The sequence below is a fragment of the Bradyrhizobium erythrophlei genome, assembly GCF_900129505.1.
GTDB lineage: Bacteria > Pseudomonadota > Alphaproteobacteria > Rhizobiales > Xanthobacteraceae > Bradyrhizobium > Bradyrhizobium erythrophlei_D.
Genome location: NZ_LT670818.1, coordinates 6861638 through 6971528 on the forward strand (window position 1 = coordinate 6861638; position 109891 = coordinate 6971528).

Sequence of the window (109891 nt, forward strand, 5' to 3'; positions counted from 1 at the left end):
ATGCGCGGCGGAAAGGCGCGGAGGCGATTGATGGTTTGAAAAGCAAGTGTCATCGGACCGCCTCCAGCACATGGACCAGCGCAGCATTGTAGTTGCCAAGTTCGGCGCTGGTGACGGCGAGACGGGCATTGGCGACCTGGCGCTCACCGGCGCGGCCCGTGAGTTGCTCGTTGATCTCGAACAGGCTGTAGAAGGGCGTGACGTGGGCGGGATGGCCCCGCGACTGCAGGCCGCCCGACGTACAGACCGGAATCCTTCCGCCCAGCGACGTCACGCCTTCGGAACAAAGACGGGCACCCTGCCCGCGCGGCACCAGACCAAGCGCTTCGGCGGCCAGGATTTCGATGATGGTGCAGGGCGCATAGAGTTCCGCCAGATCGATATCGGAGGCTTTCACGCCGGCCTCTTGATACGCCGCCTGCCCTGCCCGCTGCGCCGAGACCAGGGCGATCATGTCGTTCGGCACTTCGTTGATCTGGTGGGCGCCCTCGTGAAAAAATCCCCTGCCGCGCACGCGGACGTAAGGCTTTCCGGACGCCTTTGCGATCTCCTCATCCACCAGCACGATGCAGGCGGCGCCATCGCCGCGCGGCGGCACCTCGTAGAGCCCGAGCGGTTCGACGATCGGCTTCTGCGCCAGCACCTCGTCGAGCGTGATGGGTTTACGAAGCTGCGCGATCGGATTGAGCGAGGCGTGCCGCCGGTTCTTGACCGAGACGCTCGCGAGTTCCGTACGCGACGATTTGAATTCGTGGATGTAGCGCGCGGCATCCATCGCGTACCAGGAAATCGGCGTGAATCCGAACGGCGCATGGAAATCGACGTCGCCGGTAGCGCGCATCGAGTTCATCATGTGCTCGACGGCGGGGATCGCCGATTCGAAGTTGATTCCCAGTGCCAGCGCGACGCGTGACTTGCCGAGCCGGATATCGTTAGCCGCGGCTTCGAATGCCAGCGCCGCAGTCATTCCGTTGCCGAGGACCTCCTGCACCGTACCCGTGCAGGGAAGCCGCAAATAATTCGCGATGAAAGTCGCAAAATACTTCTGCTGGGTGTAGGGACGCGGCTGCGCAAAGGCAAGCGACGAGATCTCGCTCCGCTCGACTCCCGCATCCGCTACCGCCGAGATCACGACTTTCGCGAGGATTTCGTGTTCGAGCACCTGCAGTTCGGCATCGCGCGGTGTCTGCCATTTGGCGACCGGCAACACCGCCGCACCGAGTATCGCGACGCTTCTCGTCATCTTGCTGCCCTCGCGCGTTGGAACACCATCATCGGCACACGATCAATGCATCGGCGGCCATCACGCCGCCGGGCCCCGCAATCACCGGATTGACGTCGATCTGGTCGATGACATCCTTCAGATCATGCGCTAGCTCAGAAAGCCGGCAGACGGTATCGACCAATCCGTCGACATCGACGCCGGGCTTGCCGCGAAACCCCGTCAGCAAGGCGTGGCTCTTGAGCGAGCCGAGCATCGCGCGGGCGGCCGCGTCATCGACCGGAGCCAGCCGCACGGCGGTATCGCCGATCAGCTCGACCATGATGCCGCCCAGGCCAGCCGCGACCAGTGGGCCGAACTGACGGTCGTTCTTGACGCCGAGCACGATCTCGACGCCCGCGGGCGCCATCTGCTGCACGCTGATGCCGTCGATCCTCGCCTGTGGCGCAAAGCGCGCTGCCGATTCCAGGATGTTCTTGGCCGCTTCGCGGACATTCTCCGGCGTCGACAGTCCGAGCCTGACGCCGCCGGCTTCGGTCTTGTGCTGGATGTCGGGCGACACGATCTTGATCGCCACCGGAGCGCCGATCTTGCTCGCTGCCGAGGCCGCCTGGTCGGGATCGCGGGCCACGATCTCCTGCGGAACAGGGATGCCGTAGCAGGCGAGGATGCGCTTGGAATCCGTCTCCGACAGCGCCGCGCCACGGCCCTTCACCTCGGACAGGATGGCGCGGGCGGCCTGCCCGGCCGACGCCGGTGACCGCCGCGCCGCCTGCGCTTGCCGCGTCCGGCGCTCATGCCAGTCGAACCACGCCCGCAACGTCGCAAAGCAGCGATCGGCTGAGCGAAACATGCAGACCCTGGGATCGGCATCGAGAAGTTCGCTGCCTGGTCCCTGGTACCATTCATTCATCCAGACCACCGCCAGCGGCCGCTCGGTGCGGGCCGCGGCCTCGACAATGGTCGGCGCCCGCGCCCCGCTCGAGGACGTGTGCGCGAAGATCATGGGCATCACCAGCGCGCTGAATCCGGCATCGTTCATGAAGGCATCGAGACAAAATCCGAAGGTCTCCGACGTCTTCAGCACTTCGGCGGTGAGATCGGACGGATTGGCGACCGAGCCGAAATCAGGCACCACCTCGTGCAGCGCAGTCGCAGTCTTTTCTTCCAGCGCCGGCAGCGCGACGCCATGGGCTTCGGCCTTGTCGGCGCAGATCACCGCGGCGCCGCCTGAGGTCGAGAGGATGCCGACGCCGCGCCCGCCGGTTGGCGCCCTGGTCTTGGCAAAGAACGACGCCGTCTCCAGCACCGCCTCGAGATTGTCGATCGCGATCGCGCCGGTCTCTTCGATCGCCGTCCGGTAGGCGGAGACGGAACCGACCATCGTGCCCGTGTGCGACATCGCCGCCTTGCTGCTGGTCTCGCTGTTGCCGGTCTTGTAGACGATCAGCGCCTTGCCGGCATTGCGCGCCTTTCGCGCCGCCGCCAGGAAACGGTCGCCATCCTTGACACCTTCCAGCAGGCAGATGATCGAGCGCGTATCGTCATCCTCGGCAAGATAGGAAATGAAATCGCAGACATCGACGTCGCAGGAATTTCCCGCCGCCAGATAATGCGAGAACCCGATGCCGCGCTCCATGCCCTGCACCACGGTATAGCCCAGTGCGCCGCTTTGCGAGACGATCCCGATCGGACCGCGGCGGTGACCCATCGCCGCGTAATCCGGCATGAAATTTAGTCCCGCGGAAGAGCTGGTATTCGCCAGCCCAACGCAATTCGGCCCGACCACGCGCACCCCGGTGCGCTGCGCAAGCTCGATCAGGCGCTGCTGCGCCTCGATGCGATCGGGCTTTGCGGTCTCCGCAAAGCCCGACGCGTAGACAATGACCCCGCCGGCCTTCACGGCCGCGGCGGCCTCGATCATCCCCTCGACCATCGGCCGGGCCACGCACAGCACCACGCAATCCGGGCTCTCCGGCAGGTCCGCCAGCGACGGCACGCACGGGCGGCCCAGCAGATTCGGGTACTTCGGATTGATCGCAAAAACCTTGCCGGTGAAACCGGCCATGTTGGACAGCGTACGCTCACCGAAGGAGCCGCGCGTCTCCGATGCGCCGACGATTGCGACCACTTTCGGATTGATCAGACGACGCAGGTCCTCATGGTGATATAGCGCGCGTGCAGTCGGGTGGGCCATGCTCAGTCCTTGTCCGCCTTAAAGCTCGTTTTCGAAGCTCGGCCGATCGGCCGAGCCAAGCATTTCGGTGTGTTTTCGAAGCTAGTGTGCGCGATAACGCACCGGCAGCCGCTTCACCCCGCCGAGGAAGGACGTTTCCGTCCAGGCCGGACTCCCGGCCAATTCGATCCGATCGATCCGTTTGAGCAGTTCGCGAAAGAACGCCACGATTTCGGCCTTGGCGAGGTGCCTGCCGATGCACGCGTGAATTCCGTAACCATAGCCGAGATGCCGGTTGGGCGAACGGTCGGGAATGAATTCGAACGGACGATCGAAGGCTTCTTCGTCGCGGTTGCCGGAGGGGTAGCTGATGAAAATGCTGTCCCCGGCCTTGATCGTCTTGCCGCGGATTTCGTAGTCCGCGACCGCCGTCCGGAAGAAATGCTTGACCGGCGACACCCAGCGCACCATTTCTTCGGCCGCATCAGGGATCAGATCAGGCTCCTTCTGCAGGCGAGCCATGGCGGCGGGATTCTCGATCAAGGCGAGCAGCCCGCCCGCGATGGTGGCGCTCGTGGTGTCGTGGCCGGCGCTCGCCAGCGCCACGTAGTAGGAATAGGCTTCGAAATCGCCGATCGGCTTGCCGTCGATCTCCGATGTCGCGATGACGGTCGCAACATCGTCCTTGGGATTCTGCCGCCGTTCCTTCGCGACGTCCTTGAAATAATCGATATAGGCCATGGTCGCGTCGATCAGGTCGTTGCCTTTCTGCATTTCCGGATCGCCGCCGCCAAAATAGGCCTGGGTGATCTTCAACAGGCGCGCCTCGTCTTCAGGCGAGAGTCCGAGGATCGTCATCACGACTCGCAGCGGGTAATAGATCGCTATGTCATTGTAGAAATCGCATTCGCCTCCGATCGCACAGAGGCGATCGACACTTTCCTTCGCCAGGGCCTCCATGCGCTCCGACAGCGTCCGGATGTGGCGCGGCTGGAACCATGCGTGGGTGAGCTTCTGGTACTTCGAATGATCCGGATTATCCATTTGCGGCAGGGTGCGAACCAGCATCGGCTTGCCGCTCATGGCCTCCTTGACTTTGCTCTCAAAGTCGATGCTCAGCAGTTTGGTCCGCGGTTGGTTGATGAAGCGATCGGCCTGGCGTTCGATCTCGACGATGTCGGCGTACTTCGAGATCGTCCAGAACGGGCGGTACCCGTCGGGTTGGGTCCAATGGACCGGATCGTCGCGCCTCAATCCGGCGAACAACCGGTGCTGCGCGTCGACGCTGCCGTATGTCTTGTGGTCGGCGATTGCATTGTCGAGGGGCCTGTCGAGCATCTGTTTTTCTCCCTGGTTGGTTTTCCGCGCCGTTCCGGTGTATTCTTCACCGCATGACCAGCACCGGCTTGACCACCCGGCTGCTCTCCAGGTCGCCAACAGCTTCATTTATTTTTTCGAGCGGATAGGTCTTCACGAATTTGTCGAGCGGCAGCCGGCCGTCACGAAAGAAGCCGATCATCCGCGGGATGAACAGCTGGGGATTGGCATCCCCTTCGACGACGCCGCGAACGGTGATCCCCCGACCGACCACCACGCTGGCCTCGGCCGCATACATGGTGCCGCGGGGGGGTGCTGCGACCTGGGCGTTGACGCCCCTCGCCCTCAGGCAATTGATCGAATTGGCAACGACTGCGGGAACACCGGTGGTGTCCAGCGAGAAATTTGCGCCGCCTTGCGTGAGTTCGACAATCTCCGCCATCGGGTTGTCCGAAAGGCCCGAAACGGCGTGGGTCGCCCCGAGCTCAAGGGCCATGCGAAGCCGCTCGGGGACGATGTCGACCGCGATGATCGTGGAGCAGCCGACAATCGCCGCGGCGATGATGGCCGAGAGGCCAACGGCTCCGGCCCCGAAGACCGCGATCGAGGTGCCGGCTGGTGGCCGCAGCACGTGCATCACCGTGCCCATGCCGGTCTGGATCCCGCATCCCAGTGGGGCTATGAGTTCCAGCGGCAGATCGCTGTCCACCTTCACGACATTGCGGGTCGTCGCAATGGCATGGGTCGCGAATGCGGACTGGGCAAAGAAATGTCCGCCGACTTCCTTGCCGTTCCGGGTCAGCGCCGAACCGCCGGCCCGCTTTCCGAACAGGTTGATGTCACGAAAATGGTCGCAATAGCCGAGCGCGCCATCACGGCAGTTCGAGCACTCGCCGCACGAGCCGAAGCTCATCAGGACGTGGTCGCCGGGCCGCAGCCGCGTTACTCCCGGACCGACCTTCTCGACGATTCCGGCGCCCTCATGTCCCAGCACCTTGGGCATCGGGATCGGGATATGCTGCAGCTTCACCGCCATGTCGGTGTGGCAAATGCCACACGCGTGCACCCGGACAAGAACCTCGCCGTGCTGGGGATCCCCGAGTTCGCAGGTCGCGATCTCGAACGGATCTTGAGGCGCATTGGCGATCGCCGCCGTAATGCTCAAGGCGTGTGTTCGTCCGGGCGACGTCATCGCGGCTGGTCCTTTTTGCTTGTCAGGGCGTGTTGAAGCCCTTGAGGACGGGTTTTGCCGTGGCCTTTTCCGGCGGCCATACCGTCACGAGCTTGTCACCCTGGAACTGCGTCACCGTGGTGTCGCGTCCCCTGTTGCGGCCGTTCTCATCGAATTCGAGATAGTCCGACGAGGTGATCATCTCGTCCTTGCCGACCTTCACCTTGCGAAGCGCGTCCGCGATGTCTTTCGGTTCAAAGCTCCTGGCCGCATCGAGCGCCCTGATCGCGACCATGGTGCCGAAATAGCCGAGCGCCGAGTTCAGCGTCAGCGGTTGCTGGAATTTCTTCTCGAAGGCCTCACCGACCTTCGCGGCCTCCGGCAGATCGGCCGAGAATGGCGTCACCGCGAACTGCCAGGCCACCAGATTGCCGATCTCCGGGCGCAGTTTCGGATCGCCCGACATGCCACCGGTGCCGATCACCACGGGATGGAAATCGAGCTGCTCGTAGGCCTTCGAGGCCAGCACCCCGGCCCGAAAATACCCGACCTGCACCACGATGTCGGGCTGCGACGCCTTCAACTTCAGCACCGGCTGCAACAGGTCCTGCGCGGCAGCGCCATATTCGATGAATGACGTCAGCGTCAGATCCTTGCGCTTGGCCAGCTCGGCCTTGAGCTGCTTGCCCATCTCGATTCCGTATTCATTGTCGGGGCAGAGCACGCCCACTTTGGTCTTTTTCGGGTCGATCCGGTGCACCATATCAAGCGAACGGAAAATGCCGGTCACGTAATCGCTGTCGATCAGCGTGGTCGACCAGGTCCATTTCAGGCTGCCGTTGGTCATGGATTCCTGCTGTGGAATCGTATTGATGTGCGGAACGCCGTATTTCTCCGCGACCTGCGACAACGGCACGGTTTCGTTGGACGTCGCGGCACCCATGACCAGCGTGACCTTGTCCTGGTTGACCAGCCGCTCGGTCTCGCCGACCGCATTGATCGGCTTGCTCTGCGAATCGCCCTTGACGAGTTCGATCAGGGCGCCGCCGTGATTTTTCAGCCCGCCGGCCGCGTTGACCTGCTCGATCGCGAGCTCCGTGCCACGCATGCCGTCGCCGCCACCCACCGCGCCGGGACCGGTCAGCGCATAGACCGCGCCCACCTTGACCGCGTCGGCGGCGGTCGCATTGAAAGCCGACAGCAGCACCGTCGTTGAAAGAAGAAAGCCAACCATGCGTTTCATCTGCGTCTCCTTTGCTTGTTTTATTGCTCTTCAGATTCCGAGATAGGCCTGCCTGACCCGTGGATCCGCCATCAGGCCGGGCGCAGGACCCTCAATCGCAAACCGCCCCTGCTCCAGCACATAGCCGTGGTCGGCCACTTCGAGCGCCAGCGCGGTGTTCTGTTCGACGACCAGAATGGTAAGTCCCTGCGCCGCCAGCCGGCGCACCGCGACGAAGATCTCGTCGACGACGATCGGCGCCAGGCCGAGGCTGGTTTCGTCGAGCAGCAACAGCCGCGGCGAGGCCATCAGCGCGCGCGCGATCGCGACCATCTGCTGCTCGCCGCCCGACAGCGTGCCGGCCCGCTGCGCCCTGCGCTCGCGCACTCGGGGAAACAGCTCGAGCACCATAGCGAGGTTCTCGTCACGCCTGGGACGCGCGACCGGCGACGACGAGCTGACCAGCAGATTCTCAAACACGGTCATATCGGAAAACAATCGCCGGCCTTCCGGCACCTGCACGAGCCCGGCCCGAACGATGTCCTGCGGCGGCATCCCGACGATGTCGCGCCCGTCGTAGCTGATCGTTCCTGCCTCGGCAGGAACGATCCCGGATATCGTGCGCAGAAGTGTCGTCTTGCCGGCGCCGTTGGCGCCGATCAGCGCGGTAATGCTGCCCGCCGCAATCGAGAGGTCGATTCCCCTCAGCACGGGCACATCGCCGTAACCGGCGCGGAGGCCTCTGACATCAAGCAGCGCCATGATGCCTCCTGCCGAGATAGGCCTCGATCACCGCCGGCTCGGCGGCAACCGCGGCCGGCAGCCCCTCCGCAATCTTGCGCCCGTTGGCCATCACGACCAGGCGATCCGACAACGACATGATCGCGCGCATGACGTGTTCGACGATGAGCAGCGCGATGCCACCGCTGCGGATATCGGCGAGGATCACCATAATCTCGTCGATCTCGGCCGGCGTCAGGCCGGCCATCACCTCGTCGAGCAGCAGCAGCCGTGGACGGGTGGCCAGCGCGCGCGCAATCTCCAGCCGTTTCTTTTCCGGAAGCGACAGGTTGCGCGCCAGTGCGACAGCCCGATGATCGAGCTTGACGCGGTTCAGGACCGCCATCGCCTCAGCGCGCGGGTCCGATGTCTCGCGGTTCGGACCGACCACCCCGGCGATGACATTTTCCAGCACGGAGACATCGCGAAACGGCTGGACGATCTGGAAGGTGCGGCCGATACCCAGCCGCGCCAGGCGATGCGGTGGCTGTCCGGTGATATCCCGGCCGTCGAACGTCACCGTTCCCTTGGTCGGGCGGATGAAGCCGGAGATGGTCTCGAACAGCGTGGTCTTGCCGGCGCCGTTCGGGCCGATCAGGCCGACGATCTCGTGGCCGGCAAGATCGAACGACACTTCGTCGACCGCCCGCAAGCCGCCGAACCAGCGCGAGACACCGCGGACCTGCAGCAGCGGCGGGTTCATTTCCGCCTCCGCGTCATTGAATCCGCAAACAAACCCCAGAGCCCTCGCGGCGCCAGCCGCATCGCCAGAATCAGGATGACGCCGTAGACGATGAGATGAATGCCGGCGAGCCTGCCCGCCAGCATGCCGCGCAAGAGCTCGGTCAGGGGTACCAGGACCACGGCGCCGAGCAGCGGACCGAACAGCGAGCCGAGGCCGCCGACAAAAGAGAACACCAGCGCATCGATCGAAAGCGGCACGCCGAGCACGGATTCAGGGTCGATGAACAGCACGTAATTGGCGTAGACCGGCCCGACCAAAGCCGCCAACGCCCCGCTGATCGCAGCGGCAATCACCTTTCCCTGCACCACGTCGATACCGAGCGCCGCCGCGGAGCGCTCATTCTCCCTGATCGCCAGAAAGACGTAGCCGAGACGCGAGCGATGGATGGCAAGGATGACGGCCGATACGATGGCGAGAATTGCGAGCGCCGCGTAACAGAAACCGAGCTTGGAGCCGAATTGCAAGTTCGCGAAATCGGGTTTCGACGGGATCGCCAATCCGTTGGCGCCGCCGAGCGCTGGGACGTTGCTGACGATATGCAGCGCCATTTCGGCCAGCGCGAGCGTGACCAGCGCGAAATAGACGCCCGACAATTTGCGGCGAAAAACCGTGTAGCCCATCAGTGCGCCGAGTGCGCCGCCGATGGCCGCGGCGGCGATCAGGCCGAGCCAGGGACTGACGCCGAAATTGAGATACAGCGCGGTCGAGACGTAGGCTCCGGCGCCGACGAACAACGCGTGCCCAAGCGACATCTGTCCGGCCATCCCGCCCAGGATATTCCAGGCCAGCGCAACCGAGCCGTAAAGTGCCACCAGCACGAAGATGTGCTGCCCATAGATGGACAACAAAGGTGCCACGCCGGCCAGCAGCGCGACCGCGAGGCCGAGGACAAGCATCGGTCTCATAGCCTGCGCCCTCCCAAAAGCCCCTCCGGCTTGAACAGCAGGAACAGGATGAAGATGGCGTAGGTGATGATGAAATTGATCGAGCCGCCCGTCACCAGACCGCCGACCGCTTCGACGAGGCCGATGATGAATCCGCCTATCAGCGCGCCGGCGAAATTGCCCATGCTGCCGAGCACCACGACGATGAACGCGGTCAGCGTGAAGTTAGAGCCGACCGAAGGACTGACATAATTGAACGGCGCGATCAGCGGCGCCACCAGGCCGAGCGAGCCGACGCCGATGCAGAATGCCAGCAGATACATCCGGTCGACGTTGACGCCGCTCATCAGCGCCGCATCGCGGTCCTGCGCCGCCGCACGGATCAGCCGGCCAAGTTCAGTCGAACGCAGAAACCAGTACAGCCCGAGGCAGAGCGCGATCGACACCGCACTGGCGATCAGGGCTGCAGCCTGGATGAACACATTGCCGACCCGCACGATATGCCCTGACAGCACGGACGGGATGGCGTGGAGGTCCGCCGTGAAAAGCGCCAGCATGGCGTTCTGCAGGATCAGCGACAATCCGAGCGTCACCACGATCTGGTTGTGCTCGGGTGCCGTGATGACCGGCGCGATCAGCAATTTGTAGGTAAAGGCGGCTGCCAGCGTGACCAGCGGCAGCACGAGAACGAGCGAAACATAGGGATCGAGCCCGAGCCAGGTCGCGCCGAGATAGGTCAGATACAGCCCGACCGCGAGAAAATCGCCATGTGCGAAATTGACGATCCGCAGCACGCCGAACGTCATGGTCAGCCCAACCGCGACGATGGCGTAGACGCCACCGAGCAGCAGCCCGTCCGCGAGCGCCTGGGGAAGAAGCGGCAACAAGTCCATCAGGGGGCCGTCCCGCCGGGCCTTTGCTGCAGCATCTCTCCGCCCACGACGCCTTCTCCCTGCCGTTTGCTTGCTTGTCGCGCCGATCTGGAGCCGGCGGTGCCCCGGGCGCAGTTTGCTGCCGTCCAGCCTGCGGCCTCCGGCATCATCGCCGAACCCCGCAGCCCGACAGGACTGGCCATTGGACAGACCATTGATGCATTTTGCCTCGAGGCCGTCAAGGACGTTCGGTTCCGCTGTCCATCGCGGCTGGGTTGGTATAAAGGATGAGTGCCCGCATCGGTGGCGGGTTCGAACGAGGTGGACAGAGCTTTGACCAGGAAGACGACGACCGTCGCAACCACGCCGGCCCGGGCCAGGAAGCCCTCGGCGCGGCGGCTTCCGGCCAAGACGGCCGAGCCTGTGGCGAAAGACCGGTCACAACCGCGGTTCGCGCCGATCCGCACCAAGCGAGTATTCGAGGAAATCTGCGAACAGGTCCGCCGCGAGATGGCCGCGGGCTCGCTTCGTCCCGGCGACAAGCTGCCGGCCGAACGGGAGCTTGCCGCAAAACTCGGCGTCAGCCGGGCGGCAGTCCGCGAAGCCTTGCGCAGCCTGGAGATCGCCGGAGTGGTCGGCCTGCACAAGGGCGCGCGCGGCGGCGCCTTCATCCTCAAGGGCGATCCCGATCTCGTCACCCGGTCGATCCGCGACATGTTCCATCTTGGCCGCATCTCGCTGGACAATCTGACGGAAGCCCGCACGCTGGTAATGCAGCTCGCCATGCAGCTTGCCTGCGAGCGGATCCGGCCGACCACGGTGGCCGCGCTCGAGAAAAACGTCGATCGGCTGACCACCCTTCCCGTATCCGGCAAGGCCTCGGAACGCGTTGCGATCAGCGCGGAATTCTATCGCCTGATCTCGCAGGCGACCGACAATACCGTGATGCAGGTGATCATCGAAGCCCTGACCGATATCGTGCTGCAGCAGGTCGAGGAATCCAACATCGAGTTCTTTCCAAACCTGATCGCACACCGGCGACGGCTGGTCGAATACATTGCGACCCGCCAGGTCGACGAGGCCAAGCGGGAAATGACCGAGCATCTCCAGCGCCTTCGCCGCCATCTGATGCGTGCCGAACGCACCGCCGCCGAGAACAAGACGGTGCGGGCGCTGGCCGAAGAAGCCTCGCAGTAAAATTCCCTTTAAGCACGCCCCGAAACCGGCGCGGCTCTTTAGCCTGCGCCGCGCAGGCATGCGCGCCGGCCGCGCGCGCCATGCCGATTCGGCCGTTTGACATTCGCGCCGACCTGCTCCTAGTATGGTCTGACCAATGAACCTTAAGCAAAGAAATTGAAAATGACCGACACCGGATGCTCGATGGCCGAACTGCAGGCAGTGCTGCTGGCGCGCGATCTGCGCGACGGCGAAAAAGCCATCGTCGGGACCAACAGCGACGTCCAGGTGGCGGCCTGCAATCTCGCCCGCAGCCTTCAGGCGCCGACGCTGTGGTGGGTGTCGGGCCCCGGCGGCATGGTCAATTGCAATGAGCCGGTGATCCGCTCGACCGCCCGCACCGAGAATATCGCCTGGAGCGAGGCGATGATGGACCTGCCGCAGATGGTCGACTTTATCGACTGGAAGATCCATTTCTTCGATTTCGCGATTCTCGGCGCCATCCAGGTCGACCGCTTCGGCAACATCAACACCGTCTGCGTCGGATCGCATGACAAGCCGCGGCTGCGCGGCCCCGGCACGGTCGGCATCAGCGCCCTCACCGCCTTGGCGCGGCGCTTCTATGTCGTGATGGCGCGCCACGACCGCGGCAGTTTTCCCGAACGCGTCGACTTCCTCAACGGCCCCGGTTTTCTCGACGGCGGCACGTCGCGCACCGATCGCGGCCTGCCCGAGGGCGGCCCCAAGCTTGTCTTGAGCCCGTTCGGGATATTCGATTTCGAACCGGTGTCGAAACAGATGCGCGTGATGTCGCTGCATCCGGGCGTGGCGATCGAGCAGGTCCAGAAGGCCACCGGTTTTGAGCTTGTCATTGAGAGAACGCCGCCGGTGACCGCGATGCCGACGGCTGAAGAGCTGCGCGTGCTGCGCGAAAACGTCGATCAGACCGGCGTGCTGCGCGAGCGGCGTCGGGCCTGATCCAAAAGCAAAACAACAATCCAGAGGAAACATCCATGTATCTGACCGAAGAGCAGACCGCGTTCGTCGACAGCATCAAGAAGATGGTCGAACGCCATGTCGTACCGATCGCCGCCGAGATCGACGCGACCGACCGCTTTCCCGAAGAGCTGGTGCCGATCTTCGGCGATATGGGCCTGCTGCAGCAATGGGTGCCCGAACAATATGGTGGACCCGGCGGCAACCTCACTTTGCTCTGCCTCGCCAAGCACGAGATCGCCAAGGTTTCGATGGCGTGCTCGATCCTGGCCGGCCAGAATTCCATCGGCATGATCCTGCCGCTCTTGCATTTCGGGACCGAGGCGCAGCGGCAGCGGTTTCTTCCCATGGTCGCCAAGGGGCGGACCCTGACTGCGGTCTGCATGTCCGAACCGCATTGCGGCTCTGACGTCGCCGCCATGAAGACCAAGGCGGTGCGCGACGGCGACTCCTACGTCATCAACGGCGAGAAATGCTTCATCACCTTCGGCAGCGTGGCGCACTGGGTGCTGCTGTTCGCGCGGACCTCCGAGGGACGCGGCGTCAACGGCATCAGCGCGTTCCTGGTCGACACCAAGACGCCGGGCTTCAAGGTCGGACGCAACGAGAAGAAGATGGGGCTCGGCGGCGTCCCCAATGTGCAGCTGTTCTTCGAGAACATGCGGGTGCCGGCCGAGAACCGGCTCGGCGAAGAGGGCCAGGGTTTTAAGGCCTGCATGCACATTCTCGACCTCAACCGCCCGACGGTCGCGGCCGCGTCGATCGGCATCGGCCAGGGCGCGCTCGACGCGGCGATCGCCTATGCCAAGGAGCGCAACGCGTTCGGCAAGCCGATCGCAAGTTTCCAGGGCCTGCAGTGGATGATCGCGGACATGGCTATGCAGCTGGAGGCCGCCCGCTGCCTGCTGTTCGAATGCACCCGGCAGGTGGACATGGGCGACTTCAGCCAGCTCTCGATGATGGCCTCGATGGCCAAGTGTTTCGGCAGCGACGTCGCGATGAAGGTGACGACCGATGCCGTGCAGATTTTCGGCGGCGTCGGCTATTTCAAGGACTATCCGGTCGAGCGCATGATGCGCGACGCCAAGATCAACCAGATCTGGGAAGGCACCAACCAGATCCAGCGCGTCGTGATCTCGCGCCATCTTTTGGGTAGGGACGCCTGATGTCCAAGCTCAAAACGCTTTCCGACGCCCTCGACGGCATCGAGGACGGCGCGACCGTCGGCATCGGCGGCTGGATTTTCAATTCGCAGCCGATGGCGCTGGTGCGCGAGCTGATCCGCCGCAACAAGCGTAATCTGAAGCTGGTGCCTGCCCCCGGCAGCATCGCGCCCGACATGCTGATCGGCGCCGGCTGCGTCGCCGAGACCGGATGCGTGTTCATCAGCTTCGAGCAGTTCGGGCTGGCGCCGCATTTCCGTCGCGCCGCCGAGTCCGGCACGGTAAAAATCCATGAGCTGGACGGTCCGGCGATCGCCGGCGGCCTGCGCGCCGCGGCGTGCGATCTGCCCTACGGCCTGATTCCGGACATGTGCACCGACCTTCCGCGCGTCAATCCACGGACCTACCAGCCCGTGCCACGCGCGCCGGGCGAGCGACCAATGTTGAGAGTGCCGGCGATCCATCTCGACGTGGTGCTGCTGCACGCCCAGCAAGCCGACATATCAGGCAATGTGCAATATTTCGGGCCGGTGTTCTTCGACGTGCTGATGGCGCAGGCGGCGAGAAAGGTCATCGTCTCGGTCGACCGCATCGTGCCCAGCGAGGTGATCCGGCGCGACAATCATCTGACAAAACTGCCGTCGGCCTTCGTGCATAGCGTGGTCGAGGCGCCATTCGGCGCCCATCCGACATCGAGCGGCGGGCTGTACGAAGCCGACGACGGGCATCTGGAAGAATACGTCCGGGCGAGCGGCGGCGCCACATCGTTCGAACAGTATCTCGACACGTATGTCAGGAGCGCGGCCTCGCCTCAGGCTTATCACAAGCGGATCGGCAGTCCGCATTTGCGCGAACCCGTGCCGTATGGGGTGCGGTGATGACCGGGCCCTCCTCCGCACCGAAACCGCGGCCGGGCCCGATGCAGGGCATCCGGGTGCTTGACTTCACCGCGATGCTGGCCGGCCCGCATTGCGCGCGCCTGATGGCTGACCTCGGCGCTGAGGTCATCAAGGTCGAGGGGCTCGAGGGCGACCTGATCCGTGCGCGGCCGCCGCTGCGTGAGGGCAACAGCAGCTATTTCGGTGCGCTCAATTGCGGCAAGAAGAGCCTGGCGATCGACCTGAAGAGCGATGCCGCCAAGCCGATTATTTATGACCTTGCCAAGTTGTGCGACGTCGTGGTCGAGAACTTTCGCCCCGGGGTGATGACACGACTGGGCTTCGACTATGCCTCGCTCAAGAAGCAAAATGCAAAACTGATCTACTGCTCGATCTCCGGCTATGGACAGTCGGGTCCCGGCGCCACCCGCGCCGCCTATGCGCCGATCGTCCACGCCGCCAGCGGCTACGATGCCGCCAATCTCAGCTACCAGACCGAGCAGGAGTACCCGGCGTCAACCGGCATCTTCATCGCCGACATTCTCTCCGGCGCTTACGCCTTTGGCGCCATCCAAGCCGCCCTCTTCCACCGCGAGCGAACCGGCGAAGGACAGGCCGTGGACGTCTCGCTGATGGACTCTATGCTGAACCTGATGGTTTTCGAATGCCAGGAGGCGCAGTTCCCGAGCCAGCAGAAGCGCCCCGTTTACGTGCCCATGAAATCCTCAGACGGCCATGTCATCATCGCCCCGATCAGCCAGAAGAATTTCGAGCAGATGGCCGACGCGATGCAGCAGCCCGAGCTCAAAACCGACGAGCGGTTTGCGACCAATGCCGGGCGCGTGCGGCACTGGACCGAATTGATGGCGATTATCGAACGATGGACCGAACAACGTGGCGGCATCGAAATCGAATCCATCATGGACGCCGGCAGCGTTCCCTGCTCGCGATTCCTGACAGCCGCGGAAGCGATGAAGGATCCGCAACTGGCCGAGCGAGGCAGCCTCTCGACGATCAAGGACGGCGCCGGAGAATTCCTGGTGCCCAACGCTCCGTTTCAATTCACAATGCCGACCGCAGCCGGCCCATCCGTGTCCGCGCTCGGGGCTGACAGCAGGGAATTACTATCGGATCTGCTCGGCCTGTCCGATCAAGAGATCGAGAGCTTACAAAAGCAGCGTGTTCTTTCGCTCGGGGAATAGTCGGAGAACTCCGATGCGATTCCATGCGCGCAGCCAGACGACCGCTTTGCGCCAGGACCGGCCGTTCACTGGACGCCGGTTTTTGAACCAACTCGGACATCGGCAACGATGTATGCCGACGTGCCCTCCGGTTTCAATGCGCGGGTTTCAACGGCCGCCAGACGCTAAGCAACGGTCGGAAGGAGGCGCTCCACTTCTTCCAGCAGCTCCGCGATCGCCTTGCGATCACCCGAGAGATGTCGCAGCAGGCATCGCTGGAACAGTCCATCAAACAGCGCATAGAGGGCGCCCCGGGAGACAACAGGCTGTCGACCACCAAGCGAGGCAAAGCGGGACGCGACGCGCCATACCATATCTTCCAGGCTCTTGTCGATCTCGGCGACGTCGTCGCGAAAGGCCTCTTCAAACAGGGACTGCGAGCGGAGGTCGTACCACAGGCGATGCATCCGAGCCTCGTCGCGAACCGTCTCACCGAGCTTTTCCAGAAAACCCTTCATCAGCTCGTCGCGCGTTCGCGCCGCCGACGTGATCTGGTCGTAGCGCGTAACGCACTTCGCCTTGTAGTGACGAACACAACAGCAGATCAGGTCCACCTTGTCGCTGAAGTAATAGTGCAGCACGCCGTGGGTAAACTCGGATTTCTGCGCGATCTCGCGCAGGCTGGTCCGCGCATAACCGAGCTCAGCCAGGGTTTCCAACGCGGCCTCGGCAAGTTCGCTTCGCCGCGCACTGAACTTGTCGACACGCGCACGCTCGATTCGATCCGAGGGCCTATTCGACCGCCTGGTCGTTTCAATTTTCCGCTGCGTCACTCCAGATTCCCTGCGCACACCTAAACTCCGAATCAGCGCATCGCCTCGCCAGCAATCATGCCCCGAAGCGCCCCGTGAAATCATCCTGCACCCTCGTGGTTCAAGGATTACTTGACAAGTGTATGGATTTTGGACAATCGTCAAGAAAATCTTGGACAAGTGTCAAGTTTCCAAGCATCGCAGCGCGAAGAGGCTGCGCACGGGGAGGAAGAGCAGGCAGCACATCCACGCTGCCCAACCGTTCATTCCGGTCAGCCGATCGTCTTTTCTGATGAGCAACAGGCTCGCCCACCGGGCGGCTGCCTCTCGCTCGGCAGACGACGGCGCGTCACAACAATGAAATCACAAAGGGAGGAGCATGGGATGAGTGAAAAACGTCTGGCAGGCCGCAAGGCTCTTGTCACTGGCGGCGCGCGAGGCATCGGCGCCGCGATCGCAGAAGCGCTTACGAATGCCGGCGCTTCCGTGATGATCGGCGACATTCTCGCCGATCTCGGCAAGGAAACCGCCGGCCGTCTTGCAAAAACAGACGCCAAGACTGGCTTTGTGGAACTGAACGTTACCGACGACGCGCAATGGGAGAAGGCTGTCGCAGCCACCATCGCCACGCTCGGTGGCTACGACATCTTGATCAACAATGCAGGCATCGAGATTACCTCGCTCGTCATCGATCTTAAGGCTGAGGATCTGCGCCGGATGTGCGATGTCAACATCGTCGGCACCGGTCTCGGCATGAAGCACGCGTTTCGCGCGATGCGACCTGGCGGAGGTGCAGGTGCCGGCGGCGCCATCGTCAATATCGCGTCGGTCGCGGCCACGATCGCGTTCCCGGCCATTGCTGGATACTCCGGCACCAAATCGGCCGTTGACCGCATGACGCGGGTCGCCGCGATGGAAGCGGGCAAGCTCGGTTACGGCGTGCGGGTCAACTGTCTCTATCCCGGGCTTGTCCCCACCGATATGGGCATGCAACTGGCGAACGACATAGTCGCCGCAGGACTCGCGCCGGACGCCGGCGCCGCCGTCGCCTCGGTCGTCGAGCAGACGCCGCTTGGCCGGTTGGGCGAGGTCGGCGACATGGCCGACGCTGCTGTTTTCCTTTGCTCCAACGAGGCGCGCTTCATCACTGGTGTCGGTCTGCCGGTCGACGGCGGCATGGGCATGTAAATCGCCAAAGCAACGAATAGAAATTCGGGAGCATATGCCATGAGCGAGAAAAAGCCTGTCATCGTCTATGGCGTCTCCGGTTATACGGGGCGCCTCGTTTGTGAATATCTGCGAGAATACAACGTTCCCTTTATTGCCGCCGGCCGCGACGCGGCCAAAGTAAAGGCCGTTGTCGAAAAAATTCCCGGCATCGAAACCGCGGACTACGAAGTTGCCGAGGTTGAGCACACAGTCGAAGCGCTGACCAAGCTGTTTAAGGGCGCGCAGGTCGTCAGCAATATGGTCGGCCCATTTATCAAGTACGGCCCGGAAGTTGTCGAAGCCTGTCTTGCTACCGGCTGCCATTATACTGATACGACAGGCGAACAGGACTGGGTGCTGCTGGCGCAGGAGCGGTGGGGGACAAAATTCGCGGCCAAAGGATTGCTGCTGGCGCCGAACGTCGCGCAGATGTACACGACGGGAGAAATCGCAGCGAACATATGCCTCGAAACGCCGGGCCTCGATACGCTCGACATCCTGGTGCTGTGGAAGGGGTTCCCGACCTATGCCTCGACGCAGACGATTTTCACTATCCTCAAGGCGAACTGGTACTATCTCGTCCAGAACAAATTTGTTGAATGGGATGTGACTGCCAATTTCGAGGTCAACGTTCCCGGTCAGCATGAGGGCGCCATCGCCGTGCCGTGGGGCGGCACCGCGCATCCGGTCTGGTTCAAGAACGATCCGCGCGTCTCCAATTGCAGGGTGCTCGGCGGCGTCATGCAGCGCGACGTCATGTTGGGTGTGGTTCAGACCCAGGAGATGGTGAAAGAGAAAATCAAGCCACTTCCGCCCGACCAGCAGGAGAAGGCACTGGCCGACATCGCGGCAACGCTGCAAGCAACCATGCCGCCGCGCGAAAATCCGCGCATCAATACTTCGATCGACTCCGTCTATGCATCGGGACCGCTCGGTCGCGCCCATTGCGTGATCCACGGGAATTGCAATTACAAGCAGACCGGAATGCTGCAGGCCTACGCCGCATTCGCGCTGCTGCAGACTGCTCCCAAGAAGGTTGGCTTTGCCTCCGCCTGTCAGGCGTTCGGGCATCGGGAACTGCTAGGCCAGTTGCGAAGCTTTGGACTGGTGATGAACCCAATTCTGACGGTTCACAATTGATGCAACCGGGTGGCGGGTACGACCGCGCCACCCGCTTTTTTCCGGGAGGTAGTCCGTGCGGCTTGTCGACTATCTGGATAAGGGCGCGTCTCTTGGTGCTGAAGCTCCATGCCTGACCATGGACGGAAAGGACCTGAGCTATGGTGACGTGCAGCGCCTCAGCTATCGGATAGCACACGGACTCGCCAATTCCGGCGTTACCCCCGGGGAGAAAGTCGCGATCTTGTCCGGCAACGATCCGATCGCCTTTGCCTGCGTATTCGGCATTTCGCGCGCCGGAGCCGTCTGGTGTCCGATCAATCCACGCAACGAGGCGGCGGAAAACCAGTTCATCCTCGATGCGTTCGATTGCAGCCTGTTGCTGTTTCACAGCGGCTTCGCGCCGATGGTCGACAAATTAAGGCCTCATCTGCCGAAGCTGCGCAAGCTCGTATGTCTCGACACCGATATGCCTTTCGCGCCGTCGTTCGAGCGTTGGCTTGCCAACATCGACGGCCAGCCCTTTCAGCGCGATCCCGTTGATGATCTTGCGCTCCTACCCGGCACCGGCGGAACGACCGGCAAACCCAAAGGCGTGATGCTCTCGGGACGCAACATCGAAACGATGACTGCGTTGACCCTGATGGGCTATCCGTTCAAGGGGCGCCCGACCTATCTTGCGCTCGCGCCGCTGACGCATGCTGCCGGTGTGCTGTGTTTTCCCATCATGGTACTGGGAGGCAGCGTGGTAATCATGCATCATCCAGACATCGGCGAATTCCTCGATCTGATCGCGCGCTACCGGGTCACGCACACATTCCTTCCGCCAACCGTCATCTACATGCTGCTGGATCATCCGAAGCTCGAAAGCGCTGATCTCAGCTCGCTGCAATGTTTCTGGTACGGCGCGGCCCCGATTTCGGTGGCGCGCCTGACCGAGGCGCTCGAAAAGATCGGCCCGATGGCGCAGCTCTTTGGGCAGACCGAAGCACCGATGATGATCTCGATGATGCCGCCTGAGGACCATTACAATCCCGACGGTTCGATCGCGACTGAACCTTTTGTCGTCGGCGGGCCGTGTCGGACCGCTGGTTCGGGTCGGCATCATGGATGGCGACGGCAATCTGATGCCGGCCGGAGAACGCGGCGAAATCGTCGTTCGTGGATCGCTGGTGATGGATGGGTACTACAAGAACGCCGAAGCAACGGCGGAGGCCTCCGTGCACGGCTGGCATCATACGGGTGATATCGGATACCTGAACGCGGACAATTTCCTTTACATCGTCGATCGCGCAAAAGACATGATCATTACGGGCGGTTTCAACGTCTATTCCGTCGAAGTTGAGAACGCCCTTCAGGCCCACGAAGCCATTCAGGATTGTGCCGTCATCGGCTTGCCCGACGAGAAGTGGGGCGAACGCGTTGTCGCTGTGGTGCAGCCGAGAGCAGGACGCACCGTCGATGTCGCCGCGGTATCGGCCTTCGTGAAGCACCGGGTCGGGAGCGTCAAAACGCCGAAGCAGATTGAAGTATGGGATGACCTTCCCCGCTCCAAAGTCGGCAAGGTGCTGAAATCAGAGATCCGTGCCAGGATGCTGGCCAACGACGGGAAGACCTGACGACGGCTCAGCAAGTACTGGTAGCTGAGGAAGGCATGATCCGCACCAGGACTCGTTGATCAGAGCCAGAAGATGACGATGGCGGCGATGCAGATCGCCGGTATGAAGTTCCGCGCGCAGCGATCGTCGGCTGAACGTCTCCTTTGCCAGAACCGGACCTTCCTCAAATGTTGCTTTTGACCCCATCTGAGACATCAGCCGCGCATTTGCCGTAGAGCAGCACCTCGTCCCCGCACACAATCCGCGGGCGGTGTTACTGCGTCAGAAATCTATATGCGACAATCAGAGCCACCACGCTCGCGAAAATCAGCAGTGCCGGGAGGGATTTTCGGATCATTGGCCTCGTCGAATGGCGCGCGGCCGATAGACTGGGCTGAGGTTTAGGCCGTCTCTGGAACCGCACGACTTTGCCCTCTGTCGTTGGTGTGCGAGCCTTTGGTTCCGGCGCCGCGCCCACGCCTCCCATCTCGCTGTAGTAAGCGCTATAGACCTCGCGAACGGCCAGGGCCGTGGACTCGGCCTCGCTCATTGTCTCGAGTCGGGTTCGATAGTTAGTCAGAAAGCCCTGTGCGTTTGACGGAAGGTCATCGAAACCACCGAGCTTGGCCATCATCAGCCAAGTGGCAAAATCCGCCTCGGCCTTGGTGCGAGCTTTCTTGGCGATACTGGTGTTGGAGCTAGAGGACATGGTGGTCCGATTGGTTCGCCCGCCCAAACTCGCCGGCGTTCATGGCGATCGTTGGACAGTTCGCTTGGGTATCTCGGTTGACGTCAGGTGTCCCGCTTGGCGCCTGGCTTAGCGCGCGAGGATTTGCCCCTGCCGCCAAAGCCGCCAGGCGGGCGCTGGACCAAATTTAAACGGCGCTTGCCGGCCGGCATCGTTGATCCGACCAATCTGCTCCCTTGCGGAAAGTCGTGTATCTTGAGCGAGCCAAGAAGCTCGCTCACAAAGCCATCATCGAAAGGTTCGTGGCCGTGGTCCGTAGCAAAAATGCCTCGCCAACTTGGAGCGACGTTAGGGCTGCGCTCCTAGACTTCGATCGCGCGGGCCTTCTGAGCCTAGCGCAAGACCTCTACAATGCAAGCAAAGACAACCAAGCATTCTTGCATGCCCGCTTGGGCTTGGGACACGATCAGCTCCAACCCTTCAAAGCAAGTATTTCTAATTGGATATGTCCGGACCTAATGAAAAACCAACCCATATCGGTTTCAAGAGCCAAGAAGGCGATTGCGGATTACAGGAAAGCGATTGGGCGCCCGGATGGGATGGCGGAGCTGTCGATATTTTATTACGAAGAGGCTTTGGGCTTCCTGGAATCCTGCAGCATGGAAGATGAAAGCTACTTTGTTGCTCTAATCCGCATGTATGAACAGTCCCTCGAATTCGTATTGAGCCTACCTCCCGCGGAGCGCGCCAACTACCTCGAGCGTCTCGACAAGCTTAGATCGCGCGGGAGGCACGTCGGCTGGGGGGTTCCGGACGAACTCAATCGCCTTTGGTATGCTGCCGCTCTGGACGAGTTCCAGTGAATGGCGGCTAGTTGCGCCAGTTCAGCAAATTGATGAAGGGACGAAGCTGAACCGGGATGTCCATTTTTCATGCCGCTATCGTGGGAAAATCAGACGTAGCGTGGACATAGCCAAGACGACGCAGATGACCCGCAAAGGACTTGACCCATACGGCCTCCATACCCTCGCAAAAAACCGCCTGCTTACATTTTCAATCCTACAAAAATCAATTACTTTGGGCGGAAAGCATTCTGAAAAACAACTTTGCTTAGGGGTTCTTGTCGAATTGATAGTCTCGATGACAGAACTCCTCGCTCTTCAGGACAGACCCGCGAGGATCTCGAACGAAGAGGCGCGAAAATGTGCCTGCTCGGCCTACGGACGGATGCGCTAAAAGTCGCCTATCCGATTCTGTGGCCCGCCTCAGACGAAGCGTCCCACGTAACCGGCTCGGTACTTATGGTAGGCGGCGGCCAGTTGGCGAAGTGAGACAATGGCCGTCATACCAAAGGTAGCGCTTGATTTCCTGCTGCGACCGGCGACAATGACGTCGCGCCGGCATTCCGGTACCATGCCTTCCATAAGACGGGGAAAACTCGCTCGGCGACGGCAACACCAGTGCTGCGCGGGAGGGTGCCGGTATGGCGGTATGGATCATGCCCCGGCTGCAGTGCCTGCTCTGCAAAGAATTCACCCTGTCTCGCGCCGAACTCGCCACTGACGCGGGAAGCGCGGCAACACCAGCAAATGATTGTCGAGACAACGTGTTGCGCACGCGAGAACGTGCGCATGCGTTGAACTACGGAGGCGCGATAGTCTGAAAGGCACTCCAAGCCGGCGTCAGACCGGCCGAGGGGCAGAGGGGCATCACCACCAGGGAGGAATGCATGACGACAGTAACCCGACGAAAGGTTCTCAAGAGCGGTACCGCGCTCGTAAGCGGCATGGCCGGCATCCTGGCCACTGGCCGCGCGCCCGCGTTTGCACAGGGCACGACGGTACACTGGTTGCGCTGGAACGACTTCGTGCCGGCTTCCGATCAACTGCTTCGCAAGGAGCTGCTGCCTGAAGCCGAGAAGGCGCTCGGGATCAAGATCAATCTCGAGACGGTGAACGGTAACGACCTGCAGCCGCGCGTGACCGCGTCCGTTCAATCGGGAAGTGGTCCCGATCTCATTATGATCTTTAACAACCAGTCAGCCCTCTACGCGGAGAGCGTGGTCGACCTCAGCGATCTCGCCGAGGAGGTCTCGAGCAAGGAAGGCGGGCTCTACAAATACTCGCGCGCCGTTACCAGCGACGGCAAGAAATTCAACTCGATGCCGTGGACTATCGTCGGTGCCATGAACGCGTACCGCAAGTCCTGGTTCGAAGAGATCGGGGTCACGAAATTTCCCGAGACGTGGGACGCCTACTACGACGCCGGCAAGAAGTTGAAGGCAAAGGGCCGTCCGCTTGGCCAGGCTGTCAGCCATTCGTTCGGCGATCCGCCGACGTTCGTCTATCCGCTGCTATGGTCGTTCGGCGGCAAGGAGGTGGAAGCCGACGAGAAGACGGTGGCGATCAACAGCAAGAACACGATCGACTCCGTCAAGTTCATGACGGCCTTCTACAAGGATACCTGCGACGAGGGCGGCCTGGCGTGGGACGACACCAGCAACAACCGCGCGTTCCTGTCGCAGACCATCTCGTCGACGCTCAATGGCGCGTCCATCTACATCGAGTCGCTGCGCAATCCGGACAAGTACATCACCGAGAAGGGTGTGCCGCTGAAGACCGATATCCTGCACGCGCCTCTGCCCAAAGGACCACAGGGGCAGTTCGGTCTGCATACGTTCTTCTCGCACATGCTGATGAGCTACTCGCCGAACCAGAAGGCGGCGAAGGACCTGCTGAGGTGGGCGCATACTCCCACAAACTACGAGAAGTGGTTCATCTCACAGAAGGGCTTTGCCACGCCGCCGACGGCGCAATGGGAAAGCCACGAGCTGTGGGGCGCGGATCCGGTGATGGACCCCTTCAAGGTCGCAGGCAGGCTCGGCCAAGCCCCCGGCTTCGCCGGCCCCGCAGGCAAGAAGGCGGCCGAGGCGCTGACCAAGTACATCATCGTCGATATGTACGCGAAGGCAATCCAGGGCGGGTCGGCGGAGGATGCCGTGAAGTGGGCGGAAAGCGAGCTCAAGAAGATCTACACTTGAACACACACGCACATCGGGTCCACGCGGCTGCAAATTGGTAGTCGTATGTGCCGCGCGCATCGAGGTGAGGCGAATGGCGATTGCAGAGACCCAGCTCTACATGCCACCGGCGCCGCGGCCCAGGCTCCGGCTGCTCGAGGACGAGCGTTGGCTCGCACTCGTGCTGCTGGTGCCGACCCTGGTGCTGCTCGGTATGTTCATCGCCTATCCGTTCGTGCGCGGCATCCTGCTGTCGGTGACCAATACGCGCGTGGGTGTGCCCGGCGACTTCGTCGGCCTCGCCAACTTCTACAAGATCTTCAATGACGGAATCTTCCGCACCTCCGTCTACAACACCTTCGTCTATACGGGCGTGACCACCGTCTTCAAACTGGCGCTCGGATTGTGGCTGGCCATGCTGCTCAACCGCAATTTCCGCGGCAAGGCTTTCACGCGTGCCTTCATCCTGCTGCCTTTCATCATCCCAACCGTGCTTTCGACTTTCGCCTGGAAGTGGATGTTCGATCCGACATTTAGCGTACTTAATTGGCTCCTCTACCATTTCGGCTTGATCACCGGTCGGATCAATTGGCTGGGCGATCCAGACCTCGCCATGATCTCGATCATCATCGTCAACATCTGGCGCGGGGTGCCGTTCTTCGCCATCAGCCTGCTCGCCGGCCTGCAGACCATCAGTCCCGAACTCAACGAGGCCGCCGCCATCGACGGCGCCAAGCCCTGGCAGCGGTTCTGGCACATCACCTGGCCGCTGCTGCTGCCCGTGACCATGGTCGTGATGCTGTTCTCTGTGATTCAGACATTCTCCGACTTCCAGATCGTCTATGTAATGACGGGCGGCGGACCAGCTAACGCGACGCACCTGTTCGCCACCTACGCCTATCAGATCGGCATCGGCACCGGCCTTTTGAGCGAAGGCGCGGCCATCTCGCTCGCCATGTTTCCGATCCTGTTTCTGGTCGTCATCATCCAACTTCTCTACATCCGCCGCGTAGAGGTCCGCTGAGCCATGATCGAAGGCGCAAGGTGGCGAAAGTGGGTGTTCTTCTACGTCCCGATGGCGCTGTTCCTGCTTTTCCTGCTGTTTCCGTTCTATTGGATGGTGATCACTTCGGTGCGGCCGGATGGCGAACTTTACCGACCCTGGAATTCGATCAACTACAATCCGTTCTGGACCTGGAAACCGACCTGGGATCACGTCAGGTACCTGTTCGACGAGACGCTGTTCGCAACGTGGCTGTGGAACACGACGTTCATCGCGCTGGCGTCAACCGCCATCTCGCTCGTGTGTGGCGTGTTCGCCGGCTATGCTCTGTCACGGCTGAACTTTCCATTTGCCGGCGGCCTGGGCACCGGCATCTTCATCACCTATCTGGTGCCCCAGACGCTGCTGTTCATTCCGCTGGCCGAGATCATCCGCAACTATCGGCTGGGTGACACGCCCTGGTCACTGATTCTGACCTACCCGACGTTTCTTATTCCGTTCTGCACCTGGCTCATGATGGGCTACTTCAAGGCAGTGCCCAAGGAGCTCGAGGAATGCGCGCGCATTGACGGCGCCTCGCGCTGGCAGGCCATGCTCTACATCGTGATCCCGGTGGCGATTCCGGGCATCCTTTCGGCCGGCATCTTCGCATTCACGCTGTCGTGGAACGAGTTCATCTATGCACTCGTCTTCCTGTCCTCGCCTGAGCAGAAGACGGTGCCGGTGGGCGTCACATCGGAGCTGATCCGCGGCGATGTATTCTTCTGGGGACCGCTGATGGCTGGCGCCCTGCTCGGATCGATCCCGGTTGCTATCGCCTATTCGTTTTTCGTTGAGCACTACGTCGCTGGATTGACCGGATCGGTGAAGGGCTGATAGCGCCCCGGATCGTGGGGATTGGAAAGCGCGCATACAGAATGCGCTTAGGCGGCTGGGAGGCAGGTGAGACCAATGGGACAGGTCGTCCTCAAGGGGATCAACAAGTTCTATGACAGCGTGCACGCTGTCAAAGATTTCAATCTGCAGATCCGCGACAAGGAGTTCGTGGTGTTCGTCGGACCCTCCGGCTGCGGCAAGACGACGACGCTCAGGATGATCGCCGGACTTGAGGCGATCAGCTCCGGCGATATCTCAATCGACGGCAACGTGGTCAATGAACTGGCGCCCATGGACCGAGACATCGCCATGGTGTTCCAGAACTATGCGCTCTACCCGCACATGAGCGTGTACGACAACATGGCGTTCGGCCTGAAGATGCGCAAATTCGAAAAGCCCGAGATTGACCAGCGTGTGCGGGATGCGGCCGACATCCTCGGCATCGGCGAATTGCTAAAGCGCAAGCCGCGCCAGCTTTCCGGCGGCCAGCGCCAGCGCGTGGCGCTAGGCCGTGCCATCGTGCGCCACCCCCGCGTGTTCCTGTTCGACGAGCCGCTGTCGAACCTCGATGCCAAGCTGCGGGTGCAGATGCGCGTTGAGCTCAAGAAGCTGCATCTGCGTCTCGGCACCACCGCGATTTACGTTACCCACGATCAGGTCGAGGCCATGACGCTAGGTGACCGGGTCGTTGTCATGAAGGACGGCGTGGTGCAGCAGGTAGGGGAGCCACTCGAGCTGTACAATCAGCCCACCAACAAGTTCGTCGCCGGTTTCATCGGCTCCCCAGCAATGAATTTCGCCACCGTTACCGTGACCGAGGCGAACGGATCGCTGATCGCCGAAAACGCCGGCTTGCGGATCAAGCTGCCCGACGAGACTGCGCAGCGCCTGCGCAGCCATATCGGCCACGAGGTCACGCTCGGCGTGCGCCCGGAGGACCTTACCGTGGCGGGCACAGCCGATCTCGACCACCTGTGCTTTGATGCTGTGATCGAGGTGGTCGAGCAGCTCGGCTCGGAAATCCTGCTCGATATGAAGGTCGGCGAGGGTGTCATGGTGGCGTGCGTCGAGCCGACCGTGCGGGTGAAGGTGCGCGACAAGCTGCGCGTCGCTATGCGCCCTTCCGGGCTCCACGTCTTCGACGCGAAGACCGAGGCGGCAATCTGACGCAAGCTTAGCCGACATCGGTGTCTTGGCGATCGGCCGCTTTGCGCCAGAAGCCGTCATTCCTGGGGTCCGTTTGTGACCCTGGATGTGTGAAAACTCCGAGGTCGAAACTTGCACGTAGAAATTTTGTCCCGATTACGTTGAATAGGAAAAGAAGAGCACTGACCCCAAGGATCAGCGCTAGGCCCCGGCTCGAGGCCTTGTCGAATGCCTTGTCGCCTAACGCGGTTCTAACATGCACCGATACGCTGCGGTCACAATTACCCATCGGCCTTGTTCAACTAATTCTTTGAGGTATCCCCTATCGGACCCTTCGCGCGAACGTCGAATGTGCGCGCTCCGAGCTCCGGAGGCATCGGCTCTAGCCATGGCGCAGCCATTATCGTTTCCTGCGCATCGGAGAGCCCCTGCGCCCATCGCGTTTCCATCGTCGGACGGTCGAATTCGTAGTCCTTTGATTGTCCCAGCGCGTGCTCCGGACGGTAAATCACTTGCACGATGTCCATGGTAGTCACGCAACGGAATTTGTCGAGCAAGGCGGCTTCCGGGCCGGTCCTCAGATCGTCGGGAAGTCTCTCCCAAAGCATGTTGATGCTGTGGCGCAGATCGTGCAACTGCCGCAATGTGTCCGTACCCGCCCGCGTTCGGCTGGAATAGCGGATGTCCTTGTCCCGCTCGGTAACCTCGTTCAAATTCCCGGGCAGGGTGCCGCGGGCCGGGAAAAGGTCCACCTGAAAGACGAGATGGCTACGGCGCGGGTAATACTCGATCACGTATTGCAGCGGCGTATTGGATACCAGGCCGCCGTCCCAATAGTGCTCTCCGTCTATTTCCACGGAGGGAAAGCCTGGAGGCAGAGCGCCGCTCGCGAGGACGTGCTCCGGCCTTATCTCGGTCTCCGCATTATCGAAGTACGCGAAATTGCCGGTCCTGACGTTTACGGCCCCGACGCTGAAGCGAATTTCCCTGGAATTAATGCGGTCGAAATCGACGAGCCGCTCCAATGTGGATTTCAGCGAGCTGGTGTCGTAGTAGCTGGTCGGCGTGTGGCCGAACCACCAGTCGGCAAGCTTTCGCGGTGCGAAGAAGTTAGACTGGCCGAACATCAGCGCGTGCATTGCGCTGATCTGCTTTCCAAGGTCGAAAGGCAAACCCGCGCCGTTGACGAGATCAGAAATTCGTACGGGCCATATCGCGGACGTTGTGATCGTGCGCCAGAATTCACGCAGTTTTTCAACCCGCATTTCCGGCGAATTGCCAGCGATCAGGGCGGCATTGATCGCGCCGATCGAGATGCCGGCCACCCAGTCAGGTTTGTAGTCCGACGAGGCGAGCGCCTCGTAAACGCCGGCTTGATAGCTTCCGAGGGCGCCGCCGCCTTGCAGGACGAGTGCAACCTTCTTCGTGTATGATTCCGGCCGCAAGGCAGCTTGCTTCATTGTCCGTCCTCTGTTTTTGATCGACAGAATTATATCCTGGGTGCGCGCCCAAGCGAACTCCCGGTCGAGATCCCCAACCAAGTTCGAACTAGTCATGAATCTCAAAGCCGCCAAGGCGCTCGGCCTCACGATACCGGAATCGTTCCTGCTAGAATCTAAAGGAGCCGGCCGCTGCGAGTAGCGAGGCCGTTGGAGTAGACCTTATTCCGTCCTGGAATAAGAACTTCAGCAGCTGCGGCAGATGATCAGCTTTCGATCGAGTTCGACATCGATATCCTGTTGTTGACGTTCCCAGGCCGACAGAACCTCGCTCTGGGGAACGTCCGCCCTTGTAGGTTGCCGATGACCGATCGGCGCGATCCAAGGTGAATGCGAGGTCAGAACGGCTGGGTTGTTTTGCTCGGACGCTACAGCAGGCGAAAGCAGGCCGAACAGTGCAACAACGGTAACGACTGCTGCGGCAACGCTCGTCAAACGATTCTTGGTTGAGCTGGGCATGGTGTCACATTCCTTCTCGCGGGCTCGGGGTGAGCAACACCGCTTCTGGCATCACCCTACTCAGCGCCCCAAGACGCTGAATGCCGGCTCGGATCGAATAGATGCTCGTTCGTCTCATCTGCGCCGGAAACGGCGCCGCCTCGATTAACTTCTGGTCGCGGTTCTAAGAAATCGACAAAAGCCCATGCTTTCGCGGTCGTTGCTCGCTCGGTCGGAAATACCGCCCATAGATCGAGAGGTGGCGTGCATGCAGCAAAAGTGAGCGAGCGGGTGTCCTGGTCCTGCTCTTTCGAAGATGCGATCCAGCTGCCCAGCGGCCGCCAGATCGTCACGCTCGAAGATGCCGGCAGTCGCTATCGGGGCAGCGCTGATGATCGTGCTTGTTTTTGCTCTGCTATCGGCTCTTCGATTTTGATGCTGGGTAACTTTGGCCGCGACCCTGCGCGATCCAGACGCCCCGACACATGGCTATATCGCTTCGAACCCAACTCACGTCACGTCACATTCGTCTATCGTAATCGTGGCAGCTATCCCGTTGACAAGTATGATTTCGCAATCGATGAATTCGAGGAACGCGTCGCCAGTCCCGGTATGGTGAAGGCAACAATCAATTTCAGAAAGCCCTCGGCGCCGACGAACGTGAGCTTACGGAATTCGCGAATTCCGCAGTTTCAACGCGGGACGAGGTCCCGCGCATCAGCCCGCCGAAAACCTATCCCGCCCCGATCCCGATACCGGCGCTGGGTTCAGCGGGGCGCCTCTAACCGAAACGGGTCCGACAGGTCCGACGCGTTCATTGGGCAGTCGAGATGTTGTTTTGCGCAACGTTCTGGCCAGCCGGCCGCGCGGAGCTGGCTGTGGGATAGAGGACGTCGTCAGCGGCGTCACGGCGTTTTGCAGGGAGTCCACGCGCGCAATGAGCGAGGAGAGTTGATTGGATATTGTTTTCAGATTCGTCTGTTGCGCCGTGAAGCCTTGCCTGAGGGACTCCAGAGTAGCTGCGCCTTGCTGTAAGACAGCTGTGTTTTGCCGCAGAACGTTTCCGTTTTCCTGAATCGTATCTGCATTCTTTTGTTGGGACGACTGAATATCCTTCAGCGCGACGGTGACGGGATCTGGCAATGGCGCTGGAGCCGCGGCCCGTGGAAACAGTTCAGCGAAGCTACTGAAATTCGGCAGAGCAATATTGAACTCGGGCAGCGTATATATGGCCACCGCACCACTGACGACCAAAGCCAATGAGCACACAACTATCGCCCGCATTCGGCTGGACCGCCTGCTCGGTACGACAGGCTGTTGGTCGAGTTGCGTCGCTTTATTCACTGCCTCGGCTTGAGGTTCTTTTTCCGGTGTCTCGTCCACCTGCGTTCGCCTCAGATAAATGAAACAAGGTCAGAGCCGTCGCCGGATCGTCGACGCGACGGCTCCTTTGCGTGATTGCCCACCTACATCCACTTAGAGCATGGGCCTACATGGTTAACACCCGGTTATCCCCTCAGCCTCCTGGCGGGTGCGGCCAGCCGCAGGCGGTTTTACGTCGACGCCACATCCAGCGTTGGCCATCCCGATCGACGACGCCGCGTTGTGTCACGGGCGGGCCACCGCTCAGGCCGCTCATTGGACGGCGGAGCAGACAGGCCGAACCTGGTTCGAGGAATTGCCCGCGCAGGGTTTGGATTTTCGATTCCGATGGATCATCGCTCACGGCGGCCGAGCGCGCCTTTCAATGGCTTCCGGCTGACGGCGCGGTAATCCACCTTCAGCCTTTCATCGACGTTGAGAAGCCGCTCCTCTCCCCCGAGCCTGTTCCGCTCACTGATAAGCCCGAGCATGACCACGCGCATGGCCATCAGCTGCATCGAAGCATCGGAGCAGTCCTCGTCCCGGTTGACCTGTTGGCGGATGGTCTCCTCAAAACGCAGCATCTCAGTGCGCAAGAAACTGATTTTCCTACGGATTTCGTTCAATCTGTTGTCCATGGGTCACCTCGCGGGGTTGATGTCCATAGAGAACAAAATAAGAACAAATATCAAGTTAAGAATGCGGGCAAGGCAAAGAATCTTTGGAGCTCCTAGGTCCCGCCTACCCGATCAGGTCGACGCCCCCGCTAACATCTCGCCAGTTAGCCGCCCCACGAACAAATGCGTCGGTGAATCATGGTCCCAGTTCCGATCGCGGAACAAAATTACCAGCTCCGAATTGGATAGGCGGTTCAATTTGCATGGAGCTCCAAGCGATGAGCGATCAAGAACTTGCCGTTCAAGCCATCAGTGAAGCCCAGCACATTCTTGAAGAATATCTCGAGCCAAGACATCACGACAGCGAAAGACTACTCGACAGGTTGGTGGAGGTGCTTGAACGGCCCTCGGTCCTGGTCGCCGTCGATCGTTTGCGCCGCGGCGTTGCGGACAATAGACCTCGCGAAGGTGTCGATCGGCGCCGAAGTACACCAGCACGAATCTAGGGATGTCGCCGGTACCGTATTCTGGAGGGCTGCCCAGGTTCCCTGGCCGATCGGCGCCTGCGCAGGTTCGCCCGCCGCACCGCCTCGCCCCTTTTTCGGGCGCCGCCCCATAAAAGCACAGCGCCACCAGGCGGAATATGTTCGCTGGCGGCGCTGCGTATCAAGACTGGGCCCTGAAATTCCCCAGCGGAGGTATGTCGGCCCGGACAGCGGAAAGGTTCAACAAAAATAGCCTTGGCGCGAAAAATAGCCTTGGCGCGGGGCTGGTGGCGCCGAGGTTATTTAGGACACCCAGTCCGAAAACCATCCCGCATTCCAGCTGAAGGTTAAAGACCTGCCGTTGGAAAAGGGTGTTCCATCACGAGAACACCGGTTCGAGATGGCGACAGAAAAAGCCCACTCGGCTGCTCTGATCCATGAATCGCCGCAACATTCATGAGCGCCGAACTATTGGCAGGCGGGGGCGATGAGAAGGTTCGGATCAGCTGGTCTGGTCGTCCAGTACCCCCGTTGATTGAACCCCAGACTGTTTGTTGAGGGAGCGCAGATGTAGCCCGTCTTGCCGATGCAAAGAGGCGAGCCAACGGAGTAGACGAGGCTCTCATAGATGCAGTAGTTGCCGATCCCGGACGCCAGATCAGTCGGCGGCGTTGCGGTGCCGCCCACGAAGGGCGGCGGGCCCAAGGGCGGCTGCGGTTGATCTTGCGCCCCCGCCTGCTGCGCGGATATCAAAAGCGTCAAACTTGTGATGAAGCGCAGCATTGATCCCTCCGCTCAGCGAATGTCGTGAGGTGGTTGCGTAGCGGCCCCCACGGGGGCCAAAGGTAACGTAGCCCGAACTGTAACCCGTAACCTCAACAGTTCGGCGACAGAGAATACCAAATCTCTCAAGCCCCGGTGCCGAAGAATAACGCCGGTCACAGATGCTTCTCAAAAAAATGGTCTGGATACGGGTCTTCGTTGAAACGGTCGATCTCGACCCAGCCTGACGTGCGGTAGAGTTTCAATGCCTCGGGCAACGCGCTGTTGGTGTCGAGGCGCAAGGTCTTCACCGATAGTGCGCGGGCCACGGACTCGACGGCGTGCATCAGGCGTTTGGCAATGCCGAAACCGCGCGCGGCCGGGCATATCCATAGCCGCTTGATTTCCGCCACTTCGCCGCCGCTTCCCTTGAGCCCCACGCAACCGATCGGCAGGCCGTCGGACATCGCGAGCAGAAACGCGCCTCGGGGGCGAACCAATTCCGCAGCGTCCGGATCGCGGGACCGCGAAACGTCAAACCCCTTTTCGAAGCGGCGACCGAGTTCGGAATAATATTCGCCGAGGCAATAGCGCGCGGCATCGTTCCTCGGGTCGGCTTCCTCGATCGCAATCCGGTCGCGGCCCAGCGCGGAGGCGACCATGTCCATGGCATCGAGGAGTTCATCCGAACGCGGGGAGCGGTCCAGCAACGCGGCCGCCCTTGCGTTGGAAAGCTCCTCGTAGGCCTGGAATTCACGCTGTCCCGCCTTGGTGAGGATGGCAACCCGGCGGCGGGCATCATCTGGATGCGACCTGGTTCTGACAAGGCCTTCCTCCTCCAGACTCCGGAGCATGCGGCTCATCAGGCCGGAATCGAGCCCGAGATAGTCGCGGATTTCGGCCACATCGGTGCGGCCCATGCCGATCGCGTTCAGCACGCGTGCGGCGCCGAGCGGCCGGCCACGTCCAAGGAAAGAGGTGTCCAGCGCACCGACTTCCATGGTGACGGCGCGGGCGAAACGACGAAAGCGGCTTACACCATCATACGGCATATTGTCTGACCTAAGTCAGATAATTGATCGAGTCAACCGCGCTCACGCGCCGTGAGCGCGATGGCTCCGCAAGCCGCGGGAATTCCGGCTCAAAAGATCAGGTGAGGAAGCGAGGGTCAGAAAAAGCCAACCACCCTGGCGTTCTTCGTCCGGATGCACCGAAGATACGGCGTGACCTCGCGCGCTTGAAGGAACTGCAGCTCAGGGCGCCCGTTGGCCAAGGGCCCGCGCAAGGAAAAGTTAACCATAATTGTGCACACTTTCGCTCGTCTATCCCTAGATGAACGAGCCTCCAACCATGAGCGGGCGATTGGCATTTGTGATCGCGGCGGGGTTGGCTCTCACTGGCTGCTGCATGAACGGAAACGGTTGCTATATTCCACCTCCCACCGGCATGCTGGCCAGCTGGGATGGACTCGGTCCCCTTCCCGAGCGTCACTACGCTAAGCCGGCAAAAGTTCGAAAGACAATCAGTACGGTGGCACCCGAAGTTGATTCTCCAAGTGAAGAAGATCTTGCAAAGCTAAGGCCCTACTCGAAGGAATGGGGGGCCGCCCTCGATGCCATGAACCGCGCCGCCGACGCCAAATTGAAAACGAAACTAATCATCTGCCGGGATTGCATGCCGCCGGAGTCAGACGATCGGACGGGTTCAATCGCAATCAAATAGCGTCCTTGCCGGCGCGCCATGCAGCTTACCACATCCCCATCATGAACAACGTCTGGTGCTTGAGAACGATAGGCGCGCAACCAGGCAAAGGTGTTACGCGGCCGAAGCAACAGGAGATGACGCAAATGCGCGTTACTCGCGCCTTGGCCCTTCGCCAACGGACGACGGCTGCACTTTCTTGAACGCCAGGCGATCAAACGCGGCGTTTTTTGTCACTGCACTTGCGGTAAGATCGATCCGGCCAAAACCCGGCAATTTGAGAGCCGGCTGGCGTAGATCGAGACCCGCGATCAGACTAAACAGATTGATCTCCAGGCCCTCGACCCAGCCGATTTTCACGCCAAGCATTCCCCAGAGGTCTGCTTCAACTCCTGTCCGGCTATCAGTACGTCCCAGGAAAATACCAGGCCTGAAATCCTTGCCAATCGCAGTCGGCGGCAAGGACGCTCCCAACTCGGGAGCCGCGCGAAGTACGACCTCCACAAAGGTATTGCTATTCGGCCCCGGCCAAGATCTGTAGTGGCCGGCCATCGCTTCATAATTCTCGATCACAGCCTCGATCCTGGGAATCATTGCTGCGGCTGCGGGTCCTTCAGCATCCGCAATAACGACAGGGCTTCTGCCGAACCAGCGGCCATCCGCTGCGTAGCGGTTGAGCGTTGGAGCGTTGTCGAGCCACCGCCCATTCAACGCGCCGTCAGCGTCCCGGCTGGCAAAGCCGAGCACCTCGTATCGGTTCCAGGAGGCAGCGTTCTCCCGCTTGAGCACAACCCAGTTATGCGTGAGAAATTTGCCCCTTTCTCCTGACAACGGGACTGACATTATCAGGACGCGCGCCGACGGATGACTTTCCGCCGCTGGCAAGAGGCCGGTTGTCGACATGTCGGCCGACCCGACGTCATACGAATTGGCTTTCGAGACCCGTTTCTCAAAGAAGAACCATGACGCCCGAAGGGATATCGGAAGAACAAAAAAAATCAGAACAAATAAACCTGCAATTCCAAGCGGTCTTCCAAACAGGATTCTCGTTGCTCTTTCATGGAATCTGAAACCTGGATGCATATTGAGGGTAAACCTGTCACTTGCTGAGCGATCAATCAAAAGTTGTCAGAGAAGGTGCGATACAGGAGAAGATGCAATACAGGAAATGCCAGGTCAACCCTCTCGAAGTCGGACTTCTGCTGGCGCCGAGTTAATTAGTGGGATCTGCGCATCGGAAGGACGAAAGCATTTTGGCTTACAAAAATATCCGGACACAGGTTGAGAGGGATTCCGCACAAATTCGTTTCGGGACGGTCGGTGAGACAAGTTTCGGGACGGTCGGCAAGGCAATACGCGGCGGCGTTGCGCGAAGAATAAACCAGGCGGCGACTGCACCACGCTCCGATCGAGTGGCACTCGGACGAATGAAGCGGCGGCGGCGGGGGTTTGCGGGCGTCTGATTCAATTGAGCGATCGCAATGTAGCCGTCCGACGCCAATCGGCGGCCAGCACTTCCTGCCGGCCGCTCGGACTCGATGCCTCACGGGAATGTCATCAGCGCTTCGCGCGGCCGACCGTCGAAGGCCCGGAGGCCGGCACCGTCTGCGGCACGACCAGGTGAGCCGGCGGCTCGGATGGCGTGAGGATCGCGCCGGCCCGAGACACAACCGCGGATGTGATCATGGGGTCGGCGCGACCTAGCGCATCGTTTCTGAGGTCAGACCACAGGCAAACCATCCCGATCGCCGCGACAATGGCGGCGATCGTCACCGGGACCAGCTCTCGACGCTCATCATTGGCAGGCATTCGTCTCGCTCTACAATCGAATCCAGGGGGCACGTCTTTGCCGGAATTGGTTTCGAAGCCATTAATGAACAAGCAGCCCCGCCGGCATGGCTGTGCTATCCTGCCCAGATGGGATCAGCGATCTGGATAGGGGTTTTTGTCGGCTCTACGATCGGCGGAATGATTCCGGAACTCTGGGGTGGCGACATGATCTCCTATTCGGGAGTGCTGCTCAGCGGTGTCGGCGCCTTCGTGGGATTGTGGCTCGGGTCGCGCGTGTCAAGATGACAAGCGGACCGAAGGCGACAGCGAAATGACCGATCGAGCCCGAGTGCCGAAGGCGCAAGATTATTCGGTGGTGCCGGGATCGCTGGGCCCTCGCCGCGATTTCCGCATCAGCGTCGGCTTGCGCGAGGGCTGGGATGCCGAAGGCCGCGTCTTCGACATTTCCGAAGCCGTCCGCACCGCGCGTGCCTGGATGAAGCGCCGCGTGGAAGCCGGCCAGCCGGCCCTCTCCGGCATGTTCACCCGCGCCGAAGTCACCTACGCATGGCCGCGCCCGGATGGCACGGTTGGCTCGGACCGCGAACCGGTGGCGCTGTTCACCGGCGAAGCGGTTCACGCCTATCTCGGCCATCTGTCCGACGAGGCGATCGTGGCGATGTTGAACGAGCTGTCGATCGAACTCGGCGCCGCGCTGGGGCAGGAGCGAATTTATGTCGCCTTCGCCGACCGGACCTGGATCCTGGATGCCGGCGAGCATTAGAAGCGGGCCGCTCAGGGCCGGTTCCCCGCGAAACAAATCCGCCTCGTCAAGAAGCCGTTTTCCTGGCTCCGCGAAGTGCTCCCGAAACGAACAGCGTTCAAGGTGAGCTAGCCAAACAACGGAGTGCGGCCATGTGGGAACTCATCAACGCCCTCTACCGGGAATATTGCCGGGCGCGTGTTTCCGAGATGCGGAAGTTTGGTCCGGTGCACTGAGCGTGCGGAGCTGGGCATCGCCGCTTGTCGAAGTAGCCGAGCGCTGGCGCCCTCTGGGGTAGGTGTAAAGGGGTGCGCCCGGCTACTGCCGCGCGGCGGTGCGGCACCATCATGAAATCACCGATACTTTAATTTTGCGCGAAATCCGGGCGTTAGCGGCAAATTTTGATGCGTTGGTTGCGCTGGGCGCACCGCGACGCCAGTGCTGCGTTGGGAATGGCGTCCGGTTTCGCCTTGATCTCTCTCATCATCGCTTGTGCCCTGGTTGTCACGATGACCCATTGGTTGCGCGATCCTGCGCCGCACGGTTAATGGCGTGCTAACGCCGACCCGCTGGATCACGGATCCCGCGACTGGCAGATGCAGGCATCACCGGCGATCCTACCAAGGCTCTCCGGTGTCGCAGAGATAGGTCCGCGGCAGCACGCGATAGGCCGTGTATCGATAATAGGGCCGGTAGGCATAGCCGAGATAAACCGCCGGCGGCTCTCCGGCATAATAGGCGCCGTGATAGAAATTATAGACCGGGCCGACGGCGCAGCGGTAGGGAGCCCAACCGACACCGCCGATCCGCGGCGCCACGCCGATCTCGGCAGGAATCACAGGCCACCGCTCATGCGCCTGCGCCGGTACGGCGACCGCCGCGACAGTTGCGTTCAAGGCGGCCGCGATCACCGAAGACAACGCGTTTCTCATTTGCACATCCTGCAAGCTGCACGAGAGAGATTGTCGGCCTCAATGGCGGTGCTGTCAAAAAAGCCCTAGCGTCAGTCCGGGGCCTTGCCGTTCCGAAAGCCTTCGCGGCGGCGCGGAGTCCATGAAATCAATAGGGCGCGACGACCGGACCGCCCTAGTTGAACTTCACGCTGATGCCGGCGCGGACCATGTCGTCGGTCAATTTGGTATCGCGGGTGACGACCGTGAGGGCCGCCAATCACGACCGGCGGACTGAGATACTTCATGGCGTCATCCCCAACCTCCACGAGAGGCTTCAATCTAGCAATGCCAGGTCGTGCTGACTGTGTCGGAGCAGCAACGGTTGCACGAAAACTCCCAGTGGCGACACCGCGCACCTCCCGGCCGCACCGGCGACTTCGCCCACATACGCCGCAGCGTAGGCCCTGTTCTTACCGGCTCTGTCTCAGCGTGATGCAAGCGTGTTGCATAAAATCATCATCAAGATTTCAAAATTCAATTTCTCCCGGAATTCTTTTGACTGTGTAGTGACCTCTGCCGTTAGGTCATTGGCGCTGGGCCTAAGGATCGTTGCCATGTTGGATACAGTTACTGCGCTCTTCGGCGTCATCAGTGTCGGAATCTTCGTGGCTCACGCCGTCGACGGCTACTGGTCGCGCTGACCGGCCGCCCGCCGAAGCCGCCCGCGCCACCGCCTCGATCGTCGGCCCGCACCGCAAGCTTTCGCCTCACCGTTTTCCCGTGGCTGGCTTGCCGTCCGTCTCTGACGACGGACTCCTCCCGACGATAGGCCCTGAACCAAACCAACCCGGCCGGTGGCATGGCCTTGCGCGGCCCCGGGAAGCCAGCTTGCCTCGGCGCGGAAGCCGGTGCCGGCCCCTGTTGATAACCCCCTGCCCGCGGTTTGCACGGCGTGACAGAAGTCGGCGGCGTGTTATCGACGGGCCAAGTACACTGCTCAGGACGGACGGAACCACCATGCGGATTACCCTCGTCGGCTCCCGCCATTTCGGCGTGGCCACCTTGAACATGCTGCGCCAGCATGGGGTCGACATCATCAGGGTCGTGGTGGCCGACGCCGAAGACCGCCTGGCCTCGACCGCCGAGGCGGCCGGGATCGAGGTGGTCGTGCAGTCCAATCCTAAGCTGGTGGTGGCGAGGGAAATCGCCGAAGGCAGCGACCTGATCGTGACGGCGCACAGCCACGCCCGCATCAGCAAGGAGGCGCTGGCCGTCGCAAAGCTCGGCGGCATCGGCTATCACCCCTCGTTGCTGCCGCGGCACCGCGGCCTTGCCGCGGTGGAATGGACCATCCGCGAACGCGATCCGATCGCCGGCGGCACGGTCTACCATCTTGCCGACCGCATGGACGCCGGTGCGATCGCCGCCCAGGAGTGGTGCTTCGTCAAGAAAGGCGAAACGGCGCGCGAGCTGTGGGAGCGCGTGCTCGCGCCGCTCGGCCAGAAGCTTCTTGGCGAAGTCATCGACTACGCCAGGGCCCATGACAGCCTGCCCGCGAAACCCCAGGACGAGCAGTTCGCGACCTTGGCACCGAGGCTCTCGGAATAAACCAAACCTTTCGAAGTAATTAGATACCGCAAAGCGGCGACTGTCATCTTGGGCCGGACATCGGCTCGAAGCCGGACATCGGCTCAAAAAGGGTAAATTATCGTTCCCGAGGCGGAACCATCCCTCGGATCAAATCTTTGATCTGATGGGAACTTTTATGGTTACTGCGGTGCAGCAAATTTTGGACACATTGTGCCCGGATAAGCCACGTCATCATACACATCGGGGATTTGATTCATGCGCTTCAATCGCATTGGTTTTGCAATTTTTGCTTCCGCCCTCTCCGCAGCCGCTGTCGCCGGCGCACCCGCTATGGCCCAGACGCCGTATGACGGACTTTGGAGTGTTACAGTTGTAACCAAAAGCGGCACCTGTGAACCACAGACGCGCTCGACGCTTACTATCACCGACGGTAAAGTTTCTGCGGCCGGCGCCGACGTGACCGGCAGCATCGGACGCGAAGGCGTCGTGAAGGTCTCAATCGGTGGTGCCTATGCAAATGGTCAGCTCAGCGGGAATTCCGGATCGGGAAAATGGAACGGGGCGTCCGCAGGCATCCCCTGCAGCGGCCGCTGGGAAGCTTCCCGCCAGTAACGCCAGCCGCCGACCGGCCGGCAGCCTCGCATTCGCCGGACGCCTGATCTTCGCCGTCGTCGCGCTATTCGTCGCGGCGGCGACGGCATCCCCAAGCCACGCACAATCGGGACCGTTTACCGGGATGGCCGGTGTCTGGTCCGGCGGGGGCACCGTCACCCTCGACGACGGCTCGACCGAGCGCATTCGTTGCCGCGAAACCGCGGCTGTCGGTGCCGGCGGCGCCGGCCTCAATCTGACCCTCGCCTGCGCCAGCGACAGCTACAAATTCGATCTCAGCGGCAACGTCGTCTCCGAGCGCGGCGCGCTTTCGGGCACGTGGAGCGAGGCCAGCCGCGGCGTCACGGGCTCCCTCGAAGGTCGGGGCGGAAACGGCAATTTCGAGGTGGTCGCGAACGCGGGCGGGTTCACCGCCCGCCTTTCAGTGGCGACCCGCGGCAGCCGGCAATCCGTTTCCATCAGGGCCGAGAGCGGCTTCCGCGGTGCCACGATCGCGCTGGCCCGCCGCTAACCCGCGCTGGCGGTGGCTTTAGCTGCGCTGCCCCGGCGCTGCCAGCTTCGCCGCAGTCTGCTTCATGGTTTTTGCAATCAGCAGCGCCTGTTCCCTGCTGAAGGCGAAATCCTGAACGCCTTTATGCGTGGTCAGCGAAAGCACCATGATATCGGGCTGGTTCTCGGGCCAGCCGGTGGCGAAGGCGGTCACGAATTCTGCCGAGGCGGATCGATTTGTCATCTGGACTTCCTTCACGAAGATTTTGTGACGTTGCGTTTCTTGCAGCCAATGATGGTTGCCGGCGGACGAACGCCGCGGTGCAGGGCGCCATCGATGGCGCGGTCAGCCCTTAAGCCCCCGGCACGAAGGCCGTGACTTCGATCTCGACCTTCGCCCGCTCATCGACGAGACCTGCGATGTAAAGCAGCGTCGACGGCGGAAAGTTCTTGCCCAGCGTCTCGCGCCAGGCAGCACCGATGCCGGCACCGGCGGCTTCGTACTCGCCGCGGCCGGTCAGATACCAGGTCAGCCGAACGATGTGCTGAGGTCCCGCACCGGCCTCGCCCAACAGCTTGATGATCTTCCGCAAGGCCGCGCCGACCTGCCCGGCCATGTCGGCGGGATAGTCGCCCTTCTCGTCGCCGGTCTGGCCGGCCAGCACAATCCACCGGCCCGGACCGTCGATCTCGAAGCCGTGCGAGAAGCCGCGCGGCTTCGGCCAGTCGGCAGGTTGCAGGGTACGCATGAGCAGGTTCTCCAGATTTTAGTTTTATACCAGCGTCATTCCGGGGCGCGTCGAAGACGCGAACCCGGAATCTCGAGATTCCGGATCTGCACTTAGCGCATCCCGGAATGACGGCAAGAATCCTTAGCACCCATTGCCCCGGCAGCGCATCACTGCATCAGCCCATTTGCGCGTTGCAAATTCGCACCAAGTCGCCGATACCGGCGGGCCCACCTCAACCTCCCCGCGACGAGCACCATGTCTGGCACTTCCGGCTGATGAACAAGACCCCGTCCGTACCGAGGGCCGCGCTGTGGATGGCGGGCTGGCTCGCCCTGATGCTGATCGTGACGGTCGCCGGCCGCGAAACCCTGCGCGAGCTGAACGTGTTTCAGGTCATGGAGGTGCGCTCGATCATCGGCCTGCTGATACTGGTCCCCATGATCCGCAGCCAGGGCGGTTTCGCGGCGATGCGAACGTCGCGTCCGCTGCAGCATATCGGGCGCAACCTCGCTCACTATGCCGCGCAGATTGGCTGGTTCTTCTCCCTGACGCTGATTCCGCTGGGCCAGGTGGTCTCGATCGAATTCACCATGCCGATCTGGACCGCGATCCTAGCGGCGGGTTTCCTCGGCGAGCGCATGACCTTCGGCAAGGTCGCGGCCATCGTGCTCGGCATCGTTGGCGTGATCGTCATCGTCCGCCCCGTCGCCGGCGAGATCAATCCGGGCCAGCTGATCGCGCTTGGCGCGGCCGTGGGGTTCGGCGTTTCCATCGCCATGATGAAGTCGCTGACCCGCACCGAAAAGACGCTGGCGATCATCTTCTGGATGCTGGTGATCCAGTCCGCGGCCGGATTCCTCCCCGCGCTCTATGTCTGGCAATGGCCGTCGGCTTACGCCTGGGGTTGGATGGTCGTGCTCGGATTCTGCGGCACCTTCACCCACTACTGCATGGCGCGCGCGATGCTGTATGCCGATGCCACCGTGGTGCTGCCGCTGGATTTCCTGCGGGTTCCGCTGACGGCAATCATGGGCTGGCTGATCTATTTCGAGCGGCTGGACATGTTCACGGTGCTCGGCGCCGCGCTGATCCTGACCGGCAATCTCCTGAACCTGAGATCCGCCCAGCCGGCTCCCGCGCGCGTTGGTACCTGAGCGCTCTGCTCGCCTGCCGTGATTTTTCGCATCCGCTTCCCAATTGTGATCTAAATCACGCAAGCGAGTGTGATGTTCCCGTAGCGTTTGCGAGCAGCGATGCGCGCTCGGCCAATTTGGGCAACGCCAAATTTTTTCCGGCGCGGAGTGTGGCGTTTTCGTGTAGCCTGCGGCCAAAGCTTTGTAGCCAAATTGTTTGATTCCATCAGGGGATTTCAGATGCGCTACCTCACCGTCATTTTTTCCCTGTTCTGCATGCTGTTTACGGTCAACGCCGCGAAGGCCGACAAGCGCGTCGCCTTCGTCGTCGGCAACGGCGCCTACAAGAACGTGGCACAGCTTCCCAACCCGCCGATCGACGCCAAGGCGATGGCGGCAGTGCTTCGCAATGTCGGCTTCGATGTCGTCGAAGGCACCAACCTGACCCGCGATACCATGACCGAGCGCTTGCTCGAATTCGGCAAGAAGGCGCAAGGCGCCGACGTCGCGGTGTTCTTCTATGCCGGCCACGGCATCGCCATCAGCGGCACCAATTATCTCTTGCCGATCGATGCCGACATCAAGTCGGAAATGGACGTCAAGCTGGGCGCGGCGATCAATATCGATCTCACGCTCGACCAGACGATGAGCGACGCCAAGGTCAAGCTGGTGTTCCTCGACGCCTGCCGCGACAATCCGTTCGCCGCCAAGATCAAATCGAATTCGGCGACCCGCAGCGTGTCGGTGCAGTCGGGTCTTGCGGAAATGAAGTCGGGCGAAGGCACGCTGATCGCATTCGCCACCGGCCCCGGGCAGACCGCACTCGACGGCCAGGAAGGCACCAATAGCCCGTTCACCCGCGCCCTGATCGCCCATATCACCACGCCGGGCGTGGAGATCCAGCAGGCGATGACCGAGGTCCGCGCCCAGGTCAATGAAGAGACCAACAAGGGCCAGTTGCCATGGGGACATACCAACCTGATCGGTTCGGTCTACCTGAACCCGGCTGCCGCCCCTGCTCCCGGCGCCGCCGGCGCCCCGGCCCCGGCCGCGGTTGCGTCGACCTCGGGCGGTTCGGACGTGGAGCTGGAGTTCTGGCGTTCGGTCAAGGAATCCAACAAGCCGGAAGAACTCAACGCCTATCTGACCAACTATCCCAACGGCCAGTTCAAGTCGCTGGCGCTGGCCCGCATCGCCTCGCTGGAGAACGGGCCGTCGACCACCACCCGCAACCTGACCACCGGCATCGATCCCGCGACCTTCACCCAGGAAGCGAACCAGACCACCGAAGACCAGATCGGCCTCGAGAAGGGCCAGCGCCGCGACGTGCAGCGCCGGCTGAATGGGCTTGGCTTCGACACCAAGGTGACCGGCAAGTTCGATGAGGCGACCCGCGCCGTCATCACGCGCTGGCAGGCCGCGCGCGGCTATCCCCAGTCCGGATTCCTCAACAAGCTGCAGCACAAGGCACTGTTGACCGAAATCGTCGCAACCACCCGGACGAGTTCCGACGATTCCGAAGATCGCCCTGCGCGCCGTGCCCGCCAAAGCGGTGGCGGTGGTGGTGGCGGCGGCCGCCGCGGTGGCGGGGATCCCGGTGCTGCCTTCATGGGTGGGGTGGTTGGCGGCATGATGGGCGGCATGTTCCGGCACTGATTGTCAGCCCCGGAATGGCGAATTGCTAACGAAAAAGCCCGGGCCATCCCGGGCTTTTTTGATTCCGGCCTCGGAGCCCGCAAGGCTCCAATTTCCTTTTTGACGCGCTTTCTTCACGCAAACCGGTCTCCACCCCGCACCAAGTGCGGGGCAGGCTGTCGCTCGAAAACGCTATTGCGCCGGCTTTATTTCCCCGCCGCCTTCCGCAGCGCGTCGTTGATACGATCCTGCCAGCCGGGTCCACCCTCCTGGAAGTGCTCGAGCACGTCCTGGTCGATCCGCAACGAGATCAGTTGCTTGACGCCGGGAAGTGCCGCCGGTTTCGTCGGCGCCTCCGGCACCTTTGTCGTGGTGCGTTTGAACGCCGCTTCGGCTTCGGTGCGCGCGTCGTTCAGGGTTCTCGGCCGCCTCGGCTGATCCGCCATGGTCAAATCCCCTCGAACAGCACGGTCGACAGATAACGTTCGGAGAATGACGGAACGATCGCAAGGATGGTCTTGCCGGCGGCTTCCGGCCGCTTGCCGATCTGGATCGCCGCGGCGATCGCAGCGCCCGAGGAAATGCCGCCGGGAATGCCCTCGTTGCGCGCCAGCGCGCGCGCGGTTTCGATCGCGGTGGCGCTGTTGACCTTGACGATCTCGTCGATCACGGAGCGATCGAGAATGTCGGGAATGAAGCCCGCGCCGATGCCCTGGATCTTGTGCGGCGAATGCTGGCCGCCCGACAGGACCGGGCTTTCCTCGGGCTCGACCGCGACCACCCGCAGCGACGGCTTGCGTGGCTTGAGCACCTGTCCGACGCCGGTGATGGTGCCGCCGGTGCCGACGCCGGCGACGAAGTAATCGATGTTGCCGCCGGTGTCGTTCCAGATTTCCTCCGCCGTGGTGCGACGGTGAACTTCCGGATTGGCGAGGTTCTTGAACTGCTGGGGCATGACGGCGTTGGGTGTCGTCCGCACCAGTTCCTCCGCCGTGGCGATCGAGCCCTTCATGCCTTGCGCGGCCGGCGTCAGCACGATCTCGGCGCCGAGGAACGCCAGCATCTTGCGCCGTTCGATCGACATCGACTCCGGCATCACCAGCTTCAGCCGGTAGCCGCGGGAAGCCGCGACGAACGCGAGCGCAATGCCGGTATTGCCCGAGGTCGGCTCGATCAGCACGGTGTCGGCGTTGATGTGGCCGGCCTTCTCCATCGCGATGATCATCGCAGCCCCGATGCGGTCCTTCACGCTGGCCGCGGGATTGAAATATTCCAGCTTGGCGAGAATGATCGCGTGCGCCCCCGCCGCCTGCGGCAATTTGCGCAACCGCACAATCGGCGTGTCGCCGATCGCATCGACGATGCTGTCGAAAACCCGGCCGCGGCCGGGACGTTGCACTGCACTCGCAGTGGACGATGCATCCATGACAAACTCCTGTGATCGCAATGTGCGTTTAAAACGGGCGCTTCTCTCATTAACGGCGGCGCGAGCCCGCCCGCAAGCCAGAATACGACGGAACCAATTCGCTGCGTTGCAAAATCTTTACATCGCCAAATCAAAATGTTTGGGCCGCCAAATAACGTAAAACCAACGCATTTGTGTTGCGACATCGTCAAATAAATCAGACTATGGTAGGGTGTGTTTCAAGGTCCAGATCGCAAGGAGGTCACGATGCCAGCAGTTGCTGAAGTCCTGCCGACCGTCGCGCCCAATCCCGATCCGCGCGGATGCGATCTGCCGACCTGCCCAGTCTGTGCCGATTCAATGGTCGCCGCCGAAGCATCCGCCTATGTGGCCGATAACGTCATCAGCTATCTCTGGACCTGCGACACCTGCGGTTACGGTTTCGTAACCAAGCACGCGCTCCGGCGATTTGCCTGCAACTGACACCGCCGACGAATTCCAAACCGACGAATTCCAAACCAAGCGTTGGCGCGTCTGGTTCCACCGGGCCCTGCCCTGGTCGTCGCCGTCGATCACTTGAACGGGAGCGCGGCGCGTCTCGCTATCAGGTGGCCGAAGGCGGATGTCACAACGTCGTGCTGAGAATTCAACTTGTGACCTGAACGATGGGCGGCCGCGTTCGCGCGGGTCTAAATCGCCTCTTCCGCCATCTTCAAAACGAAGATGTGGGCGGCGGTGAGGACAACCGAGAAGCCGGCGATGCCCAATTCGGCCTGGTGCAGGCTTTGCGGGGCGTAGGTCGAAGCCAGCTCGACGAGAAGCCGGATCGCGAGCATGAAGACTACCATTCCCCATAGCGCCACCCATTTGGGCGCGTACCAGGTCGGCCTGTCAGTTAGCCCCCATTGCATCGCCACGCGTTCGCCCTTGATGTGCGGGCCCAAATAGAGATTACTGCCGACAACGAGTCCAATGGCCGCGCCGAAAACATAGTCTGCAGGAAACACCTTCTGACCTTTCGTTCGACGCAAGAGCGCGCCTCGGGTGTCCGCGCTGCCAGCCTTTTCGATCAGCTCAGGCCACCGGCATCGATCGCTTTTTTGGCAAGCTCGACGGCTTTCTCGGCCGTAAGTGCATCGGCCGAGGTCGTGGCTTGGTCGAGCACCGAAGGCGGTACGGCGACGCGGATTTTCTTGCCATTCAATCTGCGGATGTTCGCGCGCCATCGATCCGTGTCGCGCTGGAACGCGTCGATCACATAGGCTTTGTAGGTAATGCCGCTCATCGGCGCCTGCTTCACCGGGCCAGCGTCCGGCGGAAGCAGTCCGTTCGCCGCATCCTGAACGATCTCGACAACCTCCCGGACAATATCGCCGCGCGCGCTGCCGGTCGCACCCTTGAGCAGATGCCTCACCGCCGCGGCAATCTCCGCCTTGGCGTCGTCGTCGGCCGCGAAATCCCAATCGATCTGAGCTGACATTAAGTTAGACGCCTCCGGGTACACGTTTGCAGAAGAGGGCAGATAAACCGGTTCTCGTTAAAGCCTCATTATTGGATAGCCCCGATTTTATGGGCTTCCAGGCCCGGATTTGATCGGCGATCAGCCTGTGACGATCTCAGGGCAGGAACTTCACACCGTATATGTTGCCGCGACGCCAAACGACTTCGCAGGGCTGCCGGTTCGGGCGATCCGCCACCAGCGCCAGTCCGAACGTGTCCCTGACATCGATCTCGGCGTCGGTCATGATTTTGGCGCCGCCCGGCGAGACGTCCAGCACGAAGCACTCGCTCTTCGTCGTTCCGTCCACCGAGATCCAGGTCGGCCGTCGGTTGAGCTGTCTGCGCGGTTCGCGCGCCACCTTCACCCTTGGCTTGTCGACAATCATGATGACCATCCATCGTCGGACTCAATCGCGATCGGCCGGGCGACCGTCAGAGCATTCCGTAGAATGACGGTGATTTCGTAACCTCCGCTTAGGAAATTGCCTCGAAGTTTAGCGGTTTTTCCCTGCCCGTCTGTCGGTCAGGTGCCAGACTCTAACGATCCCGTGATCCGGTTTCGCGGAGAGGACGCGACGAAACAATTCACCCAGGCGAAGAAACCATTTTCGCGCTTGCTCGAAGACGGCCTGAAACCGTGACTCGGCATTATTGCATGATTGGAATGCCAAGGAATGGACACTGCCATGCTGGCCGAAAAGTTTTTCTTGATGCTGGAATCGCTGATCAAGACCCAGGGCCAAACCCACTCGGACGGAAGCCCAAGGATCGTCAGCACCTCGCCGCACGTCCCGGTCCAACTGCCGACCCGGAGCGGGATGTAGACCTGCACGCGTTGGGCACGCCCGCGTCCGGTATTACGCGCCCGCCTTCTAGCGCGGCGGGATGTCCCCCATCGCCCAGCCGGCGCGTGTGCGTTCGCGGAAATCAGCGAAAGTCCCCTGCGAAATTGCGTCCCTGATATCCGCCATCAGGCGCTGGTAATAGGCGATGTTGATTTCCGACAGCAGCATCGCCCCGAGCGTCTCGCCCGATTTCACCAGGTGATGCAGATAGGCGCGGGAATAGTCGCGTGTCGACGGCCACAGGCTTTGCTCGTCGAGCGGGCGGGGATCGTCGGCGTGGCGGGCGTTGCGCAGATTGATCTGGCCGAAGCGGGTGAATGCCATGCCGTGGCGGCCGTTACGCGTCGGCATCACGCAGTCGAACATGTCGATGCCGCGCGCCACCGCCTCCAGAATATCGTCGGGCGTGCCGACACCCATCAGATAGCGCGGGCGGTCGTCGGGCAAATGCGCCGCGACCTCTTCGACCATGGCCAGCATCACGGCCTGGGGTTCGCCGACCGCCAAGCCACCGATCGCGTAACCGTGGAATCCGATCTCGACCAGGCCGCGCGCGCTGGCCTGACGCAGTTGCGATACGTCGCCGCCCTGCGCGATGCCGAACAGCATGTAGCCCGGCGGCGCCGTCTCGAAGGCACGCTTGCTGCGTTCCGCCCAGCGCAACGAAAGCAGCATCGCACGCTCGATATCGTCGGGATCCGCCGGCAGCCGGACGCATTCATCCATCTGCATCGCGATATCGGACCCGAGCAGCCGCTGCACCTCGATCGAACGCTCCGGCGACAGTTCGACCATGGCGCCGTCGATATGGGAGCGAAAGGTCACCGCCTTCTCCGCGACCTTGCGCAGCTCCGACATGGACATCACCTGGAAGCCGCCGGAGTCCGTCAGCATCGGCCCGTTCCAGCCGGTGAAGGTCTGCAGGCCCCCAAGTGCGGCGATGCGCTCGGCGCCGGGCCGCAACATCAGATGATAGGTGTTGCCGAGCACAATATCGGCGCCGGCATCCCGCACCTCGCGCCAATGCATGCCCTTCATCGCGCCGGCGGTCCCGACCGGCATGAAGGCCGGCGTGCGCACCACGCCGTGCGGCGTGGTCAGCCTGCCGGTGCGGGCCCGGCCGTCGGTCGCGACGAGATCGAAGTGATTGGGAAGGCTCATGCGCCAGCTTATCGCGTAACAACGGCGTCCGATTCAACCTCGTTGATGCCGATTTCCCTCGCAAAACCCGTTGACGCCCGTCGAAATCTCCCGCATAAGCCCGCGCTATGACGACGAGCACCAAACGCACCGCGAAAACCGGCAAGCCCTGCAGGGCCTCGGGAGGCGTGCGCGCGTAAGGTACGATCGCATCATCTGAACCCGAAGCCCCGCCTGAACAAGGTCCGGGGCTTTTTTATTGCCTGATGGAGACCGAAGTGAAGAACGATCCCGTTGTTGCGATTGCCGGCGTAACCGGCGCGGTCGGTGCCGAATTCATCGCCATCATGGAAAAGCGCGGCTTTCGCGTCGGCAAGCTGAAGGCGCTGGCGAGCGCCCGCTCGGCGGGCAAGACCATCGCCTTCCGCGGCGAGAGGATCGTCGTCGAGGACCTCTCCGAGCGCTCGTTCGACGGCGTCGATATCGCGCTGTTTTCGGCGGGCGGCGCCATTTCGAGGAAGTTCGCGCCGGTTGCCGTGAAGGCGGGCGCCGTCGTCATCGACAATTCATCCGCCTTCCGCATGGATCCGAACGTGCCGCTGGTGATCCCCGAAATCAACGCCGATCGCATTCGGCAGCACAATGGCATCATCGCCAACCCGAATTGCGCCGCCATCACCGCACTGGTGCCGCTGTGGCCGATCCACCGGCGCAACCGCATCAGGCGCGTGATCCTGTCGACCTATCAGGCGGCCAGCGGCGCCGGCGCCGCGGCGATGGAGGAACTGGTGGAATCGACCCGCGCCAACCTCGACGGGCAAGCCTATGCGCCCAAAGTGATGCCGCACCCCTACGCGTTCAACCTGTTCAATCACAACACGGCGATCGATCCGGAGACCGGCTACAACGACGAGGAGACCAAGGTCATCAAGGAGACGCGCAAGATCTTCGAGGACGAGCGGATTGCCGTCGGCGTGACCTGTGTGCGCGTCCCGGTGCTGCGCGCCCATTGCGAGGCGATCACCTTTGAATGCGAGAATCCCATTTCCGAGCACGAGGTGCGCGCGATCCTGTCGAATGCGCCGGGCGTGAGAATCGTCGATGATCGGGTGAAGAACCATTTCCCGATGCCGATCGATGCGTCCGGCCAGGACAACGTTCTGGTCGGACGCATCCGCAAGGATCTCAGCGATCCAAGCGGCCATTCGATCGCGATGTTCGTGGCAGCGGACCAACTCCTGAAGGGAGCCGCGCTCAACGCCATCCAGATCGCGGAATTGCTGCCGCAGCGCGCGATGGCCTGAGGTTGGAGAGATCGCAGGGCGGGTTTTGCTGCGCTCTACACCGCCCTGCGCGCTTAGTCCCGCCTCATGGTTTCGTGCTCGCCCCTTGGTTCCGTAACGCCGCCTCTCCGGCGGTCGACACCTCGACCCACTTCTGGTCGGGCGCGGCATCTGCGACGTAGCTATCGTGCCAGTTCCACCACTTGTAGGTCGGGGTCTGAGGATAGCCCTCGGGCGAGTCCTCCCAGACCTCCTGCCGGCCCAGCGGCGTGATGTCGAGGTAGTTCCAGGTGCCCCCCATCTGCTCGTCGCCGCGGCTGTTGATGAAGTAGGTGCGGAACACGCGGTCGCCGTCGCGGTAGAACACGTTGGTGCCGTGCCACTCGTTCACGCCGAAGTCGGCGTCGAAGCTGTCCGTGAGAGTGAACCACGGCATCTGCCAGCCCATCCGCGCCTTCAGCCGCGCGATGTCAGCCTGCGGCGCTCGCGAGACCAAAACGAGGGTGGTGTCCCGGGCGTTCAGGTGGGCGACGTGGGCGACCTGGTCTGCCACCATGGAGCAGCCCCGGCAGGCCTGCTGGGGCCAGCCGAACACGCCCGGCTCGAAGAAGGCGCGATAGACGATCAGCTGACGCCGGCAGTCGAACAGGTCGAGCAGGCTCGCCTTGCCCACAGGCCCCTCGAACGCGTACGCGCTCTCCACGGCCATCCACGGCATTCGCCGGCGCTCGGCGGCCAGGGCGTCACGGGCGCGGGTATGGGCCTTTTCCTTGGCGAGCAGCTGCTCGCGTGCCGCCTTCCACGCCTGCGGCGACACGACCGGTGGTGTGTGCATGGCGGGCTGTCTGCCGTTCCGTCCATTCTCGACTGATGAAGTCATGGCTTTTAAAACCTCCTGATTTTGCGCGAATTTGCGCGCCTCGTGGCTGAAGCGCGGTTCCATTCGCGGCTCATCGCTCGTTTGGTCCCGGGATAGTTTGGCACCGGAAAATCGAACGCTGGGAGTAACAAGTGTGGCGGGCATTCGGATGGCACCACTGATGAGCGCGCGGCGCGGGTGCTCGTGATCGCTTCGGCGCCCTGAACCGCGTGGCGGTGTCCACTCAACCGACCTGCTCCCTTTAGAGCGCGACCCCAGGGAAGGTGGCGCCCGTAGTTATTTAGGAATTCAGCCGGTCATATTGTCGCGTGGGCATTTGTCGCGTGGGCAATTGTCGCGTCGGCAAGTGGCGGCGCGTTGTTCAAAATACCAACAGATCACTTCGCCTTGGAAATTGGCGGCAATCGACCGTCAATGCCTTAAGGGCGAGCTGGAGCTACTTTGGTGTTACCGGAGCGCGTAGATCAAGGCGTTCGCATAAGCCATGACGTTAACGAATGCAGCCGCGCGCCCATTCGGGTTATGCACTATATGGGGACAAATTTCGGAATGACGGGGGTAGAGACCTTCATTCTGCAACTTTGTGCCGGACAAAAACGAGCTGGCCTGGTGCCGGCGATTGCAATCGACCTTCATAATCGCGAGGAGGTGCGAACCATAGCCACGGCACACGGGGTAGAGGTGTATGATCTATCCGCGCCGACGCCGATCGATGGCGAGGCAGGCGGAACACTTGCGAAGCTCTGGTCGCGTCTGCGGCGGACTCAATTTCTGTGGCAGCTTCTTCGACATTCGCATGTCATCCACATTCACGCGGTGGGCATCTCCTGTCTCGATGGCATTGTTGCCGGCGGGCTTTCGCGCAACAAGGCGCTAATCGTTACCCATCACGCAACACTTAGTTGGTTTGCGTCGCATCGCAATTGGATATCCGACGTGACCTTTTGGATAGAAAAGCATGTAGCCTCTCGAGTCGTCATGCCCTATGCGGCGGCGATCACAGAGCTGGTGGCCCACGGCATCCCTGCGGTCCGGACGCGAGTGATCCCGTTCTGCGTCGATGAAACCTTGTTCTCCGGGCTTGCCCGTAAGCCGGCGCCAGGAGAGCTGACACTGGTCATGTCGGCGCGAATGTTCCGCGGCAAAGGCCACATGGAATTATTGGCCGCGCTGGCAAGATTGTCTCCCCGATACCCCAAGCTTCGCGCCGTGTTCGTCGGTGATGGACCAACACGTCCGGACATCGAAGCGGAGATCGATCGCTTGGCCCTGCGTCACATTGTCGAATGCAAGGGCCGCGTGGATCACAGAAAGGTTCCCGCCATCATGCGGAGCGCGCACGCGGTGGTTCTGCCGAGTTACATGGAGGGCGAGATGTTCCCCCTTTGCCTCATGGAGGGGATGGCGCTTGGGTTGCCTGCAATTGGCACACGATTATCCGGAATTCCCGAAATTGTGGTGGACGGTGAAACGGGAATTCTGGTCGAACCTCGCGACGAAATCGGATTGGCGTCGGCCATTGAGCGTTTTCTCATCGATCCGGCGTTTTACACACACGCCAGAAAAAATGCCCTTGCTCGGGCTAAATCGCGCTATAGCTCTGCTGTAGTCGTCCGAGCTTACTCGGAGCAGTATGAGGCTGCCCTGCGCGAGTGACGCAGTCGTAATAGACGAATTGCAAAACGATCAAACGGCTTGCGTCAATCGCGTCGCGTCGGCCGGGCGCCGCTCACTTCCGATCCTGGCCGGTGAGCAAACCTTCTCGCGCTGCGCCGGCATGTCAATCCTGGTTCAGCTACGCTTCCAGGTCCGCGCGTTGGTTACGTGCGCGAAACAGCAGGCAGGCGTCGCCATAGGAATAGAAACGGTAGCCGGCTGTGACGGCGTGGGCATAGGCCCGCTTCATGGTGTCGAGCCCGCTGAAGGCCGAGACCAGCATGAACAGCGTCGAGCGCGGCAGGTGAAAATTGGTCAGGAGAATATCGACCGCGCGAAAGCGATAGCCGGGGGTGATGAAGATCGCGGTCTCGCCGCTGAACGGTTCGATCGTGCCGTCCGCCGCCGTGGCGCTTTCCAGAAGCCTCAGCGAGGTGGTGCCGACCGCGACGATACGGCCGCCCGCCGCGCGCGCCGCGTTCAGCGCGTGCGCCGTCCCGGCGGAAAGACAACCCCATTCGGAATGCATCCTGTGCCCCTCGGTGTCATCCACCTTGACCGGCAGGAAGGTCCCTGCCCCGACATGCAGGGTAAGCCGGTGGATCTCGATCCCCCGCGCGCGCAGGCGCTGCTCCAGCGCGGTGGTAAAATGCAGTCCGGCGGTGGGTGCCGCGACGGCGCCCTCGCTGGAGGCGAACATGGTCTGGTAATCGGCGGCGTCGCGCTCGTCGGCTGGGCGCTTCGAGGCGATGTAGGGCGGCAGCGGCGGGCTGCCGAGGTCGGCGACGGCCTGGTCCAGCGCCGGCCCGTGGAACGAAAACGACAGCGTGACCTCGCCCTCCTCGCCCTTGTGCTCGATCTGCGCGTCGAGATGGCCGAGCAGGCAGACCCTCCCCTCATTGCCGAAGCGGACCACATCGCCCGGCGCCAGTTTCTTCGCCGGCCTCACCAGCGCCTGCCAGCGCGAGCCGTCTAGACGTTTTATCAGTGTCGCCTCGATCTTCGGTTCGGTGGCGCGGCCGATGCGGCGGCCCTTGAGCTGGGCCGATATCACCTTGGTGTCGTTGACCACCAGCTGGTCGCCGGGCTCGAGCCAGTCTGCGAGATCGGAGACCAGGCGGTCGCGCAGCACGCCGTCGGGCTGCACGACCAGCATCGCTGCGGAATCCCGCGGGCTCGCCGGGCGCAGCGCGATGCTGGCGGCGGGAAGATCGAAGTCGAAGAGGTCGGTGCGCATGCTTGTCCGAGGTTTGGTCATCCTCGCGATGCAGATAAGCAAATCGCGTAAGGGGCGATCGGTGTAACACACGGCACCGTCATTTCGACCCTCAAACCGGGAAGGTTCCATTGCATGATTTGGATAAGCATCTAGGCGGCGAGACCGGCAAATTGATTTTTCGCGATCCGTCGGAGCCGATCACGCAGCCAGATGATCTCGGCATGGGCACTTCGAGCGGTGCTCCAGATCATCACGTGCGGAAGCGGCCCAATCGGAAACGGAACCTCTTGGCTGTCCAGCCGATAAGCGCCCAACGTCGCGGCCATCGCAATCGACGGCAGGGTGGTCAGCAAATCCGAACCAGCCAGAATAGGGGCGATGGCAGAGAAATGCGGTACCCAGCCGGCGATGCGGCGTTCCAGCCTCGCTGCGGCCGCCGCGAGATTCACAGGGCTCGCCAGACTGTCGCCAACTCGTACGGCGAGATGGGGCCATTGCGACCAACTTCTGCGTCCCCATCGGGAAAACGCCGGATGTCCCTGACGGCCGAAGCATCGCCATTTCAGGTCCCCAATCGGTTCGGTGCTGACGCCCACGGGCAGTCGGAGTTGCGCCGGCACAATGGCGATGTCGACCTGCCCGTCCGCCACGTCCAGCGGTGTCGGCTCTCGCGGCCCGGTCCACTCGATGGAGACGCCGGGCGCATCGGACCGCAGCCGCGCCAGCAGGTTCGCAAACAAGGTCAGCGTGAAATCCGGGGCCACGAACCTGAAAACCCGCCGCGAAGATGCGGGATCGAAAACATGCCGCGGCGAAAGAACGCGCTCAATCCCGCGCAGCATTGGCCGGGCCTCCTCAATCAGATCGAGCGCGAAAGCCGTCGGCTGCATCCGCGCACCCGCCTTGATCAACAGCGGATCACCCCACTGGCGGCGCAATCTCGACAGCGAGTGGCTCACAGCCGATTGCGTCCTTCCAAGCCGGTCTGCCGCACGGGTGACGTTCCGTTCGATCATCAAAACTTCGAACACCACCAGAAGGTTGAGGTCGAACCTACGTAAATCGATCTCATTCATGATACACCTTAATTACTCATTGGATCGATTATCGAATAAAGCGCATATCCCCGGCGGGGGCTGCAAATCAAATCCTTGGAGTCACCATGAAAAGAATATCCGCAGCCTGCGTCGCATTTGCCGCCATCGGCCTCTTGGCGTCGTCAGCTCACGCTGAGATCAGCGCTGAAGCGGCCCGCGCCAGTGTCGCGCCGTTCTACAAAGCCCTGAATGCTGAATTCGCCAAGGACAGCCCCGAACTCATCAGGCAATCGACCGCGCCGCAGTGGATGTCCTGTCGGGGCAACGACATCTGCGTCAGCCGCGATGAGGTTCTGGCGGGCATGGGACAACGTCTCAAGTCCGTTCCGGACCTGAAATGGGAAATCAAGGAAATCCTGGTCTCGGGCAATCAGGTCACCGTGCGCGGCGAGGCCACCGGCACGCCGTCGGGCGAATTCATGGGGGCGCCCTATACCGGCAAGTCATTCAAGCTGATGTCGATCGACATTCACACGCTCGAAGGCGGTAAAATGGTCCGCACCTACCATATCGAGGATTGGCTCGGTGCGGTTCGTCAACTCTCAGCAAAGTGAGCCTCTGCCCACCACTTCAGCGCGGCAATCCGGAATTTCGAGATTCCGGGTTCAAGCTCCGCGCCCGGAGTGACGCAGGATCAAATCACGCCGCGTCCAGCGCCATATGCGCCTTGACGATCTTGTCGGGATCCTTCACCGGCTCGCCGCGCTTGATCTTGTCGACGTTCTCCATGCCCGAAATTACCTTGCCCCACACCGTGTATTGCTTGTTGAGGAACGACGCATCGTCGAAGCAGATGAAGAACTGGCTGTCGCCGGAATCCGGGCTGGCTGCGCGCGCCATCGACGTCGTGCCGCGCACATGCGGCTCATTGTTGAATTCGGCCTTGAGCTTGGTGCCGGAACCGCCGGTGCCGGTGCCCTGCGGGCAGCCGGTCTGCGCCATGAAGCCGTCGATGACGCGATGGAAGACGATGCCGTCGTAAAATCCCTCGCGTACCAGTTCCTTGATCCGCGCAACATGGTTGGGGGCAAGATCGGGCCGCATCTCGATCGTGACAGGTCCCTGCGTGGTTTCCAGGATCAAAGTATTTTCGGTGTCAGCCATGCTCTTTTCTCTGTCGGTTGGGGTGGAGGAGGTTTCCGGTTGTGGAACTGGATGGCGAACGGCCGGCCGGCAACGGCGCCGGCCATACTGTCGGTAAATGGCATCGGCGAGCAGCGTTGCAACGCCTCCATCACGGCGACGCGGTACTCTACCCGGTCGTTGTCGGTGGCCTGTTCCGATTCATAGGTGATCCGGGGACGGCCGAGGATCTCGCCTGCGCGGTTAAAGCTCACGATCACGGTGATGTCGATCGGGTTGGCGCGCGCGAGTGGCGGCGGTTTCCAGCAGCTCCCGATTTTCGCGATCGCCTCGCGGATGGTATTGACCTTCTCCTCCTCCGCCCGCGCACGGGCCGAGCACACGAGCAGGAGCGCTGCGACCAACCAGACGAGCTGAATACGACGCCGCGCCATCGCCGGTCACTTGATGTCGGAAGCGACTTGCACCTTCACCATCTTGTCGGGATCGGTGACGGCGCCGCCCGCCGATCCCGGCGGGGCCTTTTTGAGTTTGTCGACCACATCCATGCCCTGCACCACCTCGCCGATCACGGTGTACTGGCCATCGAGGCTGGCGCCATCGGCGAACATGATGAAGAACTGCGAGTTGGCGGTATCGACGCTGTCGCCGCGCCGCGCCATGCCGACGATGCCGCGCTTGAAATGAACGTTGGAGAATTCCTGTTTCAGGTTCGGGTATTTCGAGCCGCCGGTGCCGTCGAAATTCTTGCCGTCGCCGGTCTGCGCCATGAAGCCGTCCATCACGCGGTGGAACGGTACGTTGTTGTAGAAACCGTCGCGCGCCAGCTGCTTGATGCGCTCGGCATGCTGGGGCGCGATATCGGTCCGCAGCTTGATGACGATGCGGCCCTTGGTGGTGTCGATCACGATCGCGTTCTGCTTGTCGAGACCGGTCGGAAGCGGCTGGGCGATCGCAGGCGCGGCACAGATCAGCGCGATGATGAAGGCGAGAGCTCGTATCATGAAAACTCCGGATCAGATGCAGGTTAAGCGCATGTCGTAAGTTGCGTGCCGTGTTATCGCAAAATCGCTTGCCGTTTTTGCGAAAAACCCTAAGCGCTAACTGGGGAATTTGGTCTTCAGGCTGGCCGCGACCGCCGGCGGCACGAACGCCGAGACGTCGCCGCCCATGCCGGCGATTTGGCGCACCAGTGTGGCGGTGATCGGGCGGACGGTAACCGAGGCGGGAAGGAATACCGTCTGCACCTCCGGCGCCATGGTTTCGTTCATGCCGGCGATCTGCATCTCGTAGTCGAGGTCGGTGCCGTCGCGCAGGCCGCGAATCATGAGCGTCGCGCCGGCCTTTTGCGCCGCCGTGACCGTGAGGTTGTCGTAGGTGGTGCAGTCGAACGCACAACCGGCTTTCGCGGCGATCGGCCCAAACACCTCATGGACCATCGCAAAGCGCTCCTCGACGGTGAATAGCGGCTTCTTGCCGGGGTGGACCCCGATGGCGACGATCAACTGGTCGCACAGCCTGACAGCGCCCCGGACTACGTCCAAATGGCCGTTGGTGACGGGATCGAAGGAGCCGGGATAAAGCGCGATACGGGACATAAGCTCGTCTACCCCGCCGCGGGCGGCCCGGCAAGCCGGGGAGTTCCCCCTAATACCGCCAATTTAATTCCAGGCCCGCCCTGAACCAATCGAGGGCCCGGGGCGTCTCCTCAGCAAGCCGATCATGTTTCGTCCCGCAAGCGGCGGCGAAACAAATCCCGCTCCGCACGAAACCATTTTCTGCCCCGGCGAAGACATCCGGAAACGGGCGCTTTGTACCACAGGGTTAACGAAACGACAGGCCGCCAAGGCCCAGGACAGGGGACCGTCATGATCAAGGCAATTTCTGCCATCGCTATTGCTGCGTTTGTTGCTGCAGCCCTTACCATTCTGCCTGGCTTTGCCCCGCAGGTCGAAGCCAGCGTTCCGCACGTGCTTGCCAAGGCCGACCGGCTGGATATCCGCCCGATCGGTCGCGACTGCTCGCAGCAGGCCTGGCCGAATTTCGAGGCTTCCTGCCTGCGCGTCGCCGGCACCAAGACCATGGTTACCCGGGAAGCCCGGCTGGTCACCGCCGACCGCACGCCGTAGCGCGCTACCAGCGCGATCAAACTTTCCGTTTCGATCGGATCGAATGGAGGCTGGGCAGGCGCCCTAGCCTCCATTTCCGTTGCCGTCTCCGTTGCCATTTTCGGCGTCGTCGCCGATGTGCTCGACCGAAACCACATGCTCGTCCTCGGCGGTGTCGAACACGATGACGCCCTGGGTCGACCGGCCGGCGATCCGGATGCCCTCGACCGGGCAGCGGATCAACTGACCCTTGTCGGTCACCAGCATGATCTGGTCGCTGTCTTCCACCGGGAATGAGGCCACCAGCTTGCCGTTACGGTCGTTCACCGACATCGCCACGATGCCTTTGCCGCCGCGGCCGGTGGTGCGGTATTCGAAGGAGGAGGTTCGCTTGCCGAACCCATTGACGGAGACGGTGAGCACGACCTGTTCCTGCGCGGACATCTCAACATAGCGCTCGGAACTGAGCTGGATCGCGCCGGAGGTTTCCTCGGCTTCCGCTTCACCGACCTCCTCGGCCGCGCCCTCGCCGGCAACGGCACGGCGCATTTTCAGATAGGCCGACCGTTCATCCGATGTTGCTTCGACGTGACGCAGGATCGACAGCGAGATCACCTTGTCGCTTTCGGGCAGCGCGATGCCGCGCACGCCCATCGAGGTGCGCCCCGTGAACACCCGCACGTCGGTGACGGGGAAGCGGATGCACTGGCCGCCGGCGGCGGTCAAAAGCACGTCGTCGCGTTCGGTGCAGATCTGCACGTCGACGATCGCCTCGGTGTCGTCGAGCTTCATGGCGATGATGCCGGAGCGGCGGACATCGACGAAGTCCGACAGCTTGTTGCGGCGGACATTGCCGCCGGTGGTCGCGAACATCACGTCGAGATTGGCCCAGGAGGATTCATCCTCCGGCAGCGGCATGATGGTGGTGATGCGCTCGCCCTGCTCCAGCGGCAGGATGTTGATCATGGCCTTGCCGCGCGCGTTCGGCGCCGCCATCGGCAGCCGCCAGACCTTTTCCTTGTAGACCTGGCCGCGCGAGGAGAAGAACAGCACCGGCGTATGGGTGGAGGCCACGAACAACCGGCTGACGAAGTCCTCGTCGCGGGTCTGCATTCCCGCCCTGCCCTTGCCGCCGCGGCGCTGCGCGCGGTAGGCCGAGAGCGGCACGCGCTTGACGTAGCCGGCATGCGAGACCGTGACCACCATGTCCTCGCGCTGGATCAGGTCCTCGTCCTCGACCTCGTTTTCCTGCTCGATGATGACGGTCTTGCGTGCGGTCGCGAATGCCGTTTTCACGTCGTTCAGTTCGGTCTTGATGATCGCCTGGACACGGGCGCGGGAGCGCAGGATTTCGAGGAGATCGGCGATCTCCACCGCCAGTCTGTCGAGCTCTTCGCCGATCTCCTCGCGCCCGAGCGCGGTCAACCGCTGCAGCCGCAGGTCGAGGATGGCCCTGGCCTGTTCCATCGACAGCCGTGCGGTGCCGTCGGGGTTGAGCCGGTGGCGGGGATCGTCGATCAGCGTGATCATCGCCTCGACGTCCCTGGCCGGCCAGTCGCGCGACATCAGGGTTTCGCGGGCGGCATTGGGATCGGGCGAGGTCCGGATCACCCGGATGATCTCGTCGATATTGGCAACCGCGATGGCGAGACCGACCAGGATGTGGGCGCGGTCGCGGGCCTTGTTGAGCAGGAACTTGGTGCGGCGCGTCACCACCTGCTCGCGGAACGCGATGAACAGGGTCAGCAGGTCCTTCAGGTTCATCGTCTGCGGGCGGCCGGAGTCCAGCGCCAGCATGTTGGCCGGGAAATTCGACTGCAGCGGCGTGAACTTGTAGAGCTGGTTCAGCACCACATCGGCCATCGCGTCGCGCTTCAGTTCGATCACCACGCGCAAGCCGTCCCGGTCGGATTCGTCGCGCAGCTCGGCGATGCCCTCGATCTGCTTCTCGCGGTGCAGTTCGCCGATCCGCGCCACCATGGTGGACTTGTTCACCTGGTAGGGAATTTCGGTGATGATGATAGCTTCGCGGTCCTTGCGAATCGTGTCGATCTTGACCTTGCCGCGCATCACGATAGAGCCGCGGCCGAGATGATAGGCCGCGCGAATGCCCTGACGTCCGAGGATGACGCCGCCGGTGGGAAAGTCCGGTCCGGGAATGATGCCCATGAGGTCGTCGATGCCGAGCGCCGGATTGTCGATCAGCGCCACGCAGGCGTCGATGACTTCGCCGAGATTGTGCGGGGGTATGTTGGTCGCCATGCCGACCGCGATGCCGCCGGCGCCGTTGACGAGCAGGTTCGGAAATTTCGCCGGAAGAACCACCGGCTCTTTCTCGGAATTGTCGTAGTTTGCCTGGAAATCGACCGTGTCCTTGTCGATATCCTCGAGAACTTCCATGGCCGATCGCGTGAGACGCGCTTCGGTATATCGATAGGCCGCCGGAGGATCGCCGTCGATCGAGCCGAAATTGCCCTGGCCGTCGATCAGCGGCACACGCATGGAGAATTCCTGCGCCATCCGGACCATCGCGTCGTAAATCGACTGGTCGCCGTGCGGATGATATTTACCGATCACGTCACCGACGACGCGCGCGGATTTGACGTATTTCTTGTCGGGCGTGTGCCCCTGCTCGTACATCGAATACAGAATTCGCCGATGCACGGGCTTGAGGCCGTCGCGCGCATCCGGCAACGCGCGCGCCACGATCACGCTCATGGCGTAATCGAGGTAGGAGCGTTTCATCTCGTCGAGGATGGATACAGGACGAATATCGGAAGGAACCGGCGGCTCGCCGGGTGGCTTATCTTCAGGCTCAGACAAAGGGGGAATCCGGTCAGTTCTTGCTCCGAATCATATAGCGTATCGGGAGCTTCCAAACCACCCCTAAACGGGGTCCCGCGAGTGGATTTTCCCTTCGTTTTTCCAGAGACTTACGCCGTACGCCGCCCCCCTTCGCGCGGGCTCGAAACCGGGCCCGGACAGGCTTCCCCGAGCGGGCTTTTTCGGCTCACCAAAACGCGCCGCGAAGCGCGCGCCCGCAGCGGCCGCTAAGGCCCGAACACCACCGCATGCATGATCCGTCCCGGCAGCAGCGTGAACAGGCCTGCGACCACCAGCGCGCCCGAGAACAGTGCGATCATGATCCGCCGATGGTCGGCGACGCGGTGCCGGTGCGCGCGCCACACCGCGAGCGGAAGCATGGTCAGTGTAAAGATCGACAGCAGGTGGATCGGGCTCCACGGGCCTATCAGCCTGATCTGATGGATCCAGAACGAACTCACGGCCACGCAGGCCATCAAGAGAACCCAGATCCAGCCGAGCGTGCGATGGGGCAAGGTCCCCTTCGGCGCCGCAAACTGCACCAGGCCGAGCACGAAGGCCGACATCGCCGCGAAGGCATGCAGCGGGATCGCGGGGGCTGCATCGAGCAGCGGCGCAAGGCTCATGAGGGGGACCCCTGGATCGATATCCTGATGTCGACAGGATCAGTATCGATACACAGAAACGCCGAATAGGCGACCTCGGGGAGCCGCCTATTCGCAGAACATAACGCCCTTCAAAAAAATAGTCCGGCGTGGCCGGCCGCACGTCCTGTTCAGAACGGAATATCGTCGTCTATGTCACTGTTGCGCGCGCCGGCGCCGGCCGCGACCGCGCGGCGCGGGGCCGCCACGGAGGGACCGCTGGAGCCGAAATCGCCACCCGATTCATCGGGACCGAAACTGCCGCCACCGCCGCCGCTGCGGCCGTCGAGCATAGTCAGGACTGAATTGAAGCCTTGCAGCACCACTTCGGTCGAGTATTTCTCGACGCCGCTGGCGTCGGTCCATTTGCGGGTTTGGAGCGCACCCTCGATGTAAACCTTGGCGCCCTTCTTCAGATATTGCTCGACGATCTTGCAGAGCGGCTCGGAGAAAATCACCACCCGGTGCCATTCGGTCTTTTCCTTGCGCTCGCCGGTCGCCTTGTCGCGCCAGGTATCGGACGTCGCCACGCTCAGATTGGCAATTGGCCGCCCATCCTGCGTCCGCCGGATCTCGGGGTCCTTGCCGAGGTTTCCGACCAGAATCACCTTGTTCACGCTTCCCGCCATCGCCGCTCTCCACTCCAAGAAAACTTCAAGAAAATACCGGGCTGGCCGGCCTGCTCGCCGCATCCTGGGCTAGAGCACCGGCGCAACCACCTTGAAGCCGACCCTATACGCTCGCTGGCCCCGCCAGCGGGCCGATCCCCCGGTTATCCACATATAGCATCTGCTCCGGCCGTGTTCCAGTTTTGTTCCAAAGAAAAACGAGGCCTTTGCGGGCGCAGCGGGAGCGTGTGATGGTACCAGATGCGGACGTTGAAGTGCGGCAAAAATCTGTCACAATTCGGGTTCCCCAGAGTTCCCAAAACCCCTAATGAATCATTAGCTTCGGGTAATTCCACTTCATCCGTGAGTGTTGCTTTTCGGAGACGGCATTATGGGATGAATCAGCTATATTCATGCCGACATTCGGATCGCCTCAAAGATCCTGACGCCCACTAGTTGGGCTTAGCCAGAAGCAGAGCCAGAGAGGATACAATGAAGAAGATTCTGTTGGGAACGGTTGCTCTTGCGACGCTGGGCATGGCGGCTGCGCCCGCCTCGGCCGCAGACCTTGCGGCGCGCCCCTACACCAAGGCACCGCCTCCGATGGTCGCCGCAGTCTATGACTGGACCGGGTTTTACATCGGTATCAACGGCGGCGGTGGCTCCGCCCGCAACTGCTGGGACCTCGTGGCCGATTCTGTTGGTGATTTCCCTGGGCGGGAAGGTTGCCATAACGCAACCGGCGGCACCGCCGGTGGTCAAATCGGTTATCGCTGGCAGACGGCCAATTGGGTGTGGGGCGTCGAAGGCCAGGGCAACTGGGCTGATTTCCGCGGCAGCAATGTCAGCCTTCTCTTTGCGCCCGACTTTAACCGTTCGCGGGTCGATGCATTTGGGTTGATCACCGGTCAGGTCGGTTACGCATGGAACAACGTCTTATTCTACGTAAAGGGCGGTGCTGCCGTCACTGGCGAAAAGTTTGATGCGTTCACTGGGGCCACCGGCGCGCTGCTAGCCTCGGCGAACCAAACACGTTGGGGTGGCACAGTCGGTGCGGGCCTGGAGTTTGGCTTTGCTCAGAACTGGTCTGTCGGTGTCGAGTACGATCATCTGTTCATGGGCTCGCGCAACGTCACTCTGACCGCACCGCTTTTCTCCGAGACGGAACACATCAAACAGGACGTCGATATGGGTCTGGTGCGCGTGAACTATCGCTTTGGCGGTCCGGTAATCGCGAAGTACTGATCTCAGCCTGAACTGAACAACGACACCTGAAAAGGCCGGCCTCGCGCCGGCCTTTTTGCTGCGCTCCTCAGGCCGCGTGGGTCACGGCTTTCGGTTGCACGGCGGTTGATTTTCCCATTCATGAGGCTTTTTGCATGTGGCTTTTTAGCGACGGTATTTTCGTGCCAGCGGGGCTACCTCTCGGTTCCAGGATGGAACTGCCGGTCTCGAGTCGGCGGATTCGAAATCGGAAGCGTGAGTTGGAACAGGAACGAGATGAAAAAGGCAGTAGTTGCGGCGATTGGTTTGTTGGCATCAAGGGCCGCCCCGGCGCTCGCGGCGGATCTTCCTGCGCGAACCTATACCAAGGCGCCCTCGATGGTCGCGGCGGTCTATGACTGGAGCGGGTTTTATCTTGGTATCAATGCCGGCGGCGCAACGAGCCGCGACTGCTACACCATCACCAGCGTCGCAGACGCGGCGGTGACGCCGAACTCCGAGGGCTGTCACAACGCAACGGGCGGCCTGGCCGGCGGTCAGATCGGTTATCGCTGGCAAAGCGCCAGTTGGGTGTTCGGCGTGGAAGCCCAGGGCGATTGGGCTGGCCTGAAGGGATCGAATGCGAGCCTGACGGCGATTATTCCCTACACCAACCAGACCAAGATCGACGCCATCGGCCTGTTCACCGCTCAGGTCGGCTACACCTGGAACAATGCCCTCTGGTACGTGAAGGGCGGCGCCGCGGTTACCGACAACAGCTACAGCAGCTTCTTCCCCGTAGGCAACGTCTTCGCCGCAGCCGGTGTCCCCTTCAATCAGGTGACCGATACCCGATGGGGTGGTACGGTAGGAACCGGTATTGAATTCGGCTTTGCGCCGAACTGGTCGGTCGCTGCCGAATACGACCATCTGTTCATGGGCAATCCCAACGTGACGTTCCCGGCATCGGCCGTTGCCGTCACGCGCAGCGACAATATCCGTCAAAGCGTCGACATGGGAACGGCGCGGCTGAACTACCGCTTTGGGGGTCCCGTCATCGCCAAGTACTGATGCCAAGTACTGATCTCGGCCTCGACTGAGAAACTCGAATTTGAGAAGGCCAGCCTCGTGCCGGCCTTTTTGCGTTCCGGCTTGCCTGCGTTCGAGCGGAGCTGCTGCCTGCTGCCGCCATATCGGGCTGAAACCGCAACAAACCGTTGATGGTTCGCAACTGACACTGGAAATCCCGCTCCGTTCTTCCTACGTTCCGAGTTCACCCATTGGCGTCATTTCCCCGGCCCTTAAGCTCCGAGGATGCGCGCCTGAACGCGGCGCGTCTGAAAGCGTCTGGAAATGCCGACATGGATGAAGTGATCAGGGCGAAGCGCCAGCAGACCGGCTCCTCGATGCGCGCGATAACGATTCGCGGCGCGCGCGAGCACAATCTCAAGAACGTCGATCTGGAAATTCCGCGCGACAGACTGGTCGTGTTCACAGGGCTGTCCGGCTCCGGCAAATCCTCGCTGGCGTTCGACACCATCTATGCTGAGGGACAGCGGCGCTATGTCGAATCGCTGTCGGCCTATGCGCGCCAGTTCCTGGAGATGATGCAGAAGCCGGATGTCGACCAGATCGACGGCCTGTCACCCGCTATTTCCATCGAACAGAAGACGACGTCGAAAAATCCGCGCTCCACCGTCGGCACCGTCACCGAGATCTACGACTACATGCGGCTGTTGTGGGCGCGCGTCGGCGTGCCCTATTCGCCCGCCACCGGCTTGCCGATCGAGAGCCAGATCGTCTCGCAGATGGTCGACCGCGTGCTGGCGCTGCCCGAGGGCACCAGGCTCTACCTGCTGGCGCCGGTCGTGCGCGGCCGCAAGGGCGAGTACAAAAAGGAGCTCGCCGAATACCTCAAGAAGGGATTCCAGCGGGTCAAGATCGACGGCACTTTCTACGAACTGGCGGAAGCGCCTACGCTCGACAAGAAATTTCCGCATGACATCGACGTGGTGGTCGACCGCATCGTGGTGCGGCCCGACATCGGCCAGCGGCTGGCGGAAAGTTTTGAAACGGCGCTGAAACTCGCGGAAGGCCTCGCGGTGATCGAATATGCCGACGCGCCGGCCGCTACCGGCAACGAGAAAAAGGCCGACGAGAAGAAGTCCGACAAGAAGACCGCAAAAATCCACGACAAGAGCGGGCCCGAGCGGATCCTGTTCTCGGAGAAATTCGCCTGCCCGGTCTCCGGCTTCACCATTCCGGAAATCGAGCCCAGGCTCTTTTCCTTCAACAATCCCTATGGCGCCTGCCCGGCCTGCGGCGGCCTCGGCGTCGAGCAGCATATCGACGAGGATTTGGTCATTCCCGACAAGGAGTTGAGCTTGCGCAAGGGCGCGATCGCGCCGTGGGCGAAATCGTCCTCGCCCTATTACGTCCAGACCCTGACCGCGCTCGGCAAATTCTACAAGTTCACGCTCGATACCAAGTGGAAGGACCTACCGAAGAAGACGCAGAACGCCATCCTGCATGGCTCCGGCGACGACGAGATCAAGTTCTCCTATGAAGACGGCGTCCGCTCCTACGACACCAAGAAGCCCTTCGAGGGCGTCATCACCAACATCAACCGCCGCTTCCGCGAGACCGAGAGCGAGTGGGCGCGCGAGGAACTGGCGAAATATTTCTCCGACATCCCCTGCGAGGCCTGCCACGGCTACCGGCTGAAGCCGGAGGCGCTGTGTGTCAAGATCGGCGGCAAGCATATCGGCGAAATCTCGGAATTGTCGGTGCGCCGCGCCGGCGAATGGTTCGAGACCGTGCCGAAGGCGCTCAACGCCCAGCAGAACGAGATTGCCGCACGCATCCTGAAGGAGATCCGCGAGCGGCTCTCGTTCCTGCTCGATGTCGGCTTGAACTACCTGACCCTGGCGCGCGCCTCCGGCACACTGTCCGGCGGCGAGAGCCAGCGCATCCGGCTTGCCTCCCAGATCGGCTCGGGGCTGACCGGCGTGCTCTATGTGCTGGACGAGCCCTCGATCGGCCTGCACCAGCGCGACAATGCACGGCTATTGGAGACGCTGAAGCGGCTGCGCGACCTCGGCAATACCGTGATCGTGGTCGAGCATGACGAGGACGCCATTCGCCTCGCCGATTACGTCGTCGACGTCGGCCCCGGCGCCGGCATGCATGGCGGCCATATCGTGGCGCAAGGCACGCCCGCCGACATCATGAACAATCCGAAGTCGCTGACCGGCAAATACCTCACCGGCGAATTGTCGGTCGCGATCCCCGAGCGGCGGCCGCCGAACCATCGCCGCACCATCAAGGTCATCAACGCCCGCGGCAACAATCTGAAGAACGTCTCGGCGGAGATTCCGCTGGGGCTGTTCACCTGCGTCACCGGCGTTTCCGGCGGTGGCAAGTCGACGCTCTTGATCGACACGGTCTACAAGGCGATCGCGCGCAAACTCAACAATGCCAGTGAGGGCGCAGCGCCGCACGATCGCATCGAGGGGCTGGAACATATCGACAAGATCATCGACATCGACCAGTCGCCGATCGGCCGTACCCCGCGCTCGAATCCGGCGACCTATACCGGCGCGTTCACGCCGATCCGCGAGTGGTTTGCAGGGCTCCCCGAAGCCAAGGCGCGCGGCTACGAGCCCGGCCGGTTCTCGTTCAACGTCAAGGGCGGCCGCTGCGAGGCCTGCCAGGGCGACGGGGTGATCAAGATCGAGATGCACTTCCTGCCCGACGTCTACGTCACCTGCGATGTCTGCAAGGGCAAGCGCTACAACCGCGAGACGCTGGAAGTGCTGTTCAAGGGCAAGTCGATCGCCGACGTGCTGGACATGACGGTGGAAGAAGCCGCCGAATTCTTCAAGGCGGTGCCGCGCGTCCGCGAAACGTTTAAGACGCTGCACCGCGTCGGGCTGGATTACATCCATGTCGGCCAGCAGGCCACGACGCTTTCCGGCGGCGAGGCGCAACGCGTCAAACTCGCAAAGGAGCTGTCGAAGCGCGCCACGGGGCGCACGCTCTACATCCTGGACGAGCCGACCACCGGTCTGCATTTCCACGATGTGGCAAAGCTATTGGAAGTGCTGCACGAGCTGGTGTCGCAGGGAAACACGGTTGTCGTGATCGAGCACAATCTCGAAGTCATAAAAACCGCCGACTGGGTGATCGATCTCGGCCCCGAAGGCGGCGACGGCGGCGGCGAAATCGTCGCCTGGGGCCCGCCGGAAGATATCGTCAAGGCGCCGCGGAGCTATACGGGCAAATTCCTGGCGCCGGTGCTGGCGAAGGCGGGCAAGCCCCGGAAGAGTGGGGCGAGCGAGGCGGCGGAGTGAGTCAGACGTCCAGCGAGGTCGTGCAGACTACGACTAAGCTAAAGGCGATCTATGCCCTTAGTCCTCCGCTTCGGATAGATTCGGAGTCGGCTTCAAACCTCTATCATAAGTTCTTCGAGGATTTGGGATCGAAAAGAACCATTCCGATAAGGGATAGCTTTACGCATAACGGCGAATTGTTGGCTATCACTGCTCGACCTTGCACGGCCAGTCAAAAGAAGCGGCACTTCAGCAAATCTCCGTTTCTGCAAATTGGTGATCGTGTCTTGGAGTTTTCGGCCACGTTCGCATTTCCGGGCCAAGAGCGATTTTTCTTGGTCGATCAAACAGGCGCGAGAATTTCGCGAACGATAGAACAATCAATCGCAGATTGGAGGTCTTCTCTATCGCTGGATCTAGAGCTTACAATTCAAAGCTTTTTCTGCGCATTAGCGATTGCCTATGAGGGTGCAATCCGGCCAACGCAGAATGTTTGGATACAAGATGGTTCTGAGTACGGAACCGATCGTCTCTACTTATCTGAGATCCACGAGTCGATTGAATTCTTGAGGGAGAAGAATGCATTTCCAGAACTCGATCTAAAATTAAATAAAGTCATCAATTGGACATTCGCTCAGAACGGAATTTTCGACGGATACAGTGATACGCCAGCATCGCGTGCACTAAATTACTTCACAAGGTTGTTTGTTAATAATTATCGAAACGACGAATTGTCCGACCTCGTTTGGGCGCTTGCCGGAATCGAGGCGCTTCTGGTGGAAGGTGGCCGATCTTCGATGGGGCAACTCAGGGAAAAACTCGGCGCACTTTTCGTCGACACAATTGATTTCCCTTGGCTCTCGAAAATGATTGCCGATTCGTACAGTTTCCGTTCGAGAATGGTTCACGGCGATCGACAAATACGATCGTTCTTTCGAAGTCACGAAGAGGAAAGCAAAAAGCGATTTGACGAGGAATACAACAGTCAGCTGTTTGCAATCGGAATGCTCGTGCTGCTTCTTCGATTTGTAATTTCAAGGGATTTGACCGAACTTCATTTCAACACTGTCTTTAAAGGTTAGCCCGTAGTGCGGAATAGCGGAGCGTATTCCGCCTGTTTTCGTTCGCCGGCCGCCCTATGCTGCGTCTGCCGGCCTCACGCGCTTCGCAATCTCGGCGCCCTTCTCCCGCTCGACGACGCCGATGTCGTATTGGCCCTGCAAGTCGAGCCAGAACTGTGCACCATTGCCGAAATAACGTCCAAGACGCACCGCCGTGTCAGCCGTGATCGAGCGTCGACCATTGAGAATATCGGTGACCCGGCCCGACGGCCCACCGATATCGAGCGACAAGCGGTTGGCGCTGAGCCTGCGGGCTGCCAGTTCGCGCTTCAGCAGACGGCCGGGATGTACGACAGGAGGCATGATGATCAACCTTTGTGGTAATCTACGATTTCAACTTCGTGAGCATCGCCCTTTTGGAATTCGAAACAGATACGCCAGCGCTCGTTGACCGTCATTGCCCATTGTCTCCTGCGTTCGCCCTTGAGTTTGTGTAAACCAACTCTTTTCAATGGACTGAGATCGTTAGGCCGCTGCATCGGTCCTTTCTCCGCCCCGTGCCCAGCCAGTTCTCACTCCGCCATCCCTTCCTCCACAAACTCCACCGGATCGGCGTAGCGCGTAGGCCGGAATAGCGGAGCGTATTCCGCCTGTTTCGAAGCCCGCCCATGCAGCGCAATGCTTACCTCGGTGTTAGAGCGATAATCTCAAAGTGCCTTCTTCTTCGAAGCAAGCTTCCGATTTATATGTAGCTCTCCTTCTGCAAGCAACCTTGCGAAGCGCACGGAGAGTCCGGAATGCCGAATCCGAAATACGCTGCCTACGAGGGCGCCGACCCTTACTTCAACCTGGTTCGAGGGGCGCTGGGCGACCTTGTTGATGGCGAGCACTTCTTCGACATCGTAGCCGACGACCTCGTTTACGAGGTCCGCTACGACTTCCCCGGCTGGCATCGCGTTGTCCGGGGTCGGGCTGACCTGATGGCCCAGTTCAGGGGCTATGTCGACGGCATCGCGCTTCAATCCGCCGATCGACTGATTACCCACAAGACAGACGATGGTCGTTTCGTCGTCATCGAATACGAGGTCCACGGCGAGATCCTCGCCACAGACGCCAAATACAACAATCGCTTCTGCTCAATTATCAGGATTGAAAACCGGAAAATCGCGCACTGGAGAGACTACATGGACTCTCTCGCGGCCTGGAATGCACTGACGGTGCAGCAAGTGTAGTTTGTAGGGCGGAATAGCGGAGCGTATTCCGCCGCTTTCGTAATCTGTCATGCGGCGCAATACGCTTCGCTATTGCGCCCTACAGTTCTTGAGCACGGTAGCGCATATCAGCCCGACATCGGGCGCTTCGGGGATCGGACTCTCTATCCAAATGCCCAGCCCGACTTACATTTTGTTCCGCAATGCGATCCTGGCCGAACAACAGGTGGTCTGCACATATGAAGGCCGCCATCGCGAATTGTGCCCTCATATCCTGGGCACCAACAAGCGTGGCGAGGAAGCCGTACTGGCGTGGCAATTTGCCGGAGAAAGTAGCGGCAAGCTACCGCAATGGCGGTGGCTGAGGCTGGCCGATGTCAGAAATGCCCGCGCGCGTAACGGAGCCTGGTACGAGGGACGTTCTCATCGCAGTTCGCAAACTTGCGTCAGCAATATCGATCTCGACATCAATATTCACGTGCGCAAGTTGCGATAGCCCGTTGGACGGAATAGCGGAGCGTATGCCGCTATTTCCCAAGCGGCACTTCATCATTTGTACGTGCGAGTTTGAATGTCCGACACGCACGATGGTCCTGGCGGGAAGAAAAAGAAGAGCCGTACTCGCAGCGCCTGAGGTGCCGCGACCTTTCGGGGAAACGGCGTACCGCGGTCCTGAACGCACCTGCCGCCGCGTCGCGGAGAGCCGGCATGCCCGAGCGCATCAAGGCGCAGTTGCGACGCGACTTTCAGGAGCGCTTAGGCTCGCTAAACGCAAAAACAACTCTTCCCCAAGATGCTGTCATCCCAGCGCGAGGGGAGCCGAAGATGGACAACAAGACCGGGGCTAATTCGCCACCAGGTTCCCGCTCGCGTTGAAGTTGTTCTTCAAATTATATCCGGAGTCGTGGAGATTTCGCATATACATCTCGCGGTCGCTGTTACTCACCCCGCCCGTCCAGACGGCGGCAGACTCACTCACAGCGGCCATTGCGTTCATCGACTGGCGATGCGTCCGATGCGCGGCCAAAGCGACAGAAGTGGAGAGAGTTAGGATTGCAAGACTGACAAGAATGCTCTTGGTCATGCTCATGGTTAGCTCCTCTGAGATCATGGATATCCCCCCTGGAGCGTTGTAGATTTTAGCATAACCGGCACTCCTCCTCAACCTTCGGCTACATCCTCGCCATGCCGCGGCGGGTTTGTCATTGCCACGGCGAATATTGCCAAAGTGGCAAAGCGCTAGCGATCACTCCGCGATCGCGCCCTCCACAAACCCCGCTGGATCGGCGCAGAACTCCCGCATCACCTTGTAGTGATCCGTCTGCTCGACGGTCACGGGCTCCAGGCCGTATTTCGAGAGCCGCAACAGCCGCGCGCCGGGATAGGCCATCAGCATTGGCGAGTGCGTGGCCATCACGATCTGGCAGATCGTGGATTGCTCCATCCGCCGCATCAGTTTCAGAAATTCCATCTGCCGTGCGGGCGACAGCGCGGATTCCGGTTCGTCGAAGATGAAGATGCCCTGGGTCTTGCAGCGCTCTTCGAAGAACCGCAAAAAGCCCTCGCCGTGCGAATGCGAGAGATAGTCCGGCGGGGTGCCCGTGGGAACGCCGGGAATGTATTCGGTATTGACCTTGTCCTGGTATCTCGCGACCGAGAAAAAACTTTCCGCGCGGAAGAACCATCCGTTGGCGATCTTCGGCAGCCAGCCGGCGCGCAGCGCCTTCGACAGTTCTCCGCCCATCTTCTCGAGCGCGTTGGAGTGATCGACGGGCATATAGCCCCTGCCGCCGCCCGCCTCGTCATAGCCAGCCAATACGGCAATGCCTTCGAGGAAGGTGGATTTGCCGGTGCCGTTTTCGCCGACGATGATGGTGATCGGCCGGTCGAAACTCAGCTCGAAATCGTCGCGCAGGAACGGCAGGCAGAATGGATAGGCTGCACGATCGGCGATGCGCGCGGGATCGAGCCAGACGCGCCGCAGGTACGGCGCCGGCATGTCGATGGTACGGTTTCGTTTTGAGGCCATGGTCCCCGCTCCGCGCCGGCGATCACTCCGCCATAGGCGCCAGTTCTAGTGCCATCAGAACCGATCGTCCTCCCGGCGACGAGGCGTCCATTCGTCGATCACCGCTTCGACGAATCCAACCGGATCGGCGCAGAATTCCCGCATCACCTTGTAATGATCCGTCTGCTCGACGGTGACGGGCTCCAGGCCGTATTTCGACAGCCGCAGCAACCGCGCGCCGGGATAGGCCATCAGCATCGGCGAGTGGGTAGCCATCACAATCTGGCAGATCGTGGAATCCTCCATCCGCCGCATCAGTTTTAGAAATTCCATTTGACGCGCGGGCGACAGCGCGGACTCAGGTTCGTCGAAGATGAAGATGCCCTGCCGCTGGCAGCGCTCCTGGAAGAAGCGCATAAAACCCTCGCCGTGCGAATGGGAGAGGAAATCTGCATCGCTGCCGACCGCGTCGAGATATCTGGCGACGGAAAAGAAGGTCTCGGCGCGGAAGAACCAGCCATTGGTGATCTTCGGCAGCCAGCTTGCGCGCAGCGCCTCGGACAGTTCCCCTCCCATCACCTCCAGCGCGTTGGAGTGGTCGACCGGCCGATGCCCCTTGCCGCCGCCGGCCTCGTCATAGCCCGCGAGCACGGCGATTCCTTCCAGCAGCGTGGATTTGCCAGTGCCATTTTCGCCGGCGATGATGGTGATCGGCCGGTCGAAGTTGAGTTCGAAATCGTCACGCAGGAACGGCAGGCAGAACGGATAGGCCGCGCGGTCGGTAATATCAGACGGATCGAGCCAGACGCGCCGGAGGTACGGCGCGGACATATCGATGGTGCGATTGCGTCTTGAGGCCATGCTTCCCCCCGCTCCGTGCCGCGTCGCGGCCGCCAGCGATCACGACCTCAGCTAGAACATAGCAGGAACATTAGGCTCGGGGAAGTGGGTTCCGCTGAGCGATGGCAGTGAATTCGAAAGTCGACCCGCGGAGAGAGGTTCACCCTACGCGTCCGCCCCCTCGCCCAGCACTTCCAGCACCAGCTCCATCGTCATCAGCACGGGATTGTCGCCGCGCACCAGCCGGCCTTCGGCGAGGCCGCCGAGATAGTCGACCAGCGCGATATCGAGTTCGGCCACCAGCGTGCCGTCGGCGTGGGGTGCAACGCTGCCGGAGCGGATTGCGAGTTCAGTCGCGAACGGGATGACGCTGCGGCCATCGGTGAAGCGCGCGCCGATGGTCGAGCCGACGCCGCCGCGCAGCCGGGCGCGCATGATCCCGTGCTGCCGGCAGAAGCCTTCCAGCGCGGCGGCAACATCCTGGTTCGGCCGTAGCCGCAGCGCGAAGGCGCGGCTGGTCGTCTTCGCATCGGTGAGCGCGCTGGGGAGCGGACCGAACAATTTGAACCTCGTCTCCGCGTCCGGCTCGGCCGTGAAGATCGCGCCATCGAGACCGAACGCTTCCACCTCGAACGGTTCGGCGACCACGGTCTCCTCGGGCAGGATATGCCCGCCGCCGGCGCGGCCGTCTGCCTCGCGCCACAGCGCGTGGCAATGGAAGAACGGCGCGCCGTCGCGTACGCCAAAAGTCATCGCGCCCATTTTGAGCCGGGTGATTCTGTCGGGACGGAACGTGTCGCTGTAGAACGCCGCGTTCTCGCCGGTCTTCGATAGCGCCGGCATCACATAGGCAAGCGGACCCAGCGCCCCGTCCCTGATGTTCAGGACCCCGCCGGCAAAACCTTCGGCCGCAAACCCGCGGCGCGCGGCTTCCAAGAGCGGCAGGCCAGCCTGCAGCAGGAAGGAAAAGGCGCGGCCGCGCGCTTCCACCCACTGGATGCGCTCCGGTGCGGGCGGACCGGGCTGTTGGATGCTGCGCATCAGCCGGTTTGGCTTTTATTTTTTGACGCGTTTTCTTCCCGCGAACCGGTACCCACTTCGCTTGAAAACGCTTTGTCTATTGAAATGTCGAGCAGCCCGCGCGCTTCGAGCTCGTCGCGCACCAGCCGTTTTGGCACCTTGCCGTAGCCCGACTTCGGCAGCTCCTCCCAGAAGAAAAACCGCTTCGGCATTTTGTAGCGCGGCACTTTTGGTGCGAGGAAGCCGGCCATCTCGGCCTCGCTCACAGGGGCGGCACCTTCGCGCGCGACGCAGACGGCGACGCCGACTTCGCCCCACACGGGATCGGGTACCCCGAGCACCGCGACCTCGCCGATCGCGGGATGGGTGAGGATCTTCTCCTCGACCTCGCGCGGATAGATGTTGGATCCGCCGGAAATGTACATGTCGGAAGCGCGGCCGGTGATATAGACAAAACCCTCGTCGTCCATGTGGCCGAGATCGCCGGTGCGGAACCAGCCGTCGCGGAAGGCTTTGGCATTCGCCTCGGGGTTGTCGTAGTAACCCGCGAACACGGCGGGGCCGATGACGCAGATCTCACCGGTCTCGAACGGTTTTAATTCGCGCCCATCGTCGGCCTGGATCGAGACCTGCATGCCCGTGCGCTCGAAGCCGCAGGTACCGATCCGCGCCTGCGGGCCGTCCTCGGGATCGTGCAGGGCCGGCGGCAGCACGGTGATGTTGCCGGTGACTTCGCCGAGGCCGAAATACTGCACCAGCACATGGCCGAACTTTTTCAGCGCGGCCTTCTGGTCCTCGCGATACATCGGCGCGCCGGCGTAGATCACATGGCGCAGCGAAGAATGATCGTAGCGATCGGCGGCGGGATGCTCGACCATCATTTTCAGAATGGTCGGCACGGTAAAGATGTTGCTGACCCGATGGCGTTCGATCAGCCGGAACGCCTCGTCGATATCGAAGCGCTCGGTGGGCAGCAGGATGGTCGGCACGCCGCGCGCGGCCTGCACGAGCTGGTGGATGCCCGCGCCATGCGACAAAGGTGCGACGACCAGCGAGGCATCGTTCTCGCTGGTGCCGGGCATGAGGTCGGCGAGATGATTGGTGATGACAAAGGCCATCTGGCCATGGGTCAGCACCGCCGCCTTGGAGCGGCCCGTGGTGCCCGAGGTGAAAAAGAACCAGCAGGGATCGTCGTACTCAACCCCTGCGTTTTCGACCTTGGCGCCCGCCTGCGCGGCGATCGCCTCGCCGACGGATTTCTCGCCGAAGGCGCCCTCGCCGATCCGCCAGGTGAAGGCGAGTGCCGGGCTCGCGGCTTCGACGGCGGCGGCATGGTCGGGAAAATCGCCGTGACAGAGAAACGCCTTGGCGCCGGAGGCGGTGGCGAGCCAGGCCACCTCGTCCGGCATCAGCCTGAAATTGGTCGGCACCCAGACCGCGCCGAGCCGGAACGCCGCAAACATCGACCAGAACATCTCGTCGCCATTCTTGGAATGGACGAGGATGCGGTCGGCTTTGCCGATACCGCGCGCGGCAAGTGCGGCCGCCAGTGCCGAGACGCAGGCGTCGATCTCGCGCCAGGTCCAGGATTTGTCGCCCCAGATGAGGCCCGGGCGGTCGCCGTGCCGGCGCGCGTTCTGGGTGACGAGATGCGCCAGATTCATTACCCGGCGCGACATCCGGCTCAGGCCGCCCGTGGGCGCCGCCAGGGCGATCGGCTCCGCCGTCACCGCCGTCCCATCCAGACGCCGGCCGCCAGCAGCACGATGCCGACGACGCCGGAGACAATGCCGTGCTTGTAATGCATCCGCGCCACGCCGGCCTCATGCCCGGGGAAAAAGCCCGGCAGCTGATCCGCCGGCAGCAGGAAGTAGACGGCGGCAACGACAAGCAGGACAACACCAAGCAAGGTGAGCACGAGCTTCATGGAGGTTTCCTCTTGAGACACATCGAACGGCGTTTTACCCGCCCGCCGGCTTTTGGGCCTGTTTATCGCCAACCCGCGGCCCCCCGCAAGAGCGGCCCCGAAAGCGAAATCACCGTACCCCGGTCCCGCCGCAGCGCTGGCATTTGACGACCTTGTCGCCCTTCTTCAGCAGGCCCTTGCCCTCGCAATTCTTGCACTTCTGCTTTTTCTTTGGGTTGGGGCCCTTTTCATTGGCCATAATGATCTCCCGGCGGTGATTTTGCGCTCACGAAGGTGATCCAAGCACGGATTCTCGTCTATAAGCACGCCGTAACTGATTTGAGGACCTTCATGATCACCCGCCGAACGCTCCTTCTGACCGGCACCGCCGGCCTTTCAGCCGCGGCCCTGTCGCGGTTCGCCCGCGCGGCACCCCCATTGGCGAACGATCCCGTTGCCATCGTCAATGCCGTCTACGCCCGCGCCGCCAAGGGCGAGGGCGATGGCGGCGGCGCCTTCATCATCGAGAACAAGGCGGCCAGGGCGAGATATCTGTCGAAAGCGCTGGTGGCGCTGTGGGCGAAGGCCGATGCCCATACGCCGAAGGGCGACGTCGGGCCGATCGATTTCGACCCCGTCACCAATTCACAGGAGCCCGATGTGAAATCGTTCAGCGTGACCGCCGAGAAGCTCGAGGCCGACAAGGCGGTCATTGCCGTCACCATCGTCGGCCGCGGGGCGCCGAGGAAGAATCCGGCCGACAATGCTATCCGCTACATTTTCATGCGCGACGACGGCCAATGGAAGATCGACGATATCTCCGGCGCCAGCGACGGCGAGCCGTGGTCGATCCGTGGCATGCTGACCGAATCCCTGAAAAGCTGAGGCGACAGGCCATGAGTGAAGTCATCAACAACCGGGACCATCACCGCTACGAACTCGCGGTCGACGGCCACATTGCCGCGACCTATTACAAGCTCGCCGACGGAGTCATCACGTTCATCCATACCGAAGTGCCGCCGGAACTCGGCGGCAAGGGAGTTGGCTCGAAACTGATCCGAGGCGCGCTGGACCAGGTGCGGGCCGACGGCCTGAAGGTGATCGCGCAGTGCCCGTTCGTGAAGGCCTTCATCGAGAAGCATGCCGACTATGCCGATTTGCTGAGTGGCTAGCTCACCGGTTTGCATCCGAGGGTTCACCGACCTAAATGTCGGACCGAAAACCCTCAAGGTCGGGAATCGAGATCATGACGACAGGCCGCGTCCGCGACAACAAACTCCTCTCCCGCTTCGAGCTCGATGCCGAGGGCGGGCTGGCGTTCGCGAATTATCGCCTGACGCCGTCGGCCGTCATCATCACCCACACCGAGACGCCGCGGGGCCTGCGCGGCCGCGGCATCGCCTCGGATCTGGTCAAGGGCGCACTGCACCTGATCCGCGCCGATGGATTGAAGGTGATCGCCGGCTGCGGTTTTGTGGTGGACTATCTGCACAAGCATCCGGAGTTCGCGGATCTGGTGGGGTGAGCACCGCACCATCCGTCATTCCGGGGCGACGCAAAGCGTCCGGAATCCCGATAACTTCCGGATTCCGGGTTCGCGCCAATGCGCGCCCCGGAATGACGTCAAAGCCCCTCACACGATCTGGATCGACATGTCCGGCAGGCCTTGCAGCTTGCACAACAGCACATCGCCCTTCACGACCGGGCCGACATTTTCCGGCGTGCCGGAATAGATGATATCGCCGGCCTTCAGCTCGAACGCCTCCGACAGTTTTGCGATTTGCTCGGCGACGCTCCAGATCATCTTGTCGAGATCAGAATTCTGCCGGACCGTGCCGTTGACGGCGAGCGAGATCGCGCCCTTGGTGAAATGTCCGGTCTTCGAAACCGGATGGATCGGGCCGAGCACCGCGGCGTGATCAAAGCTCTTGCCGATTTCCCACGGCTTCTTTTCCGCCGCCATGCCATTCTGCAGGTCGCGCCGGGTCATGTCGAGGCCGAGCGCATAGCCGTAGACGTGGTCGAGCGCCTGATCCGGCGAAATATTGCTGCCGCCTGATTTCAGCGCCGCCACCAGCTCGACCTCATGGTGATAGTTCTTGGTGAGCGAAGGATAGGTGTGGTCCGCGACGGCGCCGATCGCGACGTTCTGGATCGCATCGGTCGGTTTCTGGAAGAAGAACGGCGGCTCCCGCGTCGGGTCGGAACCACGCTCGATCGCATGCGCGGCATAGTTGCGCCCGATGCAATAGATGCGGCGGACCGGAAAGACTCCCTCCTCGCCGACAATCGGGATCGTGATCGCAGGCAGCGAAAAAATCGGCTTTGCGCCGGTTTGGGCTTGCGCCGGAGCGCTTTGCGTCGCCGCGCCCGCCAGGGCCAGCGCGCCCGAGGCGAGGACAGTCCGGCGATCGAGGCTATTCATGGTCATACTCCCTGCATTTCCTGCTTTTCTTGGTCGCGCACGTATCTAGCCTCGCGGGGTTACCTCCGGCAAGGCAGTTCGCACGGCGCCCGCAAAGCGCCCGTAAGACTACGGGAACGCGCATGCTCTTGATGCAAAGCAATTTCCCGTTAACGCGGCAATGCGACCAAAGTCCATCATCACATCAGGATCATGTTTGGGGAAACCGGGTCATGCTTATCGCATTTCTTTTCGATGCCGCCGGGCGATATTTTCGCTATCGCTCGCAGCTCGCCAGCATCATCGAACTGGACGACCGCACCTTGAGCGACATCGGCCTTAATCGCAGCGAGCTACGTGCAGTTGCCTGGACTGCGGCCGCGCACCGGGCACAGCACTAAATCGCCTTGCACTCCAGCGCTTGCAAAAAAGGCCCGCGCGAGCGCGGGCCTTGATGTTGGCTGCGACCGGCAGATCAATGTTTGATTTCGGGCGGCAGCCTGCCACCGTTCGCGGCCAGTTTCGCCATCACCTGCTTGTGCAGCCAGATATTCATGCTGGCGGAATCGTTGCTGTCGCCGGTGTAGCCGAGCTCCTTCGCCAGCTCCTTGCGCGCCGTGAAGCTCGAATCGATATCGAGCGCCTTCATCAGATCGACGATCGAGGTCCGCCATGCCAGCTTCTCGCCCTTGGCGGCGGCCGCCTTGTCCACGATAGCCGCTACATCGACGGATTGTGGGGGCGCGGCCGGCGCTGCCGGTGCCGACGAAGGTGCGGCGCCCGATCCACTTGTAGCCGCCCCGCCTGCAGCAGCACCTCCGCTTGCCGGCGTCGCGGCGGCCTTCGAGCCAAAGATCGCGCTCATGATTTTGCCGAAAATGCTCATCGTTCGCTCCCTATCCATGTGAAGAAGTGGTGAAGGCTCAAGCGGCACTTTTCTCGATTACCGGCAGCACCGGACCGGCTTGCGCGAAGTGTAGCCAGCCCCAACGGGCTTGCCAATGCAGCGCGCAGCCGCAGTAAACGAAGTGGCGGAAATTGATTACGCGCGGCGCAATGACGACTGAATGACGGCGCAACAGCGTTCCATGCTGACACGACGCAGCATCACCGAAGCGTGAGCCACGGTGCGGTTGAATCGGAGTACGCTGACAACTCAGTTCGCGACATGCCCAGCTTCGGTTTCCTGTTTTCGCGTCTGGCCTGATCGTGATCGCATCCAAGAGCCGCCGCTTGCGCGCTTGACCGGCGCCAAATCCGGCAGCCAGCGGCAAGGGAGATAACGAGCATGGCGACACCCTATCCCGGCAATGCCACCTCATTGGCGCAGGACGGCGCGGCCGCGCCTATCATCCGCACCATCGCCCTGTCCGATCTGCACCAGGCACTGCGGCTTGGTTGGGAGGATTTCAAGGCGGTACCAAGCCATGCCATCATCCTCTGCGTGATCTATCCCGTGCTGGGGCTCGTGCTGGCGCGCACGGTGCTCGGCTATTCGGTGCTGCCGCTGTTGTTCCCGCTGGCCGCGGGCTTCGCCCTGCTCGGCCCGTTCGCGGCGCTTGGTCTCTATGAGCTCAGCCGCCGCCGCGAGGCTGGCGAATCCGCTTCCGCCTTCGATGCCGTCGAGGTGCTGCGCTCGCCTTCGTTCGGAGCGATGCTCGGGCTCGGCGTGCTATTGCTGGCGCTGTTCGTGACCTGGGTGGCGACTGCGCAGGAAATTTACGTCGCGGCGTTTGGATACCAGGCGGCGGCGGATATTCCGGACTTCGCCGGCCGCGTGCTGACGACCCCGCAGGGCTGGTGGCTGATCGCGGTCGGCTGCGGCGTCGGCTTTCTGTTTGCCTTGGTGGCGCTGTGCGTCAGCGTGGTGTCGTTCCCGCTGATGCTCGACCGTCAAGCCGGAATCGGCGACGCCATGGTGACGTCGCTGCGAGTCGTAGCGCGAAACCCCGTCCCGATGGCGGCGTGGGGATTGATCGTCGCGCTGCTGCTGGTCCTGGGATCGCTGCCACTGTTCGTCGGGCTGGCCGTCGTCATTCCGCTGCTCGGCCACGCCACCTGGCACCTCTATCGCAAGGTGATCGCGCCGGATCCCAATCCACGGCCGATCCCGCTCCGGCCGCATCGCGAACGGCGGCCCGCGGCGGATTTTCCGGCCAATCTGTTCCCATGGCGGCGCAAGGACAGCGCATAGGCCTGCTGGAAGGGCAGAGCGACAGGCCGCCGGTCATTTGCCGGCCGGCGGCTTTTGCGCGGTTATGGAGCGCTGATTCCTTTGATCACATCAAATTGCGGGTGACCCCACGGTTCCCGGCGGGCCTTGTTTTGGCCGCGGTTACCAAGGACATTTCGAATCGTCGGGGAAACGTCCTTCATTCGAGAATCATTTCGGACCAGAGGTCCCGATGACCCCTCATTTGCGATTGCGAGCCTTCGTTGTGGGCGCCGTGCTGACGATATCCGCAGTGCCGGCGTTCGCGGCGACCTGCGGTACCGGCAGCTTTGCGTCCTGGCTCGACGACTTCAAGGCTGACGCCGCGGCCAAGGGAATTTCCCAATCCGCGATCGCCTCGGGCCTGAACGGCGTGGCGCCGGATCAGGCGGTGCTGTCGCGGGATCGGTCACAAAAGGTTTTCAGTCAGAGTTTCGAGGAGTTCTCCGGCCGTATGGTCCCTCCCCGCCTCACCCGCGGCGCCAATATGATGAAGCAGTATGGCTCCGTGCTCAGCCGCATCGAACAGAGCTACGGCGTCCCCGGCGAAGTGCTGGTGGCGATCTGGGGGCTGGAGACGGATTTCGGCGTCAACACCGGAAAATTCCCGACCATCCGCTCGCTGGCCACGCTGGCTTACGATTGCCGGCGCGCCGAGACCTTCCGGGGCGAACTGATGGATGCGCTGCGAATCATCGAGCGTGGCGACCTGGCGCCGTCGGAAATGCGCGGCGCCTGGGCCGGTGAAATCGGGCAGACCCAGTTCATGCCGTCGTCCTATCTGAAATACGCGGTCGATTTCGACGGTAACGGCCGCCGTGATCTCCTGCACAGCGCACCCGACGTGCTGGCATCGACCGCGAACTATCTCGCCAGCTACGGCTGGCAGCGCGGCAAGGACTGGGAGCCCGGCAGCGCGAATTTCAACGTGATCCAGCAATGGAACAAGAGCGAAGTCTATGCAAAGACGGTCGCCTATTTCGCGAGCCAGCTCGCGCATGCACCCTGATTTCTTTTGAATCTACCCCATACCGCGCCTGAAGGGCCGATCGCCCGGCGCAACCGGCCCCCGTGCGCGAGGCTTACTTTGCCGCGTGCATCGCCTTGCTGAGATGCGCTGCACAAGCACCCATCTTGCCATCGAGCATCGCGGATTGCGCCATCGCGACTTCCTTCTCCGCCACCCACTTGCCATCGCCATCGGCCATGGCTTCGATCGCGGTTTCGGTCTTCTCCAAATTAGCGCCACTGCAGCCGACCATGCTGGCTGCAGATGCGGGAACCGTCGAGTAGATAACGGCAGCCATTGCGGCTGCTCCGAGTAACTTATTAATCATGTTACTTTCCCCATTTCGTAAGACAGACTCGGCATCATTGCCGGCGCCTGTGCGACAATTGATCGCTGACTGGAGCGGAGTTTCGGAATGAATTTCGCGCGATAAAAATGTGATGAGCGTCTGATGCAAAGCCTCATGCAGAACGACGCCTTTGCATTACACCTTGGTAAGGAATCCATCTGCGATGCAGCTTGGCCGGAGATGGGCATCCGCAATAACGCTTGAGCGTAATTCGCCTCGCCCGGATCGCCTCCGATCGATCGCGCGCTGTCGCATGTTGTGCCGCCTAGGGCGGGATGAGTTTTGATTCAGTCGGTCAGCCCGGGTTATGTTCACCTCTCCCCATCGGGGCCCCATCGGGGAGAGGTCGATTTGCGCAGCAAATCGGGTGAGGGGTGCAGGTCCAACAAAGGACCGTAACCCTTCACCCGGCGCTACGCGCCGACCTCTCCCGATGGGGCCCGATGGGAGAGGTGAGTGGAGCCCGCGGAAAAATTGATCTAGCGAAAGCTCATCATCCGCTAGGATTAAAATCCGGCGCCTCGCGACCCCGGGAGGACCACCCCGGGTGTTGGCCTGCGGAGCAGGAGGACTTCCCACGATCTTACCGTCCCGGTCGGAAAGAGTGTGGAACCAGCCCTAGATCGGACCCGAAACCTGGACAGATACCGCGTTGCGGTATAAATAATGAGTTACAGTTCATAAATGGTTGATTGCATGCGAATCGCGCATGAGAGGACTAGGCTGGTGCCCTAGCAGAAGGCTCCGCCAGCCCCCACTTTTCATAGTAAGACTTGCTTTTGGAGAGGCGGAGCCATCTCGATCGGCGTCGATTTCTGTGTCGCCGATGCGACAATAACGTGATTATATGGGCGATCTCGGATGTTCCGGGCCGCCTTAAGACAGTCGCGGCGGCTTCCTTGGGCAGCTATGCTGAAGGCTTAATCGTTTCTTACCAGCGCCATGCGCTGTGAGCTTAGCTGCACCGCACCATTTGAGCTTTCGAGACTAGGAACTTTGACCTATATTCACTTCAACGATCACGCTGCTTCCAAGAGCTGAATCGTCAATTCAAGGAGACTACCATGTTGCTCTCGCTCATTCGCATGATCCAGGCGTTCCGGGACTATCAGCGCAATGTCAGCGAACTGTCCCAGCTCAGCGATCGCGAACTGGCCGATATCGGCCTCGATCGTTCGGACATTCCGCGCGTTGCCGCCGGTACCTATAACGGCTGATCGTTCTATCGACTGACTTTCCGAACGGATAACGCCCGCCTCTGCCGCGGGCGTTGTCGTATCTGCCAGTACGCGCTACCTCTGTGCCCATGACAGGCACCAAATCCCACACTGAGTCCGTGCACATCGTCGGCGCCGGCCTTGCCGGCTCGGAAGCGGCCTGGCAGGTCGCGCAGTCCGGCATCCCCGTTACGCTGCACGAGATGCGTCCCATCAGGATGACGGAAGCGCATCGCACCGACGGTCTTGCCGAACTCGTGTGCTCCAATTCATTCCGCTCCGATGACGCCGCCAATAACGCCGTTGGGCTGCTGCACGCCGAAATGCGGCGGCTGGGCTCGCTGATCATGCGCGCGGCCGATGCCAACCAGGTTCCCGCCGGCGGCGCACTGGCGGTGGACCGTGACGGGTTCTCGGCAGCCGTTACCACCGCACTGCAGGACCATCCCCTGATCGACATCCGCCGCACCGAGATTGACGGCCTACCGCCTGCGGACTGGCGCAACGTCATCGTTGCGACCGGGCCCCTGACCTCGGCGCCGCTGGCGGATGCCATCCGCCTACTCTCGGGTGAGGACGCGCTGGCGTTTTTCGACGCGATCGCCCCGATCGTGCATAAGGATTCCATCGACATGTCGGCGGCGTGGTTCCAGTCGCGCTACGACAAGGTCGGTCCCGGCGGCACTGGCGCCGATTACATCAACTGCCCCCTGACCAGAGAGCAATACGACGCCTTCGTTGGCGCGCTGCTCGCCGGCGAGAAGACCGACTTCAAGGAGTGGGAGACCAACACCCCCTATTTCGACGGCTGCCTGCCGATCGAGGTGATGGCCGAGCGCGGTCACGAGACGCTACGTCACGGCCCGATGAAGCCGGTCGGCCTCACCAATCCACACGACCCGACCGTGAAGGCCTATGCCATCGTGCAGCTGCGCCAGGACAACAGGCTCGGCACGCTCTACAACATGGTCGGCTTCCAGACCAAGCTGAAGCACGGCGCGCAGCAACGCGTTTTCCGCGCCATCCCCGGGCTCGAAAACGCCGAATTCGCCCGCCTTGGCGGCCTGCACCGCAATACTTTCCTGAATTCGCCGAAGCTTCTGGACGCACAGCTGCGACTGCGCGCCGAGCCGCGGCTGCGGTTCGCCGGGCAGATGACCGGCTGCGAAGGCTATGTGGAATCCGCCAGCATCGGGCTGATCGCCGGTCTTTATGCCGCGGCCGAAGCACGCTCGACAACGCTGGCGCCGCCGCCGGCCACGACCGCGCTGGGATCGCTGCTCGGCCACATCACCGGCGGCCATATCGAAACCATCGAGCCCGGCACGCGCTCGTTTCAGCCGATGAACATCAATTTCGGGCTGTTTCCGCCGCTCGCCGGTCCGCCGACAAAGAAGCCTGACGGTTCGCGGCTGCGCGGCAACGAGAAGACGGTTGCCAAGAAACAGGCGATCAGCGCCCGCGCGCTGGTCGATCTCGATCGCTGGATTGCCGATAATCTGCACATTGCTGCGGCAGCGTGAGCGGCTCATGAGTTTGCCAAAAGACGACGCCGCTGTGCTGTCGGCGCGCTGGATCGAAGGCGTGCTGTTGAAGCGCGACGTGTTTTCGACCGTTGAACGCGGCCGCTTTCGCGGCGATCAGGGCGAGGTCGATGCGGTGCTGCGCCGGCTCGACCAGGTGCCGTGGTGGTCCTATCTCCCGGCGCGTCATCTGTTCGGCCGCGAACGCCGCGCGCTGGCGCTGGCGCGCGGCCTCGAGGTCGGACCGGAACTGTTGTGGGCCGGCCGCCAGGCGCTGGTGCGCGGCTTCATCGACGGGGTCGCGCTGCATCTGGCAAAGCCGTCCGGCGACGTTGCCTATTTTCGCTCCGCCAAGGCGGCGCTGCGCAGGCTGCACCGCGCCGGCATCTGCCATAACGATCTCGCCAAGGAACAGAACTGGCTGCGCGGCAGCAACGGCCGCGCCTATCTCACCGACTTCCAGCTCGCCGCCTGCTTCAAGACCCGCGGCCGGCTGTTCCGGATCGCGGCCTATGAGGATCTGCGGCATCTCCTGAAGCACAAGCGCAGTTACGCGCCGGGCGCGCTGACGCCGAAGGAGCGCAAGATTCTGGCGCGCAAATCCTTTGTCGCCAGCCTCTGGCTCATGACCGGAAAGAAAGTCTACCGCGCCATCACCCGCGGCCTGTTCAATTTCACCGACCGAGAAGGCGGCGGGCGGCGGCTGGTGAATGACGCGCCGATGCTGCTCGACCTGATCCGGAAGAACCCCGACGTCCGCGATGTCGCCATCGTCGCCTTCGCCGACCGCCGCACCGGGGTCGGGCTCTATGCCTTCGTTGAGGCCGACCGGACTGCGCTGGAAACACAACTGCGCAGCGAACTCACCGCGGCGAAAGGTCCAAAACCGCCGGAGCATATTCAGGTGGTGCGGGCCTTGCCGCGCGACGCGAGCGGCAAGTCCCGCACCGAAATCCTTCAACTCGTCGCCATGAACCAGCTCGATCTGATCGAGCCGATGATGTACAGCGATACCGACCGCGCGTTCCTCAAGGAAATCCTCGAGCAGCGCAAGAATTTGCGGGACCGGTTCAATTTCGAGGCGGCGGATTTGGTACAAGGACCATCCTCAAACGTCGTCACCCGCGAAGGCGGGTGATCCAATATTCCAGAGACGATGAGATTCAATCGAGAAGCCGCGATGTACAGGATACTCCGCTTTCGCGGAGTATGACGACCTTCTAGGACGCTAGCGGTACGCCAAAAAACTCGGGAAGCTCTTGTCAACCGCCTCTAAACACCCGCGACCGCGACGCCCGCCACAGCGTCCATAGCGTCCGCAACCTCGACGTCACGTGGGGCCTGAAGAGATCGGTGTCCCCGCGCGCCATCCGCGAGAGTTCGCGCGCCACCCCCGCCAGCGGCAGGAACACCGGCCTCACCTCCGGCGGCACGCCCGGCAGCAGCGTCAACGCAGTGTCCAGATGCCCGCTTGCTTCGCCGATCAGCTGATTCAGCGCCGCACGCAAATTTGGAGTTGTCTTGCCCGCAAACATCTCTTCCATGCGGCTACCGTGCCGCTCCAGCAATTGCTGCGGCACGAACAACTGACGCCGCGCGGCGTCCAGCGGCAACGCCGCGATCACCTGGGCGATGCCTTGCGCCAATCCGGCGTGGCGCGCGAGATGCTCGATATCGGGGGATTGCCAGCCGGCGACGCGAGCGGCGAGCGAGAACAGCGCCGAGGTGGTATCCTGAACATAGCTTTCAAGCGCCGCCATCGTCGGCATCGGATCGTTGTAGAGATCGAACTGATGCTCGTCGGCGAGCCGCGACAGCAGTTCGACCGGCAAACCGCAGTTCTGGATCGCAAGATTGAGTTCGGCCGCCACCGGATTGCCCTCGACGCCGCCATGGCCCTCGCCCGCCAGCATGTCGGTCCACCATTGCAGGCGGATCTCGCCCGGCAGCGGCTGGCTCACCATCTCCCTAACGCGGCAAACCTCGACATTGAAGGCGTAGATCGCCAGCAGCGCGCGGCGCTGCTCGGCCGGCACGAACAGCGTCGATGCGTAGCGGGCAAAATCGTGGCTACGCACCAGGTCGGCGCAGAACTCCGCGTCTTGCAGAAGCCCATCCGCGCGGCTCATGGCACCGCGATCAGGGCCGCGGCGACCCGGCGCCGCTCGCCCATCATGATGTTGTAGGTGCGGATCGCAGGTCCGGTCTGCATCGCGTCGAGCACGACCCTGACCGCGCGCAACGCCTGGCGCAGATCGGATGGCGGCAGCCAGACCCCGGTGCCGGTGCCGATGATCAGCGTATCGATGCTATTGGCCGCGGCGAATACTCGCTCCAGCGAAGCCCGGTTGATCTCATCGGGCGCGGTGACCGGCCAGGCCCAGATCGCATCCGGCAGGCACAGCAGCGAGCCCCGATGCGACATATCGGCAAAGGCAAAGCCGCCATTGCCGTAGGCCTCGATCGGAGCGGACCTCGGAAGATGCGGCGCGTCGGAGTGGCTCGGGGTTGGTTTAGGCATGATCTTGTCCGAAAACCGGTTCCCACCTTTCGGGATCATGCCCCGCTACTTTTTCGCTGGCTTTTCCGGCTTTTCCGGCGCGTCGGCCCTGTGGATGCCGACGCCAAGATAGATCAGGATCGGGGCTGCGATGAAGATCGAGGTGTAGGTGCCGACCAGCACCACGCCGAACATCATGACTGCGGTGAAGCTGTGGATGGCCGGGCCGCCGAATAACAGCAGCGCCAGCAACGCCAGCGTCACCGTGACGTGGGTGATGATGGAGCGCGACAGCGTCGAGTTGATGGACTCGTTGAGCAGTTGCGGCATCGGCATTTTCTTGTAACGCCGCAGCATTTCCCTGATCCGGTCATAGATCACGACGGTGTCGTTGAGCGAATAGCCGAGAATCGTCAAAAGCGCGGCGATGCTGGTGAGGTCGAAATCGACCTGCGAGATCGACATGAAGCCGATCGTCAGCACGATGTCGTGCACGTTGGCGATCATGGCGCCCAGCGCAAACTGCCATTCGAACCGGAACCAGAGGTAGATCAGGATCGAAAGGATCGCGAGCATCAGGCCGATCATGCCGTAGGCGAGCAATTCGCCGGAAACGCGCGGCCCCACCACTTCGACGCGGCGATAATCGACGGCATCGCCGAGCGCGCCGCGGACTTTCTGTACCGCGTCCTGCTGGGCGGCATCGCCGCCGGGCTGTTCGGCGACCCTGATCAGGACTTCGTCGGGCCCGCCGAACTGCTGCAACTGGATGTCGCCAAGTCCGAGGCCGCCGAGGGTGGCGCGCATCGCGCCGATATCGACCGCGCCGGACTTGGCCCTGATCTCCATCAGCGTGCCGCCCTTGAAGTCGATGCCGAAGTTCAGCCCGTGGGTGAAGAACAACGTGATCGCAAAAATCGAAAGCAGCGCCGAAATCGGAAAGCTGATGCGGCGAAAGCGGGTGAAGTCGAAATGCGTGTTGTCGGGTACGATTCGCAGCGACGGCAGCCAGCCGAAGCAGCTGACCACCGTCAGCACGGCGATCACGATGCCCAGTCCGATCAGAACCAAATGAGTCACAGCCAGCTCCGATGTCTCAAATGGGCACGCTGTGCGGCCGCTTCACCCGCACCCAGGTCGCCACGATCAGGCGGGTCAGGGTGAACGCGGTGAAAACCGTGGTGATGATGCCGATGCCGAGCGTCACGGCGAAGCCGCGCACCGGTCCGGTGCCGATATAGAACAAGACGGCGGCGGCGATGAAGGTGGTGATGTTGGAATCGAGGATCGTCGACAGCGCGCGCTTGAAACCGGCGTCGATCGCCGAAATCGCGTTGCGGCCGCCGCGCAATTCCTCGCGGATGCGCTCATAGATCAGGACGTTCGAATCGACGGCGATGCCGACCGTCAGCACGATGCCGGCGATGCCGGGAAGGGTCAGCGTGGCGTTCAGAAGCGACAGCACGCCGAAGATCATAGCGACGTTGATCGCGACCGCGACGTTGGCGAACACGCCGAACAGTCGGTAGGTCAGGAGCATGAAGACGATGACCAGGATCGAGCCCACATAGGCGGCGAGTTCGCCCTTCTCGATCGAATCCTGACCGAGCCCCGGACCGACGGTACGCTCCTCGATCACGGTCAGCGGCGCCGGCAGCGCGCCGGCGCGCAGCAGGATCGCCAGATCGTTGGCCTGCTGCACGGTGAAACTGCCGGAGATCTGCCCCGAACCGCCGGTAATCGGTTCGCGGATCACGGGGGCGGAAATCACTTCGTTGTCGAGCACGATCGCAAAGGGCTGCCCGACATTCTCGGACGTCGCCTGCGCGAATTTGCGCGAGCCGGAGGTGTTGAAGCGGAAACTGACGATCGGCTCGCCCGAGCGCTGGTCGAAGCCGGGCTGCGCGTCGGTCAGATCGCCGCCGGAGACCAGCACCTGCTTCTTGATCACATAAGGGATCTTCGGCGAGGTCGAACTCATCAGCACTTCGGAATCGGGCGGCACCCTGCCCGCCTGAGCCTGATCCGGCGGCACGGTGGTATCGACCATGCGGAATTCCATCTTGGCGGTCTTGCCCAGGAGCTCCTTCAGGCGGGTCGGATCCTGCAACCCCGGCACCTGCACCAGGATGCGGTCGGCACCCTGCCGCTGGATCACCGGTTCGACGGTGCCGAGCTGGTTGATACGGCGCTCGACGATCTGGATCGATTGTTCGATGGTCTGGCGGACGCGCTCGGTGATGGCCGCCGGCGGGACCGCCAGGCGGATCAGGCCGCCGCCGGCATCGCTGATTTCCATGCTGCGCTGGCCGTTGGAGCCGAGCAGCCCGCCGAGCGGCTGCGACAGCTCCCGCAGCTTGGTCAGCGCGGTCTGCAGATCGGTATCCTTGACGCGAACCTCGACGCTGTCGGGACGCGAGGCGAGGCCGGTATAGCCGATCTTGGCCTCACGCAGGGCCCGGCGCACGTCGTCGCGGATCTGGTCGAGTTTCTCTTTCTTGACGTAGTTGGAATCGACCTCGAGCAGGAGGTAGGAGCCTCCCTGCAGGTCGAGGCCGAGCACCAGCCGGCGCTGCGCCCATGCCGGCCAGCCCTTGACGGTCGATTCGGGGAAGAAGTTCGGAACGGCGCAAAGGCACACGACCAGCGCCGTGAGGATGATCGCCAGCGCCTTCCACCGCGTGAAATACAGCATCGAGTTGACCCGTCAGATTCAGGAGAATGCGGCGCTTAAAGGGAAAGCTAGCTCGCGGACGTCTCGTCCTTGACGGACTCACTCTTGTCCTTCGCCGGCTCGCCCTTGGCGCGCACGCCCGAAATCATCTGCCGCATTTGCCGCACCCGGACACCCTCCGAGATTTCGAATTCGATCTGGTCGTCATCGACCACTTTCGTGACCTTGCCGACGAGGCCGCCCGTCGTCACCACGGTGTCGCCGCGGCGGATGTTCTTCACGAGTTCGGCGTGGTCCTTCACCTTCTTCTGCTGCGGCCGCAGAATCAGGAAATACATGATCACGAAGATCAGCGCGAAAGGCAGCAGCGACATCAACATGCTGTTGGTGTCGCCGGCCCCCGCAGCCTGGGCAAACGCAGGTGTAATCAGCATTCGGACGATCCTCGTGAAACGGGCAAGTGGAACAGGAAGTGAGCCGGCGACGCCGCTCGCGTCGGGCCGGTTCGGGTCAAATTCGCGCGGACTATAGCGGCCGCGGTCCCAATTGCAACGCCGCCCAACCCCTCATTTGGCATACATTTGAGTGGCTTGCGGCCCACCGCAAGGCCCGATATGGAGGCTTGCGTCAGGAACTCCAAAGATGTCGAAAAAGCCTCCAAAAACAAGAGCTCGCGCCGCGCGGAAATCGCCTTCAGCCGCGGCAAAACGTCCGGCGGCCACCCCCGAACATGACACCCCCGAAAGGATCGCGCGTGCGCTCGAAGCGATCGCGGCGCAGCTCTCCGCGGCCTCGCCCGCCTCCGACGCTATCAGTTCATTTGCCGGTGCCGACGCCTTCGTCTGGCACCCCGATGGCCGGCTGGCGCCGGTTCCGCGCGTCAGCCGCGTCGATCTCGGCCTGCTCAAGGGGATCGACCGGATGCGCGACATCCTGATCGAGAATACCGAGCGTTTCGCCGACGGGCTTCCCGCCAACAACGCGCTGCTGTGGGGCGCGCGCGGCATGGGGAAATCCTCGCTGGTCAAGGCGACCCATGCCAGCATCAACCTCAACCGCAAGCCCGCCGACCGCCTGAAGCTGATCGAGATCCATCGCGAGGATATCGAAAGCCTGCCGGCGCTGATGGACCGCCTGCGCGCCTCCGATTTCCATTTCATCGTGTTCTGCGACGACCTGTCGTTCGACGGCAACGACGCCTCCTACAAGTCACTGAAAGCGGTGCTGGAAGGCGGCATCGAGGGCCGGCCGGAAAATGTCATCCTCTACGCCACCTCCAACCGCAGGCATCTCTTGGCGCGCGACATGATCGAGAACGAGCGCTCGACCGCGATCAATCCCGGCGAGGCGGTCGAGGAAAAGGTCTCGCTCTCGGACCGCTTCGGACTGTGGCTCGGCTTTCACCGCTGCAGCCAGGATGAATACCTTGCGATGGTGAAGGGCTATTGCGGCCATTTCGGCATCAGGATTGCCGACGAAGAGCTCGAGCACGAAGCGCTGGAATGGTCGACCACGCGCGGCTCGCGCTCCGGCCGAGTCGCCTGGCAGTTCACCCAGGAACTGGCGGGACGGCTGGGCGTGAGATTGAGCGGGAAGTAGCTGTTAGCAAACGCACTCGTTCGGCCTTGATAATGACTGTCACCCTCCGCGAAAGCGGAGGATCCAGTACGCCGCGGCTTCTCGGCTCAATCGCTGCCGCCTCTGGAATACTAGGTCGCCCGGTCAAGCCGGGCGATGACAGTTGTGGGTGGGGACGCAGATGACAGTTGTGGGTGTGGACACAGTTGAGCCAGCAACGTCGCTTGGCTCGCGCACCGACCCCGGAATACCAAGTCGCGCGGTCAAGCCGGCGATGTTTCATCAAGTGTCATCCTCCGCGAAAGCGGAGGATCCAGTACGCCGCGGCTTCACGACTCAATCGCTGCCGCCTCTGGAGCCCGGTCAAGCCGGGCGATGACAGTTGTGGGTGGGGACGCAGATGACAGTTGTGGGTGGGGACGCAGATGACAGTTGTGGGTGTGGACACGATTGAGCCAGCAACGTCGCTTGGCTCACGCACCGACTCCGGAATACCAAGTCGCGCGGTCAAGCCGGGCGATGACAGTTGTGGGTGTGGGCGTGGGGCGACCGGCCCCAACGTCAGCGCTCACGCGCCGTTGAGGAATTGAAGTGGGTCAACCGGGGTGGATCCTTTGCGGATCTCGAAGTGGAGCTGCGGCGACCCCACCTCGCCCGATTGACCCGACTTGGCAATGACCTGGCCGCGCTTGATCGTATCGCCGCGCTTCACCAGCAGTTCACTCGCATGGGCATATGCGGTGACGTACCCGTTGGCGTGCCGAACCAGGACCAGATTGCCGTAACCCTTGAGCTCGTTGCCGGAATAGGCCACGATGCCGTCTTCCGCCGCCTTCACTGGCGTCCCCTCGGGCACGGCCAGATTGATACCGTCGTTCGACTTGCCGTTGGTCTTGGCGCCGTAGCTCGTAATCACCTTGCCGCGCACCGGCCAACGGAATGTCGGCAGCGCCCCGGTCGCCTCGGCGGCCTTGACCGGGCTTTCGGCGGAGGGCTCTTCGACCTTCGTCGTCGCCTGGGCGAGCCGCGCGGTTTGCGGCGGACCCGCCGTCACCGCGGCCAGTTTGGTAGCGGGCGGCGCCAGGGCCACGGCAGGCTGGGCAATGGCGACCGCGGCCGGCTGCGCCACGGGCGCAACCGCGGCGGTCTTTGCACCCGGCACCGTCAGCCTGGTGCCGAGCTTGAGCTTCGCCTGGGGGTCGAGACCGTTGGCTCTCGCGAGTTCGGCGACGGGAATGTGGTTGTGACGGGCGATGCTGAGCAGCGTGTCGCCGCGATTGACGAAATGAACGGCAGGCGGCGCGCTGGCGGCGGCAACGGCCCGGCTCGCGGGCGCGACCGCAACTGGCGGCGCAAGCGCCGGCGAAGCCGCGGGCGCCGCAACGGCAACGGCAACGGCAGACTCATGCGGAATGATCAACTGCTGGCCCGGCGACAGAACGCGCGGCCCCTTGTAGCCATTGGCCTGCATGATCGCGGCCGGCGTCACATGGTACCGGCGCGCCAGTATATCCACGGTATCGCTGGTACCGACGATGATCGTGGTGCCGGCGCGGCCCGGGGCGCGGGCTGCCGCGACCGAACGCGGCGCGACGGTCCCCGTGGTCTCGATCGGACGCGGCGGGGTCGGCGCATAGGAGGCGAGCCCCCGCCCTCCTCCGGACACGCCACCACCGGCCGGCGGATAGCTCTGGGGTGCGGCGATCGGCGGCGGCAGGGCCTGCGACTGGTATTGCGGTTGCGGGCGGGAATATTGCGGCGGTTCGCGGCGTTCGACCGCGGCGGGTGGTACCGAACCGGTGGCTTCCGGCTGCGAGGCAAAGGGATTCTGCGAGAGGCGCGTCTGCATATCGGCGCTGCAGCCCGCGAACCCGAACGACATCAGCGCCAGCACCGCGACGTGCGGTACGCGACGCGAGCAAAGCAACTCGACGATACGGGACATGGTTACTCACTCGTACGCAACAAATATCTTTTTTGAGTAAACACGTCCCCAGTAAACAACCGCTTAACCCAGCGAAATCCTTACACTCCGGAGGGGAGGCAATCCGGGGGTGTAGCGGATGTCCCCTCGATCACTCGGCGCACCGAGGTGAGGCCTACAGCTCGCGGGCGATACCCGGCAGGGCCGGCACGAAGCGGACGTCCACCAGCTCCCGGCGATCGAAACCGGCGTCGGTCCTGACGACGCGGACCAGGGTCTGGGTGCCGTGGTGCGGACCGACCGGCACGATCAGGATGCCCGCCGGCTCGAGCCGCTCCAGAAGCGCCTCGGGGATCTGCTCCATTGCCGCCGTCACGATGATGCGATCGAACGTGCCGGCGCCGGGCGGAATGTCGTAGCCGTCCCCCAGCAATACCTCGACATTGTCGTAGCCGAGCTTTTGAAGCCGCATGCGGGCGGCATCGGCCAGCGTCCGATAGCGTTCGACCGTCAGGACATGCGAGCAAAGCCGCGACAGGATGGCGGCCTGGTAGCCGGAGCCGGTGCCGATCTCGAGCACCCGGTGCTGTCTCTGCAACTGCAGCTGTTCGGTCATATAGGCCACCACGAAGGGCTGGCTGATGGTCTGTCCGCAGGCGATGCCGAGCGCCGAGTCGCGGTACGCATAGCCCCGATCGGCCGGATCCACGAAGACCTCGCGCGGCACCTCTTCCATGGCGCGCAGCACCGCCTGGTCGCTGATGCCGCGTCGCCGCAGGGTCAGCTGAAACATCATTTTTTCCGGCGGATTTGGTACGGCGGCCATGACAATCCCTTGAGCGGCCCAATTCCTGAGCAGGACTGCGGCGCAGTCCGGGGGCAGTATGTTGCAAGATCGACTGCGTCCTTAGGGAAAATTCTCCGTAAACGGGCGTTCCCGTCAGGGAACCAGCGTTCTACCTTGGCGTTGTGGGCGTGGGCAATCGATCTCCTGCTCGAGACCCGCGAGTGGCGCGGGCAGCGTTTCACTACACGTTGACATTGCGCCGGGTGGCGTTATTTGCGATCCTGTACGTGGGACGGGCAAGGACAATCTCATGACTGCGACGCGAGCGCCGGGCGCTTCTGTCTTCCTCGTCGAAGACGAGGTCATGATCAGGATGATGGTCGCCGACATGCTGGAAGAGCTGGGGTTTCGCATCGCGGCCGAGGCGGGCGAAATCAACGAGGCGATCCGGCTCGCTCAAAGCACCGAGTTCGACCTCGCCATCCTCGATGTCAACGTCAACGGCAAGGTGATTTCCCCGGTTGCCGACCTGATTACGGCGCGCAACCGCCCCTTCATCTTCGCGACCGGCTATGGCTCCTCGGGCCTGCCGGAAGAATACCGCGACCGCCCCGCGCTGCAAAAACCCTTCCAGCTCGAAACCCTGGCGCGGATGATCGACAGCACGCTCAAGAGCGCGACGGTCTAGATAGCTACATCAGCATAACCGCTGTCGTTCCGCAAACGCAGGGAGGCAGTCGTAGGGCGGATTAGCCGCAGGCGTAATCCGCCGCATGCGATCGCACAAAATCATCGTCGTTCACCGAAGTCGTCGTCGTTCGTTGCAACATCGCCGCCCCAATCAAACGGAAATAATCCCGCGCGCGCATCGCGATGAAACGAGGAATACGGCCAGTCGCGCACGCGCGTAACGAGGCCGTGCTTGAGCGGGTTGATATGGCAATATTCGACGTGGCGCGCATAGTCGGCCTCGTCGCGGATCAGATGCTCCCAGAAACGCCGCTGCCAGATCCCGCGCTCATTGCGCGCAAGGCGAACGGCGCTGCGCCGCTCCCGTTTCGGCAGCGCTTTCGCGAACCGGGTCTTGATCAGCCGCCAACGCGTGGAGAAATCGCAATCACCGGGAGGCAGTTTCCAGATCGCGTGCAGATGATCCGGCAGGACGACGATTGCGTCGATCGCAAAGCGCTGGCTCGCGCGCGTCGCCGCGACCGCCTCGCCCAAGCCGCCGCTCCAACAGGTTGACCGTGAAGAACCAGCATCCGCCCGGAACGAACGCGCGACGATAATTCGACATGAGGCGCAGGATAGCAGATGATGCATTGGTCTTTAACTGAGCGGCGGATTGCGCCTGCGGCTAATCCGCCCTACGGGCTGCCACGGGTATCGCTACGATCAATGTTCCAGCAGGCACCACAATTTACCAAGGTTTTGCAGGGCCGCAGTCAACGGGCGTCGGAGAACTTCTAGGAGGAGGAAGTCAAGTCTACATCCCATATGTCGACCCAGTATGGTTGAATAGGCAATGACCCAAGTTAACGAATCGGAACGCATGCTGCGAGACGCGCTTACGAAGGCAAGAATGTTGTTGGAAGATGTAGGGGAGACCAATTGGTCCGCTCGGCTACGCGAGGCGGCGGAGAAGTCGCCGATTGATCTAACAGCCATAAGATCGTGGTTTGGGGGCATGGGGTCATTCAACGACGTACTCATTGCACGCGTAAATGGTCATCGCATCGAGCCTCTCGACGAGAAGACGAAAAATGATTTGCTCAATAAGCTCCGGAGGCAGATTTACGAACTCTCTGCAACTTAATATAAGAGAGTTCGTGGCCCGTAGCCCAAGAAGTTACGCAGTGCACTCAATCGTCTCGGCGCGTCGGGCCAACCTCTGCTTGATCCGGGCTGCCGGCCCATGCCCCCCGGAGATTTGCGCGTAAAATCTAATTTCTCCAGCCGAATCAAGCTGATTCTACCTGTCCAGTCCCGCTTGAAAAAATATTCTGATTTTCCGAAATCGCAAATCACCTTATACCGCGGCCGTCCACCCCACTCGAGGGGCGTATCGCGATCGTCACGGACGCGGGGCTGGATGCGATGGACGCTGCAAGCGCCTTTGACGAGCGGCGCGTGAGGCGGACGGCAAAATCGTGTGGTCCTGACGCCTCGACGCTGGCGTCAAGTTGGCAGCTAAGGCGCTGCCAGCGACGGTGACAAAAAAGCCCGATCGCCGGGGAGAGTACGAAGGAAACCGTTAAAACCATTGCGTGCGGGGATGCCGGGTGATTTCCGGTGCGACCGCTGTGAATACTCGTGTGCATCTTGCACTACCACTTCGCACACGAGGCTGCGGGTGCACTGGGCACCCGGCATTCCCCACGCCCTCCTTGGGGCGGAAGATGCATCAACACCTCGGGCGCGTCGCGCTGCGAGAGTTTTACGCGTGTGTTGAAGGGTCATGCGCATGTGTCGAAACGTCATTGCGAGCGCAGCGACTTGTCCGCCGTAGCTCGAAGAGCGAAGGCGGAAGCAATCCACTCTTTCCTTTTGTTGCACGATGGATTGCTTCGCTTCGCTCGCAATGACGAATTAATTTGCGTGGCTGTTTGAAAATTGAATCCGCGATGTGACCGATAATCTATTTCAGCGTCGCCGTCAGCGCTTGCGAGAACTCGTCGTCGGTGCGGTCGAGCCGCATTGGCGTCACGGAAACATAACGCGCCGCCAGCGCCGCCAGATCGGTGCCCTCCGCCGGCACGTCGGCCTGCGCCAGCCGTTCGAACCCGATCCAGAAATAGGGATTGCCGCGGCCGTCGCGGCGCTGGTCGACCCTCAGAAAGCCGAGATTGCGCTTGCCCTGCCGCGTCACGCGCACGCCGGCGACATCGTCGGGCGCGCAGGCGGGAAAGTTGACATTGATCACGGTGTTTTTCGGCACGCCGGCATCGATCACCTTGCGCAGGAGGGCGGGGCCGAACTTCAGCGCCGTCTCCCAGAGCGGGGCGTTGCGCGTCTCCATGGAAAATTCCTGCGACAGCGCGAACGACGGAATTCCCAGAATGGTGCCTTCCAAGGCACCGGCGATGGTGCCGGAATAGACGACGTCCTCGGCGACGTTGCGGCCCTTGTTGACGCCGGACAGCACGAGATCCGGCATGGTTTCGCCGAGGATGTGGCGCGCCCCCATGATGACGCAGTCGGTCGGCGTGCCCCGCACCGCGAAATGCCGCGGCCCCACCTCGCGCAGCCGCAACGGATCGTTCAAAGACAGCGAATGCGAAACTCCGGACTGGTCGAGCTCGGGCGCCACGATCCAGACGTCGTCGGACAGGGCGCGGGCGATCTCCTCGACGACCTTCAGGCCGGGCGCATGGATGCCGTCGTCATTGGTGCAGAGAATTCGCATCCGACTGATTGCCTCTTTCGATGGATTCCGGGCCGTCAGCGTCGTCTTATCCCGCTCACGGCGCCGAGGCAAACCCCGGCCAATGGCCAACCGTTGCGCGTATTGCGAAGTCGCGGCGGTTCCGGTCATTTTGGTTTTCATCGGGGGATGGCGAAGGATTTTGGCGATGGCCGCTGTTCAGCCGGCAGCACCAGCGATGGTTTTGGCCGGCTTTGCGCGTGTATCGATTCAGGGGGTATCCGATTCCACGGCAATCATCGATGGCGAACGCCTTCGGCTACTCGTCCTCCTCCAACTGCGCTTTCTTGCGCAGCATCGCATCCAGCAGGGATCGGTGAACCTCGATCTTTCCGTTGTAATCGACATATCCCTTTTTTCTGAACCGGTTCATGAAGAAACTCACGCGCGATCGCGTGGTGCCGATCATTTCCGCCAGCGTCTCCTGGCTGAGCGCAATCGGAGTCGACTGTCCGACGCCTTCCAGCGTGACGTTCGCCAGCCGCAGCAGCAGGCGCGCGAGGCGTTTCTCGCTGCAATTGAAGAGATGGTCGATCAGGTCGTCTTCCATCTGGCTGTTGCGGGACAGCAGATAGCTGATGAAAAAAGCCGAGAAGCCCGGCTCGGTATTGAGGGCGGCGAGCATGGCCCGCCTTGTCATCGAGGTGATCACGCAGTCTTCCATGGCCTGGCTGCTGGCGTTGCGCCGTTCCGCGCCCTCGATGCATGCTTCGCCGAAGAACTGCCCCTCGTCCAAGATTCCGACCACCGCTTCCTTGCCGTGCTCGGACAACACGCTGAGCTTCACCCTGCCCCTCTGGATGAAGAAAACCTCCTCGGCTGGGTCGCCCTGGACGTAGATCGTCTGGTTCTTGACGTAGTGCTCGACGGCTTTTCCAGCGCTGATCCGGCCCAGAAAAGCCCGGGGTTCAAACGTGTCCTCTGCCTGTTTTCGCCACACGTTCGGCATGGAGTAGGTCCGCCGTCGGGCGCGGTATCGGCATTCAGCGCCAACCCGCCGATCTCCATCCTAATCCTCTTATGTCGGATAGGCGACACAAATCGAGTCCGGCGAGCTTCCGCCCTCCAACAGGGAAATTTGAGTCGACCAGGAGGAGACCGAGGCCGATTCGAGCTAGGTTGGTGGCTTCAACTCGCTGGCGAGCCAGCCCAGCGCGTCGGAGACCATGGGATCGGGCGGTGTGTCCGTGGTGCTGACATAACCGCACCTCTGGCACTCGAAGGTAGGGCTGGCGAAGCCGGACGGTCCCGGCCCCAGCTTCGACAACAGCATGCGATGATGCCAGCACTTCGGGCAGCTGGGCCGCTCGATCGCAGATACAAGCGCAGACGGTACCGGTTGAAATTCGGGCATGTGCATCGTGCTGATTTGGAACTCGGCCAAGAGGGGCCGGCGGCTGAACCAAAGCATGCCCCTTTGCGAGCCACGGGCCGCGGTCAATTTTGCTCAAATCGAAAAACTTCATGCGCGACGGTGAACCAATCCGAGAGCGGTGCCCGAGACTGCGATTCAAATGCCTGCGATTCAAATGCCGGCTAATGAACTCGCGCGGCGGCAGCCCGCGCGATCAGCGTTGAACGCGGATGCGCCACGTACGGATGAATTTTGCGGGCCAGCTTCCAATGCGCCATTCGAATTGTTGAGTGGCCACGCCCGGCGGCTCCGCGGGACTTTCCGCCTTTGGCATTGTCTTCAGGTCCACCGGTTTCAATTCCGGAACACACGGCTCCGGCTTTGCGGCCTTTCGCGGCGGTTCGGGATAATGTTTGCGGGCGACCTCGATCGCCTTCTCGAAATCCTCGACATTGAGCCACGGCTCGGCGCGCAGGCTGTCCAGCACGCCGGCTTCCCACAGGCGCGAGCCCTCGATATCGAACTGGCCCTTCTGCTTCTGATTGCAGGCCTGGATGCCGTATCCGGTGACGGTCCATTGTCTGCCCACCCAATAGATATCGCGATGCAGGGCCATCGATCAATTCGTTTCCGGTATGGGCTGTCGCCGCAGGCGGAATATGAGGATACCGGGGCGCGCCGCCTTCGCAACATCGAAGGCGACACACTCCGGACAAATCATGGCCGGACCAGATTATTTGTCGTGGGCGATCACCTTGAGGCCGCCCATATAGGGCTGCAGCACGTCGGGCACGGCGATCGAGCCGTCTTCCTGCTGGTAGGTCTCCATGACCGCGATCAGCGCGCGGCCGACCGCGGTGCCAGAGCCGTTCAGCGTGTGCACGAAGCGCGGCTTCTTGTCGCCTCCGCGATAGCGCGCATCCATGCGCCGGGCCTGGAAATCGCCACACACCGAGCAGCTCGATATTTCCCGGAACGCCCCGCCCTCGCCCTGGCCGGGCATCCAGACCTCGATGTCGTAGGTTTTTTGCGCCGAAAAGCCCATGTCGCCGGCGCACAGCGTCATCACGCGGTAATGCAGGTCGAGCTGGCGCAGCACTTCCTCGGCGCAGGCCAGCATCCGCTCATGCTCGTCCTTGCTGGTCTCGGGCGTGGTGATCGAGACCAGTTCGACCTTCGTGAATTGATGCTGGCGGATCATGCCGCGGGTGTCGCGCCCGGCGGCACCCGCTTCGGCACGAAAGCACGGCGTCAGCGCGGTCAGCCGCATCGGCAATTCCTTCTCGTCGCGGATGGATTCGCGCACGAGGTTTGTCAAAGGGACTTCGGCGGTGGGGATGAGCCCGAGGCGATCGGCTCGAAGATTGGCGTCGGGCGTGGCCAGCAATTCGCCCTTGATAGCCCAGAACTGGTCGTCCTCGAACTTCGGCAGTTGTCCGGTCCCGAACATCACATCGTTGCGCACCAAGAGCGGCGGGTTGATCTCGGTATAGCCGTGTTCGTTGGTGTGAAGGTCGAGCATGAACTGACCGATCGCGCGCTCGAGTCGCGCGAGGCCCTTTTTGAGCACCACGAAACGCGCGCCGCTCAGCTTTGCCGCCGTCTCAAAATCCATGTAGCCGAGCGCGCCGCCGAGGTCGTCATGCGGTTTCGGCTCGAACGCATAATTGCGCGCCGCGCCGAAATGGCTTCGCACCACATTACCATGCTCGTCGACGCCGTCGGGGACTTCGTCCAGCGGCAGGTTCGGGATCGCCGCCAGTTCCCTAGAGAGCTCGTCGTCCGCTTCCTTCGCCGCCAGCTCGAGCTGCGGCATTGTGGTCTTGAGCTCGGCGACCTCGGTCATCAGGGCGGCGGCACGCGCGTCGTCCCTGGCCTTCTTGGCGTCGCCAATTTCCTTCGAGGCCGCATTGCGCCGCGCCTGCGCCTGCTCCGACTTCAGGATCGCGGCCCGGCGCTTTTCGTCGATCGCAAGCAGCGACGCCGACGAGGGCGCGAGCCCGCGCCGTTTCAGGCCGGCGTCGAAGGCTTCGGGATTATCGCGGATCCATTTGATGTCGTGCATGACCGATCAGTCCTTGAATCGTGCCGGCGAAAGCGGGCATCCAGTAACCCGAATAAGCGACTTTTGGAACCTCAAACGGGTACGGCCGGTCCGCCCACCGACCCTGTCGTCACCCGCGAAAGCGGGTGATCCAGTATTCCAGAGCCATCTGTGATCAATCCGTGAGGCCGCGGCGTACTGGATCCCGCTTTCGCGGGGATGACGGCCTATGGTGGGAAGATGACCACCCTCCCGCGCGCCCTACTCGGCCGGATTGGCTTCCGGCGGCGGCGGGGCCGCGGGGGGCGGCGTCGTGGCGGCGGCGGCCGCGGCGGCCTTCTTCTCCACGATTCGCACGGCGATGATCGAGCCCTCGTACAGGAGCAGCAGGGGTATCGCGAGCGAAGACTGGCTGAGCACATCGGGCGGCGTCAGGACGGCCGCGATGATGAAGGCGACCACGATGAAATAGCGGCGCTTGTCGCGCAGCTGTTTCGAGGTGATGATGCCGATGCGGCCCAACAGCGTCAGGATCACCGGCAGCTGGAACGCGATGCCGAAGGCGAAAATCAGCGACATCATCAGCGACAGATATTCGCCGACCTTCGGCAACAGCTGGATTTGCGCGGTCTCGGGGCCGCCCAGCTGCTGCATGCCGAGCGAAAACCGCACCAGCATCGGCAGCACCACGAAGTAGACCAGCATCGATCCCATCACGAAGAAGAGCGGCGTCGCGATCAGATACGGCAGGAAGGCGCCGCGCTCGTGCTTGTAGAGGCCGGGCGCCACGAATTTGTAGATCTGGGTGGCGACGATCGGGAACGAGATGAAACCGGCGCCGAACAGCGCAAGCTTCAGCTGGGTGATGAAATATTCCAATAGCGCCGTGTAGATGAATTTCGAATTCTCGGCGCCCGCGACCCAGACGAACGGCCACACCAGAACGTTGTAGATCTGCTTGGCGAAGAAGAAGCAGAAGATGAAGGCCACGCCGAAGCCGAGCAGCGCCTTGATCAGCCGCGAGCGCAGCTCGATTAAGTGATCCATCAGCGGCGCCTTGCTGGCCTCGATATCTTCGGCGCTCATGACGCTTTGGCGTCCTTGAGAGCGTCGGGCGCGTTAGGCGCGGTGTCCTGCGGCGCGGGCTGCTGCGCTTCTTGGGTTTGTTGCGCTTCCTGCACGATCGCGAGCGGCTGCGATGCCGCGGCATGCGCGTCGGCCTCGGTGAAGGTTTCCGGAATCGGCGCTTCCAGCGCGTCGATCTTCGACGTCGCCAGCGCGTCGATCTTCGACGTCGCCAGCGCGTCGATCTTCGACGTCGCCAGCGCGTCGATCTTCGACGTCGCCAGCGCGTCGATCTTCGACGTCGCCGGCTTGGTGGGAGCAACCGGCGGCTCGATCGCGGGCGTTTCGGTCACAGACGCCGCCGACTTGTCGAGGACGTCGATGTCGAGCGCCTTGCTGACGTCCTTCTCCAGCGAGGTCATCAGATTGCCGCCGGTGAAGCCGGACGCGGCTTCCTTGACTTCGTCAAAGCTCTTCTTGAGGTCGGCCATTTCGGCCTCGCGCATCGCTTCCTGGAACTGGCCCTGGAATTCGGCGGCCATCTTGCGCGCCTTGCCCATCCATTGCCCGACCATGCGCAGCACGCCCGGCAATTCTTTCGGGCCGATGGCGATCAGCGCGACGACCGCGATGACGGCAATTTCACTCCACCCGATATCGAACATCAATTAATCCGCTCACGCGAGGCAATTTACCCCAATACTTGCCAAACAAGATTTGGGCCGCCCGCGTCCCCCAACCGCCCTCGCCCGCGCGCCGTGCCGCGAGCGGGAGTTCAGACAGCCTTGCTGCCGACGTCCGACCGCGCCGCCGTTGAAGGCGTGGCGTTGTGATCGATGGACTTCACGGGCTCGGGCTTTTCCGCAGTCTTTTCGTCGTCCTGCATGCCCTTCTTGAAGGCCTTGATGCCCTGCGCGACATCGCCCATCAGATCGGAGATCTTGCCGCGACCGAATAACAGCAGGACGACTGCGATCACGACGATCCAGTGCCAAATGCTAAGCGAACCCATCCTGCAACCCTCCAAACACGCAAGCCGGCGACCCGGCTAATCCTAGAGGAAAGTAGGCTCGGGAGGTGTCAAAAACAAGGACTTAAGCCGCGTCAAAAGGCTGTTAACCCACTACCGTTAACCGGCGTCGAATTCAACCTTCGTCGCCGGTTTCCGGCTCGACCGCGGGCGCCAGCGCGAGTTCCAGATCGCCGATTTCCAGCGGATCTTCGTCCTCGCGCAAGGTCGGATCGTCCGATGGCGTCGGAACGCTGAAGCCGGAGGGCAGCCGCGAATCCAACAGGCCGGTACCTTTCAGCTCCTCCAGGCCCGGCAGATCGCCGAGCGCCTCCAGGCTGAACTGTGACAAAAAGGCTTCGGTGGTTCCGAAGGTGAGCGGACGGCCCGGCGTCTTGCGGCGGCCGCGCGGACGAATCCAGCCCGTCTCCAAGAGCACATCGAGCGTTCCCTTTGACGTGATCACGCCGCGGATCTCCTCGATCTCCGCACGCGTCACCGGCTGATGGTAGGCGATGATCGCCAGCATCTCGATCGCCGCGCGCGACAGCCGGCGGGTTTCGGTGCTCTCCCGCGTCATCAGCCAGGCCAGGTCGCCCGCGGTGCGGAAGGTCCATTTGTTGGCGACCCGCACCAGATTGACGCCGCGCGAAGCGTAATCCGCCTGCAGTTGCGCCAGCGCGACCTTGATGTCGACGCCCTCGGGCATCCGCTTGGCAAGCGTAGCCTGATCGAGCGGTTCGGTGGACGCGAACAGCAGGGCTTCCAGAAGGCGCAATTCCTCGGGCCGCGCTTGCGGATCGACAGAACTCTCCTCGGCATTGGCGATGCGTTTTTCCGCGAGGCTTGCCATGGCTCGGTCTCCTTCTTCCACTTACTCGGCCGGCAGATCCGGCGCGGTCAACGCGTCGGATACTGGTTGCGGCGGACGCTTTCGAAAATAAAGCGGCGCGAACGCCTCTTGCTGGTGCAGTTCCATCTCGCCTTCCCGGACCAGTTCCAGGGCGGCGGCAAAACTCGACGCGAAGACCGTGGCTTTTTGCGTGGGATCGACGACGTAGCTGAGCAGGTATTCGTCGAGGCAGCTCCAGTCCTCGGCCATCCCGACCAGCCGCTCCAGCGAGGCCCTTGCCTCCGCCAGCGACCACACGGTGCGCTTCGCCAGATGCACGCTCGCCAGCACCCGCTGCTGGCGCTGCGCGGCATAGGCGGTGAGCAGATCGAACAGGGTTGCGGTGAATTTGGGATGCTTGACCTCGGCGATCGCTTCCGGATTCCCACGCGGAAAAATATCGCGTTGCAATTGCGGACGGTTCATCAGCCGGTTCGCAGCCTCGCGAATCGCCTCCAGGCGGCGCAGCCGGTTGGCGAGCGCGGTGGCCATTTCCTCGGCGCTCGGTCCCTCCGCGGTGGGGGCTTCCGGCAGCAGCAGCCGCGATTTGAGATACGCGAGCCACGCCGCCATCACCAGATAATCGGCGGCAAGCTCCAGCCTGATCTTCCGCGCCGCCTCGATGAAGACGAGGTACTGGTTGGCCAGCGCCAGGATGGAAATCTTGGCGAGATCGACCTTCTGCTGCCGCGCCAGCGCCAGCAACAGATCGAGCGGGCCCTCATACCCCTCGACGTCGACGACCAGCGAGGGCTCGTCGTCGGAGAGTTCAGCCGCCGGCCGCCCGGTTTCGAATGATAGTATTTCCGCGCTCATGCGCCTGTCGTTCCTGCCCGTTCGATCAACGCATCGAGTTCAGCCCGCGCCCTCAGCCCGTCGAAGGCCTGCGGGGCTTTACGGGACGCCAGCGCCCGTCTCGCGCGCTCCAGCGCCTTGCCGGACAATTCCGGCGTCTCGCGGGCAACCTCGTGCATTTCGTCGAGTTTGCCGTTGCAGTGTAAAACCACGTCGCAGCCGGCGGCGAAGATAGCCCGGGTCCGCTCGGCGATCGATCCCGCCAGCGCGTTCATGGACACGTCATCACTCATCAACAAACCTTGGAACCCGATCACGCTGCGAATCACTTGGCTGATCATTGTCGCAGATGTCGTCGCCGGTTGGGCGGGGTCTAGCGCGCTAAACACAACATGTGCGGTCATGGCCATCGGCAGGTCCGCCAGCGGTTGAAATGCGGCGAAATCGGTCCGTTCCAGCTCGGCCCGGGGCGTGTCGACCAGGGGAAGCCTGAAATGGGTATCCGCAGTCGCCCGTCCATGCCCGGGAATGTGCTTGAGAACCGGCAAGACACCGCCCTGCTCCAGCCCCTCCGTTACCGCGCGCGCAATATCGGCGACTTTGCCCGGCTCGGTTCCATAGGCCCGGTTGCCGATAACGGCGTCAGCGCCTGCCACCGGAACATCAGCCAGCGGCAGACAGTCCACGGTAACGCCGAGGGCGCGGAGATCGGCTGCGATCAGCCGCGCGCTCAACCGGGCGGCAGTACGGCCAAGGACGGGATCGATGTCGTAAAGTCGGCCGAACACAGCGCCCGCCGGATAGGCCGGCCAGTGTGGCGGACCGAGGCGCTGCACCCGGCCGCCTTCCTGGTCGATCAGGACCGGCGCGTCCGGCTCGCCCAGCTCCTTGCGCATTTCCTCAACAAGCCGCGTGACCTGCTGGGGCGATTCGATATTCCGCTTGAACAGGATGAAACCCCACGGCCGCTCGGCGCGGATGAACGCGCGCTCGGCGGCGTTCAGCTCCGTTTCGGATACGCCAGTGATGAAGGCCCGCGTGGTCATCAGGGCCGATTAGCCCGCAGCTAGCCCGGAGGTCAAGGAAACGGCCGTTAATTCCTTTGGACGACGCACTGGCCGCCGGCCGATTTCAGATTGCCGCAGAACTGCGAGGCTTCCTCGGATGTCCCGAACGGGCCGACCATGGCGCGGTAATAGACGCCCTTCTCACCGAGGTCGGCGCGCTTGATCAGCGGGTCATGCGATCCCAGTACCGCCGGGAACTTGCCCTGCAGCGCCCGGAAGGAGGCCTGGGCGTCGGCCTCGTTGCGCTGGGAGGAGACCTGAACCACGTAACCGCCGCCCGCTGGCGCCGTCTGGACCGGGTTGGTGTTGGCCACGCGGGTCCTGGGTTCCGCGGCCGGCGCGGGCGCCGCCTGATTGGCCTGCGGCACCAGCGACATCGGCGCATTCGCGCTCGCATTGGCCGATGTCGGCGGGTTGTGCTGGGCGGCCGGTGGCGGTGCCGCTGCGGTTCGCGCCGCGGGAGCTTGCTTTGCTGCAGCGGGCGGAGCCGAACCGTCCGGCACCGTGCTGCCGTCGGGCTGGTCGCCGCCCTTCACGGTCAGCGTCCGGATCTTGCGCGGTTCATTGTTCGGCAGCGTGCCGTTCCCGGCGCTGGCCGGCGGCAGGTTACTGGGAGCCACACTCGCCGGTGACGGCGGATTGCCATTCTGGTTCAATGGCGGAAACACCACGCGCGGGCCGGTCTTGTTGACGTCGACCGGAGCTTCCTCGCGCGGCACGATCTTCTCGGTACCATCGCCCGTCGCCATACGGTCCGGCAGTTTGGCCGAACCGTCCGACGGAGCCGGCACGACCTTGGTCGGGCTGGTGTCAGCCCTGATGATCGGCGGCTCGCCGGTGCGCGGCGTTCCGACATAGGTGCGATAGGCAAACGCCGCGCCGGTCCCGACGACTGCCAGCGCGAGCACGACGATCACGGTGACCATCCCGCCGCGACGCTTCTGCACGCGTTCGTCGGCGTCGTCATCATAGCCGTCCTGGTAGGCATACGCGTCATCCTCCGCATAGGCCGGATCGTGTGGGTATGGTTGCGCGCCGGCATCGAGCTGGCCGTACAGCGCCTCGTCATAGCGCGACGGATCGGGCTCAGGCTCGTAGTACGGCTCCTCCTCGTAGCGCGGCTCTTCCTCGTAGGTGGGTTCGGGTGCCGGCGCCGGACGTGCTGTCGCATAGCGCTGCAGTGGATGTACCGAACTCGGGTAATCCGGCGGATCCTCCTGCGGCGAAACCTCCTGCCGCGGAATTTCCTGTCGGTTGGCCCGCTGCAACCACGGTGGCGGGCCAGCGGGAGGAGCAACATCGGGCTCAGCCGGAGGCTGATAGGCGGGCTCGGCTGGGCGCTGATGGGGATCGCGCGCAGTCTTGCGCGGAGGGACCTGCGCATTGGCCCGGCCCATGCTGCCGAATGGATCGGTCTGACCGATCAAGCGCGCCAGTTCGGCCAAGGGATCGCTCTCGCCCGTTGCCGACGCATGCGGATCGCCGCCGCGATCATAGTTGTTGTCAGCGGGAAAAGCTCTGTCGCGATATCGATCAGCCATCGTGATGATGCGTCCCCTACGGGAAAGTCGCCAACCCCCGCCTCTACTGAACTGACGAACCGGCCCTTGCCGGCTGCCGCCCACGAACCCCGCGTGAGCAGCGTTCGCCCCTGAAATTACCGCATCTCGTCCGGAGCGTGAACGCCGAGAACGGCCAAGCCCGATGCCAGAACCGAGACGACACCCTGGACCATGGCCAGCCGCGCCTTAGTGATCTCTGCATCATTATTGATAATGAAGCGTAAATAGGGCAAATCCCGGCCCCTTGTCCACAGCGCGTGAAATTCACTGGCAAGATCATACAGATAAAAAGCGATTCGGTGAGGCTCGTGAGCCACCGAAGCCGCTTCGATCATCCGGGGATAGAGCGCCAGCCGCCGCAGCAGGTCCAGTTCCGCCGGGTCGGTCAGCCGTTCCACCTCCGCATCCCCGAGGAACGCCGCCCGCGCGGCCGCCTGCGCCGGCAGATCCGGGATCACCTCCCGGGCGTTACGGAACACCGAGTGGCCCCGGGCGTGGCCATATTGCACATAGAACACAGGGTTCTCGCGCGACTGCTCGATCACCTTGGCGAGGTCGAAATCGAGTACCGCGTCGTTCTTGCGGTAGAGCATCATGAAGCGGACGGCGTCCCTGCCGACCTCGTCCACCACCTCGCGCAGGGTGACGAAATCGCCGGAGCGCTTCGACATCTTCACCGGCTCGCCGTGGCGCAAGAGCTTGACGAGTTGCACGATCTTCACATCGAGCGTCGCCCCGCCCGCGGTGACCGCTTTGACCGCCGCCTGCATGCGCTTGATGTAGCCGCCATGGTCGGCGCCGAACACGTCGATGAGATCAGCGAAACCGCGGTCGAACTTGTTCTTGTGGTTGGCGATGTCGGAGGCGAAATAGGTATAGGAGCCGTCCGACTTCATCAGCGGACGATCGACATCGTCGCCATATGCGGTGGCGCGGAACAGGGTCTGGACGCGATCCTCGTAATCCTCGACCGGCCCGCCCTTCGGCGGCGGCAGACGGCCCTCATAGACGTCGCCCTTCGAGCGCAGGAAATCGATGGTCTCGATCACCTTGTTGTTGCCGGTTTCGGTCAGCGAGCGCTCGGAAAAGAACACATCGTGACGGATGTTGAGGGCGGCGAGATCGCCCTTGATCTCCTCCATCATCATCGCGATCGACTTGTCGCGCACGATCGGAAGCCAGCCGCTTTCCGGCATTACCAGAAGTCTGTCGCCGTATTCGGCGACGAGCGCCTGTCCGACCGGTTTCAGATAGTCACCGGGATAAAGCCCCTCCGGAATGGCGCCGATGTTCTCGCCGAGCGCCTCGCGATACCTCAGGAAGGCCGAGCGGGCGAGCACATCGACCTGGGCGCCGGCATCGTTGATGTAATATTCGCGGGTGACGTCATAGCCCGTGAACGCCAGCAGGCTGCACAGCGCGTCGCCGAATACGGCGCCGCGGCAATGCCCGACATGCATCGGTCCGGTCGGATTGGCCGAGACGTATTCGACGTTGACCTTCTCGCGCGCGCCCATCGCGCTTTGCCCGTAGCCGTCGCCCTCGCGCAGCACGGTGCGCAGCGCGTCCGACCAGGCCGTCGGTTTCAGGGTGAGATTGATAAAGCCGGGGCCGGCGATCTCAACGGCGGCGATCAGATCGTCCGCGCGCAGCTTCACTGCGATCGCTTCGGCAAGATCGCGCGGTTTCGCCTTGGCTTCCTTGGCCAGCACCATGGCGGCGTTGGTTGCCATGTCGCCATGCGCGGCGTCGCGCGGTGGCTCGACCACGACCCGCGACAGGTCGACGCCCTCGGGCCATCCGCCTTCCGCCGCCAGTGCGGCGCAAACCGCGTGCACGCGCGCCAGCACGTCGGCGAAAAGATGCGGATGTGGTGGTTTTTCGGCCATGGGCGGTCTGTGACCTGAGAATTGCGCCGCCAACAGCGGCTTTGAGGCCGCCGCCTAACGCAAATCCGGGGTCGAGTCAAAAAGCCTTTGGTGCTCGGTCAGCGCAAAACGGTCGGTCATTCCGGCGATGAAGTTGCCGATCCGCCGGGCGCGCTCGGTTTCGGTGTCCCCGCCCTCCGGAGGCAGCCATTCGGCCGGCAGATCGCCAGGGTTGTTCTGGTAACGCGCGAACAGATCGAACAGGATCCGTTCCGCCTCGCCCATCACCCGCATCACCCACTCGTGGCGGTACATGTGTAGCTTCAGGAACGCCTTGATCTCGGCCTCGGCCCGCGCGACGCCGGCGGGGAACGCGATCAGCACCTCGCGGAGATTGCGGACATCGTCGACCGATTGCGGTTTGGCAGCCAGCAGACGGCTGCGTGCTTCCGAGATGACCGCGCCGATCAGACGGGAAATCAGCTCGCGCACCAGTTCGGCGCCGCGCCTGGCGTGATCGAGCGCGGGATAATGCCGGTCGATCTCGGCGATCATCGCCGCCGTCAGCGGCATCACCTTGAGATCGTCGACGGTGAACAGACCGGCCCGCAGACCATCGTCGATATCGTGGGCGTCATAGGCGATATCGTCGGCGATCGCCGCCACCTGCGCTTCCAGCGAGGCAAAGCTCCACAGTTCCAGATCGTATTTAAGGTTGTATTCGGAGATGCCGACGGGAATGCCGTGGTCGCGATAGCGCCCGGCGGCCAATCCGCTCCGCTCGGTCAGCGGACCGTTGTGCTTGACGATACCTTCCAGCGATTCCCAGGTCAGGTTGAGCCCGTCGAATTCGGGATAGCGGTGCTCCAGCGACGTGACGACGCGCAAGGTTTGCGCGTTGTGGTCGAACCCGCCATGGGCCTTGAGGCAGGCGTCCAGCGCCCGCTCGCCGGCGTGGCCGAATGGCGGATGGCCGAGGTCATGGGCCAGTGCCAGCGTTTCCGTGAGATCCTCGTCGAGCCCGAGTTGC

Annotated in this window: 116 protein-coding genes and 3 pseudogenes (2 of these 119 cut by a window edge); 46 read left to right on the top strand and 73 right to left on the bottom strand. The window is 62.2% G+C overall.

Annotated elements, in window-relative coordinates; genetic code table 11:
* The 10 genes from B5525_RS31975 to B5525_RS32020 all read right to left on the bottom strand — a co-directional run.
* A protein-coding gene (locus tag B5525_RS31975) for a Zn-ribbon domain-containing OB-fold protein (RefSeq protein ID WP_079569671.1) crosses the window boundary here: on the bottom strand, positions 1 to 53 show its 5' portion. The gene continues 364 nt to the left of window position 1, outside the view; the window shows 53 of its 417 coding nt (coding positions 1-53); the start codon lies at positions 51 to 53; its stop codon lies off the left edge, out of view.
* A complete protein-coding gene (locus B5525_RS31980) occupies positions 50 to 1243 on the bottom strand; it encodes a thiolase family protein (protein ID WP_079569673.1) in 1194 nt (397 codons plus the stop codon). The genes B5525_RS31975 and B5525_RS31980 overlap by 4 nt, the downstream gene beginning before the upstream one ends.
* Positions 1244 to 1271: 28 nt before the next feature.
* Entirely contained in the window at positions 1272 to 3419 is a 2148-nt protein-coding gene (locus tag B5525_RS31985; protein WP_079569675.1) for an acetate--CoA ligase family protein, read from the bottom strand.
* Positions 3420 to 3500: 81 nt separating this feature from the next.
* Positions 3501 to 4736 (bottom strand): cytochrome P450, encoded by a 1236-nt coding sequence (locus B5525_RS31990; protein WP_079569676.1) that lies wholly within the window; start codon positions 4734 to 4736, stop codon positions 3501 to 3503.
* Positions 4737 to 4782: 46 nt separating this feature from the next.
* Complete coding sequence (locus B5525_RS31995) at positions 4783 to 5880, bottom strand: NAD(P)-dependent alcohol dehydrogenase (RefSeq protein ID WP_079569678.1); 1098 nt, start codon at positions 5878 to 5880, stop codon at positions 4783 to 4785.
* A gap of 49 nt (positions 5881 to 5929) precedes the next feature.
* A complete protein-coding gene (locus tag B5525_RS32000; protein ID WP_079569682.1) occupies positions 5930 to 7129 on the bottom strand; it encodes an ABC transporter substrate-binding protein in 1200 nt (399 codons plus the stop codon).
* 30 nt (positions 7130 to 7159) lie between these two features.
* Positions 7160 to 7864, bottom strand: coding sequence for an ABC transporter ATP-binding protein (locus tag B5525_RS32005; RefSeq protein ID WP_079574059.1), 705 nt, complete (start codon positions 7862 to 7864; stop codon positions 7160 to 7162).
* Positions 7857 to 8591: an ABC transporter ATP-binding protein gene (locus B5525_RS32010; RefSeq protein ID WP_079569684.1), complete on the bottom strand. Its 735-nt coding sequence runs from the start codon at positions 8589 to 8591 to the stop codon at positions 7857 to 7859. The genes B5525_RS32005 and B5525_RS32010 overlap by 8 nt, the downstream gene beginning before the upstream one ends.
* The gene (locus B5525_RS32015; RefSeq protein WP_079569685.1) at positions 8588 to 9538 is read right to left on the bottom strand and encodes a branched-chain amino acid ABC transporter permease; all 951 of its coding nucleotides are present in this window, start codon (positions 9536 to 9538) and stop codon (positions 8588 to 8590) included. The genes B5525_RS32010 and B5525_RS32015 overlap by 4 nt, the downstream gene beginning before the upstream one ends.
* Positions 9535 to 10410 (bottom strand): branched-chain amino acid ABC transporter permease, encoded by an 876-nt coding sequence (locus B5525_RS32020; protein WP_079569687.1) that lies wholly within the window; start codon positions 10408 to 10410, stop codon positions 9535 to 9537. The genes B5525_RS32015 and B5525_RS32020 overlap by 4 nt, the downstream gene beginning before the upstream one ends.
* Positions 10411 to 10722: 312 nt before the next feature.
* Between B5525_RS32020 and B5525_RS32025 the strand changes: the two genes are divergently transcribed.
* The 5 genes from B5525_RS32025 (at position 10723) to B5525_RS32045 (ending at position 15804) form a co-directional block, all read left to right on the top strand.
* Positions 10723 to 11586, top strand: coding sequence for a FadR/GntR family transcriptional regulator (locus B5525_RS32025; protein WP_079569688.1), 864 nt, complete (start codon positions 10723 to 10725; stop codon positions 11584 to 11586).
* A gap of 162 nt (positions 11587 to 11748) precedes the next feature.
* On the top strand, positions 11749 to 12543 hold the full coding sequence (locus tag B5525_RS32030; protein WP_079569690.1) for a CoA-transferase: 795 nt from the start codon (positions 11749 to 11751) through the stop codon (positions 12541 to 12543).
* Between the two features lie 35 nt (positions 12544 to 12578).
* Positions 12579 to 13727, top strand: coding sequence for an acyl-CoA dehydrogenase family protein (locus B5525_RS32035; protein ID WP_079569691.1), 1149 nt, complete (start codon positions 12579 to 12581; stop codon positions 13725 to 13727).
* Positions 13727 to 14602, top strand: coding sequence for a CoA transferase subunit A (locus B5525_RS32040; RefSeq protein WP_079569693.1), 876 nt, complete (start codon positions 13727 to 13729; stop codon positions 14600 to 14602). Before B5525_RS32035 ends, B5525_RS32040 begins: the two co-directional genes overlap by 1 nt.
* A complete protein-coding gene (locus tag B5525_RS32045) occupies positions 14602 to 15804 on the top strand; it encodes a CaiB/BaiF CoA transferase family protein (RefSeq protein ID WP_079569694.1) in 1203 nt (400 codons plus the stop codon). Before B5525_RS32040 ends, B5525_RS32045 begins: the two co-directional genes overlap by 1 nt.
* Positions 15805 to 15968: 164 nt before the next feature.
* Here B5525_RS32045 and B5525_RS32050 read toward each other — a convergent pair whose 3' ends face one another.
* Positions 15969 to 16616, bottom strand: coding sequence for a TetR/AcrR family transcriptional regulator (locus B5525_RS32050; RefSeq protein WP_244567661.1), 648 nt, complete (start codon positions 16614 to 16616; stop codon positions 15969 to 15971).
* A gap of 129 nt (positions 16617 to 16745) precedes the next feature.
* On the opposite strand from B5525_RS32050, the gene B5525_RS32055 reads away from it, so the two are divergent.
* The 5 genes and pseudogenes from B5525_RS32055 (at position 16746) to B5525_RS47345 (ending at position 20542) form a co-directional block, all read left to right on the top strand.
* Positions 16746 to 17783, top strand: coding sequence for an SDR family NAD(P)-dependent oxidoreductase (locus B5525_RS32055; protein WP_244567662.1), 1038 nt, complete (start codon positions 16746 to 16748; stop codon positions 17781 to 17783).
* 39 nt (positions 17784 to 17822) lie between these two features.
* Positions 17823 to 18944: a DUF5938 domain-containing protein gene (locus tag B5525_RS32060; protein WP_079569699.1), complete on the top strand. Its 1122-nt coding sequence runs from the start codon at positions 17823 to 17825 to the stop codon at positions 18942 to 18944.
* A 118-nt stretch (positions 18945 to 19062) separates the two neighbouring features.
* Positions 19063 to 19881 (top strand): annotated as a pseudogene (locus B5525_RS32065) (AMP-binding protein); the annotation flags it as partial.
* 103 nt (positions 19882 to 19984) lie between these two features.
* A pseudogene (locus B5525_RS47610) lies at positions 19985 to 20053 on the top strand (hypothetical protein); the annotation flags it as partial.
* A gap of 90 nt (positions 20054 to 20143) precedes the next feature.
* Positions 20144 to 20542 (top strand): class I adenylate-forming enzyme family protein, encoded by a 399-nt coding sequence (locus tag B5525_RS47345; protein ID WP_338075318.1) that lies wholly within the window; start codon positions 20144 to 20146, stop codon positions 20540 to 20542.
* A 253-nt stretch (positions 20543 to 20795) separates the two neighbouring features.
* Here the strand turns inward: B5525_RS47345 and B5525_RS46755 are convergent, their stop codons facing one another.
* Positions 20796 to 21230, bottom strand: coding sequence for a hypothetical protein (locus B5525_RS46755; protein ID WP_079569701.1), 435 nt, complete (start codon positions 21228 to 21230; stop codon positions 20796 to 20798).
* Between the two features lie 227 nt (positions 21231 to 21457).
* On the opposite strand from B5525_RS46755, the gene B5525_RS32075 reads away from it, so the two are divergent.
* The 5 genes from B5525_RS32075 (at position 21458) to B5525_RS32095 (ending at position 27274) form a co-directional block, all read left to right on the top strand.
* The gene (locus B5525_RS32075) at positions 21458 to 22072 is read left to right on the top strand and encodes a hypothetical protein (protein ID WP_197687859.1); all 615 of its coding nucleotides are present in this window, start codon (positions 21458 to 21460) and stop codon (positions 22070 to 22072) included.
* An 866-nt stretch (positions 22073 to 22938) separates the two neighbouring features.
* Complete coding sequence (locus B5525_RS32080) at positions 22939 to 24249, top strand: ABC transporter substrate-binding protein (RefSeq protein ID WP_079569702.1); 1311 nt, start codon at positions 22939 to 22941, stop codon at positions 24247 to 24249.
* A gap of 73 nt (positions 24250 to 24322) precedes the next feature.
* Positions 24323 to 25252: a carbohydrate ABC transporter permease gene (locus B5525_RS32085; RefSeq protein ID WP_079569704.1), complete on the top strand. Its 930-nt coding sequence runs from the start codon at positions 24323 to 24325 to the stop codon at positions 25250 to 25252.
* A 3-nt stretch (positions 25253 to 25255) separates the two neighbouring features.
* A complete protein-coding gene (locus tag B5525_RS32090) occupies positions 25256 to 26107 on the top strand; it encodes a carbohydrate ABC transporter permease (protein WP_079569705.1) in 852 nt (283 codons plus the stop codon).
* 75 nt (positions 26108 to 26182) lie between these two features.
* Complete coding sequence (locus tag B5525_RS32095; RefSeq protein WP_079569707.1) at positions 26183 to 27274, top strand: ABC transporter ATP-binding protein; 1092 nt, start codon at positions 26183 to 26185, stop codon at positions 27272 to 27274.
* A gap of 281 nt (positions 27275 to 27555) precedes the next feature.
* Here the strand turns inward: B5525_RS32095 and B5525_RS32105 are convergent, their stop codons facing one another.
* From B5525_RS32105 to B5525_RS32120, 4 genes are all read right to left on the bottom strand, one after another.
* A complete protein-coding gene (locus B5525_RS32105; RefSeq protein WP_172900021.1) occupies positions 27556 to 28713 on the bottom strand; it encodes a patatin-like phospholipase family protein in 1158 nt (385 codons plus the stop codon).
* Between the two features lie 225 nt (positions 28714 to 28938).
* On the bottom strand, positions 28939 to 29211 hold the full coding sequence (locus B5525_RS32110) for a hypothetical protein (protein ID WP_079569710.1): 273 nt from the start codon (positions 29209 to 29211) through the stop codon (positions 28939 to 28941).
* A 696-nt stretch (positions 29212 to 29907) separates the two neighbouring features.
* The gene (locus tag B5525_RS32115) at positions 29908 to 30573 is read right to left on the bottom strand and encodes a hypothetical protein (RefSeq protein ID WP_244567663.1); all 666 of its coding nucleotides are present in this window, start codon (positions 30571 to 30573) and stop codon (positions 29908 to 29910) included.
* A 332-nt stretch (positions 30574 to 30905) separates the two neighbouring features.
* Positions 30906 to 31190, bottom strand: coding sequence for a hypothetical protein (locus B5525_RS32120; protein ID WP_079569711.1), 285 nt, complete (start codon positions 31188 to 31190; stop codon positions 30906 to 30908).
* Between the two features lie 257 nt (positions 31191 to 31447).
* Between B5525_RS32120 and B5525_RS32125 the strand changes: the two genes are divergently transcribed.
* Entirely contained in the window at positions 31448 to 31675 is a 228-nt protein-coding gene (locus B5525_RS32125; protein WP_154073571.1) for a hypothetical protein, read from the top strand.
* Positions 31676 to 32122: 447 nt separating this feature from the next.
* On the opposite strand, the gene B5525_RS32130 is transcribed toward B5525_RS32125, so the two are convergent.
* Both B5525_RS32130 and B5525_RS32135 read right to left on the bottom strand, forming a co-directional pair.
* A complete protein-coding gene (locus B5525_RS32130) occupies positions 32123 to 32437 on the bottom strand; it encodes a hypothetical protein (RefSeq protein WP_079569714.1) in 315 nt (104 codons plus the stop codon).
* Positions 32438 to 32592: 155 nt separating this feature from the next.
* Positions 32593 to 33468, bottom strand: coding sequence for a helix-turn-helix domain-containing GNAT family N-acetyltransferase (locus tag B5525_RS32135; protein WP_079569715.1), 876 nt, complete (start codon positions 33466 to 33468; stop codon positions 32593 to 32595).
* A gap of 298 nt (positions 33469 to 33766) precedes the next feature.
* Between B5525_RS32135 and B5525_RS44745 the strand changes: the two genes are divergently transcribed.
* Positions 33767 to 34138: a hypothetical protein gene (locus B5525_RS44745; RefSeq protein WP_154073572.1), complete on the top strand. Its 372-nt coding sequence runs from the start codon at positions 33767 to 33769 to the stop codon at positions 34136 to 34138.
* A gap of 132 nt (positions 34139 to 34270) precedes the next feature.
* Here the strand turns inward: B5525_RS44745 and B5525_RS32140 are convergent, their stop codons facing one another.
* Both B5525_RS32140 and B5525_RS32145 read right to left on the bottom strand, forming a co-directional pair.
* Positions 34271 to 35200, bottom strand: a complete 930-nt coding sequence (locus B5525_RS32140; protein WP_079569716.1) for a DUF3750 domain-containing protein — start codon at positions 35198 to 35200, stop codon at positions 34271 to 34273.
* Positions 35201 to 35674: 474 nt separating this feature from the next.
* Positions 35675 to 35926, bottom strand: coding sequence for a hypothetical protein (locus B5525_RS32145; protein ID WP_079569717.1), 252 nt, complete (start codon positions 35924 to 35926; stop codon positions 35675 to 35677).
* Between the two features lie 292 nt (positions 35927 to 36218).
* Here B5525_RS32145 and B5525_RS32150 point away from each other — a divergent pair, with 292 nt between their 5' ends.
* Positions 36219 to 36671 (top strand): hypothetical protein, encoded by a 453-nt coding sequence (locus B5525_RS32150; protein WP_079569719.1) that lies wholly within the window; start codon positions 36219 to 36221, stop codon positions 36669 to 36671.
* A gap of 596 nt (positions 36672 to 37267) precedes the next feature.
* Here B5525_RS32150 and B5525_RS32155 read toward each other — a convergent pair.
* A complete protein-coding gene (locus B5525_RS32155; protein ID WP_079569720.1) occupies positions 37268 to 37582 on the bottom strand; it encodes a hypothetical protein in 315 nt (104 codons plus the stop codon).
* A 978-nt stretch (positions 37583 to 38560) separates the two neighbouring features.
* Here B5525_RS32155 and B5525_RS32160 point away from each other — a divergent pair.
* The 3 genes from B5525_RS32160 (at position 38561) to B5525_RS32170 (ending at position 40256) form a co-directional block, all read left to right on the top strand.
* The gene (locus B5525_RS32160) at positions 38561 to 39151 is read left to right on the top strand and encodes a formyltransferase family protein (protein ID WP_079569722.1); all 591 of its coding nucleotides are present in this window, start codon (positions 38561 to 38563) and stop codon (positions 39149 to 39151) included.
* 237 nt (positions 39152 to 39388) lie between these two features.
* Positions 39389 to 39745, top strand: coding sequence for a hypothetical protein (locus tag B5525_RS32165; RefSeq protein WP_079569723.1), 357 nt, complete (start codon positions 39389 to 39391; stop codon positions 39743 to 39745).
* Between the two features lie 124 nt (positions 39746 to 39869).
* On the top strand, positions 39870 to 40256 hold the full coding sequence (locus tag B5525_RS32170) for a hypothetical protein (RefSeq protein WP_079569725.1): 387 nt from the start codon (positions 39870 to 39872) through the stop codon (positions 40254 to 40256).
* A gap of 18 nt (positions 40257 to 40274) precedes the next feature.
* Here B5525_RS32170 and B5525_RS32175 read toward each other — a convergent pair whose 3' ends face one another.
* Entirely contained in the window at positions 40275 to 40478 is a 204-nt protein-coding gene (locus tag B5525_RS32175) for a hypothetical protein (protein ID WP_079574067.1), read from the bottom strand.
* Between the two features lie 109 nt (positions 40479 to 40587).
* On the bottom strand, positions 40588 to 40983 hold the full coding sequence (locus B5525_RS32180) for a RidA family protein (protein ID WP_079569727.1): 396 nt from the start codon (positions 40981 to 40983) through the stop codon (positions 40588 to 40590).
* Between the two features lie 257 nt (positions 40984 to 41240).
* Between B5525_RS32180 and B5525_RS32185 the strand changes: the two genes are divergently transcribed.
* Both B5525_RS32185 and B5525_RS32190 read left to right on the top strand, forming a co-directional pair.
* Positions 41241 to 42119 carry a DMT family transporter gene (locus B5525_RS32185; protein WP_079569729.1) on the top strand — a complete coding sequence of 293 codons (879 nt, stop codon included), beginning with the start codon at positions 41241 to 41243 and terminating at the stop codon, positions 42117 to 42119.
* 219 nt (positions 42120 to 42338) lie between these two features.
* Positions 42339 to 43754 carry a caspase family protein gene (locus tag B5525_RS32190; RefSeq protein ID WP_079569730.1) on the top strand — a complete coding sequence of 472 codons (1416 nt, stop codon included), beginning with the start codon at positions 42339 to 42341 and terminating at the stop codon, positions 43752 to 43754.
* 185 nt (positions 43755 to 43939) lie between these two features.
* Here the strand turns inward: B5525_RS32190 and B5525_RS32195 are convergent, their stop codons facing one another.
* Complete coding sequence (locus B5525_RS32195) at positions 43940 to 44179, bottom strand: BrnA antitoxin family protein (protein ID WP_079569732.1); 240 nt, start codon at positions 44177 to 44179, stop codon at positions 43940 to 43942.
* A 2-nt stretch (positions 44180 to 44181) separates the two neighbouring features.
* On the bottom strand, positions 44182 to 45159 hold the full coding sequence (cysK, locus tag B5525_RS32200) for a cysteine synthase A (RefSeq protein WP_079569734.1): 978 nt from the start codon (positions 45157 to 45159) through the stop codon (positions 44182 to 44184).
* Positions 45160 to 45405: 246 nt separating this feature from the next.
* On the opposite strand from cysK, the gene B5525_RS32205 reads away from it, so the two are divergent.
* Positions 45406 to 45621 carry a hypothetical protein gene (locus B5525_RS32205; RefSeq protein WP_079574069.1) on the top strand — a complete coding sequence of 72 codons (216 nt, stop codon included), beginning with the start codon at positions 45406 to 45408 and terminating at the stop codon, positions 45619 to 45621.
* A 206-nt stretch (positions 45622 to 45827) separates the two neighbouring features.
* Here the strand turns inward: B5525_RS32205 and B5525_RS32210 are convergent, their stop codons facing one another.
* The 4 genes from B5525_RS32210 to tgt all read right to left on the bottom strand — a co-directional run bounded on the left by B5525_RS32210 (position 45828) and on the right by tgt (position 48644).
* A complete protein-coding gene (locus B5525_RS32210) occupies positions 45828 to 46169 on the bottom strand; it encodes a hypothetical protein (protein ID WP_154073575.1) in 342 nt (113 codons plus the stop codon).
* A 38-nt stretch (positions 46170 to 46207) separates the two neighbouring features.
* Complete coding sequence (locus tag B5525_RS32215; protein ID WP_079569737.1) at positions 46208 to 46618, bottom strand: hypothetical protein; 411 nt, start codon at positions 46616 to 46618, stop codon at positions 46208 to 46210.
* 136 nt (positions 46619 to 46754) lie between these two features.
* Complete coding sequence (locus B5525_RS32220; protein ID WP_172900022.1) at positions 46755 to 47024, bottom strand: PilZ domain-containing protein; 270 nt, start codon at positions 47022 to 47024, stop codon at positions 46755 to 46757.
* Between the two features lie 486 nt (positions 47025 to 47510).
* Positions 47511 to 48644: a tRNA guanosine(34) transglycosylase Tgt gene (gene tgt, locus B5525_RS32225; protein WP_079569740.1), complete on the bottom strand. Its 1134-nt coding sequence runs from the start codon at positions 48642 to 48644 to the stop codon at positions 47511 to 47513.
* Between the two features lie 245 nt (positions 48645 to 48889).
* On the opposite strand from tgt, the gene B5525_RS32230 reads away from it, so the two are divergent.
* Positions 48890 to 49927, top strand: a complete 1038-nt coding sequence (locus tag B5525_RS32230) for an aspartate-semialdehyde dehydrogenase (RefSeq protein WP_079569741.1) — start codon at positions 48890 to 48892, stop codon at positions 49925 to 49927.
* Positions 49928 to 49991: 64 nt separating this feature from the next.
* On the opposite strand, the gene B5525_RS32235 is transcribed toward B5525_RS32230, so the two are convergent.
* Entirely contained in the window at positions 49992 to 50786 is a 795-nt protein-coding gene (locus B5525_RS32235; protein WP_079574071.1) for a DUF899 domain-containing protein, read from the bottom strand.
* Positions 50787 to 51335: 549 nt separating this feature from the next.
* Here B5525_RS32235 and B5525_RS32240 point away from each other — a divergent pair.
* Positions 51336 to 52442: a glycosyltransferase family 4 protein gene (locus B5525_RS32240; RefSeq protein WP_244567664.1), complete on the top strand. Its 1107-nt coding sequence runs from the start codon at positions 51336 to 51338 to the stop codon at positions 52440 to 52442.
* A gap of 139 nt (positions 52443 to 52581) precedes the next feature.
* On the opposite strand, the gene queA is transcribed toward B5525_RS32240, so the two are convergent.
* Positions 52582 to 53679 (bottom strand): tRNA preQ1(34) S-adenosylmethionine ribosyltransferase-isomerase QueA, encoded by a 1098-nt coding sequence (queA, locus tag B5525_RS32245; protein ID WP_079569744.1) that lies wholly within the window; start codon positions 53677 to 53679, stop codon positions 52582 to 52584.
* Between the two features lie 131 nt (positions 53680 to 53810).
* A complete protein-coding gene (locus tag B5525_RS32250; protein WP_079569746.1) occupies positions 53811 to 54737 on the bottom strand; it encodes a LysR family transcriptional regulator in 927 nt (308 codons plus the stop codon).
* 86 nt (positions 54738 to 54823) lie between these two features.
* Here B5525_RS32250 and B5525_RS32255 point away from each other — a divergent pair, with 86 nt between their 5' ends.
* Complete coding sequence (locus B5525_RS32255) at positions 54824 to 55312, top strand: ester cyclase (protein ID WP_079569748.1); 489 nt, start codon at positions 54824 to 54826, stop codon at positions 55310 to 55312.
* Between the two features lie 85 nt (positions 55313 to 55397).
* Here B5525_RS32255 and B5525_RS32260 read toward each other — a convergent pair whose 3' ends face one another.
* From B5525_RS32260 to coaD, 4 genes are all read right to left on the bottom strand, one after another.
* On the bottom strand, positions 55398 to 55862 hold the full coding sequence (locus tag B5525_RS32260) for a peptidylprolyl isomerase (protein ID WP_079569749.1): 465 nt from the start codon (positions 55860 to 55862) through the stop codon (positions 55398 to 55400).
* On the bottom strand, positions 55838 to 56275 hold the full coding sequence (locus B5525_RS32265) for a hypothetical protein (RefSeq protein WP_079569751.1): 438 nt from the start codon (positions 56273 to 56275) through the stop codon (positions 55838 to 55840). The genes B5525_RS32260 and B5525_RS32265 overlap by 25 nt, the downstream gene beginning before the upstream one ends.
* A 6-nt stretch (positions 56276 to 56281) precedes the next feature.
* Positions 56282 to 56845 carry a peptidylprolyl isomerase gene (locus tag B5525_RS32270; protein WP_079569752.1) on the bottom strand — a complete coding sequence of 188 codons (564 nt, stop codon included), beginning with the start codon at positions 56843 to 56845 and terminating at the stop codon, positions 56282 to 56284.
* A 96-nt stretch (positions 56846 to 56941) separates the two neighbouring features.
* On the bottom strand, positions 56942 to 57439 hold the full coding sequence (gene coaD, locus B5525_RS32275) for a pantetheine-phosphate adenylyltransferase (protein WP_079569754.1): 498 nt from the start codon (positions 57437 to 57439) through the stop codon (positions 56942 to 56944).
* 270 nt (positions 57440 to 57709) lie between these two features.
* Here coaD and B5525_RS32280 point away from each other — a divergent pair, with 270 nt between their 5' ends.
* Positions 57710 to 57970 carry a hypothetical protein gene (locus B5525_RS32280; RefSeq protein ID WP_079569755.1) on the top strand — a complete coding sequence of 87 codons (261 nt, stop codon included), beginning with the start codon at positions 57710 to 57712 and terminating at the stop codon, positions 57968 to 57970.
* Between the two features lie 63 nt (positions 57971 to 58033).
* On the opposite strand, the gene gyrA is transcribed toward B5525_RS32280, so the two are convergent.
* The 3 genes from gyrA to B5525_RS32295 form a co-directional block, all read right to left on the bottom strand.
* Positions 58034 to 60772 (bottom strand): DNA gyrase subunit A, encoded by a 2739-nt coding sequence (gyrA, locus tag B5525_RS32285; protein ID WP_079569757.1) that lies wholly within the window; start codon positions 60770 to 60772, stop codon positions 58034 to 58036.
* 227 nt (positions 60773 to 60999) lie between these two features.
* Complete coding sequence (locus tag B5525_RS32290) at positions 61000 to 61398, bottom strand: DUF2306 domain-containing protein (RefSeq protein WP_079569759.1); 399 nt, start codon at positions 61396 to 61398, stop codon at positions 61000 to 61002.
* A 149-nt stretch (positions 61399 to 61547) separates the two neighbouring features.
* Positions 61548 to 62045 (bottom strand): single-stranded DNA-binding protein, encoded by a 498-nt coding sequence (locus tag B5525_RS32295; RefSeq protein ID WP_079569760.1) that lies wholly within the window; start codon positions 62043 to 62045, stop codon positions 61548 to 61550.
* A 471-nt stretch (positions 62046 to 62516) separates the two neighbouring features.
* Between B5525_RS32295 and B5525_RS32300 the strand changes: the two genes are divergently transcribed.
* The 4 genes from B5525_RS32300 to B5525_RS32315 all read left to right on the top strand — a co-directional run bounded on the left by B5525_RS32300 (position 62517) and on the right by B5525_RS32315 (position 68640).
* Positions 62517 to 63269 (top strand): outer membrane protein, encoded by a 753-nt coding sequence (locus B5525_RS32300; RefSeq protein WP_079569762.1) that lies wholly within the window; start codon positions 62517 to 62519, stop codon positions 63267 to 63269.
* A gap of 255 nt (positions 63270 to 63524) precedes the next feature.
* Entirely contained in the window at positions 63525 to 64298 is a 774-nt protein-coding gene (locus B5525_RS32305) for an outer membrane protein (protein WP_079569764.1), read from the top strand.
* A 290-nt stretch (positions 64299 to 64588) separates the two neighbouring features.
* Positions 64589 to 67579, top strand: coding sequence for an excinuclease ABC subunit UvrA (gene uvrA, locus B5525_RS32310; protein WP_079569765.1), 2991 nt, complete (start codon positions 64589 to 64591; stop codon positions 67577 to 67579).
* Positions 67576 to 68640, top strand: a complete 1065-nt coding sequence (locus B5525_RS32315; RefSeq protein WP_154073577.1) for a hypothetical protein — start codon at positions 67576 to 67578, stop codon at positions 68638 to 68640. The genes uvrA and B5525_RS32315 overlap by 4 nt, the downstream gene beginning before the upstream one ends.
* A gap of 54 nt (positions 68641 to 68694) precedes the next feature.
* On the opposite strand, the gene B5525_RS32320 is transcribed toward B5525_RS32315, so the two are convergent.
* The gene (locus B5525_RS32320) at positions 68695 to 68982 is read right to left on the bottom strand and encodes a HigA family addiction module antitoxin (protein ID WP_079574073.1); all 288 of its coding nucleotides are present in this window, start codon (positions 68980 to 68982) and stop codon (positions 68695 to 68697) included.
* A 5-nt stretch (positions 68983 to 68987) separates the two neighbouring features.
* Positions 68988 to 69158: a type II toxin-antitoxin system RelE/ParE family toxin gene (locus B5525_RS32325; protein WP_079569768.1), complete on the bottom strand. Its 171-nt coding sequence runs from the start codon at positions 69156 to 69158 to the stop codon at positions 68988 to 68990.
* A 258-nt stretch (positions 69159 to 69416) separates the two neighbouring features.
* Between B5525_RS32325 and B5525_RS32330 the strand changes: the two genes are divergently transcribed.
* Both B5525_RS32330 and B5525_RS32335 read left to right on the top strand, forming a co-directional pair.
* Positions 69417 to 69851, top strand: coding sequence for a nuclear transport factor 2 family protein (locus tag B5525_RS32330; protein WP_079569770.1), 435 nt, complete (start codon positions 69417 to 69419; stop codon positions 69849 to 69851).
* Positions 69852 to 69900: 49 nt separating this feature from the next.
* Positions 69901 to 70326, top strand: a complete 426-nt coding sequence (locus tag B5525_RS32335) for a hypothetical protein (protein WP_154073578.1) — start codon at positions 69901 to 69903, stop codon at positions 70324 to 70326.
* 348 nt (positions 70327 to 70674) lie between these two features.
* Here B5525_RS32335 and B5525_RS32340 read toward each other — a convergent pair whose 3' ends face one another.
* The 7 genes from B5525_RS32340 to B5525_RS47350 form a co-directional block, all read right to left on the bottom strand.
* Complete coding sequence (locus tag B5525_RS32340; protein ID WP_154073579.1) at positions 70675 to 70920, bottom strand: hypothetical protein; 246 nt, start codon at positions 70918 to 70920, stop codon at positions 70675 to 70677.
* Between the two features lie 156 nt (positions 70921 to 71076).
* The gene (locus B5525_RS32345; protein ID WP_079569774.1) at positions 71077 to 71859 is read right to left on the bottom strand and encodes an AAA family ATPase; all 783 of its coding nucleotides are present in this window, start codon (positions 71857 to 71859) and stop codon (positions 71077 to 71079) included.
* Positions 71860 to 71913: 54 nt separating this feature from the next.
* Positions 71914 to 72699 carry an AAA family ATPase gene (locus tag B5525_RS32350; protein WP_079569776.1) on the bottom strand — a complete coding sequence of 262 codons (786 nt, stop codon included), beginning with the start codon at positions 72697 to 72699 and terminating at the stop codon, positions 71914 to 71916.
* Between the two features lie 144 nt (positions 72700 to 72843).
* Entirely contained in the window at positions 72844 to 73719 is an 876-nt protein-coding gene (locus tag B5525_RS32355) for a PCC domain-containing protein (RefSeq protein ID WP_079569778.1), read from the bottom strand.
* Positions 73719 to 75377 carry an acyl-CoA synthetase gene (locus B5525_RS32360; protein ID WP_079574075.1) on the bottom strand — a complete coding sequence of 553 codons (1659 nt, stop codon included), beginning with the start codon at positions 75375 to 75377 and terminating at the stop codon, positions 73719 to 73721. The genes B5525_RS32355 and B5525_RS32360 overlap by 1 nt, the downstream gene beginning before the upstream one ends.
* Positions 75378 to 75424: 47 nt before the next feature.
* The gene (locus B5525_RS32365; RefSeq protein ID WP_079569779.1) at positions 75425 to 75625 is read right to left on the bottom strand and encodes a hypothetical protein; all 201 of its coding nucleotides are present in this window, start codon (positions 75623 to 75625) and stop codon (positions 75425 to 75427) included.
* A 109-nt stretch (positions 75626 to 75734) separates the two neighbouring features.
* On the bottom strand, positions 75735 to 75863 hold the full coding sequence (locus B5525_RS47350; RefSeq protein WP_276328815.1) for a hypothetical protein: 129 nt from the start codon (positions 75861 to 75863) through the stop codon (positions 75735 to 75737).
* 92 nt (positions 75864 to 75955) lie between these two features.
* Here B5525_RS47350 and B5525_RS32370 point away from each other — a divergent pair, with 92 nt between their 5' ends.
* From B5525_RS32370 to B5525_RS32380, 3 genes are all read left to right on the top strand, one after another.
* A complete protein-coding gene (locus B5525_RS32370) occupies positions 75956 to 76489 on the top strand; it encodes a DUF3828 domain-containing protein (protein WP_079569781.1) in 534 nt (177 codons plus the stop codon).
* Between the two features lie 11 nt (positions 76490 to 76500).
* On the top strand, positions 76501 to 76776 hold the full coding sequence (locus B5525_RS32375; protein WP_079569783.1) for a GNAT family N-acetyltransferase: 276 nt from the start codon (positions 76501 to 76503) through the stop codon (positions 76774 to 76776).
* A gap of 74 nt (positions 76777 to 76850) precedes the next feature.
* Entirely contained in the window at positions 76851 to 77129 is a 279-nt protein-coding gene (locus B5525_RS32380; protein WP_079569784.1) for a GNAT family N-acetyltransferase, read from the top strand.
* 108 nt (positions 77130 to 77237) lie between these two features.
* On the opposite strand, the gene B5525_RS32385 is transcribed toward B5525_RS32380, so the two are convergent.
* Positions 77238 to 78029, bottom strand: a complete 792-nt coding sequence (locus B5525_RS32385; protein WP_079574077.1) for a fumarylacetoacetate hydrolase family protein — start codon at positions 78027 to 78029, stop codon at positions 77238 to 77240.
* A gap of 212 nt (positions 78030 to 78241) precedes the next feature.
* Here B5525_RS32385 and B5525_RS32390 point away from each other — a divergent pair, with 212 nt between their 5' ends.
* The gene (locus B5525_RS32390; RefSeq protein WP_079569786.1) at positions 78242 to 78409 is read left to right on the top strand and encodes a DUF1127 domain-containing protein; all 168 of its coding nucleotides are present in this window, start codon (positions 78242 to 78244) and stop codon (positions 78407 to 78409) included.
* A 74-nt stretch (positions 78410 to 78483) separates the two neighbouring features.
* On the opposite strand, the gene B5525_RS32395 is transcribed toward B5525_RS32390, so the two are convergent.
* Positions 78484 to 78894, bottom strand: a complete 411-nt coding sequence (locus B5525_RS32395) for a DUF3597 domain-containing protein (RefSeq protein WP_079569788.1) — start codon at positions 78892 to 78894, stop codon at positions 78484 to 78486.
* 402 nt (positions 78895 to 79296) lie between these two features.
* Here B5525_RS32395 and B5525_RS32400 point away from each other — a divergent pair, with 402 nt between their 5' ends.
* Together B5525_RS32400 and B5525_RS32405 are read left to right on the top strand one after the other, a co-directional pair.
* Positions 79297 to 80202, top strand: coding sequence for a DUF2189 domain-containing protein (locus B5525_RS32400; protein WP_079569790.1), 906 nt, complete (start codon positions 79297 to 79299; stop codon positions 80200 to 80202).
* Positions 80203 to 80413: 211 nt separating this feature from the next.
* Positions 80414 to 81229, top strand: coding sequence for a lytic murein transglycosylase (locus tag B5525_RS32405; protein ID WP_079569791.1), 816 nt, complete (start codon positions 80414 to 80416; stop codon positions 81227 to 81229).
* Between the two features lie 73 nt (positions 81230 to 81302).
* Here the strand turns inward: B5525_RS32405 and B5525_RS32410 are convergent, their stop codons facing one another.
* Positions 81303 to 81686: a hypothetical protein gene (locus B5525_RS32410; protein WP_244567665.1), complete on the bottom strand. Its 384-nt coding sequence runs from the start codon at positions 81684 to 81686 to the stop codon at positions 81303 to 81305.
* 956 nt (positions 81687 to 82642) lie between these two features.
* On the opposite strand from B5525_RS32410, the gene B5525_RS32415 reads away from it, so the two are divergent.
* The 3 genes from B5525_RS32415 to B5525_RS32425 all read left to right on the top strand — a co-directional run bounded on the left by B5525_RS32415 (position 82643) and on the right by B5525_RS32425 (position 85456).
* Complete coding sequence (locus B5525_RS32415) at positions 82643 to 82795, top strand: DUF1127 domain-containing protein (RefSeq protein WP_016846063.1); 153 nt, start codon at positions 82643 to 82645, stop codon at positions 82793 to 82795.
* Positions 82796 to 82884: 89 nt separating this feature from the next.
* Positions 82885 to 84318 (top strand): methylenetetrahydrofolate--tRNA-(uracil(54)-C(5))-methyltransferase (FADH(2)-oxidizing) TrmFO, encoded by a 1434-nt coding sequence (trmFO, locus tag B5525_RS32420; RefSeq protein WP_079569794.1) that lies wholly within the window; start codon positions 82885 to 82887, stop codon positions 84316 to 84318.
* Positions 84319 to 84325: 7 nt separating this feature from the next.
* Positions 84326 to 85456, top strand: a complete 1131-nt coding sequence (locus tag B5525_RS32425) for an AMP-binding enzyme (protein WP_079574079.1) — start codon at positions 84326 to 84328, stop codon at positions 85454 to 85456.
* Between the two features lie 124 nt (positions 85457 to 85580).
* Here the strand turns inward: B5525_RS32425 and B5525_RS32430 are convergent, their stop codons facing one another.
* Genes B5525_RS32430 through yajC form a run of 5 tightly spaced genes read right to left on the bottom strand, consistent with a single transcriptional unit; the run spans position 85581 to position 89926 of the window.
* Positions 85581 to 86447: a phytoene/squalene synthase family protein gene (locus B5525_RS32430; protein WP_079569796.1), complete on the bottom strand. Its 867-nt coding sequence runs from the start codon at positions 86445 to 86447 to the stop codon at positions 85581 to 85583.
* Positions 86444 to 86839, bottom strand: a complete 396-nt coding sequence (locus B5525_RS32435; protein WP_079569797.1) for an Mth938-like domain-containing protein — start codon at positions 86837 to 86839, stop codon at positions 86444 to 86446. Before B5525_RS32435 ends, B5525_RS32430 begins: the two co-directional genes overlap by 4 nt.
* Positions 86840 to 86884: 45 nt before the next feature.
* Complete coding sequence (secF, locus tag B5525_RS32440; RefSeq protein WP_079569799.1) at positions 86885 to 87898, bottom strand: protein translocase subunit SecF; 1014 nt, start codon at positions 87896 to 87898, stop codon at positions 86885 to 86887.
* A 16-nt stretch (positions 87899 to 87914) separates the two neighbouring features.
* On the bottom strand, positions 87915 to 89513 hold the full coding sequence (gene secD / locus B5525_RS32445) for a protein translocase subunit SecD (RefSeq protein WP_079569800.1): 1599 nt from the start codon (positions 89511 to 89513) through the stop codon (positions 87915 to 87917).
* Positions 89514 to 89560: 47 nt separating this feature from the next.
* Positions 89561 to 89926, bottom strand: coding sequence for a preprotein translocase subunit YajC (gene yajC / locus B5525_RS32450; protein ID WP_079569802.1), 366 nt, complete (start codon positions 89924 to 89926; stop codon positions 89561 to 89563).
* Between the two features lie 208 nt (positions 89927 to 90134).
* Between yajC and B5525_RS32455 the strand changes: the two genes are divergently transcribed.
* A complete protein-coding gene (locus B5525_RS32455; RefSeq protein ID WP_079569803.1) occupies positions 90135 to 91091 on the top strand; it encodes an ATP-binding protein in 957 nt (318 codons plus the stop codon).
* Between the two features lie 547 nt (positions 91092 to 91638).
* Here B5525_RS32455 and B5525_RS32460 read toward each other — a convergent pair.
* Both B5525_RS32460 and B5525_RS32465 read right to left on the bottom strand, forming a co-directional pair.
* A complete protein-coding gene (locus tag B5525_RS32460) occupies positions 91639 to 93015 on the bottom strand; it encodes a LysM peptidoglycan-binding domain-containing M23 family metallopeptidase (RefSeq protein ID WP_079569805.1) in 1377 nt (458 codons plus the stop codon).
* A gap of 154 nt (positions 93016 to 93169) precedes the next feature.
* Positions 93170 to 93820: a protein-L-isoaspartate(D-aspartate) O-methyltransferase gene (locus B5525_RS32465; protein WP_154073580.1), complete on the bottom strand. Its 651-nt coding sequence runs from the start codon at positions 93818 to 93820 to the stop codon at positions 93170 to 93172.
* Between the two features lie 271 nt (positions 93821 to 94091).
* Here B5525_RS32465 and B5525_RS32470 point away from each other — a divergent pair, with 271 nt between their 5' ends.
* Positions 94092 to 94469 carry a response regulator gene (locus B5525_RS32470; protein WP_079569806.1) on the top strand — a complete coding sequence of 126 codons (378 nt, stop codon included), beginning with the start codon at positions 94092 to 94094 and terminating at the stop codon, positions 94467 to 94469.
* 101 nt (positions 94470 to 94570) lie between these two features.
* On the opposite strand, the pseudogene B5525_RS32475 reads toward B5525_RS32470, so the two are convergent.
* Positions 94571 to 95078, bottom strand: a pseudogene (locus B5525_RS32475) (REP-associated tyrosine transposase).
* A gap of 285 nt (positions 95079 to 95363) precedes the next feature.
* Between B5525_RS32475 and B5525_RS47995 the strand changes: the two are divergent.
* Positions 95364 to 95597 carry a DUF6966 domain-containing protein gene (locus B5525_RS47995; RefSeq protein WP_425305331.1) on the top strand — a complete coding sequence of 78 codons (234 nt, stop codon included), beginning with the start codon at positions 95364 to 95366 and terminating at the stop codon, positions 95595 to 95597.
* An 822-nt stretch (positions 95598 to 96419) separates the two neighbouring features.
* Here B5525_RS47995 and surE read toward each other — a convergent pair.
* The 14 genes from surE to B5525_RS32550 form a co-directional block, all read right to left on the bottom strand.
* Positions 96420 to 97187 (bottom strand): 5'/3'-nucleotidase SurE, encoded by a 768-nt coding sequence (surE, locus tag B5525_RS32485; protein WP_079574083.1) that lies wholly within the window; start codon positions 97185 to 97187, stop codon positions 96420 to 96422.
* A gap of 277 nt (positions 97188 to 97464) precedes the next feature.
* A complete protein-coding gene (locus B5525_RS32490; protein WP_079569809.1) occupies positions 97465 to 98154 on the bottom strand; it encodes a Crp/Fnr family transcriptional regulator in 690 nt (229 codons plus the stop codon).
* 165 nt (positions 98155 to 98319) lie between these two features.
* Entirely contained in the window at positions 98320 to 98478 is a 159-nt protein-coding gene (locus B5525_RS32495; RefSeq protein WP_244567666.1) for a response regulator, read from the bottom strand.
* 295 nt (positions 98479 to 98773) lie between these two features.
* Entirely contained in the window at positions 98774 to 99175 is a 402-nt protein-coding gene (locus tag B5525_RS32500; protein WP_079569811.1) for a hypothetical protein, read from the bottom strand.
* Positions 99176 to 99292: 117 nt separating this feature from the next.
* Positions 99293 to 100624: a serine--tRNA ligase gene (serS, locus tag B5525_RS32505; RefSeq protein WP_079569812.1), complete on the bottom strand. Its 1332-nt coding sequence runs from the start codon at positions 100622 to 100624 to the stop codon at positions 99293 to 99295.
* A 240-nt stretch (positions 100625 to 100864) separates the two neighbouring features.
* Positions 100865 to 101689, bottom strand: coding sequence for a twin-arginine translocase subunit TatC (gene tatC, locus B5525_RS32510; RefSeq protein ID WP_079569814.1), 825 nt, complete (start codon positions 101687 to 101689; stop codon positions 100865 to 100867).
* Entirely contained in the window at positions 101686 to 102333 is a 648-nt protein-coding gene (gene tatB, locus B5525_RS32515) for a Sec-independent protein translocase protein TatB (protein ID WP_079569815.1), read from the bottom strand. Before tatB ends, tatC begins: the two co-directional genes overlap by 4 nt.
* A 110-nt stretch (positions 102334 to 102443) precedes the next feature.
* Positions 102444 to 102680 (bottom strand): twin-arginine translocase TatA/TatE family subunit, encoded by a 237-nt coding sequence (locus B5525_RS32520; RefSeq protein ID WP_079569816.1) that lies wholly within the window; start codon positions 102678 to 102680, stop codon positions 102444 to 102446.
* A gap of 133 nt (positions 102681 to 102813) precedes the next feature.
* The gene (scpB, locus tag B5525_RS32525; RefSeq protein ID WP_079569817.1) at positions 102814 to 103530 is read right to left on the bottom strand and encodes an SMC-Scp complex subunit ScpB; all 717 of its coding nucleotides are present in this window, start codon (positions 103528 to 103530) and stop codon (positions 102814 to 102816) included.
* A 21-nt stretch (positions 103531 to 103551) separates the two neighbouring features.
* Positions 103552 to 104385: a segregation and condensation protein A gene (locus tag B5525_RS32530; RefSeq protein ID WP_079569819.1), complete on the bottom strand. Its 834-nt coding sequence runs from the start codon at positions 104383 to 104385 to the stop codon at positions 103552 to 103554.
* Positions 104382 to 105410, bottom strand: coding sequence for a beta-N-acetylhexosaminidase (gene nagZ / locus B5525_RS32535; RefSeq protein ID WP_079569821.1), 1029 nt, complete (start codon positions 105408 to 105410; stop codon positions 104382 to 104384). Before nagZ ends, B5525_RS32530 begins: the two co-directional genes overlap by 4 nt.
* 47 nt (positions 105411 to 105457) lie before the next feature.
* Positions 105458 to 106972 carry an SPOR domain-containing protein gene (locus B5525_RS32540; protein WP_079569822.1) on the bottom strand — a complete coding sequence of 505 codons (1515 nt, stop codon included), beginning with the start codon at positions 106970 to 106972 and terminating at the stop codon, positions 105458 to 105460.
* A 116-nt stretch (positions 106973 to 107088) separates the two neighbouring features.
* Positions 107089 to 108882 carry an arginine--tRNA ligase gene (gene argS / locus B5525_RS32545; RefSeq protein WP_079569824.1) on the bottom strand — a complete coding sequence of 598 codons (1794 nt, stop codon included), beginning with the start codon at positions 108880 to 108882 and terminating at the stop codon, positions 107089 to 107091.
* 54 nt (positions 108883 to 108936) lie between these two features.
* Positions 108937 to 109891: the 3' portion of a deoxyguanosinetriphosphate triphosphohydrolase gene (locus tag B5525_RS32550; RefSeq protein WP_154073582.1), read on the bottom strand. The gene runs 254 nt beyond the window's last position; the window shows 955 of its 1209 coding nt (coding positions 255-1209); the start codon falls outside the window, past its right edge; its stop codon occupies positions 108937 to 108939.

Excerpts from the sequence above, each read along its gene's own strand:
- B5525_RS32220 (WP_172900022.1), bottom strand. The coding sequence starts at position 47,024 with ATGATTGTCGACAAGCCAAGGGTGAAGGTGGCGCGCGAACCGCGCAGA.
- B5525_RS32340 (WP_154073579.1), bottom strand. The coding sequence starts at position 70,920 with ATGAGCATGACCAAGAGCATTCTTGTCAGTCTTGCAATCCTAACTCTC.
- nagZ (WP_079569821.1), bottom strand. The coding sequence starts at position 105,410 with ATGACCACGCGGGCCTTCATCACTGGCGTATCCGAAACGGAGCTGAAC.
- tatC (WP_079569814.1), bottom strand. The coding sequence starts at position 101,689 with ATGAGCGCCGAAGATATCGAGGCCAGCAAGGCGCCGCTGATGGATCAC.
- coaD (WP_079569754.1), bottom strand. The coding sequence starts at position 57,439 with ATGTCCCGTATCGCGCTTTATCCCGGCTCCTTCGATCCCGTCACCAAC.
- B5525_RS32010 (WP_079569684.1), bottom strand. The coding sequence starts at position 8,591 with ATGAACCCGCCGCTGCTGCAGGTCCGCGGTGTCTCGCGCTGGTTCGGC.
- B5525_RS32045 (WP_079569694.1), top strand. The coding sequence starts at position 14,602 with ATGACCGGGCCCTCCTCCGCACCGAAACCGCGGCCGGGCCCGATGCAG.
- B5525_RS32255 (WP_079569748.1), top strand. The coding sequence starts at position 54,824 with ATGAAAAGAATATCCGCAGCCTGCGTCGCATTTGCCGCCATCGGCCTC.
- B5525_RS32080 (WP_079569702.1), top strand. The coding sequence starts at position 22,939 with ATGACGACAGTAACCCGACGAAAGGTTCTCAAGAGCGGTACCGCGCTC.
- B5525_RS32120 (WP_079569711.1), bottom strand. The coding sequence starts at position 31,190 with ATGGACAACAGATTGAACGAAATCCGTAGGAAAATCAGTTTCTTGCGC.
- B5525_RS32455 (WP_079569803.1), top strand. The coding sequence starts at position 90,135 with ATGTCGAAAAAGCCTCCAAAAACAAGAGCTCGCGCCGCGCGGAAATCG.
- B5525_RS32520 (WP_079569816.1), bottom strand. The coding sequence starts at position 102,680 with ATGGGTTCGCTTAGCATTTGGCACTGGATCGTCGTGATCGCAGTCGTC.
- B5525_RS31990 (WP_079569676.1), bottom strand. The coding sequence starts at position 4,736 with ATGCTCGACAGGCCCCTCGACAATGCAATCGCCGACCACAAGACATAC.
- B5525_RS32430 (WP_079569796.1), bottom strand. The coding sequence starts at position 86,447 with ATGAGCCGCGCGGATGGGCTTCTGCAAGACGCGGAGTTCTGCGCCGAC.
- trmFO (WP_079569794.1), top strand. The coding sequence starts at position 82,885 with ATGACAGGCACCAAATCCCACACTGAGTCCGTGCACATCGTCGGCGCC.
- B5525_RS32110 (WP_079569710.1), bottom strand. The coding sequence starts at position 29,211 with ATGCCCAGCTCAACCAAGAATCGTTTGACGAGCGTTGCCGCAGCAGTC.
- B5525_RS32495 (WP_244567666.1), bottom strand. The coding sequence starts at position 98,478 with ATGCTGTTGTCGAAGCTGGGGCCGGGACCGTCCGGCTTCGCCAGCCCT.
- scpB (WP_079569817.1), bottom strand. The coding sequence starts at position 103,530 with ATGGCAAGCCTCGCGGAAAAACGCATCGCCAATGCCGAGGAGAGTTCT.
- B5525_RS32405 (WP_079569791.1), top strand. The coding sequence starts at position 80,414 with ATGACCCCTCATTTGCGATTGCGAGCCTTCGTTGTGGGCGCCGTGCTG.
- B5525_RS32090 (WP_079569705.1), top strand. The coding sequence starts at position 25,256 with ATGATCGAAGGCGCAAGGTGGCGAAAGTGGGTGTTCTTCTACGTCCCG.
- tatB (WP_079569815.1), bottom strand. The coding sequence starts at position 102,333 with ATGTTCGATATCGGGTGGAGTGAAATTGCCGTCATCGCGGTCGTCGCG.
- B5525_RS32400 (WP_079569790.1), top strand. The coding sequence starts at position 79,297 with ATGGCGACACCCTATCCCGGCAATGCCACCTCATTGGCGCAGGACGGC.
- B5525_RS32240 (WP_244567664.1), top strand. The coding sequence starts at position 51,336 with ATGACGGGGGTAGAGACCTTCATTCTGCAACTTTGTGCCGGACAAAAA.
- B5525_RS32490 (WP_079569809.1), bottom strand. The coding sequence starts at position 98,154 with ATGCCGAACGTGTGGCGAAAACAGGCAGAGGACACGTTTGAACCCCGG.
- B5525_RS32295 (WP_079569760.1), bottom strand. The coding sequence starts at position 62,045 with ATGGCGGGAAGCGTGAACAAGGTGATTCTGGTCGGAAACCTCGGCAAG.
- B5525_RS32140 (WP_079569716.1), bottom strand. The coding sequence starts at position 35,200 with ATGCATCCAGGTTTCAGATTCCATGAAAGAGCAACGAGAATCCTGTTT.
- B5525_RS32305 (WP_079569764.1), top strand. The coding sequence starts at position 63,525 with ATGAAAAAGGCAGTAGTTGCGGCGATTGGTTTGTTGGCATCAAGGGCC.
- B5525_RS32180 (WP_079569727.1), bottom strand. The coding sequence starts at position 40,983 with ATGCGTACCCTGCAACCTGCCGACTGGCCGAAGCCGCGCGGCTTCTCG.
- B5525_RS32135 (WP_079569715.1), bottom strand. The coding sequence starts at position 33,468 with ATGCCGTATGATGGTGTAAGCCGCTTTCGTCGTTTCGCCCGCGCCGTC.
- B5525_RS32530 (WP_079569819.1), bottom strand. The coding sequence starts at position 104,385 with ATGAGCGCGGAAATACTATCATTCGAAACCGGGCGGCCGGCGGCTGAA.
- B5525_RS32260 (WP_079569749.1), bottom strand. The coding sequence starts at position 55,862 with ATGGCTGACACCGAAAATACTTTGATCCTGGAAACCACGCAGGGACCT.
- B5525_RS32300 (WP_079569762.1), top strand. The coding sequence starts at position 62,517 with ATGAAGAAGATTCTGTTGGGAACGGTTGCTCTTGCGACGCTGGGCATG.
- surE (WP_079574083.1), bottom strand. The coding sequence starts at position 97,187 with ATGCGAATTCTCTGCACCAATGACGACGGCATCCATGCGCCCGGCCTG.
- B5525_RS32540 (WP_079569822.1), bottom strand. The coding sequence starts at position 106,972 with ATGGCTGATCGATATCGCGACAGAGCTTTTCCCGCTGACAACAACTAT.
- B5525_RS32270 (WP_079569752.1), bottom strand. The coding sequence starts at position 56,845 with ATGATACGAGCTCTCGCCTTCATCATCGCGCTGATCTGTGCCGCGCCT.
- B5525_RS32195 (WP_079569732.1), bottom strand. The coding sequence starts at position 44,179 with ATGGCGGATCAGCCGAGGCGGCCGAGAACCCTGAACGACGCGCGCACC.
- B5525_RS32205 (WP_079574069.1), top strand. The coding sequence starts at position 45,406 with ATGCCAGCAGTTGCTGAAGTCCTGCCGACCGTCGCGCCCAATCCCGAT.
- B5525_RS32395 (WP_079569788.1), bottom strand. The coding sequence starts at position 78,894 with ATGAGCATTTTCGGCAAAATCATGAGCGCGATCTTTGGCTCGAAGGCC.
- B5525_RS44745 (WP_154073572.1), top strand. The coding sequence starts at position 33,767 with ATGAGCGGGCGATTGGCATTTGTGATCGCGGCGGGGTTGGCTCTCACT.
- B5525_RS32030 (WP_079569690.1), top strand. The coding sequence starts at position 11,749 with ATGACCGACACCGGATGCTCGATGGCCGAACTGCAGGCAGTGCTGCTG.
- B5525_RS31985 (WP_079569675.1), bottom strand. The coding sequence starts at position 3,419 with ATGGCCCACCCGACTGCACGCGCGCTATATCACCATGAGGACCTGCGT.
- B5525_RS32390 (WP_079569786.1), top strand. The coding sequence starts at position 78,242 with ATGCTTATCGCATTTCTTTTCGATGCCGCCGGGCGATATTTTCGCTAT.
- B5525_RS32415 (WP_016846063.1), top strand. The coding sequence starts at position 82,643 with ATGTTGCTCTCGCTCATTCGCATGATCCAGGCGTTCCGGGACTATCAG.
- argS (WP_079569824.1), bottom strand. The coding sequence starts at position 108,882 with ATGGCCGAAAAACCACCACATCCGCATCTTTTCGCCGACGTGCTGGCG.
- B5525_RS32325 (WP_079569768.1), bottom strand. The coding sequence starts at position 69,158 with ATGCAGCGGCCTAACGATCTCAGTCCATTGAAAAGAGTTGGTTTACAC.
- yajC (WP_079569802.1), bottom strand. The coding sequence starts at position 89,926 with ATGCTGATTACACCTGCGTTTGCCCAGGCTGCGGGGGCCGGCGACACC.
- B5525_RS32105 (WP_172900021.1), bottom strand. The coding sequence starts at position 28,713 with ATGAAGCAAGCTGCCTTGCGGCCGGAATCATACACGAAGAAGGTTGCA.
- B5525_RS32425 (WP_079574079.1), top strand. The coding sequence starts at position 84,326 with ATGAGTTTGCCAAAAGACGACGCCGCTGTGCTGTCGGCGCGCTGGATC.
- B5525_RS32350 (WP_079569776.1), bottom strand. The coding sequence starts at position 72,699 with ATGGCCTCAAGACGCAATCGCACCATCGATATGTCCGCGCCGTACCTC.
- cysK (WP_079569734.1), bottom strand. The coding sequence starts at position 45,159 with ATGGATGCATCGTCCACTGCGAGTGCAGTGCAACGTCCCGGCCGCGGC.
- secD (WP_079569800.1), bottom strand. The coding sequence starts at position 89,513 with ATGCTGTATTTCACGCGGTGGAAGGCGCTGGCGATCATCCTCACGGCG.
- B5525_RS32060 (WP_079569699.1), top strand. The coding sequence starts at position 17,823 with ATGAGCGAGAAAAAGCCTGTCATCGTCTATGGCGTCTCCGGTTATACG.
- B5525_RS32020 (WP_079569687.1), bottom strand. The coding sequence starts at position 10,410 with ATGGACTTGTTGCCGCTTCTTCCCCAGGCGCTCGCGGACGGGCTGCTG.
- B5525_RS32385 (WP_079574077.1), bottom strand. The coding sequence starts at position 78,029 with ATGAATAGCCTCGATCGCCGGACTGTCCTCGCCTCGGGCGCGCTGGCC.
- B5525_RS32465 (WP_154073580.1), bottom strand. The coding sequence starts at position 93,820 with ATGGCCGCCGTACCAAATCCGCCGGAAAAAATGATGTTTCAGCTGACC.
- B5525_RS32375 (WP_079569783.1), top strand. The coding sequence starts at position 76,501 with ATGAGTGAAGTCATCAACAACCGGGACCATCACCGCTACGAACTCGCG.
- B5525_RS32040 (WP_079569693.1), top strand. The coding sequence starts at position 13,727 with ATGTCCAAGCTCAAAACGCTTTCCGACGCCCTCGACGGCATCGAGGAC.
- B5525_RS46755 (WP_079569701.1), bottom strand. The coding sequence starts at position 21,230 with ATGTCCTCTAGCTCCAACACCAGTATCGCCAAGAAAGCTCGCACCAAG.
- B5525_RS47995 (WP_425305331.1), top strand. The coding sequence starts at position 95,364 with ATGTTGTTGGAAGATGTAGGGGAGACCAATTGGTCCGCTCGGCTACGC.
- B5525_RS32085 (WP_079569704.1), top strand. The coding sequence starts at position 24,323 with ATGGCGATTGCAGAGACCCAGCTCTACATGCCACCGGCGCCGCGGCCC.
- B5525_RS32185 (WP_079569729.1), top strand. The coding sequence starts at position 41,241 with ATGAACAAGACCCCGTCCGTACCGAGGGCCGCGCTGTGGATGGCGGGC.
- B5525_RS32095 (WP_079569707.1), top strand. The coding sequence starts at position 26,183 with ATGGGACAGGTCGTCCTCAAGGGGATCAACAAGTTCTATGACAGCGTG.
- B5525_RS32320 (WP_079574073.1), bottom strand. The coding sequence starts at position 68,982 with ATGCCTCCTGTCGTACATCCCGGCCGTCTGCTGAAGCGCGAACTGGCA.
- B5525_RS32500 (WP_079569811.1), bottom strand. The coding sequence starts at position 99,175 with ATGGCCCTGCATCGCGATATCTATTGGGTGGGCAGACAATGGACCGTC.
- B5525_RS32365 (WP_079569779.1), bottom strand. The coding sequence starts at position 75,625 with ATGAAGCTCGTGCTCACCTTGCTTGGTGTTGTCCTGCTTGTCGTTGCC.
- B5525_RS32380 (WP_079569784.1), top strand. The coding sequence starts at position 76,851 with ATGACGACAGGCCGCGTCCGCGACAACAAACTCCTCTCCCGCTTCGAG.
- B5525_RS32175 (WP_079574067.1), bottom strand. The coding sequence starts at position 40,478 with ATGACAAATCGATCCGCCTCGGCAGAATTCGTGACCGCCTTCGCCACC.
- B5525_RS32265 (WP_079569751.1), bottom strand. The coding sequence starts at position 56,275 with ATGGCGCGGCGTCGTATTCAGCTCGTCTGGTTGGTCGCAGCGCTCCTG.
- B5525_RS32250 (WP_079569746.1), bottom strand. The coding sequence starts at position 54,737 with ATGAATGAGATCGATTTACGTAGGTTCGACCTCAACCTTCTGGTGGTG.
- B5525_RS32360 (WP_079574075.1), bottom strand. The coding sequence starts at position 75,377 with ATGTCGCGCCGGGTAATGAATCTGGCGCATCTCGTCACCCAGAACGCG.
- B5525_RS32370 (WP_079569781.1), top strand. The coding sequence starts at position 75,956 with ATGATCACCCGCCGAACGCTCCTTCTGACCGGCACCGCCGGCCTTTCA.
- B5525_RS32435 (WP_079569797.1), bottom strand. The coding sequence starts at position 86,839 with ATGCCTAAACCAACCCCGAGCCACTCCGACGCGCCGCATCTTCCGAGG.
- B5525_RS32235 (WP_079574071.1), bottom strand. The coding sequence starts at position 50,786 with ATGACTTCATCAGTCGAGAATGGACGGAACGGCAGACAGCCCGCCATG.
- B5525_RS32145 (WP_079569717.1), bottom strand. The coding sequence starts at position 35,926 with ATGCCTGCCAATGATGAGCGTCGAGAGCTGGTCCCGGTGACGATCGCC.
- B5525_RS32170 (WP_079569725.1), top strand. The coding sequence starts at position 39,870 with ATGGCCGGTGTCTGGTCCGGCGGGGGCACCGTCACCCTCGACGACGGC.
- B5525_RS32335 (WP_154073578.1), top strand. The coding sequence starts at position 69,901 with ATGCGGCGCAATACGCTTCGCTATTGCGCCCTACAGTTCTTGAGCACG.
- B5525_RS47350 (WP_276328815.1), bottom strand. The coding sequence starts at position 75,863 with ATGGCCAATGAAAAGGGCCCCAACCCAAAGAAAAAGCAGAAGTGCAAG.
- B5525_RS32125 (WP_154073571.1), top strand. The coding sequence starts at position 31,448 with ATGAGCGATCAAGAACTTGCCGTTCAAGCCATCAGTGAAGCCCAGCAC.
- B5525_RS32330 (WP_079569770.1), top strand. The coding sequence starts at position 69,417 with ATGCCGAATCCGAAATACGCTGCCTACGAGGGCGCCGACCCTTACTTC.
- B5525_RS32015 (WP_079569685.1), bottom strand. The coding sequence starts at position 9,538 with ATGAGACCGATGCTTGTCCTCGGCCTCGCGGTCGCGCTGCTGGCCGGC.
- B5525_RS32150 (WP_079569719.1), top strand. The coding sequence starts at position 36,219 with ATGACCGATCGAGCCCGAGTGCCGAAGGCGCAAGATTATTCGGTGGTG.
- B5525_RS32130 (WP_079569714.1), bottom strand. The coding sequence starts at position 32,437 with ATGCTGCGCTTCATCACAAGTTTGACGCTTTTGATATCCGCGCAGCAG.
- B5525_RS32165 (WP_079569723.1), top strand. The coding sequence starts at position 39,389 with ATGCGCTTCAATCGCATTGGTTTTGCAATTTTTGCTTCCGCCCTCTCC.
- B5525_RS32215 (WP_079569737.1), bottom strand. The coding sequence starts at position 46,618 with ATGTCAGCTCAGATCGATTGGGATTTCGCGGCCGACGACGACGCCAAG.
- B5525_RS32280 (WP_079569755.1), top strand. The coding sequence starts at position 57,710 with ATGATCAAGGCAATTTCTGCCATCGCTATTGCTGCGTTTGTTGCTGCA.
- B5525_RS32230 (WP_079569741.1), top strand. The coding sequence starts at position 48,890 with ATGGAGACCGAAGTGAAGAACGATCCCGTTGTTGCGATTGCCGGCGTA.
- B5525_RS32460 (WP_079569805.1), bottom strand. The coding sequence starts at position 93,015 with ATGTCCCGTATCGTCGAGTTGCTTTGCTCGCGTCGCGTACCGCACGTC.
- tgt (WP_079569740.1), bottom strand. The coding sequence starts at position 48,644 with ATGAGCCTTCCCAATCACTTCGATCTCGTCGCGACCGACGGCCGGGCC.
- B5525_RS32155 (WP_079569720.1), bottom strand. The coding sequence starts at position 37,582 with ATGAGAAACGCGTTGTCTTCGGTGATCGCGGCCGCCTTGAACGCAACT.
- B5525_RS32190 (WP_079569730.1), top strand. The coding sequence starts at position 42,339 with ATGCGCTACCTCACCGTCATTTTTTCCCTGTTCTGCATGCTGTTTACG.
- B5525_RS31980 (WP_079569673.1), bottom strand. The coding sequence starts at position 1,243 with ATGACGAGAAGCGTCGCGATACTCGGTGCGGCGGTGTTGCCGGTCGCC.
- queA (WP_079569744.1), bottom strand. The coding sequence starts at position 53,679 with ATGCGCACCGACCTCTTCGACTTCGATCTTCCCGCCGCCAGCATCGCG.
- uvrA (WP_079569765.1), top strand. The coding sequence starts at position 64,589 with ATGGATGAAGTGATCAGGGCGAAGCGCCAGCAGACCGGCTCCTCGATG.
- B5525_RS32000 (WP_079569682.1), bottom strand. The coding sequence starts at position 7,129 with ATGAAACGCATGGTTGGCTTTCTTCTTTCAACGACGGTGCTGCTGTCG.
- B5525_RS32160 (WP_079569722.1), top strand. The coding sequence starts at position 38,561 with ATGCGGATTACCCTCGTCGGCTCCCGCCATTTCGGCGTGGCCACCTTG.
- B5525_RS32035 (WP_079569691.1), top strand. The coding sequence starts at position 12,579 with ATGTATCTGACCGAAGAGCAGACCGCGTTCGTCGACAGCATCAAGAAG.
- B5525_RS32345 (WP_079569774.1), bottom strand. The coding sequence starts at position 71,859 with ATGGCCTCAAAACGAAACCGTACCATCGACATGCCGGCGCCGTACCTG.
- B5525_RS32355 (WP_079569778.1), bottom strand. The coding sequence starts at position 73,719 with ATGCGCAGCATCCAACAGCCCGGTCCGCCCGCACCGGAGCGCATCCAG.
- B5525_RS32290 (WP_079569759.1), bottom strand. The coding sequence starts at position 61,398 with ATGAGCCTTGCGCCGCTGCTCGATGCAGCCCCCGCGATCCCGCTGCAT.
- serS (WP_079569812.1), bottom strand. The coding sequence starts at position 100,624 with ATGCACGACATCAAATGGATCCGCGATAATCCCGAAGCCTTCGACGCC.
- B5525_RS32470 (WP_079569806.1), top strand. The coding sequence starts at position 94,092 with ATGACTGCGACGCGAGCGCCGGGCGCTTCTGTCTTCCTCGTCGAAGAC.